Origin of the sequence: uncultured Aquimarina sp., from assembly GCF_947492115.1 — a bacterium.
Taxonomy (GTDB): Bacteria; Bacteroidota; Bacteroidia; order Flavobacteriales; family Flavobacteriaceae; genus Aquimarina.
In genome coordinates this window covers 1-115,343 of record NZ_CANLMM010000002.1, presented here as the reverse complement: position 1 = coordinate 115,343, position 115,343 = coordinate 1, and the positions used below count along the sequence as shown (strand labels likewise).

The following is a 115,343-nucleotide window of genomic DNA, read 5'->3' as shown; positions in this document are numbered from 1 at the left end:
TATTGATATTTAGTTTGATCTCTTATAATCAGTAGGTTATAATTGTTTGGTGTGGATTAGGTTTTTGAAATTGAATTTTACCAAAAGTTGAAATGTTCAACAGGGTAAAATAATGTATGTGAAGGATAAGATCAACCTGTTCGGATTGTTTGATATCCATTTAATTTGTTAAAATTTAAAATAATACTCAAAAGATCATAATGAGATTTCGAGTATCCTAATTTTTAAGCACTAAATTCAAATTAAATAATCTACAACAATTAATATAGTGAAGATTAAATCAATAGAAAGTTTTGTTCTCGTTGATACTCTAAAAGAAAGCTTTTCTTTTTCGCAATGGGAGTATTCAGAAAGGCGTATATGCATAGTAAAAATTACCTCTGATTCCGGTCATGTAGGTTGGGGAGAAGGGTATGGACCAGCAAATGTTCTCAAAGCAGGTATCGATTATCTAGCCCCTTATTTAATAGGAAAAAATCCTTTAGAAACGGAAACCTTATGGGATCTAATGTATCGAAGAACTTTAGATTACGCCAGAAAAGGAATTTTTGTTGCTGCAATTAGTGCTATTGATGTTGCTTTGTGGGATCTTAAAGGTAAAATTTTAGAACTACCTGTATATACGTTATTAGGAGGAAAGAAGAGAGATTTTATTACGCCATATGCAACTGGCTTGTATTTTACAAATAACAATAACCTAACAGAATCACTTTCGGTAGAAGCAAAACAATACGCGGATCTAGGGTATAAAGCGATTAAAATGAAAGTTGGTTTTACTATTGAAAAAGATATAGAACATGTAAAGGCAATCAGAGAAGCCATAGGTCCAGATATAGCTTTAATGATAGATGCTAATCATGCTTATAATCTAAAGGAAGCAATACAGTTGGCGCTCGCCGTAGAACAGTATGATATAAGTTGGTTTGAGGAGCCACTTTCTCCAGAATATTATGGGCAGTTTGAGGAATTAAGAAAAAGAACTTCTATACCGATAGCAGCCGGAGAATGTGAGTATTTACGTTATGGATTTCAGACGCTTTTAGATGCTAAAGCAGTTGATGTCTTACAGCCAGATATTTGTGCAGCGGGAGGACTTACAGAAGCGAAGAGAATTGCCACATTAGCATCGGTTTATGGAATTGAAATTGTTCCACATACATGGGGAAGTGGAATTGCTTTTGCAGCAGCATTGCATTTTATTATGAACTTAGATATTATTCCTGGTCGTTTACGAGAACCAAGATTTTACATAGAACATGATCGAACGGAAAATTTATTAAGAGAAGAATTAACAAATAATTCAATAATTTTCGATGATGGAATTATAAAACAAGATGAGAATATTGTTGGCTTAGGCTTTACAATTAATGAAGAAGTAATTGAAAAATATACAATAGAAAAGACACATGGACTTTGGACATAAAAAATTATATATAAACGGAGAACTGATTGATGCTGAAAGGAATAAACGTTTTGATGTAGTTTCTCCTTTAGATGAAACTACTGTAGCTACCTTAAGTTGGGCCACAAAAGAAGATACACTAAAAACCATAGAGGCAGCTCAAAAAGGATTTCTGTATTGGTCTAAATTGTCAGTTGACGAGCGCGAAGAATGGATTTTGAAATTACGTGATAAGATCTTAGAAAAATCAGAGATTCTTAGAGAGATGATGATGTATGAAATGGGTAAAAGCTGGAAAGGTTCTGAGGAAGATATTATGAGTATTACAAACTCTCTAGCATTCTACTCGGAAGAGATCAAAAATAAAATCGATATTCCAATTGCTGATAAAGAAGGTACTCATGCACATAAAGTAATTCATCAACCTGTAGGAGTAGTGGTTGCTTTTTTAGCGTATAATTTTCCATTATTGAATTTAGGATTTAAACTCGGTCCAGCATTAGCCGCTGGATGCAGTATTATTTTAAAACCTTCTGAGTTTTCACCACTCTCAGCATACATGATTGGAGAAATTTGTGAAGAAATTGATTTCCCGAAAGGGGTCATCAATGTCATATGTGGCGATGTAGAGGATGTCGGAATTCCATTGTGCGAGAGTACTATCCCGAAATTAATTACGATGATTGGTTCTACGGAAACAGCTCAGAAATTAATGGGACAGAGTAGTAAAACATCCATAAAGCGTTTCAGTATGGAGTGTGGCGGTAATGCTCCTTTTGTGGTGTTTGCAGATGCTGATATTGATAAAGCTGTGTCGGATGGAGTAGCTTTAAAATTTGGAAATAGCGGTCAGGTATGTGTAGCACCTAATCGATTTTATATTGAAGATGCTGTTTTTGAAAAATTTGTAGAAAAATTTATTCAGCAAGTTAAAGAAATAGGAATTGGTTATGGTAAAGATGAAGAGGCTGCAGTTTTAATGGGACCTCTAGCGAATAAGCAGTCTCTAAAAAAGGTGGGTGATATCGTAAAAGTGGCAAGAGAAGAAGGTGGTGAATTATTATATGGAGGCGACAGAGTAGAAAGAGAGGGGTACTATTATGAACCTACAGTTATAGCTTTTAAAAATAATGAAGCAAAAATATTACAACAAGAGATTTTTGGACCAGTAGCATTTATTACTTCTTTTTCTTCAATCAATGAAAGTATTGCATTGGCGAATAGTGTGGATGTAGGTCTTGCTTCCTATGTATACTCATCGAATGAGAATACACTTCGTCAATTCACAGAAGAATTGGAATTTGGAGAGGTTCACCTCAATGGATTCAAATATGATATCTACCTTCCTCACGGAGGAATAAAAAATAGTGGAATCGGGGTTGATTGTTCTGTGTTTGCACTAGATGATTATTTGATTAGAAAGAGAGTTACCAAACAACTGTAAAAATGAATTTACCAGAACAATTTGTAAGTTGTGATTGGGGTACTTCTAATTTTAGAATAAGACTGGTGGATTCTAAGGATTTAAGAATAATTCAAGAGCATAAGACAAATGTAGGAGTCAGCAAATTGTATCAACAATCTCTGAACCAGAAGGAAGTATCACGAGAAGATTTTTTTAAAAATTATCTATTACGTCAGTTAGATATTTTGACTGACCTACCTAAGGATGATATATTGATCATAGCTTCTGGAATGATAACTTCCGCCATAGGAATGAAAGCGTTGCCATATGCATCTGTTCCGCAACCATTTAATGGAGCAAATATCAATTGTTCTTTGTTTTCATTAGATCATAAGATCCAAACATTATTAATATCTGGAATTCGAACAGAATCGGATATCATGAGAGGAGAAGAAACTCAGGCAATTGGAATTATAGATCATATATCAGATGCGTCCGAAGGGGTTATTATCTTACCAGGAACGCATTCTAAGCATATTAGATTTTCTGGAGATAATATTATTGATTTCTCCACTTTCATGAGCGGAGAGCTTTTTGAAATTTTAAGTACGACAGGTTTATTATCGCTATCAGTAAAAAATACAGTTTGGGATCCAAAGTTTTCTGGGATTTTTCTAGAAGGAGTACAAAAAGGAATAAACGATGAATTTATGACAGCGCTTTTTTCAATTAGAGGAAACGATATCTTGAAGAGTACTTCAAAAGAAATGAACTTTTATTTTCTCTCTGGATTGGTTATTGGCAGTGAGCTTTCTTATCTAAAGAAAAATGATCAAAAAATCTTTTTGGGAGCTTCAGGAATATTAAGAGAACTCTATTTACTGGCGTTAGTGTCCAATTTGCCATCTGATAGATTTACTTGTTTTAGACCAGAAATTATAGATAATGCACTATTAATAGGACAAAAAAAAATAGCACAGTCTTATGCTTGATCAAAAATTTTCTTGGGAAAGATTTGAAAGTACACCAATCGTTGGGATTCTTCGCGGTTACTCTTTAGATACTGTCATGAATATTATGCCTGTATATAAAGAAAGCGGATTTTCTACAGTAGAAATTACCATGAACTCTCCCAGTGCAGCAAACATAATTAAGGAATTGGTTAGTAGTTTTCCCGAATTGAATATTGGAGCAGGTACAGTCTGTACTATGAAAGAATTAGAAGAAGCTTTACAAGTAGGAGCACAGTTTATTGTTACTCCTATTACAAATGAAGAAGTAATTACCACTTGTGTGGCTAAAAAAACACCTGTGTTCCCTGGAGCCTTTACGCCAACAGAAATTTATAAAGCTTGGGATTTAGGAGCTGATATGGTAAAAATATTTCCTGCCACTCAACTTGGGATACAGTTTATAAAAGATGTAAAAGGACCTTTGAATGAGATCAAATTATTGCCTACAGGAGGTGTTTCAAAAAACAATATTGCTGATTTCTTTGTGGTTGGATGTCAAGGAGTTGGAATGGGAAGCTCTCTTTTTGACAAGAAGGCTATTGCTCATAATGATTTGAAGTTTTTAGCACGGCATTTTAAGGAAATTAAAGGGATGATAAAACGATAATAGTATGAATTCTAATCTATATAAGACCTTAATTTGTTTAGGGATCATAACATGGAATACTTCATGTAAAAGAAATGTACAGGTTGAGATTAATAATCAAAATATTACAGAATCATCCAAAAGCGATCGACCTAATATCATATTAATTTTATGTGATGATCTTGGATATGCTGATGTAGGATTCAATGGTTCTGAGGATATTAAAACACCAGAATTAGATGCTTTGGCAGGCAATGGAATTATTTTTTCATCGGCTTATGTAGCACATCCTTTTTGCGGTCCTAGTAGAGCAGCATTAATGACAGGAAGATATCCGCATCAAATAGGTTCTCAGTACAATTTACCAAGGGCACATAATAATGCAGGGAAAGGGATTTCATTGCAAGAAACTTTTATTAGTAAAGTACTTCAGCAAGCAGGATATTATACAGGAGCTATTGGTAAATGGCATCTTGGAACTATAACTAAATATCATCCTAATAATAGGGGTTTTGATGACTTTTATGGTTTTTTAGGTGGAGGGCATAACTATTTCCCAGACCAATTTAAAGCAGCATATAAAGAACAGAAGGATGCTGGAAATACAGAAATTTGGGATTATATTACTCCCTTAGAATATAATGGAGCTGAAGTTGATGAAAATGAATATATCACAGATGCGTTATCTCGCGAAGCATCAAAATTTGTAAACAAAGCTTCAGAGAAAGATTCTCCTTTCTTTTTATATCTTTCCTATAACGCGCCGCACACTCCTTTAGAAGCTAAAGAAGAAGATTTGAAAGTATATGCTCATATCAAAGATGAAAAAAGAAAGACCTATGCTGCTATGGTACATGCCGTGGATAGAGGAGTAGGACAGCTAATAAATACTTTAGAAAAAACCGAACAATTAGAAAATACGCTTATTGTATTCCTAAGTGATAATGGAGGTAGGACAGATCAAGGTGGAAATAATTTTCCGTTAAGAGGAAGAAAAGGAAATACATCTGAAGGAGGAATTCGTGTTCCCATGTTTTTTCATTGGCCAAAAAAAATAACAAAAGGGAAGACTTTTGATTATCCAGTATCTGCTTTAGACTTTTATCCAACCTTTGCAGGATTAGCCAAGATAGAATTGCCTGATCACAAAATAGTGGACGGAAAGGATATATGGAGTGATCTGATCGTAGGGGGAAATCCTAGAAAAGGAGCACCGATTCTTACACTTAGACATAGAAAAACGAGCAATGAGGTAGGAGTTCGTTTAGATCATTGGAAAGCATATAAACCTGAACGGGCTCCTTGGAAATTGTATGATATCGAAAAAGATATTGGAGAAGAGAATGATATCAGTAATCAACATCCCGATATACTAAAGGAATTGATTGAAAAATCAAATGAATGGGCAAAAACACATTCGGATCCCGAATGGTTTCATGATGAGGAAACTGAAGAAAATTGGTATAAAATGAAAATGCCAAAGTTTGAAGAAACTTTTAAACTGAATTAACAGCTAATTACAAGTAGATTAAACCAACTTAATAAAGTATAAACCTTACAATGATGAATATTGATTTGGAAATAGAGAAAAGAGATGAATTAAAATCTGTGGGAAGCCCATTTAACAAAATGAGAGCCTTAGAAGTAACAGATTGTGAATGGACGGACGGTTTCTGGGGAAGTAAGTTTGATAAATTGTATGAGACAATGCTACCGTATATGGGAGAGGTATTATGTGGAGATATTGGTCATGCATTGAATAACTTTAAAATAGCGGCAGGAAAACAAACAGGAAAACACCAAGGGATGTTCTGGCATGATGGAGACTTCTATAAGTTTTTGGAGGCAGAAGCATATGTTTATGCTAAAACTAAAGACCATAAGTTATTAGAAAAATTGGATGAATATATTCAAATCATTGGCGATGCACAGGAAGAAGACGGATATATTCATACATATGTGCAAACTACTGATGGAGTTGATCGATTCGAAAATAGAAAATATCATGAGATGTACAATATAGGTCATCTTTTGATCAGTGCTTGTGTTCATTTTAAAGCAACTCAACAAAGAAGTTTATTAGATATAGCTATAAAACAAGCGGATCTGTTGTGCACCATTTTTATGCCAGAAACAAAACATTATGGGCGTTTTGGGTTTAACCAAACGCAGATAATGGGATTGGTAGAACTGTATAGGATTACCAAAGAGGAAAAATACTTGAGCCTGGCAAAACGCTTTATTGATAATAGAGGAAAATATGAAGTAGAACATCACTCTACTACCGAAGGATATCCAATTGGCGATATGGTACAAGAAAGAACACCCTTAAGAGAGGCTACAGAAGCTGTGGGGCATGCTGTTCTTGCCTTGTACTACTATGCTGGAGCTGCTGATGTATATGCAGAAACTGGAGAAAAAGCTCTAATTGATGCGTTGGATCGATTATGGGAAAATGTGACCGGTAAAAAAATGTATGTTACTGGAGCTGTTGGTCAAGCGCATTATGGAGCTTCTACCAATCTGGATATGATCGAAGAAGGTTTTATCGATGAATATATGATGCCTAATATGACCGCATACAATGAAACCTGTGCCAATCTCTGTAACGCCATGTTCAGTTATCGAATGCTACAAATTCATGGAGCATCGAAATATGCTGATATTATCGAGTTAGTTTTATATAATAGTGCGTTATCAGGGATAGGCATAGAAGGGAAAGATTATTTTTATGCAAATCCGCTTCGTATGATTCATAATACCAGAGATTATCAAGCGCATGAAAATATTACAGAAACACCCTATAGAAAACCATATTTAGATTGTTTTTGTTGTCCCCCAAATTTAGTAAGAACACTGGCCAAACTTTCTGGATGGGCTTATAGTCTTACAGATAATGGAGTATCGGTAAATTTATTCGGAGGGAATCATTTGAATACTGCTATGATTGATGGATCCAAGATTATACTGAAACAAGATACAGAGTACCCATGGAAAGGTATTGTGAAAATTACTGTCGAAGAATGTAAGACGACTGATTTTGAAATAAAAATCAGAATTCCGATTTGGGCAACTGGAAGTACTTTAACAGTTAATGGTGAAACGGTGACCATAGATGTTGTTCCTGGAAAATATGCAGTAGTAAATCGCTCATGGAAATCAGGTGATGTGATCGTTTTAGATATGCCAATGGAAATCACTTTTGTAGAAGGTCATCCGCGTATAGAAGAAATTCGTAATCAAATAGCGATAAAAAGAGGTCCGATCGTTTATTGTATAGAATCTCCTGATCTACCTGAGAATACTAGTATTTTAGATGTTTATATAAAAGGAAGTGAAGATTTTAAAGCAAATCATAGAGAAGATTTCTTGGGAGGAGTGACAACTATAGAAGGTGAAATTTTGATTCGCTCAGATAAATCAAATGATATTTATAATGTGGTAAAACGACCTGATTGGACTACTTACAAAGCTCAACTGGTTCCTTATTTCGCTTGGAGCAATAGGGGACAGGCGGAAATGACTGTGTTTATGCCAGTGGTTTGGAGCTAGAATATAGATTTAAGTGAATTATAGGGGTTTGGTTCATGAGAATTGAAAAGCCTACAATGCAGTTGTAGGTTTTTTTAAATAGAACAATTTTCTCCTTTTTTCTTTAGAAAAGGAAAAAATCATATTTGTATTCTATATTTGTTATATACTAAAATTAGATTGCCATTTCTGTATGGAAATCTTTTACATCTGACTAGAGATGATCGTAGTAACAAATCTCAATTGTAATGACTCATAAAAATAATACTCGTTTTCTTATAGTATTTCTATTCCTAGTAACACTCATAACTGCACAAGAAAAAGCGGTTCCTGTATTTAAAGACGGCGAAGCACAAATTGTAGAAGCTTTTAATAATCCTGGAAAGTGGATTCGTCATGATTTATGGGTGCCTACAGAATTTGATACCGACGGTGATGGAGCCTTAGATAGAATGCATGTCTCGGTAACACGTCCATATCAAACGGAAGAAGAAGGATTAAAGTTGCCTGTTATTTATGTGTCTAGTCCTTATTTTGCAGGAGTAGCTGCTAATGCAGAAGGGTTGTTTTGGGATGTACAGCATGAACTTGGAGCGCAGCCAAAGCCAAGAACGCATGTAGAGGTTGTAAGAAGAGGACAAAGACCAATCATTTCCAATTCACATATTCATAAATGGGTTCCAAGAGGATATATTGTAGTACATTCTTCTTCTCCAGGAACAGGATTATCACAAGGAGCTCCTACCGTAGGAGGAGATAACGAATCCTTAGCCCCAAAAGCTGTGATTGATTGGTTATGCGGTCGCATTGATGGATTTACAGAGCCATTAGGAGGAAAAAAGATAAAGGCATATTGGTCTACAGGAAAAGTTGGAATGACAGGAACTTCTTATAACGGAACGATTCCTTTAGCAGCGGCAACTACGGGAGTAAAAGGTTTAGAAGCTATTATTCCTGTTGCACCTAATACTTCTTATTATCATTACTACAGATCTAATGGATTAGTACGTTCTCCAGGTGGGTATTTAGGAGAAGATATTGATGTATTATATGATTTTATTCATAGTGGAGATGAATCGAAACGTCCTTATAATAATAAGACAGTGCGAGATACGGAGATGAAAAATGGGATGGATAGAATAACAGGTGATTATAATGATTTTTGGGCTGGCAGAGATTACTTAAATCATATGAAACCTATGAAAGCTGCACTATTAATGTCACATGGTTTTAATGATTGGAATGTAATGCCAGAACATAGTTATAGAATCTATAAGAAAGCAAAAGAAATGGGAATTCCTTCTCAGATCTATTATCATCAGAATGGACATGGCGGTCCACCACCAATGACGATGATGAATAAATGGTTTACTAGATATTTACATGGAGTAGAAAATGAAGTCGAAAAAGATGCACGCGCCTGGATTGTTAGAGAAAACGATCCACAGGATAAACCAACACCCTATAAAGAATATCCTAATCCTGAAGCTATGGATGTAACCTTTTTTCCAAATGCTGGAGGTAAAGAAACTGGTATGTTAAGTGCGACTAAACCAAGTAAACAAGGCTTGGAAAAGTTAATTGATAACTATAATTTCTCTGGGGATTCGTTAGCAATGATACCATCATCTAATCACCGTTTACTATATACAACGCCAATACTAAAAGAAGATATTCACATATCTGGAACTTGTAAAGTAAACATAAAACTTGCTAGTAGTAAAGAAGCGGCAAATCTTTCTGTTTGGTTGGTATCCCTCCCATGGAAAAAGAAAACTAGAAAAATTACAAATAATATCATTACCCGTGGTTGGGCAGATCCGCAAAATCATAAATCCTTAACGGATAGTGAACCTCTTAAGCCAGGAGCATTTTATGAATTGTCTTTTGAACTACAACCAGATGATCAAATCATTAAAAAGGGACAGCAAATTGGATTCATGATTTTTTCTAGTGATAGTCAGTTTACTTTATTGCCAGAACCAGGAACAGAACTTACCATTGATATCGATAAAACATCTATTACCATTCCTATTGTTGGAGGTGCTGAAGCATTTGAAAAGGCAGTAAAATAAGTATAGATTGATTTTAATGAATCCATCAAGTAGTTAATGTTAGTTTGGATAATATTAGAAATGGATTGATACTAAGGGAAATATTGTTTTAGTATATCTACCTAGCAATAACTTTTACTTCTGTAAACGATTTAATGCGTTGATAAATAGAAGTATGGTAATGAAAAACTCCCTCATATACTAACTACGTCTTTTTTTATCCTAGATACGTCATAAATATATTTTTGTTTGCATCTACATTTGTAAAACTTATTTAGATCAAATAAAAATAATAATGTTATTCGATACTCAAACGAACTTGACCGTTGATCAAAAAGTTGATCATTTTTTCGATGCGCAATCGAAATATACTTACGAAAATTATATTCATAAGGCTTTACAATACGTAATGTCTTTCTTGGATAGAGATCATTTTTATCCGGGAGAAATATGTGATTTTGAGGAAAAAAAACACTTGTTGTCTTCTGATAATAATGAAACACTTTCGATCACTCAGGCATTAGAAGAAATCAAGGAATTGTATTTAGATCATACCATTGCCTTTCATCATCCAAGTTATGTAGCACATTTAAATTGTCCTGTCTTGCTACCTGCCTTAGTTGGCGATTTGATAGCTTCTTCAGTAAATACTGCAATTGAAACCTGGGATCAGAGTATTTCCGCAACTTATATAGAACAGGAAATGATTCGATGGATTTGTAATAAAATGAATTTACCTTCTACATCAGACGGAGTGTTTACTAGTGGAGGTACACAATCCAATTTTATGGCATTATTGATAGCTAGAGATGATTATGCTTTTAGGCATTTTGGACTGAATCTAAAAGAGAATGGCTGGTCAGATGAGGTATCTAAGTTTCGATTTTTTTGTTCGGATAAAGCACATTTTAGCATTAAAAAGAATGCTGCATTAATGGGAATGGGATATGACGCAGTAATTCCAGTGAGTACTGATGAGAAAATGAAGATGAAACCAGAAGCATTAGTACAGGCAATTGAAAAGGAAAAACAATTAGGAAATATACCTGTAGCAGTTGTAGCAACAGTAGGAACTACTGATTTTGGAAGTTTTGACCCGATTGATATCATTGCTAAAATTGCCAAAGAATATGACATATGGTTTCATGTAGATGGAGCCTATGGTGGTAGTTATGTGTTAACTGAAACGCATCGCCATCTTCTAAAGGGAATAGAACATGCAAATTCTGTAACTATAGATTTTCATAAAACCATGTTTCAGCCAGTTTGTTCCAGTGCCTTTTTAGTAAATGACACGAAATATTTTAAATATGTTTCTTACTACGCAGATTATCTAAACCCATTAGAACATAGAGATTTGGAATGTCCAAATCTGATAGAAAAGTCTATTCAAACAACTAGAAGATTTGATGCGCTGAAACTCTGGTTTACCCTAAAGATGACAGGCGAGAAAAACATTGGAGCTTTTCTAGAAAAAGTACATTATCTGGCACTCGATCTCTATTACAGTATTAAGGATGACCCATATTTTGAGCTTGTCCATAAACCAGAACTAAGCACATTGGTATTTAGATTTAAGGATACTAAAATAGAGTCAGATCATGTTCATGATACCATCAATTTATATATAAAAAACACCTTATTTAAATCAGGTCAGGCTTCTGTAGCAAGTACAAAGTTTGACCAGAAAATATATTTGAAGTTTACATTATTAAATCCGAAAAGCACCATTGATGATCTGTTGTATATCATTAAAATGATTAAGGAAACAGGACTGAGTTACCTAACAGAAAAGTCATCATTAATTTAAAAAGTATCATGAAAAGAGAAGAAAAGATATTTGATTTTATAGCAGTTGGAGTAGGGCCCATGAATTTAGGATTAGCTTGTTTAACAGCTCCTATTTCTGAATTGGATGGTTTGTTTCTTGATAAAAAAGAACAATTTGATTGGCATCCAGGAATGATGCTTCAGGATACTACATTGCAGATTCCTTTTATGGCAGATTTGGTAACCTTAGCAGATCCAACCAATCCTTTTAGTTTTCTTAATTATATCAAAGAGCAGGGTAGAATCTACTCGTTTTATATTCGTGAAAACTTTTTGTTGTTACGAAAAGAATACAATCAATATTGTCAATGGGCGATAGGTAAATTATCGAATGTTCAGTTTTCAACAGAAGTATTAGAAATTGCATATAGCGAAAAAGAAAAATGTTATACCGTATTTTCTAAATGCGCAAAGACAAACGGTAGAAAAGTTTTCAAAACCAAAAGAATCGTATTAGGTACGGGCACTAGTCCTTATGTACCAGATTGCTGTAAGACTTTAAAAAATGAAGCGATTCATTCTAGTGCATATCTTCCAAATAAAGAAAAGTTACAGTCCAAAAAATCGATAACGGTTGTAGGCAGTGGGCAGAGTGCAGCTGAGATTTTTTATGATTTATTACAGGAAATTGATGATAAAGGTTATGAATTAAATTGGATTACAAGATCGCCTAGATTTTTCCCGTTGGAATATTCCAAATTAACCTTAGAAATGACTTCTCCGGAGTATGTGGATTATTTCTATAATCTATCAGGTGCTAAGCGGAATCAATTGATTAAAAATCAAAAACACTTATATAAAGGAATCAATCAGGATCTTATTGCAGCTATTTTTGATATGATCTATACCAAAAGAGTTGTAGAAGGTAATATTAACATCAATCTACGTACTAATTCTGAGTTAAAAAGTGCTGTTTTTGATGATACATTAAACAAATTTTATGTAGAAATACATCAACACGAACAGGATAAGTACTATAAACATACTACAGAAGGATTAGTACTCGCGACAGGATATCAGTATCAATTACCACAATTTATAGATGGTATTAAGGATCGAATTCGATGGGATGAACAAGGAAGATATGGTGTACATCGTAATTATGCTATTGATCACCAAGCAAGCGAAATCTTTGTGCAAAATGCAGAACTACATACTCATGGTTTTGTTACTCCAGATTTAGGTATGGCTGCGTATCGTAATTCCTATATCATCAAGGAACTGACTGGTACAGATTATTACCCGATTGAAAAACGTATCGCATTTCAGCAGTTCGAAGTAACGGAAGATGAAGAAATTATGATGGAAAGATCATTGTTATCCTAATGTATAATTAGATGAAGAATTTCTTAATCATAATGACATTGGTAGCTGTAGTAAGTGATTATTTGTTGCATCCGTTTTATCCACAGTTTTTTGAAGCTCGGTTTGGAGTTAAAAATCCAGAGCTGGTAGGATATTATTTTGCAGCGATTTGTTTTATGGTGATGATTGCATTTCCGTTCTGGGCATATGTTTCTAAAAGAGTAGCAGAGCTTCATATTCTAGTATATACCCAATGTATTGCTGGAATTTTGGCACTCTGTTGTTATGCAACTGATTCTTACGTCAATTTCTGGATCATCTCATTAGTGATGGTGCTTTTTAAGGGAAGTTATTTATTAGTCTATCCGTATATCCTTAAAATTATTTCAAAAACAGAACATCCAACTACGATTGGGATATTATCAGTAGTGGTGCATCTGGGCGGGATATTAGGAGCTGTTATTGGTGGAGCTACAGTAGATTTTATAAATGCGAGTTATATATTTTTAATTATGGCACTTGGAGATTTTATCCAAATGGGTATGAGTGCTTTTCTTTTAAGAAGTAAAAAATATAACACTACCAAAATTTCTGATCCAGAAAATACTAATACAGAAACTAAAAAGAAGGTAATCCCAAAAGGATTTATATTAAAAATAGGAATCATTACGATGGTTCTATATTTCAGTGACTTTTTGATAAGACCATTTTTTGTAGCCTATTGGGAAAGTATATCTGAATATAGTTCCAAATTGATTTCGGGAGTGATGTATGCGATACCCGGATTTGTAGCCCTAATCGCTTTATGGATTAATACAAAAGGAAAGCAATTAGAAAACAAATTTGGAGCAATAATTCCAATATTAATGCTTGGTATTCTTGGACTTTTGTTACAAGGAATTCCTGATACGACTACCACAATTGTCGGTAGAATTATTTATGGTTGGGCTATTTTTCAAGGTGTGGTAAAATTCGATGTATTGCTTTTTGAATTTAGTACACCAGATTCTTATGCTATGGACTACAGTAAAGTTCACTTTTTTCAAAATTTGGGCGTATTACTGTCTTCTTTTTCTGTAGGTCTATTAGTAGAATATAACGGATTACAAATCCCATTTATAGTAGCGCTTGGTGGTTTTGTGATTACCTTATTATTGTACTATTTCATTTTTAAAACAGGTGTAAAACGGACTTCTGAATTACTCCTAAAATCATAAGATATTCTAAATGGAAAAATTAGAAAACCATATTCAGCATTCATATCACAGCATTTACTCAAAGTTCTTTTCCGATTTTGGAACTATCGATATAAGACCCTTTTGGTTATCTGAAGATTCAGAAACTCTTCAAGAATGGGTAAATATGGATTATGCATTTTTTTGGGGAATGCAAGGATATACACTACAACAAGTAAGGCAAGAATATGCTCGATTGATGGAACCAGAACATTATGATGTCTTTGTAGGTGTATTTCAAGGGAAACCAATCTTTGTATTAGAACGATATAACCCTAAAGAAGATATCATACATACGTTATATCCATCACAACATGGGGACTGCGGGATTCATATTATTGTGGCTCCGCCATATGTTAAGATTCCAAATTTTACTTGGTATTTGTTCACTGCCATCATGGAGTTTGTTTTTAAAGACCCCAACGTTGACAGAATACTAGTAGAACCTGATATCCGTAATAAAAAGATGTTTGCCCTATGCCAGCGCATAGGTTTTCAGTTAGATAAAATTATTGAACTCCCAAACAAAACTGCGCAACTCGCATTTTTAACAAGGGAATCATTTGACAAAATGAAGTCAATTTCAAAAATAAATAAGAGAAGTGCTATGAATACACTAGACAATGCCGTTTCACCCCAACAATCAATAGCTCACTTACAACCAGAAGTATGGAATAAAGTGAATACTCTTTTTGTAACGAAAGCCATTACAGAATTTAGCCATGAACTTTTGATACAACCTGTTGTTTTAGAACAGTTAGAAAATGGCTGGAATAGTTATATATTAAAAACAGATAATCCTACCATACAATACCAGTTTAATGCAAAACCACTCGCATTAAATCACCTTTGGATCCGTTCAGAGTCCATTAAAAAATACAATGAGAGCGAATCTGTTAGTATCGATGGTATTCTGTTTATTAAAGAATTTAGAAAACAGTTGGGTATAAAAGATACTCAAATGCCAGTATATCTTGAAGAAATCATAAGTACGCTGTACGGAAGCGCATTTAAATTTTTAAAAGGAAATCCAACTTCAGAGGAGCTTGCTACCTCAGATTTTCAAACTATCGAACAGTCCATGACCGAGGGGCATCCTGGTTTTGTCGCTAATAATGGGCGTATTGGTTTTGATAGTAGTGATTTTAGGTCGTACGCTCCTGAAGCTGGAAATTCTTTTTCATTACTTTGGTTAGCAGGTCATAAAAGTAGAGCGGTGTATGCAGGCATACACGCATTACCCTACGAAACTCTAATACAACAAGAGTTAGATGCGGATACCATCCGAGTATTTAAAGAAACAATACAAAACAAAGGTTTTGATCCAGAAGACTATTTCTTCATTCCGATGCACCCTTGGCAATGGTTTAATAAGTTAGCCAATATATTTTCACCAGAGATTGCAACAGGAAATTTAATTTGTTTAGGATACGGTCCAGATCAATATCTAGCACAGCAATCCATTAGAACCTTATTTAATAATACCAATCCCAAAAAGTTCTATACCAAAACAGCACTTTCCATTTTAAACATGGGATTCATGAGAGGACTTCCTTTATATTATTTGGGTACAGCTCCTAAAATGGCAGTTTGGTTAGAAGAGTTGTTATATGAAGATCCATATATTCAGGAAACAGGTTTTAGAATGCTCAGCGAAATTGCCTCTGTAAGTTATGTGAATCCTTATTTCGAAGAATTTGGACCACACAATGATTACAATAAAATGTTAGCATCGCTTTGGCGAGAAAGTCCAGCGGCAAATATTACAGAAAAACAACAGGCTATGACTATGGCGGCTTTCCTGCATATCGATCACATAGGGGAAGCATTACTGCCAAAGATTATTCAAAAGTCTGGATTGTCAATCGGAGGATGGCTAGAAAAGTATTTGAAAGCGTATTTGAGCCCACTTTTACATTGCTTTTATCATTTCGATTTGGTGTTTATGCCACATGGAGAGAATATTATCATGGTTTTAGAAGATCATATTCCTGTAAAAGCATTTTTAAAAGATATTACCGAAGAGGCTTGCATTTTAAGTCCAGATGTAATACTACCAGACCATCTAAAACGCATGTACGCTCCAGTACCAGAAGACGTGAAACTATTATCTGTTTTTACAGATATATTCGATGGTTTTTTCAGGTTTATGTCACAAATATTAGAAGCACATGCGGATTTCGAGGAAACAGAATTTTGGAAAGTTGTTGCTCAGGTAATTCAGGAATATCAAGACCGTTATCCAGAAAAAGAAGCAAAGTTTCAGCAATACGACTTATTTGCACCAGAGTTTCATTTATCCTGTTTGAACAGATTACAACTAAACAATCATAAACAGATGATTGATTTAGATGATCCTGTTGCTTTACTTCAGTTTGCTGGTAAATTGAAAAATCCAATTGCAGCCTATAGAAAAGATTTAGTTAATGTCATCTCATAATTCACTTTATATTATGAACAATATAGGAACCATTCAAAATATCGTGTTCTCTAGGACGATAGAAAATTTTGGAACTATACATCTACGTTATTTAGATTTTGATAGCGACATTAATACGATCCATCAATGGGTAACGAATCCCTATGCCAAGTATTGGGGAATGCTGGATAGTACATTGGCTGAAGTTCAGTCGGAATATGAAACACTGGTTTCCAGAAAGGATTATGATGTATTTGTAGGTGTTTACAATGGAGTTCCCATCTTTTTAATGGAAAAATACAAGGCATCTACCGATCGAGTTGCAGAACATTATGCTGTTAAAGACACAGATTATGGGATGCACATTTTGGTTGCGCCCTCAGAAGAAAAGATTACAGGATTTACCTGGAATGTTTTTAGTACGGTGCTTGAATATTTTTTTCAATTACCCGAAGTGGAAAGAGTAGTTGTGGAACCAGATGTCAGAAATGAAAAGATTCATAGGCTTAATAAGAAAGCAGGGTTTGTTTATCAAAAAGAAATAGAATTGCCTGAAAAAACTGCCGCCTTAGCTTTTTGCGAAGCCGAAGATTATAAAATAGCGAAAAAAGCTCTGCACGAAAATAATAATCCAATGACCAACTTACATACCAACCAACTAGAAACCTCAGATACTCACCTTAATCCAACTACTTGGACCAAAGTAAACAGCGCTTTAGTGGCCAAAGCGATTAGTGAATTTGCCCACGAATTACTTTTAAAACCAGTTAAGCAAACTAATCATAGTCAACTTAATACCTATCAACTGCAAGCTGATAATCCATCTATTGTTTATGAATTTAAAGCCAAAATATACGCACTAGATCATTGGGATATTGATGCGGAATCCATCATAAAAAAAGTAAATCATAAATCAGTGCCTATTGATGCATTAAAATTTGTAGTAGACTTTGTATATACTTTGGAAATACCAAAACATTTATTATCAGTATACTTAGAAGAAATCTCTAGTACACTTTCTAGTGCTGCTTATAAAGAAGTGAATAGTACTTTTTCTGCTAAAGAATTGGTCAATAATTCCTTTCAAGTTATCGAACATGCGATGACAGAAGGCCACCCTTGTTTTGTAGCTAATAATGGTAGAATAGGTTTTGATCATCAGGATTATCTACAGTATACTCCAGAAGCAGATACACCTTTTAAAATTTATTGGGTAGCAGGACATAAGAGTAAAACTACTTTTACCTCTGTAGATTCATACGAATATAAAACTTTTATAAAGGAAGAACTTGGAATACAATTAATAGCAAAATTTAATACCAAATTAGAGTCTTTAGGATTAGAGACAAGCTCTTACATTTTTATTCCTGTGCATCCATGGCAATGGAATAATAAGATACTTCATGTATTTGCGGCAGATATAGCAAATCAAAATTTGGTGTTTTTGGGTGAAGGTGAGGATTATTTTTCTGCACAACAATCCATCAGAACATTGTATAATAAAAGTAATCCTGAAAAGATGTATACCAAAACGGCCTTATCTATCTTAAATATGGGGTTTATGCGTGGACTTTCGCCTTCTTACATGCAAAGCACACCGCATATAACCACTTGGATAACTGATTTGTTGGAGAAAGACCAATATTTAGAAAAACAGGGTTTCACAATGCTAGGTGAAGTAGCTACTGTAGGTTTTCAAAATACCTATTATGAACTATTAGGCAAAACAAATGCCCATAATAAAATGTTATCTGCTTTATGGCGAGAAAGTCCTCATAGTAAAATACACGAGAATCAACAATTAATGACTATGGCAGCGTTACTTCATAAGGATTCGCTTGGTAACTCTTTAATTGTTGCATTGATCAACGCTGCTTCTTGTGAGGTTAACCTTTGGGTCAGAAAATATTTAAGCGCTTATCTGTCTCCTTTATTACACTGTTTTTATAAGTATGGTTTCGTTTTTATGCCTCATGGCGAAAACATTATTATGGTATTAGAAAATCATCTTCCTGTAAAAATTTTGATGAAAGATATCACAGAAGAAGTTATTGTTTTTAATCCAGAATTAGAGTTACCAAAAAAAGTAAAACGATTGTATACAGAAACTTCTGATAAGATGAAAGTGCTTAGCATTTTTACAGATGTATTTGATTGCTTTTTTAGGTTTTTGGCTCCTATTTTGGAAAAAGAGATATCATTTGCGGAAGAAGATTTTTGGAAAGAAGTTGCATTATGTATTCATTCTTATCAAGAAGAGCATCCAGAATTACAATCCAAATTTGATAGGTATGATCTCTTTGTGCCAGAATTTGATAGGTGTTGTCTCAATAGATTACAGCTTAAAAACACGCAACAAATGCTAAATCTTGCAGATCCAATGGCAAGTTTAATCTTAGAAGGAACCTTAGAAAACCCCATAGTAAAGTTTAAAAACATGGATCACTTAAGAGACAAAGAAGAAGTTGCTATAGTGTAACCCATTTTAATGTATTTAAAATTTAAAATTTTAATAGAAATCCAAACAAACTAACATGGAACTACAAAAAAAGACATCACAAGTGACACTACAAAACAATAGGATTTTAGCTATTGATTTTGGGAGAGGATTTAGTGTAATTGCCATGATAATGGTACATACCTTATGGATTCATGCACAACAAAATGTTCAGTCAGATACTTTTTTAGGGCATTTTATTCATTTTGTAGGAAGAGGTACACCAGTTTTTCTAATAACGATGGGTGTGTCTTTTATGATCTCTAGAAATCAGAGTATTCAAAGTGCAGTGAAACGTGGAATATTAATTCTTGGAGTAGCTTATTTAATGAATTTTCTAAAGTTTCTCGTTCCCATTTTGATTGGACTTGTGCCAGACAGTTTTATAGCTGCATATGGATGGGAAAATCCCTTGGATATTGAAAAATATGTGTATCTCTTACTAACAGGTGATATCTTACAATTAGCAGGAATATCCTTATTGATATTGGCATTTGTAAGAGCTTATTTTAAAAATAAATTTTTGATTTTAGGATTGACTATTATAATTGCTTTTTTATCTGTAGAATTAAGAGGATTTCAATCAGGAATAGTAGGATTAAGCTATATTACTCAATTGTTGTGGAGTGATGGATACTGGGTGTATTTCTCTGTATTTCCTTGGATTTCATTTATACTATTAGGAATGTTTTTTGGACAATGGTATATAGAAATGGACTATGATCAAAATAAGTTATTTAAGAGAATGTTTATAGGCGGTATCATCTGCATACTCGTTGGAGCGCCTTTAGTGTTTATAAGTGAAGAGTATCATTTCAATGATTTTTTCCATTTAGGACCAGGAGGTGTTATTTACCTTGCAGGATGGAACTTTGCGGTATTGTCTTTATTTCATTGGTTGCTTGCAAAAACTAAAAACAATTGGGTATATAGAACCTTTTATTATTGTAGTAAGCATGTTACCTCATTATATGTGATTCAATGGGTTTTAATTTGTTGGGGGATGATATTTTTTGGTTTTCAAAGTATGAATGAATTGGATACAATTCTATTAATGCCATTGTTTATAGGGCTAACATTTATGATACATTTCATTTTTATCAAATTGAAAAAAAGTCTTACATCTAATAGGTATTTCTTTAAACGAAAATTATCGGTAGAAAGTTAGTGATTTAGGAAAAGTGTAAGGATAGAATAATAGTTAAGATAAATTATTTTCAGAAGATAATTTTGTTCGATATTTTTTAGGGGTCATGCCTTCTATTTTTTTGAAAGCAGCGGTAAAATGAGTAGAGTTTTTATACCCTACTAATTCTGAAATCTCGTAGATCGGTTTTTTGCTATGAAGTAGTAATTGTCGAGCCCTATTCATTCTTAATTCCGTAGCATATTCAAAGATTGTTTTACCAAACAGTTCTTTAAATTCTTTTTTAAGAATGAAATCATTAATGCCTACTTGTCTCGATAAGTCATGAATAGAGTATTGCTTAGACAGATCGGAGCTGATCAAATGCTGAATATTATAAAGCTTTTTAACAATATGATCGGTAGCAGTAATGTGATTAGTTTTAGATTTCCTAGAAGTGTCTTCCAGTTTTAAGGCAACAAGTTCTAGTACCTTGGATTCAAGAAATAACCGCTTTAATAATCCGTTTCGTTTGTCTATTAAAATTTCGGTAAGAATGTTCTGGGTTTTGGAGCATAATGGTTTTAAAAAATTCTCTTTTAGTTTTAATAAAGAGTGTGTTTCCAGAATATTGTATTCTTCATCTAATCGATGTCTTTTGATAAACTCTTTGCTCATTCTTACTTTAACTTCTTTCAATCGTTTCCTTTTGTGATAGGAAACACTTCCTTTTATATGTTCTAAATACAATAGATAACATTCTTGACTTTCATAGATTAGATCTTTTGATATACCGTAGATTTTGATGATTTGTTCTCCTTCAATCAAAAAAGACATTTCTAAAAAATCGCTTGAAGTAGCACCTTCGATGTGCAAGTCCTTTTCAAATAAAACATCAAAAATTGTGATAGATAATCCTTCAAATTTATGTTTTAGAAAATACCCAACACCATAGTCCTTTAAAAACTGAAATTTTTTAGAGCTAATTCCGCAGCGATCATAGGTGTTTATAAGCTCAGAAACAGTATATAAAGTATTCGTTTTTTGAGCATTGTCCATCTCTTTATAAGTCAAATTATTTTTACGTCTTTTTTTATCCATAATGCGTCATTTTTCTCTTCCCTTAGATCCTAATTTTGCATTCTAAATTTATTTAGACTAATTATAAATAGTTATTATTTGGGTCGCTAAAATAGATAAAAAATCGTTACAGTCAGTGGTTATTTTAAAAAGAAAAATTAATGTCTTTTTAATGCTTTTGGTTACACTTTGTTGTCAAAGTCAAGCATTACTTAAGGGAGTGGTCATAGATGAAAAATCCCAACCAATACCCGAAGCTTCTATACGTGTTTTGGAGTTAAATAATATTGGTACTACCACTAATTTTGATGGGAAATTTAATCTGTCGATTCCAGAGGGTTATTATACTTTACAGACTAGTTTTATTGGTTTTGAAACAAACTTATTAGAGGTAAGAGTTGATGCTAATGAAGAAAGATTTATTCGTATTGTTCTAAAGGAAAACATAGAAGAGCTTAACGATGTCATTGTTAAGTCTAAAACTGCGGGTCAGAAAGCAAAAGAAAAGGCTTTTGAAGTAGAAGTGATTGAAATTAAGGAGCTTAAAAACACTAGCGCGGATATCAATTCGATTTTAACTACGATCCCTGGTGTTAATGTGCGACAACGTGGTGGTTTAGGTTCAGCTTTTGATTTTTCATTAAATGGTTTGTCAGGAAAACAGGTAAAATTCTTTATAGATGGAATTCCCATTGAAAATTTCGGAAGTTCTTTATCATTAAATAATTTTTCTGCCACTCTGATAGAAAGAGCAGAAATTTATAAAGGTGTTGTTCCTATTCATTTAGGAGCTGACGCCTTAGGTGGTGCTGTAAATATTATAACCAATAGAAGAAGAAAGGATTTTCTTGATGTATCGTATGATGTTGGTTCTTTCAACACGCATCGAGCAACAATTAATGCGCAACATTACAGTAAAAAAGGATGGATGTTTCAGCTATCATCTTTTTATAACCATTCTGATAATAATTATACGATTGATGATATCGAAGTAAGAGACGAATTAGGTAATGATACAGGAATTAGACGTGATGACGTAGAACGATTTCATGATGCCTATAATTCTCAGATGATTACGGTTAAGACCGGAATGTTAGAAAAATCATTTGCAGATCGATTGATCTTGGGATTTACTGCTTCAGCTAATGAAAATGAAATACAACATCCTATAGATCCACAAAACCCATTTGGAGAGGTGTTCTCAGAAAATGATATTGTTTCTGGATCTATTGAGTATGAAAAAAACAATCTTCTTAAAGATAGGTTGAGGTTAAAAATCTACGGATCCATTACTAGAAATAGAGAGAAAGTGGTAGATACTTCATCAAGAAAGTACGATTGGTTTGGAAATTTTATTGAACGCGGTGATCAAACTTTAGGAGAATTTGAAGCTAGTAAAACCTTATTCGAGTTTAAAGATAATCTTCATTTGATAAATGCTTTAGCTAGTTATAATTTAAGTGATAATCATTCCGTAAGTCTTAATTACACCAAGAATTATATAAGACGTAAAGGAGAGGACGAAGCACGAACAGGAAGAATAGCATTTCAAGATCCTCACATTGTAAATAAAAATATTGTAGGGCTTTCTTATGATTTCAATTTACTAGAAAATAGATGGAAAACAGCCATTTTTTCTAAAGGATATCTCCTGAATTCAGAAGGAATTGTAGAGGATCTTTTTGCCAGTACTGAGGAAGAACGCTTTGCCAAATTTGAAAATACGTTTGAAGAGTTAGGATACGGTTTAGCAACGACTTTTAAGATTGTACCTGATTTTCAGATCAAAGGTTCTTTTGAACGAACATTTAGAATTCCTGAAGGATATGAAGTTTTTGGAGATGGATTTTTATTAAAGTCTAACCCTACATTATTACCAGAAGAAAGTTACAATGTCAATCTAGGTGCTCTTTTTAATACAGAAATTAATAAACTCAAGCTCCAGTTGGATAGTAATATCTTTTTTAGAGATGCTAAAAATTTTATTGCCATAAGATCTGAAGGTATCTTCTCGAGATATTATAATACTGCTGATGCCAGAAGTACGGGAATTGAAGGAGAAATTAGAATGCTGTATAATAATTTTTTCTTTTTAGATCTCAACGCTACTTACCAAAACATTATTGATCAAAACGCGGGAGAAAATGCAGGTGTTGATTTTTTAAAAAATCAACGTATCGCCAATATCCCTTATCTATTCGGCAATGCTCGAATAGGAGGTAGATTCAAAAACGTATTTGCTACAAAAGATCAATTCAATATCTCATGGAATACATACTACGTGCATGAATACCCACTTACTTCTTTTGTAGAAGGGAATCCAGAGGATAGAGATATTATTCCGGAGCAACTGTCACATAATTTAGAGTTGGGATATTCTTTCAAAGATGGCAGGTATAACCTATCGGTACTGACAAGAAACATCACAGATGCTAAGATCTACGACAATTTCGAGATTCAGCAACCTGGAAGAGCTTTCTACGTGAAACTACGATACTATATATCAAACTAAAATAATTTTTAAACATCAAAATCATATACAATGAAAACAATAAAATGGATACAAAGTGCAATGCTAGTCGTAGCAATTGCTATGATTGCTACTTCTTGTAGTAGTGATGATAATGGAGGTACGATTACTGATCCAGATCCGGATCCAGTAGCTGTATCAAAATATGTAGTGGGATTTGAAGCATTTCCTGTAGGTGATGCGAGTCCTGTAGATTATATTTTGGAATTACCTTCTTTAGAGTCTTTAACTACTGGAGAAATTTCTGTAGAAGGACAAGGAATCCCTTTAAGAGGATGGAGATTTTTTCATGGAGCTGGTAATACTGTTTTTACAGCAGGATATTCTGATGATGATAAATGTATCGCATATCAGCTAGATGAAAATGGAGATTTGGTAGAAAAAGCAAATTTTGCTTTTCAGTCAACACTAGATAATTATGCTGCCATAGATGATAATACGTTAATTGCTGTAGAACTTACCTATGGTGGGCTTTCAGATAAGCGTTTTCACATCGTAAATGCAGAGACAGGACTTTTAGAAGAAATAAAAGAGCATCCAATAGATATTGATATGGGTGATGGAACTGCAACAAATCCAGGATCTATTCCTTGGGTTACAGGAATGGTGCTTAGAGATGGGAAGTTATTTGTTTCATATCATAAATGGTTAGCAGATGGATCATTTATTACTCCAGATGTGGATCGTGCTTATGTGGCGGTATATAGCTATCCAGCATTCGAATTAGAAAAGATAATCGAGGATGATAGAACGAGCCCAATCGGTGTTAATGGTCATAGTACAGGAATCGAGCAAACAGAAAATGGAGATATCTATTCTTTTTCAACTTCTGCATTGAGTGCTGGTTTTACAGCAGCTTCAAAACCTTCTGGTATTTTAAGAATTAAAAATGGAGAAACAGAATTCGATTCGGATTATTTCTTCAATGTAGAAGAAGCTGTTAATGGAGGAAAGATATTCTGGATGGACTATGTAGGTAACGGAAAAGCAATTGCAAGAATTATTCTAGATGATACCAATGGAGCCGGAGAATGGGGAGCATTTTTTAAGAAAGATGTTTTCAAAATGGTAGTTATTGATTTGGTAAATCAGACGGTTACTGATGTAGCTGGAGTACCAACACATGGTCATCGTTATACTTCTCCAATGTTTGTAGAAGATGGAAAAGCGTATATCAGTAGCTCTACCGATACAGAGACGTATGTATATATCGTGGATCCAGAAACGGCTACCGCTACGCAAGGAGCAAAAGTTTTAGGTCTTGGACTTAAAGGAATATTTAAAATAAGTAACTAATTAACTCAACTGTGATTCGTACTGGGTACTAAGAAATGTATGTGCATTAATGTTAAGACAACTATCCGAATAATAGTGTTTTTAGGTTTCGATAGATTGTCTTTGAAGGTAACTATGTTTTGTTTGCAAACCTTTTTAAAAACCCCAATAACTAGTTATCGTTTTTTAGCTATCCAGTATGATTTCATTCATCTATAAATGACTAATAAAAAGAAAAATAACAGGAGAAAGAGAATATTACAAATCCATAAAATACTTGGACTAACAACAGGTCTGGTGCTTTTTGTTGTTTCTATTACCGGTTGTTTATGGGTTTTTAAAGAAGAAATAGAAAGCTTTTATGACGATTATAAATATGTAAACGTTCAGGATCAAGATTTTTTGGTAGCATCTGAGATCAAGAAGATAGCTGAAAAAATTATACCGAATAGAACTATTCATGGAGTTGTATACGGCCAACCAGATGAAGCAATAGAGGTGGTGTTTTACGAATCAGAACCAGAAGTATTTTATCAGAGTGTGTATCTGAATCCTTATTCAGGAGCGTTTATCAAAAGAGTAGATAATGATGCAGGTTTTTTTGGCTTTGTCCTAAAAGGTCACTTACGATTATGGTTACCAGATGCGATCGGCTCTAGAGTAGTATCCTATTCCGTTTTACTATTTCTAGTTATTATTATCAGCGGACTTATCCTTTGGTGGCCAAGAAACAAGAAAAATTGGCGACAAAGATTACGATTTGATTGGAATAAAAATACTAGATGGAAGCGTAAGAATTTTGATCTACATACCGTTGTAGGCTTTTATGTATCCTCCTTTGGATTGATACTGGCATTTACTGGATGTGTCATGGCATTTAATTGGTTTTATTTCATTGCTTATAAGGCTTCGGGAGGTTCTAATGATCCAAGGTTTGTGATCCCAGAAAGTGAGCAAGTCATAGCATCAACCATAGCATCTAGCTACCCTTATGATCAATTGATTCCTATCTTGAAAAAAAAATACGAAGATGCTCATAGTTTTGAATTGCACTATCCAGAAAATGACACCACTTCTGTTTTGGTTGAGGTAAGTAATTCCAAAGGATTGTATTACAATATGGATTATCTATTCTTTGATCAGTATACGCTTAAAGAAATGGAAACGCCAAGTATTTATGGAAAATATAAAAATGCCAGTTTTGCTGATAAGGTAATTCGTATGAATTATGACATTCATATTGGGGCAATTGGTGGACTAGCAGGTAAAATCATTGCGTTTTTGTCTAGTTTACTTTGTGCCTCTTTACCAGTAAGTGGAGTGTTGTTATGGTATGGTAGAAAATATAAAAAGAAAAAGAAGCATAATCCCTCTTTGGTCATTACATAAGATTCTTAGATACGTAAATACAAGAATATTCTATTTCAGAAAATATCTATAAAGAATCTACATGTGGATATTGCTGATCATATTCGGTTTTTAAACGGATCATCTTTTTAAAAAATAACGCATTTTCCTTGTGTGTACGATTGTTTCTGAAATGGACAAATTTGCCCTGTGCGTGTATGCTAATACCGTTAGTTTTGTAAAGATAAAATTGATAATAAGGAATAACCCAAGTGTAATTTTGTAAACCTTTAGTAATAGCGATCAAAATTCCATACGGACGTAATTCGATATTGCCGTAATTAAGATCAGAAACTGAATTAAGGATCTTTCTCAAGTTAGGGCTAACTTCTTCTATGATCATTCGTTTAGATCCAATGCCGCCCATTTTGATTGATTGTAATATAGAAAAGGGTTTTCCAACCAGATCATTAATGAGCTCCTTATTTTTTTTATTTTTATAGGTAGTTTCTAATAACATTTGTGATTATTCCTTATGCTGGTAATTAGTAATGGTTTATACTGTTGGAACACCTTTAAGGCGTTTTTCAATTTTCTTTTTCTTTACGGTTAACAGCTTCATAATATCCATCAATTTAGCATCCTTTGTTTTTTTATAAATTTCGTTGATTGCCAAAATCAATGTCTTTGCTTCTCTAGAGGCTTTTACTCTATCACTGGTAGTCATATTACTCATCTTTCTACCTTCAAATTCCAATGCTTTCTCTATTAATTCCATATTTTTCTTATAAAGATAAAAAATGTTTAACTTTTTATAAAAATTATTAAACAAGATTAACGTTTGTTTATTAACTAGTTTTGTTTTGTTTTAGAAAGACGGATGGATAATACTTAAAATACGCTGGATAGTATCTTTAAATTTATCTAAATAAATAGGTAGTATTTCAGGAATACTTTAAATTAGAATCCTAACAATATTTTGCAAGAAAAGTAAAATGAAAGTTCCAAGTAATATAGGTTTGGTTTTGTCTGGAGGAGGTTTCAGAGGTTTAGCACACATAGGTGCGATTAAAGCAATTGAAGAGGCTGGTATATTTCCTAATTTTGTTTCTGGAACTAGTGCAGGAGCAATAGTAGGAGCATTGTATGCTGCAGGAAATTCAGTTCCTGGGATCAAAGACTTTTTTAACAAAACACCGGTTTTTAAACTCAATAGATTCACAAGAAGAAAACCTGGTTTTTTGGATTCAGAGAAATATTATGATGACCTTATAAATCATTTTGTAGATAATACATTCGAAAGTTTAGAAAAGAAACTTTTTGTAACAGCTACAGATTTGGTAGAAGGACGGGTAAGCGTATTTAGTACTGGAGAATTGATAAAGCCAATACTTGCATCGGCAGCTTTTCCAGGTGTTTTTTCTCCCGTTATGATAGATGGACATCTGTATTCTGATGGAGGGATTTTGGATAATTTTCCGATAGCACCTATTATGGATATATGTGATATGATCATAGGTATTGATGTTTCTCCAATTAGAAAACCAAAGATTACGGATTTTAAGCATGCGCATAATGTCATGCAAAGAGCCTATTACTTACGTGCAATGCCTAATTCGGAAGCAAAGTTGACAAAATGTGATATTATTATACATCCAAAGAAAATAAGTAATCATGGAGTATTCAATACAAGTAATTTAGATCAGGTTTTTGAAATCGGATATGAAGAAGCTAAAAAGCAACTAGATCGTTATTTTGAGAATCAAAAATTATTTTAATCATTGTGATTGAGGAATTAAATAATAGTTATTCGCACCTTTTCGAAAAGGAGCTGTTAGAAGAAATCAATAAGGTAGCTATAGCCAAAGAAGTTCATGAGGGCACAGAACTGATACGATCTGGGAGCTATATCAAATCAATGCCGTTAATCATTCATGGAGCTATTAAAATTTTGAGAGAAGATCAAGATGGAGATGAGTTACTTTTATATTTTTTAGAAAAAGGAGATACTTGCGCAATGACGTTATCTTGTTGCATTGGACATCATAAGAGCGAAATCAAAGCAATTGCAGAAATGGACTCTAAGTTGGTGATGATCCCAGTAGAAAAAATGGAAGAATGGACAACGAAGTATAAGTCCTGGAGGAATTTTGTGTTCGAGAGTTATCATAAGAGATTAATGGAAGCTATTGAAACGATTGATAGTATTGCATTTTTAAAAATGGATGAACGATTACTCAAGTATCTAAAAGATAAAACTAAGATTAGTAATGATCCTCTTATAAGTACTACGCATCAACAGATTGCTTATGATCTTCATTCTTCTCGTGTTGTCATTTCCAGACTATTAAAAAAAATGGAAAAAGAAGGTATTATCAAATTGAATCGAAATAGTATTGAAATTTTAGAGGCTTAAATCGTGTAACTTTTGTTACTTGATACTAATGAAGAGATCCCTATTTTAGCCAAATACGGTTCAAGAAGTTTTAATAACGATTATGATAAGAATATTAAGTTTTCTATTGCTATTGTATGTTTCTACATCTTGTGCACAACAAAATGCAAGCAATACAGGAGAAGATTCTAATCCTATACACTCTGAAAAAGTTGTGGTTATAGATATATCTGTAATACAAAAAGAAGTGCTAGGAAAAAATGTACAGTTTATAGATATCCGTACTCCCCAAGAGTATCAAGAGGGTTTTATAGATGATGCTGTAAATATTAGTTTTTCGGATAAAGAAAATTTTACATCTAAATTTGAAAACTTAAATAAGAACGAGCCGGTTTATATCTATTGTTATTCTGGCTGGCGAAGTCACCGGGCGGCTAAATTATTGATTACTTTGGGTTTTGAAAAAGTTTATGATTTTAAAGGAGGGTATAAGGCTTGGACCGAAAACACAAAAAGATAATCTTAGCTTGATAGTGAAGGAATTCTTACCTTAGTAAAAAACCAACAGATTGATTTCAGAAGCTATAGATAGGTATTTTCCGAGACTGGCCACAATGCCAGAATTAAAAAAAGAGCTTGTTGAAATCAGTCAGATTCATAGATTCGAAGCTGGTACGGTTATCTTAAAACAAGGATCATACATAAAAGTGATCCCATTACTTATTTCTGGTTTAGCTAAAGTGTTTAAGGAAGAACCAGAAGAAGGTAATGAAGTTTTATTGTACTATATTAAACCAGGAGAAAGCTGTGTGATGTCTGTTACGACATTAGTCAAAAACCAAACTAGCCAGGTAAAAGCAGTCATCGAAGAGGATTCCGAAGTAGTCATCATTCCGGCAGAACAAGCACTTGCAATAGCAAAGAAGTATCCGAAATGGAATGAATTTATCTATGACCTGTTTAATTTAAAGTTCGAAGAACTATTACAAGTGATTGAAATACTCACTTTTTCCAAAAAAGATAAACGATTACTAGAATACTTAAAGAAAGAAGCGAAATTAAAAGACCGTAGAATATTACATACTACGCATCAGCAAATCGCTTATGATTTAGGATCCTCAAGAGAAGTAATATCCAGATTACTCAAAAAACTAGAACAAGAAGGTTTTATTCATCTAAAACAAGGAGCAATAGAAATAGTCGATTACACTTAATTAAGAAGGATTTTTTTGTAAAACCAATGTGGTCATAGATCTAAGGTCGTGTACATTTGTAGACTTTAGTGGTTCTAAGAAAGACAATGAGTGTTTTTTCATAAGATTTGACAATATTTCCCTAGTTAGTAAAAAACGATAAGATTCATCGCCTAAAAGGTAGACTCCATCGTTTATGGGAGTTATTTTATCTTCTATTCCAATATCGGAAGTCATACGAATAAATAGTGTTCCAAAAGGTTTCAGTACTCTTATAAGCTCAGAGAACATAGCCTCGAATTGCGTTAGATCATGTGCAAAATGAAGAACTGCACTGCAAATAATATGATCGAAGTAATCATTTTTAAACTTTAGTTGTTCTAAATCGCAAACCTCCATTTTTTTACTCCATTTTGGATACACACTTCTTATATAATCAATCGATTCTATTTCTTTATCTACGGCGTATAAATTGTATTCATTATTGTAAAACCAATGCAAGTTTCTTCCGCTTCCACATCCTGCATCTAATATCTTATCGGTTTTATGATATCGTTCTTTAAGTATTTGATCCAATAAGTAGATATCAATATTTCCTAAGGTGGTTTGTAATTTTTGGATAGCCATTATAAAATAGTTTGTGTTGTAACAATTGTCACAGCTTTTGTGTTTCTGCTTCTCTAAGTTTGTAATGTAAATATGGATAAAAAAATAGAAATATAATCATAACTCGTGAATACATGAAGTTACACAAGGGAGTAAAACTTTTGATAGTTTGTGTTTTGTGTATAAGCATTATTACAATAGTTACACTTCTAATAGAACTTCTAAACGCTCATTAAAATATAATACTATGAAAAAGAATATGGGAAATACAGATAGGATCATAAGATTTATAGTTGCAATAGCAATTGCATTACTATATTATTTTGGGATTATTCGAGGTACATTAGCCTATGTTTTATTAGCATTTGGTGGAATACTTTTAGTGACTGGCTTTGTAAGTATTTGTCCGTTATATTCAATCGTTGGACTTAATACTTGTAAGGTGAAGAACTAAGCTTAACGTTCTGATTATTAATTTATGAAATCTGACTTTTCACTGAGGAGTCAGATTTCTTTTTATGCAGAAGTATTAGTTTTCATATAGAATTTAGTGTAAGTTAATTGTATTAAAAATACTCAAAACCGCACTCATGAAACTGGATTATAAGGATTTTGTATATGTTATTATTCAAGGGATATTATTTATATGCTATCTCTTAAACCCTAAAGTGATCAATTTCGATTGTGCATCTTTATTATATATATTAGGACTTTTATTACTTGGTATTGGGATGGTTATTATTGCATATGCCTTGTTTCAGCTTCGAGACAGTTTATCTCCTTTTCCTTCGCCCAGAACAGATGCAAAACTTATTCGAACAGGGCTTTATAAATTTATTAGACATCCAATTTATACAGGAATATTATGTGTGGTATTTGGCTACGCATTATATACGTGTTCTTCGTTTAAAGTAATAATATCTTTTAGTATCTACATACTTTTTCATTTTAAAGCAAAGTATGAAGAAAAGAAATTAGCCATCTTTTTTTCTGAATATGCAGATTATCAAAAGAATACAGGGAGATTTTTGCCGAAAATACCCACATTTTTAGCTAAAAAATAGTGTAATGTAACAATAGTTACTGACTTTCCTTTTTTAAATCCAGTAGTTTGTAGAGAAAATAAAATTGCATGAATTGGATACAACAACCTTGGCCATGGTATATTGCAGGACCATTAATTGCACTAGTGATGATTTTATTGCTAATGCTTGATAAAAAAATGGGAATGTCATCTAACCTTCGAACACTCTGCGCTATTTGTGGAGCTGGAAAGACAACGAGTTTTTTTAGATTTAATTGGAAAGCGCAGCGATGGAATCTAGTTGTTGCTTTGGGAATGGTATTAGGAGGTTTTATTGGAGGAAATTTACTTTCTGAAGATCCAACAGTCCATATAGCGTCTAATGCAATTACAGAAGACTTAAAAGAAATGGGTTTTAGTGATGTTGGTAATGCTTACGCACCAGATAAATTATATGCTGATAATGTATTCAATGATCCAATAATGTTACTAATACTTGTAGTAGGTGGTTTATTAGTAGGTTTTGGAGCTAGGTACGCTGGAGGATGTACCTCTGGTCATGCGATTTCGGGATTAAGCGATTTGCAGTTACCTTCTTTAATAGCCGTTATAGGATTTTTTATAGGAGGTTTGCTAATGGTTCATTTTATATTTCCATTAATATTTTAGGGATGAGAACAGTAATTTATTTAGGTGTCGGAATTTTATTTGGGATTGTTCTTTTTAAATCAGAAGCAGCCTCGTGGTTTCGAATTTATGAAATGTTTCAATTTGGATCTTTTCATATGTATGGAATTATTGGTTCTGCTGTTGTCATCGGTAGTGTTTTTATCCAATTCGCGAAAAAAGGAAAGGTAACATCCTTCTCTGGAAATAAAATCAACATGGTTCCAAAAGAAAGAGGATTTTATAGATATCTATTAGGAGGAATAATTTTTGGCTTGGGTTGGGCGCTAGCTGGAGCTTGTCCAGGTCCTTTATTTGTTCTGGCTGGAGCTGGTTATTTGCCTATTGTCATTGTAATAATAGCATCAATATTAGGGACATTTTTGTACGGATTGTTAAAAGATAAATTACCACATTAATTTAGAGTAATTGATAAGAAGAAAATATTAAAGTCGTTGCTATGAAAGAGAAGGGCTGAATTTTAAATTAATTTTTAAGATTCAGCCCTTTAAATTATCATTCTGTTTGATACGTATATCGCTTATTTCCAGTAATAATATTTCCTTCATAATCGTAAAATTGTGTTATATAATTTACGAATCGATTGTATTGTGGAGTAGCACTATTTCGTGATCGATTCCTTATATTTTGTAATGTTCTCATGATGATTAGATTTTTGATTGATAATTGATTTTGTAATTACCTATAACGCCTTTTGGCATTCCAGATATTTCCTTTTGTACTTTTTAATTTGTTCGAAATTTGATTGTTGTCTAAAGTTCTCATGATGTTGATTTTTTTTTTGATTGATGAATAATTGATTTGATTGTTTATCTGTAACGTCTTTTAGCATTCCAGATGTTTCCTTTTGTACTTTTTAATTTGTTCGAAATTTGATTGCTGTCTAAAGTTCTCATGATGTTGATTTTTTTTGATTGATGAATAATTGGTTTGATTGATTATCTGTAGCGTCTTTTAGCATTCCAGATATTTCCTTTTGTACTTTTTAATTTGTTCGAAATTTGATTGTTGTCTAAAGTTCTCATGATGTTGATTTTTTTTTGATTGATGAATAATTGATTTGATTGTTTATCTGTAGCGTCTTTTAGCATTCCAGATATTTCCTTTTGTACTTTTTAATTTGTTTGTGATTTGATTGCTGTCTAAAGTTCTCATAATTGATATTGTTTTGAATTGTTATATACTTACTAGACAACAAAACTTCAATTTTGTTACAGTACTATGTATAAAAAGGTACTATTTTAACATTTTTTAACCAAAATACAGGTGTTTTCAGACGTTTTTTAGAAATAAATTAGAGGTTTCTATGAAAAAAGAGCTACTTTTCCTCTGTAATAATGACTATATATGAAATAAGCCATAACAATAAGATGATACCTGCAGATATGATTAGATGGCGGTTCCATCTGACCATAAAAACAATAAAATTATAAACAGATGAAAGATAATTTTAGTAATATAATAGATTCAACTACTCCGGTCCTGATTGACTTTTATGCAGATTGGTGTGGTCCATGTAAAATGTTAGCTCCTATATTAAAGGAAGTAAAGGAGGAATTAGGAGATTCTATTAAAATTGTAAAAATAGATGTGGACAAAAATCAAACTTTAGCAGCAAAATATCAGGTAAGAGGAGTTCCAACAATGCTACTCTTTAAAGATGGTAAGCAACTTTGGAGACAATCTGGAGTATTGCAAAAGCAAAATATTATTTCAATAGTCAAATCTTATACATAATACTAGTAGTGATATGATTAAGCATTATAATATTATTGTAACAGGTAAAGTACAAGGAGTTTGGTATCGCAAAAGCACTTTGGAAAAAGCGCAAGAATTAGGAATAAAAGGAATTGTAAAAAATTTACCTAATGGAGATGTGTATATTGAAGCCGAAGGAGATGAAGATCAGTTATCACAGTTGTTGGCATGGTGTGCGGATGGTCCGCAATTTGCAAAAGTTATCAATGTGGATAAGAAAGAAGCACCAGTACTTTCTTTTAAAGAGTTTCAAATACAATATTAAAACAGCTGTGCTAAGTTGTTTTTGGATTGTAACTTTTGTTACTGAAATCAAAGTTCTCCTTTTATACATTTACCATTCTAAAAACTAATTCTTCATATAGTGTAGGAAAGGAATCATTTACTCGACATATAGTAAGGTAAGCGGTTTTCTTTAGTAAATTTGTATTATGGATAAATATGTGAATGTATTTATTGATGCGTTTAAAAATAGTCTTCAGTGGACTTGGAACTCTATTATTTTTGAAGTTCCTTGGTATACCAACTATTTCTGGGGATTAATAGCTATTTCATTATTAGTTTGGAGTTTGGAGTTGTTATTTCCATGGAGGAAAGACCAAGCAGTTTTTAGAAAAGATTTTTGGTTGGATGGATTCTATATGTTTTTCAACTTTTTTGTGTTTTCTATTGTAATAAGTGGGGTTTATGAATTGTTGAGTTTATTTTTTAACAACTTAGGAATATCACATCAAAGTCTCACGATTTTGAATATATCAGACTTACCGAAATGGTTGCAGTTGCTCGTGTTTTTTATTATTCTAGACTTTGTACAATGGTTTACACATGTATTATTACATAAGTTTTCTTTCTTTTGGCGATTTCATAAAATACATCATTCTGTAAAGGAAATGGGGTTTGCCGCACATCTTAGATATCATTGGATGGAAAACATATTATACAAACCTCTTAAAACTATTGGAGTCATGATTTTAGGAGGATTTGAACCAGAACAAGCTTATATAGTGCACTTTTTGGCAATTGCTATAGGGCATTTTAATCACGCAAATATTAAGATTACTTGGGGACCACTTAAGTATATTTTAAATAATCCAGTGATGCATTTATATCATCATGCGTATGTGTTGCCTAAAAAATCTTTTGGAGTAAATTTTGGAATTAGCTTAAGTCTTTGGGATTATATCTTTAAGACAAATTATATTCCAGAAGATAGCGGAACTGTTAAGATAGGTTTTCCGGGAGACGAAAATGTGCCTAAAAGTTTTTTAGGACAGTTACTATATGGTTTTAAATACCCCAAAAAATAGGGTTTATCCTACTATAAGATGAAAGAAAAAGTACAGAAAAAAGCTTCTTCAAATACTGTTTATGGATTAGGTATTATTGGTGCTTTGATCTATTATATTAGTCATGCAACAAGTTTTTGGATGGGTTTGTTAGGTGTGGTGAAAGCAATAGTATGGCCTGCTTCTCTTGTATATGAATTACTGAAATTTCTTGGTGCTTCATAAATGAGAGTAATGACTTGTGGTATTTTTAATTAATTATAAATTTGAAAAATTTTTGATATTTATTTCCGAGAAAGATGAGAATAGAACAAATGTATACCGGTTGCCTTGCACAAGGAGCATATTATATAGAAAGTAATGGAGAAGTGGCGATCATAGATCCACTGAGAGAAATAAAACCATATATAGACAAATCAAAGGCGGATAATGCCGAGATAAAATATATTTTCGAAACACATTTTCACGCCGATTTTGTAAGTGGACATATCACACTTTCTAAAGAGTCTAATGCTCCTATTGTATATGGACCCAATGCTCATACTTCTTTTGATGCAATCATTGCAGAAGATGGTCAGGAATTCAAAATAGGAGATGTAACTATTGTGGCCTTGCATACTCCAGGACATACCTTAGAAAGTACAACCTATTTATTAAGAGATTCAGAAGGAAAAGATCATGCTATTTTTAGTGGAGATACTTTGTTTTTAGGTGATGTAGGCAGACCTGATCTGGCGCAAAAAGCTGCGAATATGACCCAAGAACAGTTGGCAGAGATGTTATTTGATAGCTTGCGTACTAAAATAATGCCGCTAGGAGATGATGTTATCGTGTATCCAGCGCATGGCGCAGGTTCAGCATGTGGAAAAAATATGAGTTCAGAAACTGTTGGAACCTTAGGAGTGCAGAAGCAAACCAATTATGCGCTGAGATCGGATATGACCAAGGAAGAGTTTGTAAAAGAAGTAACAGATGGTTTATTACCGCCTCCCTCTTATTTTCCACTGAATGTAAAAATGAATAAAGAAGGATATGATGACATACAGGTAGTATTAAATCGTGGAACCCAAAAGTTAGATCCAGATACTTTTGAGCAAATAGCAAATGAGACTGGAGCAGTGATTTTAGATGTAAGGCATCAGAGTGATTTTGTTAAAGGGCATATTCCAAGATCAATTTTTATCGGTATAGATGGAGGTTTTGCACCATGGGTAGGAGCATTGATAGGAGATGTAAAACAACCTATACTATTAGTTACTCCAGAGGGTAGAGAAGAGGAAACGGTTACCAGGTTATCCAGAGTTGGCTTTGATCATACATTAGGATGTTTAGAAGGCGGTTTTGAAACCTGGATACAAGCCGGAAAAGAAATCGATCAATTAGATTCTATTACTGCAGATACATTTAAAAATAAACTTACAGAAAGCACACCCGTTTTCGATGTACGAAAACAATCTGAGTTTTCTGGAGGACATATTCCAAAAGCTTCTAATACCCCTTTGAGTATGATTAATGATTACTTAGCGGATTTTCCAAAAGATGAAACCTTTTATGTGCATTGCGCAGGTGGTTATCGTTCGGTGATTGCAGCGTCTATTTTAAAAAGTAGAGGGATTCATAATCTGGTAGATGTGGCAGGTGGTTATAAATCCATCCAAGAAGTAGGAATTAATACCACCAAATAGTTAGATTTAAAGACCTTATTTGTAGGTTTTCTTTCATACTATTCGTTAAGGTTTAGCGTTTTAGTTACTGATTTAACAGAGTTTTTATTTCAAAACCTTTATTATTGTAACTTAATAAACCTACTTTTAGCTTTTTGAATCTTTATTTTTTATACATTATTTCCCTTCAGGAACAACCTGAACCTGGGATACCGAAATTTTTGGCTGTAATATTAGCCATGACTATTGTTGCTATATGTCTTTATTATATCTCAAGATATCTAGAAACCGTATATGCAAATAAGTATAAGAAGCCTTTCTTCGTACATTTTTATATTACTCCCAAAAAGTTACCCAAGCACTTGGTGCCTTTTTTGGCTACCAACTCATTGTATAATAGACTAGATAAACAGAAAAAAATTTTTTTTGAACATCGTGTAGTTCGATTTTTAGAAACGACAAAGTTTGTAGGAAGAGAAGGGGTGATTGTAGATGATGAAAAACGTATGCAAATTACGTTATTGGTGATTCAGATGACTTTTGGGATGCGTAATTATTTACTAGAATACGTAGAGACTATTATCTTATACCCATCTTCGTATTATTCTATTCTAAACAAAACACAGAACAAAGGAGAATTTAATCCAAGATCTAAAGCTTTAGTGCTGTCTTGGGAGCATTTTAATCTTGGAAATTTAGATCAGGATGATGGTATCAATTTAGGAATTCATGAAATAACGCATGCGATTCATTATTGTTCTCTAAAAAGTAATAATATAAGTTCAGAAATATTTCATGATACTTTTCTGGAGTTGGAAGATCATTTATCCTCGGTTACGTTAAGGAATAAAATTATTGATAGTAAATTACTAAGAGAATATGCATTTACGGATAAATTTGAGTTTATCGCTGTGTTGGTTGAGGTCTTTATGGAATCTCCTGATAAGTTAAGAGATCAATTTCCCGATATCTATCTATATGTAAGTAGGATGCTCAATTTTCGTTATTTCGAAACTCAGATCAATTAATTTGTATTTTTTTTAAGTGACTCATAGGGTGAATTTGATTTAGATAAACCTTTAAGAATTCTGTTTAGTAGTAACAATGTGGTTTAAGATAGTTTTTGCATGTATTCTAGAGTTTTCAATAAACCAAACATGCGTATCCATTCCACCGCAAATTACACCAGCCAAATAAAGACCATTGATGTTAGACTCCATAGTGTTTTCATCATACTGCGGATACTTCTTTTCATCATCCGAAAGTTCAATACCGATGTTTTCTAAAAACTCAAAATTTGGCATGTATCCTGTTAAAGCCAATACGTAATCATTTTCTATAGAAACTTCACCTTCGGGTGTTGTAATCAGTAGTTTGTCCGAATGTATTTCTTTTACATTGGCGTTGTAAAAGGAATGAATACTTCCTTCTTTGATTCGGTTTTCGATATCAGGTCGTACCCAATATTTCACACGTTTTCCAATTTCTGGAGATCGAACTATCATGGTAACATCTGCCCCCTTGCGATAACACTCTAAAGCGGCATCTACTGCAGAATTACTAGCGCCAATAACTGCTAATTTTTGCTTTGCAAAAAAATGAGGGTCCTTATAATAGTGAGATACTTTGGGTAGTTCTTCACCAGGAACATTGATCTTATTCGGAATATCATAAAACCCCGTAGCTACTATAATGTAATTAGATGTATACGTATCCTTTTCCGTTTGGATATGGAAAAGATTTCCTTCTTTTTTAGCAGAATATACTTTTTCGAATAAGTTTATAGTAAGATTATTAGAAGTAACAATTCTTCTATAATATTCTAGAGCTTCATTTCTTTTTGGCTTTGCTTCATTGCTTATAAAAGGAATATTATCAATTTCCAATTTTTCTGAAGAAGAGAAAAATTGCATATTAACAGGGTAGTTAAAAAGAGAATTAACAATTGGGCCTTTTTCTATAATGAGATAATCTATCCCCTTTTTCTGAGCTTCTAGACCACAAGCAATACCTATTGGACCACCACCGATTATAATAAGCTCAATGTGTTTCATTACCCAATAATCTCTTTTAGTCCTTTTACAGTTTCAATAGGGTTTTCACTCTTAAAAACGTAGCTACCAGCAACCAATACATCTGCTCCAGCATCAACAAGTTGCTTTGCATTTTTGTTAGTAACTCCACCATCAATTTCGATCATAGTACTGGCGTTATTACGAACAATTATTTCTTTAAGCTGTTGTACTTTTTTATAAGTGTTTTCTATAAAAGATTGTCCTCCAAAACCTGGATTTACACTCATAATACAAACTAAATCAATATCATTGATCGTATCTTCTAATAAGCTAGCATTGGTATGTGGATTGATCGCAACTCCTGCTTTCATACCTTCTGCCTTTATTGCCTGCAATGTTCTATGAAGGTGTGTACAAGCTTCGTAATGAACGGTTAAAATATTACTACCTAAATCCGCAAATGTTTTTATATATCTGTCTGGATCTACGATCATTAAATGAACATCAATAGTTTTTGTTGCATGTTTTACGATATCTCTTAGTACTGGCATACCAAAGGAAATGTTAGGTACAAAAACTCCATCCATGATGTCGATATGAAACCAATCAGCATCACTGTTGTTTATCATTTCAACATCTCTTTGTAGGTTAGCAAAATCCGCAGCTAATACAGAAGGGGCAATTAATTTAGAAGCCATATTTAGTAAAATTTGCTGCAAAAATACTATTTAAGTTTAAAACTAAGAGAGCTTCATAAATTTATTCGCGATGTAGGATATGTTTTTAAAGTTTTTTGGATTATAACTCTTTTCAGATTCTAGAAAACGTTCTAGCTCTAAATAATCTTTCTCCTTATTTACGACAGTATAGGAATTTTCAAAAGTTTTAAAACATCGAATTTCTGTAGACCTATCAAATATTTTAATAATATCAAAATGCCTAATATCACGGACTATCTTTTGATATAAATTTTTAATAGTTGTTACTTCTCCTTCGATAATTTGAAAGAAATTTTGTTCAGAATACATCAAAATTCCTGTAATTCCTAAGTCATTATTTTTCAGTTTTGTAGTATTTAATAATTCGTTTATTTCTTGATCAGAAAGCTCGGAGCAAGTGCTAACATACGATATGGTATGGTAAATAGGTTTTTTCATATAACTTAAAGTTATAATTTTGAAAGGGAATTTTTCTGCAAAAAAATAGATTTAACAGTTGTTTTTAACAGTCGTTTAGTAAGACATGAATTTTTGCTCTACTAAATAATTACCTAGGAAAGTTTCATGAACTTTTTAGTAAGATAGGAGACACTTTTGTAATTGTCTGGATTATAAGACTTTTCTCCTTCTAAGAAATTCTGAAGTTCATTATGACTATAAGATTCTCCAAAAACTTTAAAGTCCGAGTGGTATTTTGAAAAGCAAGGGTTGATAATCTTTCGATCAAAAATTTTAATAACATTATAATGGCGTTCATCTTGTTGTATCTTAGAAAATAGCTCATGTATATAAGTTTTCTCACCTTCTAGTATTTGCATGAAATTACCATCCGAATATAAAAGTATACCAGTAATGCCCAGATCATTGTTTTTTTGTTTAACGAGCTGGAAAAGGTCTTCCATTTCTAAGGTAGTCAATGATGGATCTGCAGTACTTACATAACTAATGGTTTGCCACATAATTTCCTTTATATACTTTTAAAGGTACAGTTTTTTTAGAAAATTTGGGAAGTAATAAGATTTAATAATCATAATAATACTGTTAATTGTGGTTCAACAGTAATGTGTAAAACTACAGATATTGTGCAAGAAAAAACCTCCGGTAATCAGCCGGAGGTCATTCATCAATCAAAAAACGAACAGTTATGTTATAAACTGTTTGTAACCGCAATTTAGGAAATTAAAAGTTATCCTAAATAAGTTTTTAATATTTTACTACGAGATGTATGTTTTAATCTACGAATAGCTTTCTCTTTAATTTGTCTTACACGCTCACGAGTTAAGTCAAAAGTTTCACCGATTTCTTCTAAAGTCATAGGGTGTTGATCTCCTAGACCAAAGTATAAACGGATTACATCAGCTTCTCTTGGTGTTAGTGTTTCTAAAGCACGCTCAATTTCGGTGCGAAGTGATTCGTGCAATAGAGATCTATCAGGATTTGGAGATTCTCCAGAATTTAGTACATCATATAAGTTAGAATCTTCACCTTCTACTAAAGGAGCGTCCATACTTACGTGACGACCAGAATTTTTCATGGATTCCTTTACGTCATTGATCGTCATGTCTAATTCTTTAGCGATCTCTTCTGCACTTGGCGGTCTTTCATGAGATTGCTCTAAGAAAGCATATGTCTTATTTATCTTATTGATCGAACCAATTTTGTTTAATGGTAATCGAACGATACGTGATTGCTCTGCTAATGCTTGTAATATAGATTGACGAATCCACCATACAGCATAAGAAATAAATTTAAATCCTCTAGTCTCATCAAAACGCTTAGCAGCTTTGATTAAACCTAAGTTTCCTTCATTAATCAAATCAGGTAATGTCAATCCTTGATTTTGATATTGTTTTGCAACAGATACCACAAATCGAAGATTGGCTTTTGTTAATTTTTCAAGGGCTCTCTCATCTCCAGCTTTAATGCGCTGAGCTAATTCCACCTCTTCATCTGCAGTAATAAGATCTACCTTACCTATTTCCTGCAAATACTTATCCAGCGATGCAGTTTCACGATTCGTTACCTGCTTCGTAATTTTAAGTTGTCTCATCTATGTTATCCTTGAAATTTAATATTGTGAATATTTAGGGCTTCTCTTTTCTTAATTATACGTAAGGTGTTACGAAAATGTTACAAAAAAGTAAAATTATTTTTTTATATGCACTATTACTGCCTTAAGTATTGGTAGTATATGAGTCGTGATAGGAGCTAAAAGTTTATGAGCTTATTCGAATTCTAGTACATTTTTGGCTATAATTAATGAACGTAAGGCTTCAATTTTTTTCTGCATTTTATTAAAAAATAAATTTCTTTCTTTTTCTCCCGCAGTACTTAATAATTTAGAACCTTCCATTTGTATATTTAGAAATTCTTCGGCTTGATCACAAGTGATCACATCGTTGGTCCTATAATAAGAAAGAATGGTAAAAGGGACATAGAGCGATCTTTCGGTAGGTGTTTTTACCAATACACGGTTGTTCATGAGTAACAATTCATTATAGTAGAACTTAAAATTATCTTTTTGCTCAATTATTTTTCTAGAAATTTGATGTAGTAACTGTTGCAGGTCATCACAGATTTGTAAAGCATCTTTAGAAGTAAGAGAATCGGATTCGAAATAAAAGTGTATCTGTTTTAATGTACTATTAATAGTAGTGATGTCCCAAATTTCGATAGAGTTAAGATCATTATACATTTTTCCTAATCTTTTAGCAGCCTCAATTAAGGATAGAGAAGGATTAAATCCAGTGAATTTTACATCACCAAGTTCAGAATCCATAATTTTTAACCATACATACATCTTAAATTTAGAAAGTAGATTATCATCAGAAGTATAGAATATTGGTAAATCTTTGGCTGAATAAATCATCTCTACATTAGGGTTGTTAATGAGCGGAGATAAAGATTTATAGGAGTTTTCATAGTATGCCAGTAAGCTTTTCATATCCTGAACTGGAGCTGTTTTTTTTACTGCCACAATATGCTCATCTTCACTAGAAAACAACTGATCAATAGATAAACTGAAGTATTTAGCCAGAGTTACCCCTTCTTCAAGAGATAACTTACTTTTTTTACTAATTCTTCTATGAGCAGCGTCATAGCTTATATCTAAAGCTGTAGCTACTTCATCGATGAGCGAAGTTTTAGAGCAGATTTGTTTTTTAATAAGCTCTAAAAATTTTTCTTGTACCATTCCTTATTTTTTATGATTGATGATAATGAGATGGAAAAATAAGATAGAAAAATAATTCAATTTTGTGATTTTCGCAAAAAATATAAAGTGTTCTTGTGATTTTTAATTTTTTCACAAAATTTGAGTAATGTTTCATTAGATTTACTCCTAGAAATCTATTGATACTCCACTTTGAATTGTAAAATAAAGAGGTCGATAAGATTGTTGATTCTTACTTGCATTCTTTAATTGATACTTTATCAAAGGTTCAATATTAAAATAAACCTTTTTGAATAATCGATATCTTAGGTTCGATCCAAAGTTTAAACTGGTTGTCAAAGGGGCCAATTTATTGCTCCTTCCTAAATCAAAGTTAGTTGTGCTGGTTAGCAAGGATACTTCATTTTTTTGTAAAATTAGAAAGCTAGCTCCACCAATGATAGACCAATCAAATCGTTTGTTGATGATTTTATAGGACAATTCTGCGGAAAGCTCATGATATTTTATTTTTTGAGTAAGATCCACCGTTTCTTGATTCGTAATTGTTTGGGTTATTGTGTTAGGAACAATAATATTTGAATCTAAAAGAACGCTCGAAATGGTATCACTTACAATGTTATTTATATTTGTCTTTACCTTTGTTTTATTATAACCAGTTCTTAGACTTAATCGATCATTTAGGTCAGCTGTTAAAACTATACCATAACCCAATGATATTGCACTTACTTCATTATTGTTTTCAAGTCTGTTACTAAGCAAAGAGCCATCTCCAGGAAAAGTAAATGTTGGGATAATATGAGCAGCTATATTAAATTGTTGAATCATTTTTTTCCGGACAGGTTTTGGAGTTAGATAAATCAAAGTGTCTTTAGGAAGTTTTTTATCAACTACCTCTGTTTTTGTACTGTCATTATGCTTTAGTAATTGTTCTGATGTTTTGTTTTCAGTTTTTCGATTATTGACAATAGACTTAGATTTTTCAAAAGGTTCTATATGCAAAGGTTTACTATTGCCAACTTTATTTTTGTCAGTTTTTCCGAGAGTATTTCTTGAATTTTTGAAATCGTTATTATCAGAATTCTTATATAAATGATTTGTATTATCAACACCATTTTTGGCAGAAGTGTTTTCTCTAGAATTACTTCCTGCTTTCCAATTGTTATTTAAATTAATACTGGTTTTAGAAGTTTTAGCTTTATTGTCAATATTTTGCTTCCTAAAGTTTTTTTCATCGGTCGTGTTCTTAGTTGTAATTATTCTTTGCTTTTGAGTATCATCATTAGGATAAGATTCAATATTTATTTCTTTTGATTTGTCAATATTTGTTATCTCTTTAAAAGTAGTTTCAAAACAGTCGTTTTCTAAGTTTTCGAGGATTATAAGCTGATCTTGTTTTATGGAGTTAGATGTATTGTCATATAAAATAATAATGCTTGTAGCGGAGAAAATAAATATGGCAGCAATAGCGACAAATCTCAACCTGTAAGCATAATTACGCTTGTCTGATTTGTTTAATTCCGCTTCTAAGTTTTTCCAAATAGTGGCATTAGGAGACTCCGTAAAATCACCTAATTCTTTTTTGAAAAATTGTCCTATATCCTTTTCGTTATCCATTATTTACAACTATTTTTTTTTGGGAATATGTTTCAGATAGTATTGCTGTTTTTAACTGTACTTTTGCTCTATGGAGGTTAGATTTAGAGGTTCCTTCTGAAATACCAAGCATACTAGCTATTTCCTTATGCGAATAGTTATCTAGTTCATAAAGGTTAAAAACCAAGCGATATTGATCTGGTAATTTCTGTATATATCCCAATAATTCATCAATAGATAGATGTAATCGATCCTGATCAATTTTAGTGTCGGTAATTAAGTTCTCTTTTATAGGTATATCTAAAAAGAACTTGTCGTTATATTTATCAATAGCCTTATTGATTGTAATTCTTTTCATCCATCCCTCAAAAGACCCCTTATTGTTATACTGTTTTATTTTCTTAAAAATAGTTAGAAATGAATCCTGAAGAATATCTTCGGCTTCTTGGCGATTTTTAGAATACTTTAGACACAAAGCAAAAAGTTGATCTTTATAAGCATAGAACAATTCGCTTTGCGCTTCCCTATTATTTTTCTTACATTTTTTTATAAGTTCCTTGATATCCAAAGGTTTTTCTTGTATTGTAAGTTTGTCATTATTCTATATGACTGATAAAATAAAAAAGGTTGCGTAAAAAAATGTAAGTTCTTTAAAAAACTTCATATGCGACGATTAATTAATGTTTATGGTGCAAATCAAACTTGTCGATTTACACCATAAACTACTAGTTAAACTGACTAACCCAACCAAATGCTTAGGAACGGTTTATTTTAGGTCTTGGTCACATGATGTTGCAACTATGACTATTTGAACTATTTCAACAATTGTGTCGGTTTTAACTCTTACATATATTAGTTGAGGGTTTTTGGAATTCTTGTATCCCAAGGTGCTTAAAGCGTTTGTTTCATTTTCTGCATCTCTGTAGGTTTCATGATAAGAGATTTGATATTCTATATCGCTGGTAGATGATACGAATGAAGAGATACAATTTGAGTAGTTTTCGAAGATAAAATTAGCAACCAAAGGAATTTCTTCTTCACATTCTCTAAATTCAACATAATCACAATTGTTTTGGATATTACAGTTTTTCTGTATGATATAAGAAGCTTCTTCGTTAGTAATTTTAATGGTGTTTTCATCAATAATACTAGCTTGCCAATTAAAGTTCCAGTCTAATGCAGTTTGAGATGTGCCTTCTAAGTGAATATTTAGATGTAATTCTTCTTCTATAAATAAAGAAACCCATGAAGTTCGATATGAATTACCATTATAATAAAAAATAGCAGTTCCATCATCGTAAAAATCTAGTAAAGCATCATTATATATATCATCATCCGTTTGGGATTTAATTTTCCATACACAATTAGGCTCTTCTAATATGTTGTTGCAATATTGAATTATTTGGTTTTCTATGCATGCTTCAATGGTTTCTTTTAGTTCGAAATTACTGTTAATTTCTATACTATTTCCATTAGATGTGCCTACGATAGGATAACTAAGACCAATCGCATTGTCTATAGCAACCTGACCTAAGAGCTCTACAAATTGTACATTATTTTGCACAATTTCACTACCCGAAATATTTCCTTCATCATCGTATAGATATATATTAAAGGGATAAACGAAAGTTAGGCATATGGTTTCAGAGTTTTCTGTAGTGGTTTCAGAAATGGTTCTGAGATTGTTGAATAATTCTGAGTTTACATCGATTTTTTCAATTAATGGATCAAAAGATTCATTTTCGCATGATGCTAAAAGAACGGATACTACAAGTATTAGTTTTCGTATTGTTTTCATAATCTTTTTTATTTGGATTCATCTATCTAGACAGGATATTGTATAATGGTTGCGTCTTCTGTTTGAATTTGTGTAGCTATAATATTTTGACTCTCTTATTTTGTGAAAATCACAAAAAAATAAAATCCTTTTCGCATTTATCACTTTTTGTCTTGTACTTATCACAATAGTTTTGACTTATGAAATTTTAAAAACAAGAAAAATGAGAATTAGTATTTTAACCTTAATGGTATTGGTAATAAGCAGAATTACTTTCGGACAAGACAATAAGGTAGTAGCACCAATTGGTTTTTTTAATAGTACAAATACAGATGTTTATGGTTTGTCGATTGGTTTGGCACAAAAGAAAGTAGAACCAGACACGAACACAACAAAATCAAACGGGCTTAGAATTGAACCTTTCGGTAAAGGTTTTTCGATATTTTTTACTCCCAAAATCGGACTACCTGATAAAGAAAGTGAATTTGAAAATTATTTCAATCGGAAACCTACGGAGATCGTAAATGGAATAAATGTTTCTGGTGGAACTTTATCATTTATGGATATTAATGGGATTTCTGTTTCTGGAGGAGTTCAAGCTGTAAGAAGAATGAATGGGATTTCTATAACAGGATTCGGTAATTATTCTTACAAAGTAAATGGAATTCAATTAGCTGTTTATGGTAGTTCTACTTATGTTTTACGAGGTGTTCTCTTTGGAATGCTTGGTAGTTTTGTTGTGGATGGAAAAGGAATTCAAATATCAGGATTTAATGACTTTAAGACATTTAAGGGATTGCAAATAGGTGCTTGGAACGATATTGACTCCAAAAGTGAAAGTTTTGAAGGGGTTCAAATAGGAATTCTTAATAATACAAAAACACTAAGAGGTATTCAAATAGGGCTTTGGAATAAAAACGAAAGACGCTCTTTGCCTTTTATCAATTGGCAATTTTCTAAAAAGAAAAATAAATCAAAAACATCTTAGTAATGATGAATATCACTAGCAACTTAAGCATCGAAGGGGACTATGGTTTCGAAGCTTTTTACGTACTTACTGGAAACTTGGTTGGTCTTATTCCGGTAAAAGAAAAATTGTATACTCGAATTAAAGTGTTGGATAAAGAGACATTAAAAATTTGTTTAATGAAATCTGAAACACTAAAAGTGTCAAAATATATTAAAGGATCACTAAAAGATGGGATTTTTAGTGTTTCCTCTTCTAATAAGATTACTTCTGTATTATCATTTATTAAACATTGGCGGACACAGAAAATAAATGCGAATTCTAAAAAAGAACAACTATTGGTGTTCTTATCTAAAACAGGAAATGTTCAACTAGGTGTTTTTAAGGATATTACTTCTAGAAAAAAGAAGTAGTATGTTGAATGATCTAAAAAGGAGCACTTAGTTTATACCCTATAAACTCTTCGTATTAATTCTAGTTAATTCACTATATGTTGGAATATGAGAAGGTATGCCTTCTCATATATCCAAAGGACTGTTATATGTCTAATTTTAAAGAAATAATTATGCAAAAAATAAAATTTTCTAAAGATGAAGGTTCTGAATTTTATAAAGAACTTACTGAGAAGATTCGAGAATATTTTGAGTCTAATAGGTTGGAGAAATTCGGAAATAATAAGATGATTTTTAAAATCATTCTATATTTTATGATGGTAGTCTTGTTGTATGTTCTGATGATAACGTCATCAAATATAATCGGTTTTTACTTGTTGTATTTAGGTCTGGGAATATCAGTTTTGTTAACAGCATTTAATGTATCTCATGATGCAGCGCATGGAGTGGCAGTAAAAAGTAAATTCTGGAATAAAATTTTGTTTCAGTTAAGCTTTAATTTACAAGGCAATAATGCATATGTATGGGGCAAAAATCATAATGAATCCCATCATTTGTATACTAATATTGAAGGAAGTGATATCGATGTGTTAAATAATCCTCTTGTTAGAATGACAACAAGTCAAAAGGTACGTTGGTATCATAGATTTCAATATTTATATGTTCCATTTTTATATTTGTTTTATTCTCTTAATTGGTTTTTGTTTAGAGAGTTTTTAATGATATTTAATCGCTCGAGTAGGACAATTAAGGTTGCAATTCCGGTATGGGAAATCGTAAAGCTTTTGTTCTTTAAAGTATTTTATGTGGGTTACATGATTGTTATTCCTGGCTTGCTATTGCCATTTGCTTGGGAGCATATTGTAGTAGCTTTTATGCTCAATCACTTTCTGATTTCTATCATATTTACTGCCGTTTTGGGAGTATCTCATTTATCGGATTTTGTAGCACATCCCGAAGCTGATAAAGAAGGTAATTTGTCGATGAGTTGGCCAAAGTTGCAGATGTGTACTTCGGTTGATTATAATGTGGATAGTAATTTTTTAAACTGGGTTTTAGGAGGATTTAATGCACATGCTTTACATCATTTATTACCAAATATATGTCATGTGCATTATATAAAATTGGCTCCGATATTTAGAGAATTAGCAAATAAACATGGTATTACGTACATGGAGATGCCGTATCGCGATGCCCTAAAATCACATTTTAGGTTTCTAAAGAAAATGGGAACACAAGAATCACCAAAACCTTTGCAATATGAAATCTAAGCATTTATATATTAAAGATCATGTAGAGCTTTTTGGTGCTATTCAGGAAGAGATCTATAAAAAAATTAATTTCTGTAATCGAAGATTTCAGAAAAAGATGTTCTTAAAGGGATTCATTTATTTTTCTTTTACACTAATTTCATATAGTTTTATTTATCAAATATCACAACCGCAATTGTTGGTATTGGCTTATGTTGTTTTTGGGTTAGTTTCTATGTTATTCGCATTTAACTTTGCGCACGATTTTTCGCATAACACAATTTTTAAGAAAAAGGAGTTAAATCATAAATGTTTCATTGCTCTTTATACGATGGTAGGAGCTCATGCAGAAGCATGGAAAGATCGGCATGTAACATCCCATCATCATGCTCCTAATGTTGAAGGTTATGATACAGATTTAGAAATTACGAATTTAATAAGAGTAGTTCCTGGTTCGAAGATGAAATGGTTTCACCGTTTCCAATATTTATATGCTCCTTTTTTGTATACAACGTATTCATTGTTCTGGGTGTTTATTAAAGATTTTAAGGTGTTTTTTTGCAACTTTGGTAATAACAAGAAGCATTCTTTAGCATACAAGTTTTCTTTCTGGTGTCAAAAAATAGTTTATTTAAGCTATTTGGTGCTATTGCCAATGATATTTATTGATTTAAAATGGTATTGGATAATAGTGGCATTTATAAGTATGCATATGGTACAATCGTTATTTTTATTGTTTACCTTTTTTATGACACATCATATAAAGGGTCTGGCATATCCAGAAAAAGATACTTCTGGAAAGATAAAAACATCATGGTTCATGAATCAGGTGCAAAGTTCAAATGATTTTTATCCTTTTAGTAGGTTTGCTAATTTTATTTTTGGAGGATTTAATAATCATATAGCACATCATCTTTTTCCGCACATTCATCATGTTTATTATCCGGAACTTAATAAGATTCTATATAAGGTTTTAAAGAATCATCAAATCATTCCGAATCAGACTTCTTATTTAGGTGGAGTAGTAGCTCATTTATCGCATCTAAAAAGATTGGGGATAGAATAATAAATTTTTGCAAACAATAAAATAAGATTGAAGCACCTTCATTTTTTTGAAGGTGTTTTTTTATGAACATACCCGAATTGTGATTATCACAAGTATAAAATTTTATACTCGTGATTTTGATAATGGTAGTTCTTAGATAGAAAGTATGTTTGATTCACTAAACAAGTTAAATATTTTATTATGGAAAGATTAATGAAAGTGGCTATTGTGTTACTAATTTCAAAGATGTCCTTTGGACAGGAAAATGATGCGTCTGATAAGGGGAAATTTAGATTCAGATCTATCGAGGCCGGTTTTGGTTTTTATGAATCAACTTACAAAGAAAGAATCAATTCTTCTGGGCATAGTGGAATTGATTTAAGTGTAAGAACATCCTTTTCATTAAAAAGGAATATTTTTTCCTTGGATTTAAAATTAGGAGAAGAAGTGAGCTTTTTTGGAGGTGGAGATAGTTTTTATGCGGTTAATCTTTTGTACGGAAGACAATGGGATTTAGCAGCTTGGTTTGCAATAGAAACTCATTCGGGATTAGGAGTGTTTGCTAATAGTAGATATGATGTTAGTGGTGATTTTGGAAGGGATACTAAAACAGAGGAAAGTCTAGGAGTTCCTATTGATCTAAAATTTATGTTGTATCCCAAAGGGTTTACTATCGGACTTAATCCAGGAGTTAATTTTAATTCTATTGGTAATACTTTTTACGGGAATCTCATTTTTCAATATAATTTCAACTAATCCATAGTATTCTATGATACATAATCCTTATAGACTAGTTCTAAAAAGTCTGTTGCTGTTTTTTAGCACTGATCACTTTGCTCTTGTGATTATCGCAAAACCAAAATTTCATACTCGTGATTTTGACAATTAAGACCACGGAATTGCTATTATGTTTACATCACTAAACAATAAATTTTTAATATGATGAAAAAGTTGGTCAGTGTTACAATTCTATTCTTATGTGTTTCAAAATATAGTTATAGCCAAAATTTAGATAACGATCAAAAACAAAGAAGAGAGAAGAAACCAATTGCCTTTACCAATGGTTTTAGCTCTATTGCCAGTGATGAAAGTAATGAGTTGGATATTTACGGAGGTATTATGTTTGAACGAAAAAACGGTTGGGGATATGGATTTGATTTTACAAGATCTGCCTACACCGCAGAAAGTACAAAAGGTATCCCTCCAATAGATGAGATAGAAAACTTTGAAGGAACAGAATTACCTGAAGGAATTGAAAAAAGATTTCCTTATAGCGGTGAGAGGGATAATAGGTTGTATGCTTTGTCTCCTAATTTATTTAAGTCTTTTGCTCTTAACAAGAAAAGGTCTTTTAAGATATTTGCTATGCTAGGTCCTTCTATTATCTATAGCGAAGACTATGAGTATGCTGTTGAATATTCTCCAGGATCTACTTGTGGTTTTGGAGGTTTTTGTTTTCCCGGTTCATCGGGACCATCTTTGGATTATAGGAGAGTACAAGAAAGTAAGAAAATCATTCTTGGGGGATTTTCTAAGATATCTTTGCGATATACATTTAATAGTGTAGTAGGTCTCGAACTTTCTACTTATGGTAATCTCAATGGGGTTAAAAGTGTATATGGCTTTCAGTTTGGTGTTGTCTTAGGAAGACTTTTCTAATAGAAAAAACAAACCCTCTTTAAGACCTATTAAAGAGGGGTTGTTTTTTGTTGTTATTGTATCACAAAACGACCGTAGGCTCCTTGTATTTTAGCAATATAAGTTCCACTACTTAAGTTATTAGTGTTAATCGTACCATTGGTACTATTAAACTCTTCTTTTAGGATTGTTCTACCTCTAAGATCAAAGACTTGTACTAAACCGATAGCTGTCTTAGAAATGATTTGGATCGGTTGGTTTTGTGAAGGAATAGGGTATAATAAAATACCGTTACTAGCTAGAGTGTTTTCATCTACTCCTAAGGTAGCATCACATTCTAGGTCACCATAGATATTCACTTCGACAATACTTGCAAAACCAGATCCCGTATTGGTACCATTGGAAGTAAACTTGATATATCTTCCTGTTACATTGTTAAGAGCAAATAACTGCTCTGTATTTTCAGCACCACTTTCGATGGTACTATCTTCTCCTGTTAATACATTGGTAAAAGGACCATTTTGATCATCGGCAACGGCAATATCGAAATTAATGGTTCTTTCATCAGCTTTTAAAACATGAATTCCTATTTGACTAAGGGTTCTTATACAAGATACATCGAATGTTATCGAAACTTCAGGTTCGGTATTTGCGTCTCCTGTCCAATATTCAGATGCGGTTACATTATCATCCCATGCAAATTGAGCCCCAACATTAGGTTTTCCTTGTTCAGTTCCTATTGCAGTTGCGTCTACTATAGTAATTTCTTCTGAAAAAAGATTAGACTGTATAATGTTTACTGTAGTGGTTAAATCACTTCCTCCAGGAGTCTCATTAATGGTTAAGGTTGCGGTACGCTGTGCATTAGTATTATTCTCTGTATAGTCAACTGTAATTATTGCAGAGTTGCTTCCCGAAACATTATCAACTGTTATCCAAGCGGAGTTTTCGGTTATAGTCCAGTTAACATTAGCATTGATTTCAAACGAAATGTTTCCTCCACTTCGATTTGCGTTCAATGTTGTTGGAGTAGCTGTTAGTCTTGGAGTATCCATTCCAGTTCCACCAAAACCAATACTCACACCTACATCGGCAGTTGTGTATGGAATACGAGATCCACCTGAATTGAATTCTTCTGCACCTGCATCAAGGCTTCCAGAACGAGTACCTCCTAAGATGTCCGTAGTAACAAAAGGGTAGTTACCAACTGCTGCATCGATAGCAGGACTGTTAGAACCTAATTCATAATAAAAAGGACCATTTTCTAAAAGTCCAGATGTTACTACTTGGTTACTATTAGTGCCTGTTGAAAGATCCCAGGAACCATTTTGAGTTATGTTTCCTTGATATACAGATGTTCCTGTTGGCGCTGTTTGCTCGTCAACTGCACTTTCAGCAGTGTTAATCATGATATTATTTGCAATAATTAAGTTTTCTGGTGCTAAGCTTAAGTTACCTCCAACATTAGTTCCGATTCTAAAACCATAATCACAGTTTACAAAAGTATTATTTACTATAGTAGCATCAATAACCTGATAATATCCATTAAGGGCTGTATTAGGTCTTCCATTACTAACATTAATAGCTCCAGCTGTACTAGTGTTACTACCATCTGGTTTTTCAGAATTTACTCCTTCAATATAGTTGTTATATACTCTATGTCCTTCTCCAATTACACGAATACCACCTGAAAAAAGATTGTTTTGGGCAAAAAAGAAGTTGTTGTATACTTCGCAGTTATCACCATGGCGTAATGTTAACGTTCCTTGATAGTCTCTAAAAGTATTATTGTAATATTTGTTTTCACCACTTTTGTTTGAAATAATTTCTACTTCTCCAGACCAGTTGTAAAATAGATTGTCATAAACTTCAGTATTAGAAGGATGTAACGAGGTGCTACTGTTTCCTATTCTAATAGCATCTTGATCATTATCCTGATTAACCTCTCTAATTGGTGTACGATCTGCAAAATAGTTATGATGAATTTTTGTAAAATCAGGCTCTGCAAATTCAGTAGAAGTAGCATTTCTATTGTCGTTGATAATACTACCAATACCATGTTTTCCAATAAATGAACTGAAGCTAATTTCGTTATATTGTCCGTATACTACAATCCATTTAAAAGTTAAGGTTTCTTGCGATGCTGTTCCGTTATAACTGTCTACTTTGATATTTGTAACTGTACAATGATCACATTCATTGTTACTGCTATCTCTAAACTCAATGATAGGTTCTATTGTACTTCCGCTAGTGCTTAAGTTTGATGGATTTTGAAAAACTACTCCTTCAAAAACAACATAGGAACCACCCATACTTACTCTAGAATTACCTTCGAAAAAAACTGAACCTGGAGTTTGTGCTTTGATAGTAACTGGATTTGTTTCCGTGCCATTTTTATTAATGTTTATGACCACATTTGTCCAAGTTCCATTAGCTAGTGTAATGGTAGATCCTGCGGATGCATTAGTGATAGCGCTTTGTAATTCAGAATTGTTAGAAACTGTTTGTGCAAATATTGGGGTATTTGCAAAAGTCAGCAATACACAAATGACGATTGTGCTTGTTAAGATTTTAATGTTCATGATTTAGGGTCTTCAATTAAATTGGTCAACCAATTTGGTCAACCAGACAAATATACTATTCATTTTTGTAAAACCAAAAAACGCTTTCAAAAATAATGAAAGCGTTTATTATTAGGTGTTTAGAGAAATGTTATAGTCTACTTCTCTTTTTTGTCATTGTTTCTTGGTTTTCTATCACCTCTTGGTTTATCACCATCTTTTCTTGGTGGTCTAGGTAATAAAGCTTTTCTAGAAACTTTTTCTTTTCGAGTTCTAGAATCAATACCAAAGTATTTTACATCCATTACATCACCCATATTTACCACGTCACTTACATTTTCAGTACGTTCCCAAGCTAATTCAGAAACGTGAAGTAGTACTTCATTTCCTGGAGCTTCCATATATTCTACAACAGCTCCGAAGTCAAGCATTTTTACAACTTTTACTTCATAGACACTTCCTACTTCTGGTTTGAAGGTAATAGCATTTATTTTTGCTAGAACTTTATCAATTCCTTCTTGATCTGTACCAAGGATTTCTACAATACCTTCTTCGGTAACAGGATCTTCATTAATTACAATAGTTGTATTTGTTTCCTTCTGAAGTTCTTGAATAACCTTACCTCCAGGTCCGATAAGAGCACCAATATATTCTCCAGGAATGGTTCTGGTAACCATTTTTGGAGCGTGTCCTTTTACATCTGCATTTGGAGTAGAAATTGTATCGGTTAATTTTTCGAGAATGTGTAAACGTCCATCACGAGCTTGTTTTAATGCATTTACTAAAATCTCATAGCTTAATCCTTTAATTTTAATATCCATCTGGCAAGCAGTGATACCATCTGCAGTACCAGTAACTTTAAAGTCCATGTCTCCTAAGTGATCTTCATCACCTAGAATATCTGATAATACTGCATAATTACCCGTGTCTGGATCGGAAATTAACCCCATCGCAATACCTGAAACTGGCTTTTTTAGTTGAACTCCAGCATCCATTAATGCCATAGTTCCAGAACATACTGTTGCCATAGAAGAAGATCCGTTAGATTCTAGAATTTCAGAAACTACACGAACTGTATATGGACAATCATCAGGAATCATTCCTTTAAGAGCACGTTGCGCTAAATTACCATGTCCGACCTCTCTTCTTGAAGTTCCACGAATTGGTCTTGCTTCTCCTGTAGAAAAAGGAGGGAAGTTGTAATGTAGATAAAATGTTTCTTCTCCTTCGTAAGAAGGCATATCTATCTGATTAGCTTCTCTAGACGTTCCTAAAGTTACAGTTGCTAAAGCCTGTGTTTCACCTCTTGTAAATATAGACGATCCGTGTGTAGATGGTAGATAGTCCACTTCACACCAAATTGGTCTAATTTCGGTTGTCTTTCTTCCATCAAGTCGTAATCCTTCATTCAGTGTTAAATCTCGAACTGCTGCTTTTTCGGCTTTTCCGTAATATTTAGAAACTAAGTCTCCTATGTCTTCTAATTCCTCTTCAGAAAAAGTAGCTAATATTTCTTCTTTGATTTCTGCAAATGCAGCACCTCTTTCTTTCTTAGAAGAACCTTGTTTTGCTACAGCATATACTTTATCATATGCCAAATCATGAATTTTCTGAGCTAAATCTTCATCATTTCTTTCTGGTTCGTATTCTCTAACTTCCTTCTTTCCGAATGCTTCTGCTAATTTTCTTTGAGCAATACATTGTGCCTTAATAGCTTCATGTGCAAACTTGATAGCCTCTGTCATTTCCTCTTCGGAAATTTCATCCATTTCTCCTTCAACCATCATAACAGAATCTTCGGATGCTCCGATGACCATATCAATATCAGATTCGTCTAATTGAGCTCTTGTAGGATTTACAATAAACTCTCCGTTAATTCTTCCTACTCTTACTTCAGAAATAGGGCATTCAAATGGAAAATCAGATAATTGTATTGCTGCAGACGCTGCCAATGCCGCCATTGCATCTGGCATCACATTTTCATCGTGAGACATTAACTGGATCATTACCTGAGTTTCGGAGTGATAATCTTTAGGGAATAGTGGGCGTAGTACACGGTCTACTAATCTCATTGTTAATACTTCTCCATCACTTGGTCTCGCTTCTCTCTTGAAGAATCCACCAGGATATCTACCTGCAGCTGCAAATTTTTCTCTATAGTCTACAGTTAATGGAAGGAAATCTACATCTGCAGCTTTATAGTTAGAAACTACAGTACACAATAGCATACACTTTCCTGATTGTACAACAACAGAACCATGTGCCTGTTTTGCTAATTTTCCAGTCTCTAAACTAATTTCTCTTCCATCACCTAGGTCAATGACCTCTCTATACACTTTTGGAATCATATTCTTTTTTTGATTCTAATCTCAATATATAATGCGATTGCATTTCTTATATCAAGATTTCATTAAACATTGGTTTCCGTCTTACTCGGACGGACAAGGTTGTGTTGTTGTAGTTGTTGTGCGACCAATGAAAAACTAAGGCATTCATTTTAATCTTCTCTAGATCAAAATGTTTTATTAAATTTTGTCAAAAAGAAAATAAGAGTATAATTAAAAAGAGAGGCATACAGCCTCTCTTTTTTGATTATTTTCTTAATCCTAATTCTTTTACGATTGCACGATATCTCATGATATCTTTCTTTTTTAGATAGTCTAAAAGATCTCTACGCTTACCTACTAATTTTACTAGTGAACGCTCAGTGTTAAAATCTTTACGATTCTTTTTTAAGTGTTCAGTTAAGTGTGAAATTCTGTGTGTAAACAATGCAATCTGTCCTTCAGCAGAACCCGTATCGTTTTTACCTTTACCGTGTTTTGCGAAGATTTCTTCTTTAATTTCTTTTGTTAAATACATTCCAATATTATTTAAATGATTTTTATGTATAAATAGCATTCTGCTATTAGCGTGCAAATATAATACTTTTTCGACAAGAAACTCTTTTTATGAAAAAAAACGTCCTTAATTAAACCTTTTTTAAATAGGTATGTCCTAGAGAAGTAACATTAAAAATTAAGATAATGAAGAACAACATTTTAAAATTTGGATTTATTGCATTCTTTTCTGTGGTTTTAGTGGGATGTAATAGCGAAGAAGTAGCAGATCAATTATCATTTGATGCTATAGATACGACGGAAGCTTCCTTAACAGCGAATATTGATGACGGTTCTGAGGTAATAAGTGATCTTACATTGCAAGGTTTCGAGGATGAAGAGAACTTAGGAAAAAGCAGTAATAATCGTTTTTTGCCTGATTGTGCTACAATAACTGTGGTTTTAACTGATACTTCTAAGGAGGTAACAATTGATTTTGGAACAGAAGGTTGTGAGGTGAGAAGTGGGCATATTGTAAAAGGAAAGATACTGATGTCTTATCAGCTCGATGTAGATGCTATGTCATTGATTATTAATTATGGTTTAGAAGATTTCTTTATAGACGATATGCAATTTGAAGGATCGAAAACAATTACAAGATTAAAATCAAACACTAATGGGAATCCACAGTATTCAATGGATTTAGACCTTACAGTAACTTTTGCTGATGGTACACAAGCATCAAGAACAGGTAGTAAGACTAGAGAATGGATAGAAGGTGTCTTTAATGGTAATTGGGGTGATAATGTGTTTTTAATTACGGGAGCATGGCAAACAAATCTTGCAAATGGTAATACGCATAGTACAACGATCACTACGCCTATAAGAAGAGAAGCTAGTTGTAGATTTTTAGTTAGTGGGGTAGTAGAGTTGGTGAGAACTAATTACAGTGGTACTTTAGATTATGGAGATGGTTCTTGCGATAATAAAGCAGTGTTTACAAATTCAGATGGAGAACAAAGAGAAATTGTGTTGTAATTATTTGGTTTTAACAAAGAAAAAGCGTCCTTATTTTCAAGGACGCTTTTTTGTTTGTCTAAAAATCTTATCTCTAATTAGAGGATAAAGGTCTGTTTAGGATAAGATCAAGATATAGATTTATTTTTTCTTTTAGATTTTGTCTAGGGCTTATAAAGTCTAAGAACCCATGTTCTTTAAGGAATTCTGCTGTTTGGAAACCTTCAGGAAGTTCTTTTCCTGTGGTATCGCGAACAACTCTTGGACCAGCAAATCCTATCAAAGCTCCTGGTTCTGCAATATTAATGTCTCCCAGCATTGCAAAAGAGGCAGTCGTTCCTCCTGTAGTAGGATCTGTACATAAAGAAATGTAAGGAATTCCTGCATCTGCCAGTTGAGCAAGTTTAGCAGAAGTTTTTGCTAACTGCATAAGTGATAATGCTGCTTCCATCATTCGAGCACCTCCAGATTTAGAGATAATCATAAAGGGTATATTATGTTTTAAAGAATGATCCGCAGCTCTGGCTATTTTTTCTCCAACAACGCTTCCCATAGATCCACCGATGAATGAAAAATCCATACAAGCAATTACAATGTCATTACCATTTGATTTTCCTACTGCAGTTCTAACAGCGTCTTTTAAGTTCGTTTTCTCCTGAGCATCTTTAAGACGTTCAGTATACTTCTTTTTGTCTTCGAATTTAAGAGGGTCCTTAGAGGAAAGGTTTTTGTCTAATTCTTTAAATTTATTATCATCAAAAAGAATTTCGAAATATTCTTTACTACCGATTCTTACGTGATATCCGTCTTCGGGACTTACATAAAAGTTCTTTTCCAGTTGTTCTGCATCAACTATTTTCCCAGTTGGAGATTTATACCAAAGTCCTTTTGGAACGTCTTTTTTGTCCTCAGTAGCGGTTTGTATACCTTTTTGAGTTCTCTTAAACCAAGCCATAAATTATTTGTATTAAAAAAGCTGAAACTCTTTTTTATTCAGAGTTTCAGCTTGGTTGTCTATTAGTTATAATGTATTTACATTATTTAAATCCTCGAAAGCCTTTTTAAGACGGGTTTTAAAGGTGATTTCACCTTCTCTTAACCATTTTCTAGGGTCGTAATATTTCTTATTAGGCTCATCAGCGCCTTCTGGATTTCCAATTTGCGTTTTAAGATAATCAATCTTACCGGTCATGTAATCTCTAATCCCTTCGTTAAAAGCAAACTGTAAGTCTGTGTCAATATTCATTTTAATTACTCCGTATCCAATTGCTTCTCTGATTTCTTCTAGAGTAGAACCGCTTCCTCCGTGGAACACGAAGTCAATGTGGTTATGTTCTACACCATATTTTTCAGAAATAAACTCCTGAGAGTTTTTCAAAATTTTAGGAGTTAATTTTACATTTCCTGGTTTATATACACCATGAACATTACCAAAAGCAGCCGCTACGGTAAATTTGTCACTTACTTTGCTTAATTCTTCATAAGCGTAAGCAACTTCTTCTGGTTGCGTGTATAATTTAGAATCATCTACATCACTATTGTCCACACCATCTTCTTCTCCTCCAGTAATACCTAATTCTATTTCTAGAGTCATCCCCATTTTACTCATACGAGCAAGATATTCTTTACAGATTTCGATGTTTTCTTCGATAGGCTCCTCTGATAAATCAATCATATGAGAGCTATATAAAGGTTTTCCTGTTTCTTTGTAAAAAGCTTCTCCTGCTTCTAACAATCCGTCTATCCAAGGAAGTAATTTTTTTGCACAGTGGTCAGTATGCAAAATTACAGGTACCCCATAAGCTTCAGCCATTAGGTGTACATGTCGAGCTCCTGCAGTAGCACCTGCAATTGCAGCTTTCTGATCTTCATTAGAAAGTCCTTTTCCTGCATTAAATTGAGCTCCTCCGTTAGAGAATTGAATAATTACCGGTGAGTTTAACTCTGCTGCAGTTTCTAATACAGCGTTGATAGAATTGGATCCAATTACATTTACCGCTGGTAAGGCGTAAGCATTTTCTTTTGCATGATTAAAGATAGCCTGTACTTCGTCTCCTGTTGCAACTCCTGGTTTGATGTTGTGACTCATAATTTACTTTTAGTTAATAAGCCTACAAAAATAATAAAATAATACGGAATGAATTTTAATTTTAAAGACGAAAAGTGTGATTGTTTTTTAGAAAGGATAATTAATCCCCACATTGTAAACACCTTCAGAAAAATTATAACCTTTAAACCATCTTTGATCTTCTAAGCGAGCAGGGTTAAATGTTTTAAAACCAAGGTCTAATCTAACTACAAAAAAATCGAAATCATAACGCAATCCTAAACCACTTCCGACGGCTATTTCCTGAATATCATCTAATCTCGAAAAAACAGCATCTTCTTCCTCCACACTATCTAAAACGTTCCAGATATTACCAGCATCTACAAAGAAAGCTCCATTAAGTGAGCCTAAAATATTGTATCTAAACTCTGCGTTTAGTGCAATTTTCATATTGGCTTCATTGAATTCGTTTCTGCCACCACTACTTCCAGGTCCTAAATCATAGGGAAGCCAAGCTCGGTTGTCATTTGGACCACCACCAAAGAAACTTCGAGCAAAAGGAATACTATTAGCATTTCCATAAGGTAGTGCGATCCCACCAAAGGCTCTAAAGGCTAAAACACTTTTTCCACCGAGATCCCAATGTTTTATATAATCCAATTCTGTTTTTACATATTGTGAGAATTCTACTCCAAAGATCTCGAAACGATCGTTAGAGTTTTTGTTTAATCCTGTTAGGTTAGAAACTGTATTTAAAACGTTTCCAGCTAATTCTATTTTTGCTCTGAAAATTGAAAAATCCTCATCATAAAGATTTTCTCGATTATTTTTTAAATAGGTATAGCTAGAAGCAAAAATAAGGTTGTCTTCTGTAAGTCGTTCTTTTCGTTCATTGATGTTTCTGATTTCTTGTAATTGTTCTGAGGTAAGATCAGGATCAGGAGTTTCGCTGAGCGATTCTATTATAAAGCTATTGGCACCAGATGGAATTGATAATCTAGTCTCGTTTTCGTTTTCAGGATCAAAAAATGGTGAATTTGAATCTAATACTTCATTAGCAATATTATTTAATCTGCTGAAAGAGTTAGAATATACGTTGAAATAGTTTCCTGTATTTAGATTTCTAACGTACTGAACATTAACCAAATCAATCTGATTTGTAAGTTTTGTATTTGGTTTCCATTCATAGTTGAATATTCCGGAAGCGTTTTGTTTGTCTAAACCAATGTTTTGTTGGGTGTTGATACCGAAAATAAGATTAGTAGTCGGAGACATGTATTTAGGGATGATTCTCCTCGTTTGAAGTGGGAAAATAATTTTAGGAAATGATAATTTAAGATCGACCCCAATTTCGGAAATGTCAAAAAATTGCCCATTTGGATCTACGGGATCTTTAGAGGATCCAACACTACCTCTTCCTGAGATTTCAAAAATTTCAGCTCCACCAAAAACATTTCGTATTAAGAATGAACCACTAAAACCAATTCCGAATACCTGAATATTAGAAGTAGATACGTCGAATTCTACATTAGTACTGTATTTTTTTCTGGGTGTTAATAATACATTGGCAATAAGATCGGTTCCTTTTGGATCATCTGGATCTACAATGTATCGGATGTTTGGATATTTAAAAGTTTTTAAATTATTAATCTGATTATACGTAAGGGTTCGGTCTTTATCTCTAAAAATTTCTCCTGGTGTTATCAGTATAGAGTTGGCAATAGCTTTGCGAGTATATCTCAACTTGTCATAACTATAAATGTTATATCCATTGTATGAGGCGCTGTCTTTTGGAGTTTCATTTCTGTTTTGATAGGAGTAATCCGTAAATACATTTACTTTACTAATCTTATGTACCTGAAAAGGTACTCTTTTTGTTTCTTCATCTTCTGTTACTTGTCTGTCCTTAATAAGTAAATTTAGGTGTATTTTTTGATCTGTATTTACCGTATCAGCGTCAAATTTTATGTATTCTTTTTCGAAATGATATAGCCCGGAATTTCTGTATAAGCTGGTTAAGCGTTCTCTTTCTGATTCAATATCTAAGGTTCTATATTGTTTTCCAACAATGATTGCAGATTCGTCTTGATGTAGTTTGTAAATAGAATCAGCTACTTTAGAATCGATTTTAGTATTTAATGTGTCTATAAAGTATGGTTTGTGAGGTCTTACATAATAAGAAGCGGATGCTCTTTGATCTTCTTTATAATTGATACTGTAGTCTGTTTTTACATTAAACCAACCGTTATTCCAGTAATAGGACTGCAATCTTTTTACAGATCTTTTTGCTTTAGCACTATCAACTACAACTGGAGCTTCTCCAGCTTTTTTTAACCAATTATTAATTCCAGAATAGGCTACACCTAATCGATTAACCTGTTTTTTAGATAAAAAATTAATTAATTTTTGTTCTCTTTTAGGATTCTTATATAGCCAGTTTTGATAAGAGGAATCAGGATTTACCTTTGCCATATTATAGATGTGAAGTCTAAAAGGAGTCCATGCAAGTTTTGAATTTGGTTTTTGGTATAGCTGATTGTAAAGTTTAGTGTCATTACTTTTAATACTATCTACAAAAATTTCATTTTTAACCAATAAAGAATCTTCTTCAGATACTCTTTTAATTGCGTTACAGGAAATTAAAAAAATTGTAGATACTACAACAAATACTATTTTTGTGAACAGGTGTTTCAATCGAGATTCATTATTGTGTCAAAAATACATTATTTGTATGGTTAGCAAAAACCAAAAGAAATTAATAAATAGTTTACATCAAAAAAAGTACCGAAAACAACATGGATTGTTTGTTGCAGAGGGTAAAAAAGTGATTCAGGAGTTTTTAGATGCTGATTTAGAGCTTCATTCTCTTTTTTCGATGGATGAGTCTTTTTTTAATACACCCAAAGAAAAAACTTTTATTGTAAGTGATGCTGAGTTAAAAGGAATTACTTTTCTTAAGACACCGCAGTTTGCACTAGCGCTTTTTTATATCCCAAATGCTGAGTTAATTGATGTCGATAATTTGATTGTAGCTCTGGATGATGTTCGTGACCCTGGAAATCTTGGAACGATTATCCGTTTATGCGATTGGTTTGGGATCACTAGTTTGGTGTGTTCTGATCAAACTGTAGATTGTTATAATCCAAAGGTTGTTCAAGCTACTATGGGGTCTATCACGCGTGTCAATATTATGTATACTAACCTTTTTGACTTTTTGAGTTTATATAAAGATACAGTATCAGTGTATGGAACGTTTATGGATGGTGAGGTTATTTACCAAGAATCGTTGTCTAAAAAAGGAATTATTGTAATGGGCAATGAGGCTAATGGTATTTCTGGTGAGATAGCATCACTGGTTTCAAAAAGAATAGCCATACCAAGATTTGGTGAAACCCAAATAACGGAAAGCTTGAATGTGGCAACGGCTACCGCAATAATTCTTAATGAATTTAGACGTTCTTAGTGTTTTTATTGAAAGGTAAAGTTGATAAAAACTCCTCTAGAAGACATTTTATCAATAGCTGATGTATAAGGGCTATTAGGATCATTGTCAGCGACTAATTCGTCTGTCATTGCAAACACACCGCGTATCGAAGGTGTGAATTTGAAATAAAATAAGTAAAAGTCAACCCCAAATCCAAGTTCAAAATAATTAGTGTTTGTTTTTGTTCTAAACTGTCCTACACTATTGTCATCTGGATTACTCTCATTACTGGATAAATTTATAGAAGTAGATACTCCACCAACAATAAATGGTTTAAAATTATTAAGTCTTTTGGTGGAAACTTTTAATAGTAATGGTATATGAACATAGGTAGAAGTTACTTCTCTGAATCTTTGATTTTCATCAAAATCAGGTCCTGTAAAAGTTAAGTCTCTTCTTACAAATGATACTTGTGGCTCTAGTCTAAGATCTAGGTAGTCGTTGATTCTTAAATTCCCTAATAGACCTACATTAAAACCAATGGATTTAGCGACTTCTACATCATTGTCCAGTATAGGATCTTCACCTTCTGGAGTAGCTTTATAGTCAAAATTAAAGTCATAGGTGTTAAATCCAAGAATATATCCCCAACTTAATCTTGGCTTATCATAGTTTTGTAAATTTCTAACACGTTCTTTAGAAAATAACTGTGCACTCATATCTTGAGTACAAACGATCACAGCTATGGCAATAAAAATTCTTTTCATATTATTTTGTTGCTGTATAAATTGTAGCGACACCAAAAGTTTGTGGATGATCCTCGACTTCTATAAACCCAATTTTTCTCAAAATATTGTTGAAAGCATTTCCATAAGGAAAAGCTGCAGCACTTTCACTAAGATAAGAATAAGCGGATCTATCTTTAGAAAAGATCTTTCCAATTAATGGTAGTATTGAGCTGGTATATAGTTTGTAACCTTGTTTATAAGGGGTTTTCGTAGGTACTGAGGTTTCCAGAACAACAAATATTCCTTTTGGTTTTAATACGCGATATATTTCTGATAAACCTTGTTCTAAATCTTCAAAATTTCTTACACCAAAAGCAACAGTGATAGCATCAAAATAATTATCCTCATAGGGTAAACTCTCACCATCTCCTTTCACCATTGTGATAATTTGGTCTAGTTTTTTTGCTTTGATTTTATCTTTTCCTACATCTAGCATCCCTGCGGAAATGTCTAAGCCAACAATTTCGGTAGCTCCCGTTTCTGCAAGATTAATTGCTAGATCTCCTGTTCCTGTGGCTACATCTAGAATGTTTTTTGGTTGCGTTTTAGAAACTATTTTGACAACTTTTTTACGCCATTTCACATCAATCCCGAAAGAAATGACCCTGTTTAAACCATCATAGTTACCAGAAATAGTATCAAACATTTCTGTAACCTGTTCTTTCTTGGTGGTAGTTTTGTCTTTGTATGGCGTTATCTTTTCTGACATTCAAAAAAATTTAGGCAAATATACATTTTTGATAGGTATCGTAGGAAAAGAATGTCATTTAGTTACAGTAATCCGAAATGTTTTTTAATATCACTCTTATTGGATAGCAATTAATTGTGGATGATTTTACTTTTTAAGATTAATGTTTAAAATAAGAAATCCAACAACCGTTCCTAATTTATGACTGTAAAAGTGCTTAAGAAAGAGTTGTTGGATTGTCTTTTAGATCCGATTAGAAAGCTTATATTTTCAAGTTGTAAACCTTTTTTCTGGTACCATTTTCAAAAAGAACAATAATAATTTCATTGGTAGAATCTACCGGAACTTCTTGTCCTAATAAATTATGGGCTTTTACGATTTTTTGATTGGTTTCAGGAAGTTGAACGTCCTCCACTGATAATACAGGATCATCCGCCGTGCTCACAATTGCTCCATAGTTTCCGGAAGATAATGTCGGCATGTCGAAAGAATCTTCTGTTCCTGTATCTATATTGTACTTTAAAACTAAAGTTTCTGAAAAACCAATGATCTCTGAAGTTTCTGGGTTGTAGGTTAAACTTTCTACAGCATCAAATCCTGGAAATGTAGCTGTATAGTCATAAGTGCTAATAACGCTGCCATCTGTCTGATTTAATTCTACCAAAGAATGAATATAGTTGTTAGGATCTGTGAAATCCCTTCTAGAAACATATAACCTATTATTTGCGATGACTACATCCTGATAATCACCTGAAGTTAGCGATGGTAATGTAAACGATCCTTCATTAGCTGTTTCTATGTTGTACTTTAAAATTAGATTATCAGAAATGCCGAAAATTTCTGAGGTTTCTGAATTGTAAGTCAAACTTTCTACAGAATTGAATCCAGGGAATGTAGCAGTATAGTCATATGTGTCAATAATGCTACCATCGGTTTGGTTTAATTCTACTAGAGAATGAATGTAGTTGTTTGGATCTGTAAAATCCCTTCTAGAAACAAATAATCTATTATTGGCAATGACCACATCCTGATAATCTCCTGAAGTTAATGATGGGAGAGTAAAGGAATCTTCAATGCCAGTTTCTATATTATATTTTAAAATTAAATTATCAGAAATGCCAAAGACTTCTTTTGTTGCTTGATTATAAGTTAAACTTTCTACTGCGTTAAATCCTGGGAATGTAGCAGTGTAATCATAAGTGTCTAAAATAGTTCCGTTAGTTTCATTTAATTCTAGAAGAGAATGTATATAATTGTTTGGGTCTGTAAAGTCTCTTCTGGTAATTTGTAGGTTTTGACTTAAAAGAGTGTTAGTTGTAATTAATAATAAAAGTAAAATAGTAGTTGTTCTTTTCATGTTTTAGGGTTTATGGTTGAATATTAAGGTAAAATGATTAATAACAATAATCATGAAATTGTTACCCAATTTAATAGTTTTTATAGAGAATGACTCCAAATAAAGTAAGTGCCGATATTATATTACTCTTTTTGTAAAAACTCTGTACATACTGATTGATTTTATACTTGAAAATGTAGAAATAAGTTGGTCTTAATAATGTGTTTTTTGTCTTTAAAGAGGATTTGATTGTTTCAAATGAAAGTGATCTTTTTTTGATAAACTACTATTTTGAATTTGCTTTTTGTGTAGGCGTTATTTAATAATTTTACCAGTTTATTAAATTCCATTATCTTTGTAGACTTTTATTTTTCAGTAGAAATTTTTCACCTTTAAAAACAGGGTTTCTACTGAAGTTTAATTTTATCTTTTGATGATAAATAATAAAAAACACCGATGAAAATTATTATTGCCGGAGCAGGCGAGGTAGGGTTTCATTTGGCGAAATTACTTTCATTTGAGTCTCAGGATATTACACTGATAGATCCTGATAAAGAATGTTTAAATTATGCGGATAGTCACTTGGATATACGTGTGATAAAGGGAGATGCAACTTCAATAAGTATTCTTAAAGATGCCAGAGTAGAAAATGTTGATATGGTAATAAGTGTAACCTCTAGTGAGACTACTAATATTACCGTATGTGTTTTAGCAAAACAATTAGGAGCAAAACGCACGATCGCCAGAATATCAAATACTGAGTTTATTGAAAATAAGGAAGAAGTAGGTTTTATTAAGTTTGGAATAGATGAATTAATTTCTCCAGAAGCATTAGCAGCAAGTGAAATTGAACTATTACTTAATCAGTCTGCTTTTAGTGATAGTTATGAGTTTGAAGATGGAGCACTAACCATGGTGGGGACTACACTTTCTGAGTCAGCTCTTTTTGTAGATAAGACTGTTAGGGAAGCAGCAGAGATTTTTCCAGAATTACATTTTATGCCAATTGCTATTCAGCGATCAGGTACCCAATATACCATTATACCTAGGGGAGATACTAAATTCAAGGAAGGAGATCAGGTATATTTCGTGACATCAAAAGGTGGAGTGGAAGAACTTTATAAGTTAACCGGTAAGGTTAAGGAGCAGATCAAGAAAGTCATGATTCTTGGAGGGAGTAAAATTGGTTATAAAACAACTTGTGATTTATGTGATCATAAGTTTAGGGTTAAGCTTATAGAAAGTGATAAGGATAAAGCTTTTGATCTAGCAGATGATCTTCCAAATGCATTGATTATCAATGGTGATGGACGTAATGTAGAGTTGTTAGAAGAGGAGAACATAGATGATATGGATGCTTTTATTGCTGTAACTGGTAATTCAGAGACCAATATTATGTCTTGCTTAGTAGCAAAATCGAAAGGTGTTCGGAAGACGATAGCTTTAGTAGAAAATATGGACTACTTTCAATTATCACATTCGATTGGGATTGATACCTTAATTAATAAAAAACTTTTAGCAGCTAATAATATATTCAGATTTATTAGAAAAGGGGAAGTAGTGGCAATGACAAAGCTGAATAACATGAATGCGGAGTTGCTAGAGTTTGTTGTAAAGCCTACATCTGAGGTGAGTGATAATCTAATTAGAGATCTTGATTTTCCAAGATCTGCAATTATAGCTGGTGTTATAAGAGATGGAGAAGGAATGATTCCTCTTGGAGGTTTTTATATAAAAGCGGGTGATAGAGTAGTGGTATGCTGTTTGCCAAAATCTATTAAGAAAATAGAAAAACTTTTCCTGTAAGATGTCTAAGCTTAACTTTAAAATTATTACTCATATTATGGGGCTTTTATTGCTCTGTAATGGAGGTTTTATGCTGATAGCAACTATCGTTAGTTTTATCTATAAAGATGGCGTTACCATGCAAATCATGTTAGCGGCATTATCTACCATGTTTGTCGGAATAATTTTAATGTTTCTTACGCGTGAGCATCAAAAGTCTATTAATAAAAGAGAGGGTTATATTGTTGTTACTTTTGGATGGATTTTCATGTCCTTAAGTGGTACATTACCTTATTTGTTTTCTGATGCCATTCCCTCGTTTACCAATGCGTTTTTTGAAACGATGTCTGGTTATACTACTACTGGTGCCTCTATACTTAATGAAATAGAAATTGTGCCAAAAGGAGTGCTTTTTTGGCGTAGTCTTACCCATTGGATAGGTGGTATGGGAATTATTGTATTAGCGGTAGCAATATTACCATTGTTAGGAATTGGAGGTATGCAGTTATTCGCTGCAGAGGCTCCTGGACCTAGTGCCGATAAGTTGCATCCTAGAATTACGGATACGGCAAAAAGGCTGTGGCTTATCTATTTTGGGTATACAGCTGCAGAAACTATATTGCTTAAAGTAGCTGGAATGGATTTCTTCGATGCTATTAATCATGCGCTAAGTACCTTATCCACTGGAGGTTTTTCAACCAAAAATGCTAGTGTGGCTTATTGGAATGATCAGCCGCTTATTCAATACATTATTATCGTATTCATGTTTTTAGCTGGAATGAATTTTATATTAAGTTATTTCGGTTTTAAAGGGAAGTTTGGTAAATTCTTAAAAGATGAAGAATTTAAGTGGTATGTAATTTTTATGGTTGTGTTTACCGCAGTTTCTGCTATTATTATTTATTTGAAAGCGGATCCTGCAAATTCAGTTATAGATCATCCGATGGTGTTAGGAGAAGCAGAGAGTGCTTTTAGGCATGCATTATTTCAGGTTTTGGCAGTTGTTACTACAACAGGGTTTGTCTCGGCTGATTTTACCGTCTGGACGCCTTTCTTAAAAATAATATTTTTTGGTTTGATGTTCTTAGGTGGATCTGCTGGATCTACAGCGGGAGGTATGAAAATAGTAAGGCATTTAATTACTATTCGTAATGGTATTTTAGAATTTAAAAGAACGTTGCATCCAAGAGCGGTATTGCCTGTACGTTATAATACAAGAGCGGTTTCTAAAGAGATCGTGTATAATATACTTGCGTTTTTTATATTGTATATGTTGTCGTTTATAATTGGTTCATTAGTTTTAGGAATGCTAGGATTAGATTTCGAAACCGCGATTGGAGGAGCGGCTTCCTCGCTTGGTAATGTTGGGCCAGCTTTAGGAAAACTTAGTCCTGTGAATAACTTCGATGTATTGCCAGCATTTGGAAAATGGTGGTGTTCTTTCTTAATGCTTATCGGACGTTTAGAATTGTTTACTGTTCTTATACTGCTTACTCCTTTCTTTTGGAGAAATAGGTAAACTTTATATTAAAAAGCAGCTTCCCACGGACCTATTGCATAAGGATTGATATGCCAAAGCTCTGCCACCTTTTTAATGGTGTCTTTTACTTTGCCTTGTACACTTTGCAAATAAATAGGTTCTATAAAAAAGATGTCAAGTATTGCTTCGTAATAAGATGTTGAATTATCGATGTCCGAAGGAGTATAATTTAGAATCTCATCATCTGAAAGGGGGCTTTTAAAATTCTCTTTGAAAATTTGAAGCACATTTTTTTGAACGATACGTTCTTTTTCAAGAATGTCCATAAATACAAATACGGGTTTTAAGATTGTTATTTATGTTCAAACTACAATTATTTCTTTCTTCAGTGTTTTCCCCAAAACATTTTAGAATATCATTACTTATAACTCCGAAAACGGTAATTTATTTTGGAAAAAATAAAAACCGATGATTTTTATGGAATCATCGGTTTTTTAATAAAAGATATATGATTTTGTTAATTAACTAACAGCTTTTTTAATTCTGTTTATAGCTTCAGTAATTTGTTCAGTACTTGCAGCATAAGATATTCTGATGCAGTTTCCGTTTCCAAAAGCATCTCCAGTAACAGTAGCAACATTTGCTTTTTCTAATAAGAACATAGAAAAGTCTGAAGCGTTATTAATAGTAGTGCCATCGATTGTTTTTCCAAAATAATAAGAGATGTCTGGGAATACGTAAAAAGCTCCTTCGGGTTCATTACATTCGAAACCAGGTATTGCTGCTAATAAATCTAAAATTAGTTTTCTTCGGTTTTTAAACTCATCAACCATATATTGGATATTGCTTACAGGAGCTTCTAAAGCGGTAATAACTGCTCTTTGGGCAATACAATTGGCTCCACTAGTTACCTGACCTTGCATTTTGTTACAAGCTCTAGCAATGGCTTGTGGTGCTCCAATATAACCTATTCTCCATCCTGTCATCGCAAATGCTTTGGCAACACCGTTTACCGTAACAGTTCTATCGTACATATCTTCGAATTGAGCCATAGATGCATGATCTCCTACATAGTTGATGTGCTCATAGATTTCATCACTAACCACGATAATGTCTGGATATTTTTGTAGCACATCTGCCAATGCCCTTAATTCATCCTTGCTGTATATAGATCCGCTAGGATTACAAGGAGAACTGTACCATATCATTTTGGTCTTAGGTGTAATGGCGTTTTCTAGTTGCTCAGCGGTCATTTTAAAATCATTCTCTATAGAAGTTTTTACCTCCACAGGAACACCTTCTGCAAGTTTTACAATATCACTATAACTTACCCAATAAGGACAAGGAAGTATAACTTCATCACCAGGGTTTAGGTATACCTGTGCAACATTGTACAAAGATTGTTTCGCACCTGTAGACACTACAATCTGAGAACGATCGTATGTTAGGTTGTTATCTCTTTTGAACTTTGTGATGATTGCGTCCTTTAATTCTACATATCCATCTACTGGTGTATAAGAATTGTAGTTATCGTTAACAGCTTGAATGGCTGCGTCTTTTATAAAATCCGGAGTATTAAAGTCTGGCTCACCCAAACTTAAACCGATAATATCTTTACCTTCTGCTCTTAATTCTCTAGCCTTAGCTGCCATTGCTAAGGTTGCAGAGGCCTTTAATTTGTTGATTTTGTCTGATAATTGAATACTCATTTCCGATACTTGTGTGCTCATTTTGGTAATTGATAAATAAAAGTTATGATTGCATAGCAGGTTTCATTCCCATCTGTTTTAGATGTTTAAAATGGGCGATAATCGCTTTGCGAGTAGTCTTATATTCATTATATGGTAAATTAAACTCCTGTGCTGTTTGTTTTACAATCTTAGAGATTTTGGTATAATGAATGTGACTAATATGTGGAAAAATGTGGTGTTCCACTTGATGGTTTAATCCTCCGGTAAACCAGTTAATTAATCTATTTTTGGTTGAGAAATTTACAGTGGTGAATAATTGATGTATCGCCCATGTGTTTTTCATAGTGCCAGTAGTATCTGGCAAAGGCATTTGGGCTTCTTCCACCATATGCGCCAACTGGAATATGATACTTAATATCAAACCAGCTACATAATGCATTACGAAAAAACCGATGAGGATTTTCCACCATGCGATGGACATAATCACCATTGGTACTACGATCCAAATTAGAAGGTAAATAATTTTTGTTATAACAATAGTGCTCCACTGTTTTATAGGGCTAGGAAGTTTACCATAAGCTAATTTTCGAGCTAGATATCTTTTAGTTTGTTTGAAATCTGTTGTTAATGCCCAATTAAAAGTCAGTAAGCCATATAAAAAAACAGAGTAGTAATGCTGAAATTTATGAAACTTCATCCATTTAGCATGTTTTGTAAAACGAATAATTCTACCAGCATCCATATCTTCATCATGACCATGAATATTGGTGTAAGTGTGATGCAAAACATTATGTTGTACCTGCCAGTTATATACATTTCCAGCAAGAATATACATGCTACTTCCCATTAGTTTGTTGATCCACTTTTTAGAAGAATAAGATCCGTGGTTTCCATCATGCATAACATTCATACCAACTCCTGCCATACCAATACCCATTATAACCGTAAGCAAAAGCATCCACCATTGTGATATATCAAGGGTAAGTATGAGAAAATATGGGGTTAAGAATATCGAAAACATGATAATTGTTTTCAAATGTAGCTTCCAGTTTCCCGTTCGTTTAATATTATTTTCTTTGAAATATTGATTCACTCGCTTATTCAGAGTTCTGAAAAATTTTGCTGAATCAACTCTGCTAAATTTCACATTAGGTGTAGTCATGGGTTTCATATTTATGACTTAACGGTATTCGTCATACTTTATTCGGTAAAGTTAGGTATTTATATTTTTTTAACTTCTTAAAAAGTAGTAAAATATATCCAAGTTTAGATGTATTTTTGCGCTTTAAAAATTAGTCCATGGATATTCTACATAAATATTTCCCCGATCTAACTGATGATCAAAAAGAAAAATTTGAAAGGCTTGGTGATTTGTATAAAGATTGGAACGCTAAGATTAATGTAATATCCAGAAAAGATATTGATTTACTATATGAACGACATGTTTTGCATTCACTGGGTATAGCAAAAGTTGAACAATTTAAACCTGGTGCTAAAGTCTTGGATGTAGGTACTGGAGGAGGATTTCCAGGTGTGCCTTTGGCTATTTTATTTCCAGAAACTGAATTTTACTTAGTAGATGTGATTGCAAAGAAGATTCGAGTTGTAAATGAAGTGGTAAAAGCATTGGGGTTGACTAATGTAAAGGCGGAACAAAGAAGAGCAGGAACTTTTGATGAACGTTTTGATTTTATCGTAAGCAGGGCTGTAACTAATATGCCAGATTTTGTAAAATGGATTCGAAAGAATATCACTAAAAAGTCTAATCATCAATTGTCTAATGGAATACTATATTTAAAAGGAGGTGATCTTACCGAAGAACTTTCCGCATTTCCAAAAGCGAATCAATACGATTTGTCGGATTATTTTGAAGAGGAGTTTTTTGAAACCAAAAAAGTGGTGTACATGCCATTAAAATATAAGTTATAATAAAAAGAGTAAACAGGGAGAGTTCCTTATTAATTAGTAATTGCTAAACACTACCGAGAAAACATACTTAACCACTTAAGAATATGAGAAAAACGCTGAGTATACTTCTAATTATTTTTTGTTCACTAACTGTTTTAGGTCAAAAAATTAAAACAGCTTCTGGAGATATTTCTGTGCTTGCGGGAGAAAAAGAACTGTCAGTTACTTTTGGGTATGATAATATAAAGGTGCATGGTTATGAGACAGAAGAGGAGTTTATAGAAGATAAGATGCGAATACGAGAAAGACATAAACCTGGATCTGGTGCTGGCGAAAGGTTCAAAGGTTCTTGGTTTGCCGATAGAGATACAGTATATGCACCAATGTTTATCGAAAACTTGAATTATGCAATACCTAAAAAAAGAAAAATCAAAGTTTCAGAAAATAATCCTGAGGCAAAATATAATTTGCATGTAGAAACATTGTGGGTGTATCCTGGGTATAATGTAGGTTTTTCACAGCCTTGTAAAATAGAAGTGGCACTTAAAATATATGAAATAGCTAACCCTGATAACGTTGTCTGGGAGTCCAAATCACCTTTGCGTATTGAGGCTAAGTTAGCTCCGTATAAGAGAGAAATTAGAATAGGTGCTGCTTATGGTGCTTTAGCTATGAAACTGTCTTGGTTTTTAAGGAAAAAAGCAAAGTGAGGTTTCTTGTTTTTATAAAGCTAAAGAAGATGAAAATTTGTTTTTTTTATAGAAACTAAACAATAGCTAATTCTGAGGGTCAATTTTTTAAATTAACTCTCATTTTTACAAGATATTTTTCAAAACCTGCTTTTTCATACGCCTTAATGGCGCGAGGATTTTGATCATATACATCTAAGTGGAGTTCATAGATTTCTTTTGAGCGGAACCAATCTGATAAATATTTTATTATATTTTGACTTACTCCCATTCCTCGATAATCTTCCTTAACAAACATAAATCCTATATATCCCATTACCGTTTCTTTGAAAAACACTTTTCGATCTCTTATCTGCCCATAACCGCTGCCTACTATTTCTCCATTAATTTCTGCAACAGCTACTTTAGTATGATCTGCTGTAATGTATTCAGAAAGGTCATAATAATTTATTTTTTCTGAAGTAATTAAAGTTGGGTCCATTGGGATTTCTGTTTTTATAATTTCTTGTTCGAAATCTAACAGAATAGGCAGATCTTCAATTTTTGCTGGACGTATAATCATAGGGTTATTTCTTCTTAAAAATACTAATCATTAAATGTATAAACAAAATAGGTTGTACCAACATTACTAATGATAAAAGTATTAGTTGAGTAATAATAAGATTATCGTTATATGACCATTTTGATTCGGAAGAAAAAATATAAGGAACCAATGTAAATAAAAGAAGTCCACCAATTGTTCCTATAATATGAATGTAAGTAAGTATTAAATTTTTTGTTTTATTCAATTTGTGAATTGTAAAATAAGTCAACCCAATACCAAGAAATAAAAGGGACATAAGCAAAAAAACATGAAACCAAGAGATTACGTAATAGGTGTCATGTACATTGATATCTAAAGTGTCATTCTGAAAATAAAAACCGTATATCAGCATAAATAGGGATAATACCCAAAATGAGATATACGGTTTGTTTGTAATATGTTTTAGCATTTACTATTCTCCTAAAAATGGATATCTATAGTCTGCTGGTGAAACAAATGTTTCTTTTATTGTACGAGGAGATACCCAACGTAATAGGTTTAGGTATGATCCCGCTTTATCATTAGTACCCGAAGCTCTTGCTCCTCCAAATGGTTGTTGTCCTACAACAGCACCGGTTGGTTTATCATTGATATAGAAGTTTCCAGCAGCATTTTCTAACGCTTTAGTGGCTTCTGCAGCTGCATATCTATCTGTAGAGAAAATAGCACCTGTTAAAGCATATTCACTAGTTTGATCAACTAATTTTAAAGTTTCTTCCCATTGATTGTCATCGTATACATAGATTGTAATCACAGGTCCAAAAAGTTCAGTACACATTGTGGTGTATTTTGGATCTTCTGTAAGAATCACCGTTGGTTCTATAAAGTATCCTTTTGACTTGTCATACCCACCACCAGCAATAATTGTAGCATTATCATCTTCTTTAGCTTGATCAATATACTTAGCAAGTTTATCGAATGATCCTTCATGAATTACAGCAGTAATGAAATTGCTCATATCCTCTGGAGATCCCATTTTGAAGGATTTGATGTCTGCCAATAAGAATTTTTCTACATCGCTCCACAAGCTTTTTGGTATATAAGCTCTGGAAGCTGCACTACATTTTTGTCCTTGGAATTCGAAAGCTCCTCTAGAAATACCAGTTGCTACTTGTTTTGCATTCGCACTTGGATGTGCAACAATAAAATCTTTACCTCCAGTCTCGCCTACGATTCTAGGGTAGGTTTTATAGTTGTGGATATTGGTTCCAATTTTAGCCCAAATGTCTTTAAATACATGAGTACTTCCCGTAAAGTGGATACCAGCAAAATCCGGACTTGCTAATACAGTATCTGTTATCATCACAGGATCACCATATACTACATTGATTACTCCATCAGGAACTCCGGCTTCTTTGAAAATATCAACAATTACTTTTGCAGAATATATTTGACTATCACTTGGTTTCCATACGACAGTGTTTCCCATTAACGCAGCACTCGCAGGTAGATTTCCTGATATTGCAGTAAAGTTAAAAGGGGTAATTGCATATACGAAACCTTCTAACGGTCTATACTCTAATCTATTCCAAGCTCCAGAAGTAGAGTCTGGTTGATCTTCATAGATCTGAGTCATAAATTCTACATTAAATCTTAAGAAGTCTATAAATTCACAAGCTGCATCAATTTCAGCCTGAAAAATATTTTTTGATTGCGCTAACATCGTCGCTGCATTAATCTTTGCTCTGTAAGGACCAGCAATTAATTCTGCAGCTCTTAAGAATACAGCAGCACGTTGTTCCCAAGCAAGATTTGCCCATTTCGTGCGAGCTTCTAACGCTGTGTCGATAGCTTTTTGTATGTGTTGTTTTTCAGCTTTATGATATGTTCCTAAAACATGTTTATGGTCGTGAGGAGGTGACATCGTTTCTGTATCTCCAGTTCTGATTTCTTCTCCGTTTATATAAAGAGGTACATCAATAGTAGTATTATACATTGATTTATAGGTTGCCAGAACTTCTTCTCTTTCTGGGGTTCCGGGAGCATATGACTTTACAGGCTCATTGATAGCTGTTGGAACTTGAAAAAAACCTTTTCCCATGATCTGATATATTTAGTTTGTAAGATGAGTACGTTTACTTAAAGCGGCAAAGATAGGAAATTAAAAAGGGCAATATTGATTTTAACCTTTTATAAACATGAGTAAAGTATTGTATGTATTTTTTTCGTAAGTTGTACAAAATTTATCCGACCCAAAAGACCTATGTGTACAGTAACTTTGATCCCCACCCAAGAAAACGGTTTTATATTAACCTCTAATAGAGATGAGGCAATTAATCGAAAAACACTAGTTCCAGAGTTTTATCAGATTAATAAGACTAGAATGCTTTTTCCTAAAGATGCGGTGGCTGGTGGTACTTGGATTGGTATCAGTGATAAAAATACGATGATTTGTTTGCTTAATGGAGGTTTTAAAATCCATGAAAGACTTATTTCTTACAGGCAAAGTCGAGGAGTAGTGGTTAAGGACTTGTTGGGGGCGGATGATTTGGAACAAGCAATAGAATCATATGATTACAAAGGAATAGAACCATTTACCATCGTTGCAGCAAATTGGAGTTCGGATTTGAAGTTTTATGAATTGGTTTGGGATGGAAAACAAAAACATTTTAAACAGTTAGAAAAACAGACGCATATTTGGTCATCTTCAACTTTGTATACTCCAGAAATGAAAAGTACAAGAGAAAACTGGTTTGATGCATTTGAGCAAGAAAATACGTTGACTTCCCAATCTCTTTTGAATTTTCATAAAAATGCTGGAATAGGTGATAAAAATATCGATTTACAAATCGACCGAGGTTTTCTTAGAACTCGAAGCATCACTCAGGTAGTAAAAGATAATGAAGAAGAGCTTTCTATGCGATACGAAGATCTTCAAAATTCCAAAGTTCATACCATAGCTTTTGGTGCTATTACTGCTTAGTTAAATAGTATCTTATTGTTATATAAAAGAATTAAGGTTATTAATATTAAAATGTGAAATCTGTGATGGATTACACGGGTAAAATAATTTCATTAGCATTTCCAGATACGTTTGTTAGATTTTCTGCCGAGGAGACTAAATCTACAAGTGTTTTGCAATTCTTAGGATTGGGAAAAAATGGTGTTATTAAGGCAGGTCATGCAGCGTTTGTCTTAATTGAAAATAAAACAGGAAATGCCGAGTATTACGATTTTGGCAGATATATTACGCCTCATGGAAAAGGTAGGGTGCGTAGTGCAATTACAGATGTGGAATTAGAAATTCCATTTAAGGCCACGTTCTCTGATGATGGCGCTTTGACTAATCTGGATAAGTTTCTTGTTTGGTTAGAGGCGCATCCTGAGAAAACGCATGGAACTGGAAGATTGGTTGCTTCTGTTTGTGATTATATTAATTATGAAAAAGCCAAGTCTTACGTGGTTGAAATGCAGGATCGAGGAAGTATTCCGTATTCAACTTTTAGAAAAGAAGGCAGTAATTGCTCTAGAATTGTTACCGATACCATTTTGAATAGCACGGATAAATCTCGTATTAGGACACCTTTACTCAGAAATAAATTATTTACACCTAGTCCTTTAGGAAATGTAGAAAAAGGATCTTTGAAGAATCAAATATTTCAGGTAGAGAATGGAGTTTTAATGGAGTATCCAAATTCCGTTTTAAAAGAAAATCTTACGAACTATTTTGATAAAAGAACTCCTGATATGGAATATTCTACTAATATAGAGTTGCCAAATTCTTTAGAAAATGCTCATTATCTTTCTGGAATTGGGAGTAGTGCATATTTTACAATAAAGAAGTCATCCGAAGTATCAATGTTTGAAATTAGTAGATATACCGAACATGGAATTGAGGATTTTAGAGGTGTATTTAAGTCGAGTACTGTTTTTAGTCTAACCAAAGAATATAAGTTCGTATATGATTCTAATTGTAAGTATTGTCATGTAGAACAAGAAGGGAATACAATACGTTTTGATTTAGTTAAAAAACTTAATTTAAAGCAAAAGGAGCACTTAGTTTAAAACTAGGAATGATGACTTTAAACTTTCTAGTAGAAGTGAAGTTTACCATATTGTAGTGTCCTTTCATCGCTCCGAAAGGGGAACTTAAAAGACATCCGCTATTGTAAGTATGAGACTCTCCTGGTTTTAGTACTGGTTTTTTGCCAATAACACCCTCACCTTCTACAATTTCAGTATTGCTCAATGCATCTTTTATTTTCCAAAATCTCGAAGTAAGTTGAACCGAATCTTTACTTTGATTTTCTATGGTGATGCGGTAACCAAAGGCAAAATGAATCTTATAGTTCTTAAAGAACGTGCCTTCAAAGGTAGTATCTACCGAAATTTTTATACCTCTTGTTATTTGCTCAACCATTGTTAAAAAATAAATATAGATCCTATAATAGCCACCATTGAACCTATACTTGCTAAGATAAAAAATAATATGTTTACTAACAGAAATTTAACAATAGTTTTGGCTCTTTTTTGCTGATAAAAGTTACGCATAGCCTTATACAGATAAAAAAGAAAAACAAACATAGCGATGCTAGAAGCAATTTCGCTATTTGTAATTTGATCTAGTAATATGGCAATCCCCATTAGAATAAAAAACATGGTTTGAGTATGAAAAGTAAATACCAGATGTTCCATGTAGTTAAAGGAGCGTCTAACGTAGATCAATTAAATGGTTAAAGCGAAAAAAGGAAGGAAGAAAAAAATGATAAATGGAAGTTTGTTAAATACAAATTTCAAAAGTTCCATTGGATTTTCATTAAGATCTCCTGTTCTAATACTTCTTCTGTATAGATATTTGGTATATCCACTTTTATTATGTTGCAAACTGTCTAGCGCCAAACTAGCTGATAACTGTCCTGTTTTTTTATAATGAGATTTGTAAGTTTTCCATCGACCTTTAGTTGCATTATATATGCTCATGGTGTCTAATTGAGCTTCATCATAATATACAAAATCTTCCTGCTCTTTATTTTGAGCGATAGTGTCTGTTTTGTTGCTTTCATCGGTCAATGAAGGGCTCGATATTTTGACTTGAAATGCTTCTTTTTTATCTCTTTCCTCATGGTCTTCAAGGATTAAAGTGTCAAAATCAATAAACAATCCACTAATAATAAAAAATATGATAGAGACACTGAGGTAAAACCTAAATGGGTTGGCGTATTTTATACGTTTTCCTTCGACATATTCTTTCGTAACCACTCCTGGTTTGAAAAGTAATCCTACGATGGTGTGTCTTAATCGAGAGTCGTACGAAAAAATACTAGCAAAGAACTCGTTAAAAAAATCTTTAAACGAAAGTTTTTTGGTAGTGTTAATTTGGCCGCAATTATGACAATAACGATCTATAACATCCAAAGGAACTCCACAGTTTAAACATTCATTACCTCGATATTTTTTAAGAAATCTCCCCTTTTCTTTCATGGTTAGCAGATGGTTTGCATAATGAGACTAAAGTAGTTGTATTTCGTTACAAAATAAAACAATTTCCAATGTCTTTAAAACTAGGTAAGTTGTTGCAAATATTTAAGTTCGAAATACGCAAACGATAGAATAAAAATGTAGGAAAAAATGATTATAACGTTTTAGTTGAATTTTGATAGTGTTTTTAAGCAATATTTTTAGGTTTTTATCGAAAAAAATAATTTTAACTTTATCGATTTAGGTTGTTTTAAGTATTTGAAAATAAGTTAGTTAAATTGATTTTAAAGCTTGTGAAGGTATAGTGTTTAGAGAAGGTAAATGGTATTTTTGAGTAGTTAAATTACGGTTTAGCAACAATACTTTTTTTAAACAACTTAATAAACCTTTATATGATTAAATCAAACCTTGTCTTTAGCATAGCTTTATGGTTATTTATTTTTTTCAAAGTTACTATTGGAAATGCGCAATATAATGCAGATGCGCCATGGATGTCTCAAATTTTTCAAAAATCAACTTCTGATACTAAAAACACATTAAAATTTAATGAATTGGTCAATGCTTTTGATCGATATTGGGAGAATAAAGATTTTAATGTAAAAGGAAGCGGACATAAACCTTTTAAGAGATGGCAGGAGTTTCATAAGAATACAGTAATGCCAGATGGTACACTGCCAACATCTGATTTTTTGTGGGATGTCTGGGAAGAAAAACAAAATAAGAAGACGTATAACAGTAAAATGACGGAAAGTTGGCTTCCGATTGGGCCTTTTGATCATGATCCTACAAATTCTTGGTCGCCAGGTCAAGGGAGAATAAATGTTGGGATCATCGATCCTAATCAGTCTAATGTTATGTATGTAGGAGCGCCTGCAGGAGGAATTTGGAAATCTATAGATAATGGAGAAAATTGGGAGCCTTTATCCGATGATTTACCTCAAATCGGAGTTTCGGGTATCGCAATTGACTATAATAATTCTAATGTAATTTATATATCTACAGGTGATGATGATGCTAGTGATTCTTACGGGATAGGTGTGTTGAAATCGACTGATGGAGGGTATACCTGGAATAAAACTGGTCTCGAAGCCTCTGATCAATACGAAATTGGTAATGATATTTATATAGATCCTAATAATTCTAATAAATTATGGGTGGCAACGAGTAGAGGTGTTTATAAAACTGAAGATGCTGGTGCAAATTGGGTAAAAACATTAGTGGGTAATATTAAGGATATAAAGATAAAACCTGGTGATACCAATACCATCTATGCGGCAACTTCTAATACTTTTTATAAATCTACTGACGGAGGTAATAGTTTTTACGTAGTACAAAATGGATTGCCTGTCAATTCTTCGCGACTTGTTATAGATGTTACTCCTGCAGATCCGAATTATGTATATGTTTTAAGTGCTGCCATTGGAAACTCTTTTCAAGGTTTGTATAAATCTACTGATGCTGGTGCAAGCTTTAGTAAAACTCAGGAAACTGAAAATATTTTAGAAAGTACACAAGCATGGTATGATTTAGCATTAGCGGTTTCGGATGAGGATCCGGATATGGTTTTTGTAGGGTGTCTTAATGTATGGAAGTCGATAAATGGAGGAGATAATTTTGTAAGAATAAATAGGTGGAATAGTCCAACGGAACCTACATATACACACGCAGATATACATTTTTTACGTTTTTATAATGGCCGACTTTTGTGCGGAAGTGATGGAGGGATTTATGAGTCTGTGAATAACGGGATATCGTTTACGGATTTGACAAAAGGTCTTCAAATTGGTCAGTTTTATAAAATATCGGTAGCAGAGAATAGTTCTTCTGATCATTTGGTTGGTGGTTTACAAGATAATGGAGGCTATGCTTTAGACGGTTCTCAGTGGAATGTTTATCATGGAGCAGATGGTATGGATTGTGCAGTTCAGGGTGATGATCCAAATACATATTATGGATTTATTCAATATGGGATTAGTTTGTATAAAACAGAAGATCGAGGTAAAACTCGTAGATATTCTGGTGGAGGACCTGAAAGAGGAAATTGGGTAACGCCTTTGGTGTCCGATCGTAATGGAAATATTTACGCAGGATTTAAAAGCTTCTATAAGTTAGACAATGTTTCTTTTAGAAAACAAACTGATTTTGATTTTGGAGGTGGAAATATAGATCATATAGAGTCGGATCCTACGGATATGGACATAATCTATGCTGCTGATTTTAGAGATTTATATAAAAGTAAAGATCGTGGTGTAAACTGGGAGAAAATATATTCATTTCCTTCTTCAATTACTTCTATCGAAGTTCATAATGATAATAATCGGATTATTTATGTATCAACATCAGGATCTATTAGTGGAAAAGTTTTTAGATCAGAAAACCAAGGAGTTAGTTTTCAAGATATTTCTGGGGATTTACCGCCAGATGCCAAATTCGTAGTGAGACATCACAAAGGAACAGAGTCTATTTATCTGGGAACCTACTTAGGAGTATATTTAAAAAATGGAGAAGAGCCGTGGCAAGATTATTCTTCCAATCTTCCTAATGTAGCTGTAAGAGATTTAGAGGTAAATCTAAAGGATAATGTGTTATTAGCAGCTACCTATGGTAGAGGAGTATGGAAAGTTCCGTTAGCTATAGAAATTCCATCTGATGAAATAGCGCCGTCTAAGCCATTAGAAGTTGTGGCATCAGAAATAGATCAGGTTTCGCTAACATTAACTTGGAATGCGTCTATGGATAATATTGCAGTTACCAGTTATGAGATTTATGAAGGAGATGAGTTTGTGAAATCGGTAAATGGTACAACTAAAAATATTACAGGACTATCTGCGAATACCAGTTATGAATTTAGAATTATAGCATTAGACAGAAAAGGAAATAAATCTATTCCAAGCGATGTTACTTCCATTACGACAGAAATGGTTTCCGAAATTACTGTAAACTTTTATAAACCATGGGGTTGGAGTGATCAGGTGCAGGTTTACTTTTTTAGTGCTTCTTTAAATACAACACTTTCTGGAACTAATGAATGGCCAGGGCAATCCATGAGTTTGTTTCCAACAACAAATTGGTATTCTTATACAGTGCAGTTGCCTGCTGGTATTCATGAAAATGATATACGTATGGTGTTTAATGCCGATGGTAATCAAACAGATGATTTGATGCGTTCATCAGATGGTTGGTATTATGAAGGTGTTTGGAGCGATGAATGTCCGATAGATTGTGATGGTTTAAATGCAACAGTTATAGATATTTATTTTAATACTCCTACCTACAGCTGGAATGGGCCTTCGAATATTTATGTGTTTGATAGAAATCGAAATATTACTTTAGAAAACACCGTAGCTTGGCCTGGTCAAGCGATGGCCACTATATCAGGAACTCCATGGAAGAAATGGTCATTCATCGTTCCTAATGGGGTGTCTCCTGATGATATAGGTATAGTATTTAATGATGGTAATGGAATGCAGACGGTAGATTTAGCAAGAAATAGGACAGGTTGGTTTACAGCTGGATATATCGATAATGGAAAATATGTTGGTTTCTGGAGTGATTCTTGTCCGTCATCATGTGATCAGATACCGTCAATTGATGAGGTAGAAGAATCAATTTCGACAATAGCATCTACTGCGGAAGATACCGTAAAGTCGATGATTATACCTAACCCGATTAAAGAGGATTCATTTTTAAGGCTTAATTTGCCAAGTAGCGGAGTTTTAGAAGTTAATTTTATAAACTTACTAGGGCAAAAAAGAACAATATTTAATGATAATGTTATTTCTGGAAGAATGGATATTCAACTAAATCATTTAGATAATAATCGAAAAGGGATATGCTTTTACGAAATCAAACTTAATGGGACAAGACTACATACCATAAAAGCAGTTGTGCAATAAATTCTCTTCGGAGTTTTAAAAAAAAAGGGTAAAGTTTTATTGCTTTACCCTTTTTTTTAGTTTGTAATATTTCTTGAGTTTCCGATTCCTTTTCCAATTGCACGATCATAACGAGCACCAGGAGCACGATAATATGGAATGACTACATATTCATTTTCAGTTTCATCGAAATTACCGCTAATAAAACCTGGGTCAATGGTTCCGTCAGGACGCACCAATACATATTTGTAATTGTTGAATCCCTGTTTAAATAATTTTTTACCTGTGTAAATTCCGTTCTCTTGATCATATGTTAAACGAGTAGACTCGTCAGTTATATAATTATTGAAATTTCCGAAAAGATGAATTTCTCCGCCATCTAAAGGCTCATAGCACTGCAATGCAAAATGCATCCATACGTAATCCGCTTCTGTATTGCTGTTTTCTGCTCTGAGATTTCTAACAACAAAACTACCGTTAATATCAGGATAATAAGTGTAAATTCTATTACCGCGTACCACATCTGTATAGAGATAATTGTGATAAATATCTTGTAAATCGATTCCTCTGATATTAGCAGTAGGTGATCGTACTTCTTTGTTATCAAAGAAAAGAAATTCATTTCCTGCCCAGAAGCTAGATTCAGTATCATATTTGTATACTAGGTTATTGGCAACGGTAAATTGTGGAATTAAATCTGTGATAGCATTTTTTAAATCATTATTCTGAATCACTAAGGTTTTTACGTTGCGTTTAGGATTCTTCAGAATTTCATTTGGTGAACTTATTTCAAATTGTACAGATTGTCGTGTATCGATAAATTTTAAATCTCTAGATCTTTTGGTGTATACTTTAACGTTAGTCAGATTTTCATAAACGATGAACTTTCTGGAAAACACAATTTCACCATCGTCATCATAAATTTCGATCATATAGTTCCCACTTACCTTTAAACCTCTTGTATCTTCATTGGGGATTCTTAAGGTATAATGGCTATACATCTGTAAGGTGTTAAAAGAATTTTCGTAGTTGACTATTCTAATATCATCAAATCCGTTTAGGTATTCATTTTTGTACAAGGAAGAAGGAGTCCAGTCAAAATTATAATAGGTGATTTTGTAATAATAATCTACTTCATCTCCATTGATATCATCAAACCTAATGGTTAGTGGATCACCAAGTTTTAAAATTGGTGTGCCCGAAAATTCTTCACTACCAAAAAGTTGAATGGTTTTGATATGGTCTGGAGGTGCGACCTCTTCTGTGGTTTCTTGAGCGAGAATAATTGATGGAAAGGAGCTAAAAATTCCTAAAATCAAAAAGAATTGTTTAAGTTTTTGTGACATTAATAGAATTGTTGATTGTGTAAAGATAAACAAAATGTGTGCCTAAAGATAAGTGTAGATTTTTTAGGGCTCAAACTTCTTATTTAGAAACATTATAAATAAAATCTTATAACATCACCAGCTTTCACTTACGTGTTTTAATTAGTAAATTTGCACGATTTTTTTAGTTAATTAACATAGACTACTAATATGTCAAAAGACATTCGTATCAGAAAGGGCTTAGACATTAAGCTGGTTGGTGAAGCAGAGAAGATTACTTCTGAAGCTACCAAGAGCAATGTTTACGCAATAAAGCCTGACGATTTCCACGGTATTGTACCCAAAGTTATTGCCAAACAAGGTACAGAAGTAAAAGCCGGCGAACCCCTTTTCCACTCAAAAACTAATGAAAATATGCTTTTTCCTTCTCCGGTAAGTGGTGAAGTTGTGGAAATTGTTCGCGGTGCTAAACGAAAAATATTAACGTTCAAGATTTTAGCGGATAAAGAACAGCAATTTGCCGATTATGGTGCAAAGGATGTAAAGTCAATGAGTGGAGAAGATATCAAATCTCACTTATTAGCGTCTGGTTGTTGGCCGTTTATAAAGCAACGTCCATATGATGTAATTGCTAATCCAGAAGTTGCTCCAAAAGCAATATTTATTTCTGCATATGCAACTGCACCATTGGCTGCAGATCTTGAATACGTTTTAACGGGTAAAGAAAAAGAGCTACAAGCAGCTGTTACGGCATTGAGCAAGTTGACAGAAGGTGATGTCCATGTTTCTATTGGTAAAAATGGAAGTTCTCCTTTTACTGGTTTAGATAACATCACTATTCATAATGTAAGTGGTCCGCATCCTGCTGGAAATGTTGGGGTACAGATCGCTAAAGTAGATCCAATAAATAAAGGAGAAGTTGTATGGGTAGTAAATCCTCAGGACTTAGTGATTATTGGAGAGTTGTTATTAACAGGGAAATTTAATGCCGAGCGTATTATTGCGCTAGCAGGATCTTCTGTAAAAAGCCCTAAGTATTTTAAGACAAAAATAGGCGCAGAAGTATCTTCAGTGGTATATGATTCTGGAGTAAATGATAACAACATAAGAGTGATCAGTGGTAATGTGCTTACTGGAGATAATGTAAAGCCTGATGGTCATTTAGGTTTTTATCATGATATGATCACTGTAATTCCGGAAGGAAATGATTATGAGTTTTTTGGATGGAATAAGCCAATCTTCAATAAAATTTCTCCTTCTAGAGCATTGACTTTTTCTTGGTTATTCCCAAATAAAAAGTATGATTTAAATACGAATACGAATGGAGAGCATAGAGCGTTTGTAGTTACTGGTAATTATGAAAATGTTTTTCCAATGGATATTTATCCGTTACAAATCTTAAAAGCTTGTGCTGTTAATGATTTGGATGCGATGGAGCAGTTAGGAATGTATGAAGTAGCTCCTGAAGATTTTGCGTTGACTGAGTTCATTTGTGTGTCCAAACAACCACATCAGCAAATCATCAGAGAAGGATTGGATTTAATGTTAAAAGAAATAGGATAGAGTCATGAGTTTAAAAAGTAAATTACATAACTTAAAACTTAAGTATAAAGGTACAAAGATGGCGCCTGCATTTAATGCAATCCATACTTTTTTGTATTTACCGGACGAAACTACACATTCTGGAGCTCATGTAAGAGGAGCAGATGATCTAAAACGTACGATGAATACTGTGATTATGTCACTAGTGCCATGTTTGATATTTGGTATGTTTAATGCAGGATATCAGCATTATTTAGCACTTGGAGAAATAGAAGCGGCTTCTAATGGTTTTTTTAGCGCTGCTTTTTGGTCTTTAGATAATCTAGTTATTGGATTGTGGAAGATTTTACCATTAGTAGTGATTTCATATGGAGTAGGGTTAGCGGTAGAGTTTTTATTTGCGGTAATTAAAGGTCATGAGGTAGAAGAGGGTTACTTAGTAACAGGAATGTTAGTTCCTTTGATCGTGCCAGTGGATACTCCATTATGGATGTTAGCAGTTGCAGTGATTTTTGGAGTGGTTATCGGTAAAGAAGTATTTGGTGGTACGGGAATGAATATTTTGAATCCTGCTTTAACGATTAGAGCATTTTTATTCTTTGCATATCCAACATGGATGTCAGGTGATAAAGTATGGGTACATGGAGCAGTAGAAAGAGCAAATGAAATTGCTGGTGGAGCACAATTAGATGCAATATCAGGAGAAACAATTCTTGGAGGCTTAGCACAAGGAAAGAATATTATAGGATCAGGTGATGCTACATACTCGGTAATGGACGCTTTTTACGGATTTATTCCTGGTTCTGTAGGAGAAACATCTGCATTATTAATTTTATTAGGAGCAGCTTTCTTAATTTTTACAAAAATTGGAAGTTGGAGAATCATGTTAAGTGCAGTTATCGGAACTTTAGTAATGGGATTAATATTCAACGGAGTTACTAATGCAGGTTGGATTTCGGAATCAAGTAAGTTTTATGCATTAATGAATTTAGAATTCTGGAAACATCTTATTGTAGGTGGAATTGCATTTGGTATAGTGTTTATGGCTACAGATCCAGTAACAGCTTCACAAACGAATAAAGGAAAATGGATTTATGGATTCTTGATTGGATTTATCTCTATATTGATAAGAGTATTTAATCCGGCATATCCAGAAGGAGTATTCTTAGCAATTCTATTGATGAACGTATTTGCTCCAACTATTGATCACTATGTGGTTCAAGGAAATGTGAAGAAGAGAATGAAACGTCTAAAATTAAAAACAGCGTAACGATGGCGATTAATACAGATAAAAATTCATATACGATCATCTTTGCGATTGCAATGGTGGTTGTAGTAGGCGCCTTATTAGCAGGAATATCTTCAGTTTTAAAACCTAATATCACTGCTAATAAAATAACAGAGAAGCAGCAAAATATTTTGTTTGCTATGGGAGTTACTGATACCGAAGATCCTAATGAGTTTGTTCCTGCAGAAAAAGCAGAAGAGCTTTTTAATAAGTATGTGGGAGATGAAAAATATATCATTGTAGGTGATGTTGCAGAGAAGACTGAAGATGCTTTTAACATCGAGGTGAAAAAGGAGAATGATAAATTAAAGCAAGACCCAAATTACAAACGTAAAATGCCTTTATTCATCGGTAAAAAAGATGGAGAGGAGTTTTATATTGTTCCAATGAGAGGAAATGGTCTTTGGGATGCGATTTGGGGATATGTGTCTTTAGATAAAGAGTTTAAGAAGGTAAAAGGAGCATTTTTTGATCACAAAGGAGAAACTCCTGGATTAGGTGCAAATATCAAAGAAGCATATTTCAGAGATGACTTTATTGGAGAAAGCATACTAGATGCTGCTGGAAACTATAAAGGAATTACGGTAAAGAAAGGTAATGGAGATCCTAAGAATGTGAGAAAAGATGACAATGCTGTGGATGCTATGGCGGGAGCTACGATCACTGGTGATGGTGTTACGGCTATGGTAAAGAAAGGGATCAAAATGTATCAACCTTATTTCGCAACTTTAAAAAAATAACAAATGGCTGAAGTAACAGAAGAAAAAGTTGAAGTTAAAGCAAAAGAGCCTAAAGAGCCATTGTTTTCGAAGAAGAATAAAAAGCTATTAACAGATCCACTTGCTGATAATAATCCTATTACAATTCAGGTATTAGGTATTTGTTCTGCATTGGCAATTACTGCGCAGTTAAAGCCATCTATCGTAATGGCAATTTCGGTAGTATTTGTTTTAGGAATCGGTAATGTGGTAATCTCATTGATGAGAAATATCATTCCTTCTAAGATTAGAATTATCGTGCAATTGGTAGTTGTTGCTACTTTAGTAATTGTGGTGGATCAAGTACTAAAAGCATTTGCATATACATTAAGTAAAGAACTTTCGGTATTTATCGGATTAATCATTACCAACTGTATTATCATGGGACGTTTTGAAGCATTTGCTTTGGGTAATGGTCCTTGGAAATCTTTCTTGGATGGTATTGGTAATGCAGCAGGATATGGAGTATTGTTGATCATCGTTGCTTTCTTTAGAGAGTTATTAGGATCAGGAACACTATTCGGGGCTAAAGTATTAGGAGATCCGATCGAAAAGACTGGAGTATACGCTTTTGGATATGAGAATAATGGTTTTATGGTGTTAGCACCAATGGCATTGATCACGGTGGGAATTATTATCTGGATCCAAAGAAGTAGAAATAAAGCATTAATTGAAGATCATTAAAATAAAGAAACATGGAATATTTAGAGTTATTTTTAAAATCGATCTTTATAGATAATATGGTATTCGCATTCTTTTTAGGAATGTGTTCATACCTTGCGGTTTCCAAAAAAGTATCTACTGCGGTAGGTCTTGGAGCAGCGGTTATATTTGTTTTGGCAATTACAGTGCCTTTAAACTTTTTATTAGATAAGTACATTCTTAGAGAAGGTGCTTTGGTTTGGTTAGGTCCTGAATATGCAGATTACGACCTAAGTTTCTTAACATTTATTTTATTCATTGCTACCATAGCAACTATGGTACAATTGGTAGAGATTATTGTAGAGAAGTTTTCTCCGTCCTTATACAATTCTTTAGGTATATTTTTACCACTTATCGCGGTAAACTGTGCGATTCTTGGTGGATCATTATTTATGCAACAAAAAGAATTTGCAACGATTTCACATGCTGCAGTCTACGGAATAGGATCAGGGATAGGATGGTTCTTAGCAATTTTAGCGATTGCCGCTATTAGAGAAAAGATCAGATATTCTAATGTACCTGCTCCGTTAAGAGGATTAGGAATTACATTTATACTTACTGGTTTAATGGCGATTGGTTTCATGAGTTTTGGTGGAATGTTAACTGGTGGTGAAGAAGAAGAGGCCAAAAAGAAAGAAACTGTGCAAGTGAAAGAAGAGACTGCTAAAGAAGTAGCAGAAAATACTAACGTTTCAATACTTAAATAATATGATATTTTTAGCATCTACAGTTGGAACAATCGTTATCACCATTATTTCATTTTTGGTGTTAACATTGGTTTTAGTTGGGATTTTATTGTTTGCAAAAGACAAATTATTACCATCAGGACCTGTAAAGATTACCATTAATGGAGAAAAGGAGATAGAAGTAGCTTCTGGAGGTACTTTATTATCTACTTTGGGTAATGAAAAAATATTTTTACCATCTGCATGTGGTGGTGGTGGAACCTGTATACAGTGTGAATGCCACGTATTAGAAGGTGGAGGAGAAGCATTACCTACAGAAACGCCACACTTTTCTCGTAAAGAGTTACAGCATGGAGCGCGTTTAGCTTGTCAGGTAAAAGTAAAACAAGATATGAATATTGAAATACCAGAAGAGGTATTTGGTATCAAGAAATGGGAAGCAGAAGTTGTGCGTAACTATAACGTGGCTTCTTTTATCAAAGAATTTGTAGTTCGTATTCCGGAAGATATGGGATATAAAGCAGGAGGATATATTCAGATAGAAATTCCACCTTGTGAAATTAAATATTCTGATATTGATATTACTGCGCATCCAGAGGAGCATGAAACTCCAGACAAATTCAAAGCGGAATGGGATAAGTTTGGTTTATGGCCATTAGTGATGAAGAATGGAGAAACTGTGGAAAGAGCATATTCTATGGCTTCTTACCCAGCAGAAGGAAGAGACATTATGCTAAATGTTCGTATTGCTACTCCACCATGGGATAGAAGTAAGAATGCTTGGATGGATGTTAATCCAGGTGTAGCATCTTCTTATATTTTCGCACAAAAACCTGGAGATAAAGTTACTATCTCTGGTCCTTACGGAGAATTCTTTATCAATGAATCTGAAGCAGAAATGCTTTACGTAGGTGGTGGTGCAGGAATGGCGCCAATGCGTTCTCACCTGTATCATTTATTCAAAACCTTAGAAACTGGTCGTAAAGTTACCTATTGGTACGGAGGACGTTCTAAAAGAGAATTATTTTACTTAGATCATTTCCAGCAATTAGAAGATAAGTTTCCTAACTTTAAATTCTATTTAGCTTTATCTGAGCCATTAGAAGAGGATAATTGGAAAGTAAAGAAAGATATTAATGATACAGAAGGTGATGGATTTGTAGGATTTATCCATAATTGTGTGATTGATAATTATCTGAATCACCATGATGCACCTGAGGATATAGAATTATATTTCTGTGGTCCACCATTAATGAACAAAGCAGTTCAAAAAATGGGAGAAGATTTTGGTATTCCTGATGAGAATATCAGATTTGATGACTTTGGAGGATAGGACATCTAGTGTCTATAACATACTTTTAAAAACCGATACAAAAATGTATCGGTTTTTTATTTGCCTTGATTTTATATTCGATATAGGACTCCGAAATAAAAATTATCTAATCCTATAGAAGTAACAAATCTATCGTTTTCGAAAGAAGAAGTACTGTTATTATCCTGATTAACTGCATTACCCTTTGTTTTTTCATATCCAATTCTTCCTATTCTTGAGGTTAAGGATAGTCTTTTATTTAAGAATAAATTGATTCCAGGGCTTAAACCAATAGCAAAGCTTTCTGTTTCTCTTTCTCCTGTGGTAGTAATTACTTGTGTATTAAAAGATCTGCTGTCTCCATTTAGTTTGGTATAAGAAGTGGCGATTTCTGAAAAAAGTGAAATTCTTTTTTTAGGAGTAAAAAAATATTTACCAGATATGCCAGCAATATAACCGGATTGATCAAATCTGGATATCGTTTCCGTCTCAGAATGTTGATTAAGATACCCCAGATTAGCACCTATCATAAAATGATCAGAAATGAAATATCCAATTTCGGGAATGATGGCTAGGTTACTAGAGTTTTGATCATTGCTAAAATAATCTATATCACTAATATATTCTGATGAGCTATTTGTTTTTGAGTAATTTATAGATCCAGAAATGGTAAAATCTCCTTTGTTGAACCCATATGTTGTTTCATCTTGAGCAATAGTATTTGAGTACCCTAGTAAAGCTACTAGGATTGATAAAATAAAAGTTTTCATTAGTCTGAAATTTAAGATTAAAATTATATTCAAATACCGGTATTGTTGCTTCTAATGACGTTTCACTTAAAATGGTGTTTGTTAATAAAATCCCAAATTTGATGGTTGTTGTTTTTTTATGTTTATTTCTGCAACGGATAGTAAATATTGGTGTTCTTTCTTAATTAGAGTGTTCTTAAATTAGTCGGTTTCGTATGAAAAAATATGTTTTTGTTGGATTGGTAATAGTTGTTTTAATTCTTTTGATTAGAACCACTTCTAAAGGTAGACATCTAACAAATCATGTAAAAGGAACAATAACAGAAATGGTTTCCTCTCCTAATTATATCAATAAAGAAGGTGATTCTGTTCTTACCCGAGTAGCGTTGCCTGAAGGTTACAAAAGGAAAGAATATTCTAAAGGTTCTTTCCAAGATTATCTACGAAATTACCCATTAAAAACGTATGGATCACCAATTATAAATTATGATGATAGTAAGTATTTTGCTCAGCATTGGCATGATGCTATTTTAGAAGTTCCAGTTCCCAAAAAATGGATTGCAACAATGTGCTGATGCACTGATGCGATTAAGAGCTGAATATTTATGGGAGAAGAATCGGAAAGACGAAATAGGTTTTAATTTTACTTCAGGGCATTATTGTTCATGGAAAAAATATGCCGAAGGGTATAGGCCAAAAATAAAAGGCAATAAAGTTAGCTTTCATAAAACAGCTGCCGCAAACTATTCTGAAGTGAATTTTTATAAATATTTGAATTTGATTTTCACCTATGCAGGCACCTTGTCTTTAAGTACAGAACTGCCAAAAGTTGCCATAAAGGATTTAAAAATCGGAGATATGTTAGTAAAACCTGGAACTCCTGGCCATATCGAGATTATTGTTGATCATGCTGTTGATGAAAATGGGAAATCACTCTTTTTGTTAGCGCAAGGAAATACTCCAGCGCAAAATGTGTGTTTGCTTAAAAATTTTGAAGATACGAAGATCTCTCCTTGGTATAGGTTTGCGGAAAATGAATCCGTATATACTCCAAGTTATTATTTTGAAAATCCAATTTTTATTAGGTTCAAATGACACTACATTTTTAGAGAGAGTGGTATCTTTGCAATATTATGTCCAGAATTTTAACGAAACAAGAGTTGCATAATCTAGCAATGAATATTGTTGGAGAAGATTTAGAGAAGAAAGGTTATGAATTTATTGCTATTAATAGCAAATTAGGGAAGCATCCGCAGTTCGTATGTATCGATAAATCTAATCAGCGCTATTTTGTAATTGTCAAAGCGATTGCGTATCCAGATAACCCTCATAATTATGATATGATTTGGATGGAAGCTTTTAAGAAACATGCCAGAGAACAAGAAGCTAAAGTGTTTTATGCTGGGGTGGGATTACAAAACTCGGAAAACCCAAATAAGCCCGTTTTTTTGAATGAAGAATATGTGTTAGAATATGCTGGACTGCAAGTTGTAGAAACACATCTCAATTAATTTTTTTATAATGAGAAGCCTTCTTTTTTTATTCCTTTTTATAAGTCAATTTTCTTGTAAACAAACTCCAAAAAATCATTTAAACTATACCAATGGAAACGCTTTTGGAACATCATTTTCTGTTCAGTTTATAGCTCCTAAAGAAATTGATCTTTCTGCATCTTATGATAGTATCGTTGCTGTTATCAATACCTCTATGTCAACCTATCAAAAGGATTCTGATATATCTAAAATTAATAGTGGAGATACTACGATAGTGGTCGATAATCATTTTAAGAAAGTATTTCAAGCGTCAAAAAAGATATACAAACAAACAGATGGTGTTTTTGACCCTACTATAGGTGTTTTAGTAAATGCATGGGATTTTGGTCCAGAAGGGAAGATAATAGCACTAGATAGTCTTAAAATAGATAGCTTGTTAGTTTCTGTAGGATTGGATAAGGTTAGTTTACAAAATGATAAAATTGTAAAACAATACCCTAATACATTTATTGATTTTAATGCTTTAGCAAAAGGATATGCAGTGGATGTTTTTGCGGAGTTTTTAGAAACTAAAAATATAGAAAATTATTTAGTTGAAATTGGTGGCGAAATTAGAGGTAAAGGAAGTAATTTGATCAAAGAAAAGCCTTGGCGAATAGGAGTAGAGGACCCTAATTTTGATAATACTCAGTCTTATAGCAAGGTTATTACTTTACAAGAAGGAGCTATGGCAACTTCTGGAAGCTATCGTAAGTTTAAAATAGACGAAAACGGGAATCGATATGCTCATATAATCAATACTCAAACGGGATATCCTTCTAAATCAAACATACTTAGTGTTTCTGTTCTTGCAAAAAGTTGTATGGAAGCGGATGCATACGCCACAGCTTTAATGTCTATGGGATTAGAAAAATCGAAAGATTTTTTAAGCGCACATCCCGAAATAAAAGTATACTTCATTTACGAAAATGATCAAAAAGAAATAACAACACTTGCTGTTAATGGTTTTCCAGATTAAGTGAATTAGTTATTCTGATCATTAGTTTACTCATTGAAGATACGAGTTCCCTAATTTTGGTTTTCTTTTGATAGGTGCTCCAATTAGTTTTAAGGTGTAATGCAAAATCGATAGTATAATTAGCAACATAGTTGCTTTTTAATTCGTCTTTTGTAGAGAAGCCTACTTTTTATGTAACAATGGAACAAAAATTGATACTGATAAAATGGGGGTATTAACTAACTAATTAATTCATCAATATGGGGCAACATGATGAAAGCACTATTTTTCAAGGTATCCGAAATGGAGATCCGCAAGTCTTAAAAAGTTTTTATAACAGAAATTTTACTATTATTCTCAGTTATATTACTCGCAATTCTGGAAATGAGAATGATGCCGAAGACATCTTTCAGGATGCTTTAATTTCCTTATATCAGTTTTTAAAAAAGGAAGAGACATTACATTTGCGGTGTTCGATTCATACCTATTTTTATAGTATCTGTAGAAATTTGTGGATTAGTAAACTACGCAGAGCTGGGAAAGTTTCTTGTTGTGGAAAAATCAATGAAATTGCATTAGAGTTGGAGCCTTCCATTCTCGAAGATGCAGAGGTAAAAGAACAAGAGCAATTATACCGAAAGCATTTGTTAAGTCTTAATTGTAAGTGTAAGAATATACTTTTTTTGTTTTTTGAAGGAAAGAGCATGAAAGAAATATCTAAACTTACTAATTATTCTGAAGGGTACGTTCGAAAAAGAAAATTCGAATGTAAAGAATATTTAATTCAATTGATTGAAAATGATCCTTTGTATAAAGAATTGATATTGCCGAGTAGAAGAAATATAAGAAAAAATGTTTCTTAGAAACTGAGTTACTATTTCGAACAAACTGGTAGTATTTCTCCAGGAGCAAGACAGTATTTAACTACTTCTTCTTCAGTAAGTCTATTTGTGTAGTCAACTTCTTCTACTTTAAAACCTATGGATCTTAGTTTATCGAAATAATCTTTACCGTACACTCTTACATGATCGTATTGCCCAAAAATCTTTGCACGTTCTTTTGGATCAGTAATACTATTATCTTCGAAGGTGATATCTCTGCTAAGGTCTTGAGGTATTTGTAAAATAGCCATTCCACCTGGCTTAAGTACTCTCAATAATTCCTGCATAGCTTTGGTATCATCAGGAATATGTTCTAATACATGATTGCAAAAGATAATATCATATTCATTTGAAGCAAAAGGAAGATTGCAAATATCTGCCTTAACATCTGCAAGTGGTGAGTTTAAGTCTGTAGTAGTGTATTCAAGGTTTTTTAATCTTCTAAACCTTTTATAAAAAGCTTGTTCCGGAGCAAAATGTAAAACTTTATGTTTTTTAGTGAAAAAATCCGTTTCATTTTTAAGATATAACCATAATAATCTATGGCGCTCTAATGATAGTGTTGATGGAGAAAGTACATTTTCTCTTTGGTTACCATATCCATAAGGAAGAAACTTCGAAAAGCTTTTCTCGTCAATTGGATCCGTAAAAGTGTTTCCTTTTAGGAAAAAAGAAATGACAGGTCGAACCAAATAGCTAAGACGAATTAATATAGGTCTAGGTATGGTATTTAATATGAATTTGAAGAGTTTTTTCATAAATGTAGAATTACGCAAAGGACACTAAGAAAACCCAAAGTTTCTCAAAGTTTACATTATAAAACGTTTTATTCCATTTTTAAGCAAACTTACATGGAAATTAATAAGAAGTCCAAGTTTATATTCTCCGAGTTTTAAGTACGTGAGAATTTGTGCAGAATGAACATCCGTAAAATATTCTACCGTTTTTAATTCTATAACAACTTTGTTTTCTACTAAGATATCAATTCGGTAACCTTGGTCCAGTTTAATTTCTTTGTATACTACTGGTAATGGTTTTTCTTTATGGATTTTTAATCCTCTTTTTTTTAATTCATAACACAAACACTCCTGATAAGCAGATTCAAATAAGCCTGGTCCAAGATTTTTATGAACTTCTATAGCACATCCAATTACAATTTTAGATATTTCGTCTTCTGTCATTCTTCTTGGAGATCCTTCGTGAATTCTTAGTGAATCTTTGTGAAATAATAAAAAAAACTAAACTACTAATAATTCTTGTCTAAAAGCATCTTCCTCATCAGATTCAATACCTAAAGCCTGATAGATATATTTAAATGTAGAAAGTATTTCTGGTTTACCGTCAATAATCGCAACATCATGCTCAAAATGCGCACTTGGTTTTCCATCAGCGGTTAGGATTGTCCAACCATCTCGTAATTGTTTGATACGCTGTGTTCCCATATTAATCATGGGTTCTATGGCAACTACCATTCCTTCTACAAACTTTTTGCCTCTTCCTCGTCTTCCATAATTTGGCATTTCAGGATCTTCATGCATTTTACGACCTAATCCGTGTCCTACCAATTCTCTTACGACACCATAACCAGCTTCTTCTGTATATTGTTGAATAGCATATCCAACATCGCCCACTCGTTTTCCAACTCTTAGCTCTGCGATACCTTTATACAAAGATTCTTTGGTGATTTTTAGAAGTTGTGCTACTTCCGGAGCAATTTCTCCAACTGGAAATGTATAGGCATGATCTCCATAAAAATCATTCTTAATAGCTCCGCAATCAATCGAAATGATATCGCCTTCCTCAAGTGGAGTATTATTAGGAATACCATGAACTACTTGTGCATTCGGACTCATACAAAGCGTATTCGGAAAATCATACAATCCCAAAAACCCTGGAATCGCACCATGATCTCTTATAAACTCTTCCGCTAATTTATCTAATTGTAATGTGGTAACTCCTGGTTTTACCTCTTTCGCAAGCATTCCAAGGGTTTTAGATACAATTAATGCACTTTCGCGCATTAGTTCAATTTCTTCACGTGATTTAGTTATGATCATAGTATCCTTTGTTATGGGAAGGCAAATTTACAAAGAATATTAAGATTCAACCGATGGATCTAACTTTAATATGATTTGGTAAAATTTTCTGATATCTGTGGGTGTTAATTTCAAGGATTTGCTACTAAAATTATAAGAATTAAGATATTATGTATATTTTTTTTTAAAAAAAAAGTATCCTTGAAATCCCTTGTGTTTAAAGGCTTTTAAAAAAAAAAGGAAAAGAAAAACATAAAAAACAAAAAAGTACGCAGCGTTTTTGAGTTTTCAGGTTTTAGTAATAGAAAACCCATTGTAAAATTCATTAAAAAAAGTAAACCATGAAAAAATTATTGATTTGTATTGTAGCTTTAGGATTAATCGCGAGTTGTGCTGTAGAGGATATGGATGATACTATAGCTATCCAGAATTCTGATAAAGAAAATTTTGAAATGTATAATAGCTTAGATGGAGCTATGGATAGTTTTGACCTAATTTCAGAACAGGCGTTTAATGAAGTTCAAGCTTCTTCTAAGAGTTCTTCTAACAGTTGCGCATCATTAGAATTATTGATTGCCTATAATGAAAACCCTATACCTGGGTTTGCAAACTATGATTACTATAGCAAGATGGTCTTAAATTATACCGAAGAACAATGTCAGTTTGATGATTGGACCGGAAGATTAGAATATTATGTAGCAGGAGTGTTTCAGGAAAAGTGGAAAGATTCTACCGTTTTTAAGAATGTAAGAGGAGATGAAGGTTATAGTTTTGATGGATATAGAGTAGCAGAACAAAATGCAGATTTAAGTACAGAAACGACAAAAGTTTTTGATGTAATTATCGATGGTGTTATTACCGAGCCTGATGGTGATTCTTACCGTTATACGGCAAATAGAAATTTTACATTCGAGAATAGGTTTACTGCAGATGAAGTAATTACTTTAGAAGAATCTTCTTTAATAGAAGGGATTACACAAACCTATTTTATGAAATCTGAATCGGTTAGTGGTAATCCACTAGTGTATAAAGTAGCCTGTTTTGGTCGCCCTACTTTCTTAAAATATCCAGTACAAGGATCATTGGATTTCTCTAGTAGTTTTGGAGTTAATTTCAATATAGATTTTGGAGATGGGTCTTGTGACAAAGAAGTTGTACTCACTGGAGATAATGGAGAATCTATTGTTTTTGATTTATAATAGATAGTTTAGTTAAATTTAAGAACTGCTTGAGATTATTTTCAAGCAGTTTTTTTATGCGCTTTTTTTAGAAAGCTACTTAGTTTTATATATTCTAGTATGAAGGTTTTATTATGATCTTTATTTCTCTATTCTTCAGAATTAATAAAGTGTTGTCTTTTGGAGTTTGATATCTTACAAGGAATTTATGTTGTCTAAATGGTTTAGTTTAATACACGTTCATCAGTACTTATTTGATTTGTTGGCTGTTAATGCTATTAAATGGAATACTATCTGCTAATATTTTCTAACAACACGTCTTTCTTCTATGAATAATAAGAAATGATCTTCGTTTTATTTCAAATTGATATGATGTTATTTAAAGCTTTTAAAGGCAGATTATAGATCACAACCTTTTCCTTCTATTAAGAATATGCCGTCTTTTTTAGATAACTTTAATTTCAAAGAAGCCGTTAGTTCTTTTAAGATATCTGCGATATTGTCGTCGGTAAAAGTACCGGAATATCTACAGTTAAGAATGTCGCGATTTTTGAGTATGATTTTAGCATCATAATTGTCTCCTAAGTCTTGAATAACCAAGTTTACAAGAGCGTTATTATAATTTAGTTCTTTAGTTTTCCAGGCGAATTGATTTGGCGCTTTTTTGAGTGTTGTGATTCCATTATTATCAGCTTTCAGGCTTTCTCCAGGAGTTAAATCTTTTATTTGTTTGGTTTTATTGTGTACTACTTTTGCGGTACCACGTATCAGTGTCATTACATCAGCTTGGGCATCAGAATGAATAGCAAATGAATTGCCAGTAACTTGTATTTTACAATGTTTTCCGAAAATGATGAATGGTTGATTTTCGTTGTCTTTTACATTAAAAAATACAATTCCATTAATATCCGCTCTACGAAATCCTTGTTTGGTGGCGGTGAAGTTTACTTTACTGTTTTTTCTAACTACTATAGTGCTCGAATCTGGTAGCTGATTGTATTTAGTTTTTTCTGTGGATGCGTATTTGCTGGATGCAGTGTAGGTAATTGTAATTACTCCTTTTTCAATAATTTCATCTTCCGCTTTCAGCGTGGTAACATCTACTTTATTCGGGATTTGATTTTTTTGGTGGACTTGAATAGGCTTTACTAGCGTATCGACTGTAATTTCTTTTTCATCTTTATTATATACACTGTCTACTGGTTTTGAAACGAGATTTTTGTTTTCTGTAGGAGTTGATATCTCAGTAGTGACCTCTTTTTCTTTAGTAGTTTTAATATTTTTAAAATAATAGAGAGTAAATACCCCAATAGACATCAAGAGAATAATACCAATAGCGTACCAGTAAAATAATTTTTTGTCATCCGGTTTATCCTGAACAGCATCGAAAATTTGGTCAAAATTATCCCTGGAAGACACAACTGTATCATCCTTAAATTTTGACTGTAAAAGTTCTTTAAAAAGATCTTTATCTTGTTTCATTTTATTCCTATTTCTGCCGAATAACTAATATTTTTTTATTCCTTGAGCTCTCATGTTCTCTAAAAGCTTTTTTCTTGCTCTTGTATAATTAGATCTAGAGGTACTCTCTTTAATCTTTAAAATCTTTCCAATTTCTTTATGTGAATATCCTTCTATAGCATAAAGGTTTAATACATATCTATATTGTTCTGGTAAATCATTAATAAGGTTTCTAAGTTTTTCTGTGGATAGCTGTTTGGCTAATTCTTCTTGTTCTATTTCATTTAATTCATGGGTTTCTCGTTCTTCTATCAGTTCTGAATTATCTACAAGTACTGTTTTTTTTATTTTATGCCAGTGATCAATAGCACAATTAATTACAATTCTTTCGATCCAACTTCCTAATGTCCCTTGATCCTTATATCTTTTTATGTTTTTAAATACTTTAATAAAGGCTTCCTGAACAATGTCTTCTGCGTCTGATCTGTTTTTACAATAGCGCAGACTTACCGCGAGCATTCTCGGCATAAAAGTATTATATATTTTTTCCATGGCATACCGGTCGTTCTTTTTACAAGCTTTTACCAGTTTGCCTTGCTCTTGTTTATTCATGAATAAGGGTTAGTGCTTACTCTCATAAAATATAACTGAGAATTCAGGAATACGCTGCGTGTAATTCTATAGATATTTATAAAATTACTTTAAAGATACTAAAATGAGTGTTGGGTTAATAAGTGCTTTTTCATTTATCTTATGAAAACAGCATTTAATCTTTGTTCAGATATGACTTGTCGAAAAAATAAATTCTAGCGAGGAATACTGATTAATTTTAGGGTATAATTTAAAATAATATAGTCATGAAGTATTTATACCCCTTTTTTCAGTTCAGTTTTAAAATGTGTGCTAACTTTATCAATGAGCTTGCTCAAGGATCAGCGTATGCGCTAAGAAGATAAATACATTAATTAATAAAATAAACAGATATGTATTTTATCTTTACAACAATGAATCATAAATAAAGATGAGTCTATGATTGAGAACTCATCTTTATTTTATGGATTTGTTTTTATTTTACCAACAATGTTTTTTGAGTCATTGCCTCAGGTTGTTCAATACCTATCAAGTCTAAGATAGTTGGAGCAATATCGCCTAATACTCCATCCTTTACTTTTATTTCTTCTTTATCTATCATGATCATTGGTACTGGATTAGTGGTGTGCGCCGTATGAGGAGATCCATCAGGATTAATCATAGTTTCACAATTACCATGGTCGGCAATTAAAATGGTAGTATATCCATTTTCTAAACCATTTGTAACTACATCTTTTACGCATTCATCTACCGCCTTGCAAGCTTTTATAGCAGCATCCATTACTCCCGTATGTCCAACCATATCACCATTCGCAAAATTTAAACATACAAAATCGGTATCTCCTTTTTGTAGTTCCGGAACAAGGGCATCCCTAAGTTCATAAGCACTCATTTCTGGTTTCAGGTCATAAGTGGCAACTTTTGGAGAATTTCTAAGAATTCTGGATTCTCCTTCGAATGGTTCTTCTTGGCCTCCAGAAAAGAAAAATGTAACATGTGGATATTTTTCCGTTTCAGCAATACGAATTTGCTTCTTACCAGCTTTAGATAATACTTCTCCTAAAGTTTCAGTAATATTATCTTTATCATAGATAACTTTGATGTCCTTAAAATTTTCATCATAGTTTGTCATAGTTACATAATATAACGGTAACTTTTTGGTGTCGTAATCTGGCATATCTGATTGTGATAACATCTCTGTGAGTTCTCGTCCTCTATCTGTTCTAAAATTAAAGAATAGAACAACATCATTCTCTTTAATAGTTGCTACAGGAGTATCCCCTTCTACTAAAGCGATTGGTTTTATGAACTCATCTGTAATGTCGCCGTCATAATTTTTCTGGATACTTTCTATGATGTTAGAAGAGGTCGTTCCTATACCATTAACAATAAGATCGTAAGCTAGTTTTACGCGTTCCCACCTTTTATCTCTATCCATGGCATAATATCTACCTACTACAGAAGCTAATTTACCAGTAGTTTTAGTCATATGTTCCTGAATATCTCGTATATGACCAATTCCTGATTTTGGATCAACATCTCTACCATCTGTAAATGCATGTAAGAATACATTTTCTAAGCCCTTAGAATGTGCTACATCTAACAGACCTTTTATATGATTAATATGAGAATGAACACCACCATCACTAACCAATCCTAATAAATGAACATTTTTGTCATTTTCTTTTGCATAGTTCAATGCATCGATTAAAGCAGGTTCATCTTTGAGTGTATTGTTTTGGATGGCCATATTTATTTTAGCCAAATCTTGATATACAATTCTTCCAGCACCTAAATTCATATGCCCTACTTCGCTGTTTCCCATTTGACCATCTGGAAGTCCAACATGAAGACCATCGGTTCGTAAAGCAGCATTAGGGTATTTAGTATATAAGCTATCTATGAATGGAGTTTTAGCATTGTCAATAGCAGAAACTTTTGGGTCTGGTGAAGTTCCCCATCCATCAAGAATCATTAGGATTACTTTTTTGTTCATTTTTCTTAAGATGATTTTGGTGTATGTTCAATTAGAAATCTCATATTATCTGAAATCAGAATAGGAAGCTAATGTACAATATAGAATAGAAGTGCCCAAAAACGGATGGTTGTTAAACCTTAATTTTTTGTTATCAATAGCGCTAATTTTCAGTTTTTTTTGAGGAAGTAATAATAGATTCTTTTCATAGATCATTAAAATAAGTAATTCATATAATTCATGGGGTTTTGATAATGATAATTTAATTTTTGTTAGATTTTAAAAAAGAGATTTGTGATCAAAAGATTATCTCTCAGGTTTTCTGTAACTATTTTACCTTTAATTTAAATATGTATTATTAATAAGTTAATTTTTTAAAATATTATTAAAATTTTAAGTGAATTATTAAATAATTATCTGTAAATTAATTACTTGTAAGAAGTTAAGATGCCTTTTAGGGCTTCTAAAGTTAAATTCATTTACTAACTATAATAATTCACAACATTATGAAAACATCAATTATGACAGTACTGATGATTCTTTTTATCAGTTCCGTAAGCTTCGCTTCAGAAGAATTACAGGTTTTGGATATTCATGACTATGAACTCACGAATAATGACATAGATCCTTTTTTTAAGGCTGTGATTAAAGGTGATTTAGAAACTGTGGCAAAAATGATAGAAGATGGAAGCGATGTAAACCTAAGAATAGGCGGAAAAACACCATTAATGTATGCAGCACGTTATAATCGAGCAGATGTTATTAGGTTATTAGTAGGAAAAGGAGCTGTTGTAGGTGCAAAAGATAATCAAGGTAATACAGCTATGAAACTCGCAGAGTTAGCAAATGCTAAGGAAGCTATGGAGGTCTTAAAAGAAATGTCTTAGGTATTCTATTTTCAAGGACAAAACTTGAATAAAAAAAGCTTCGATTAGTTCTCACTAATCGAAGCTTTTTTATTGTATACTATATTCTTCAATAGCTTCTTGTATTTTTTCGATGCGGTTATCAGGATCAGGATGCGTACTTTGAAATTCTGGAGTTCGATTAGGGCCAGCAGCTTTTTTTAGTATTTCCATAACCCCAACCATTTCCTGTGGGTTATAACCTGATTTTATCATAAATAGTACTCCTAGTTTATCACTTTCTAACTCATCATCCCTACCATTTCCGAGTAAAATATTCTGTCCAATTCCACTAACTAATCCACCAGCGTCTGCACCAACTGAAGCTCCGGTAGAAATGGTTTTCCAGAATTCATGTTCTGCAATACGTTCTGCAGAATGTCTTCCTAAAACATGACCAATCTCATGCCCTAAGACCCCAGCCAACTGATCTTCATTTTGTAATTTTGAATATAAGGCATAAGTGATAAATATTTGACCACCTGGTAATGCAAACGCATTAATCGTATTTGGATCTGCTAATAGATGAAATTCGTATCGATAAGGAGATTCTCTAGCCATAGTATTGTCAACTAGTTTATTTCCGACATTGTCAACATAATTTTGTAATCTCTCATCTGGATATAGACCACCATGTTGTCTTGCCATTTCTGGTCCGCTTTGAAGTCCAATAGCTATTTCTTGGTCGGTTGTCATATTTATATTTTGGACTCTATTGGTATATTCATTAAGTGTTTTGTTGTTACACTTTTTTATGAAAGCAAAGGCTACAATAGCCAGACCTATGAGTATTCTAATTTTTAAACCACCGCGTCTCATGGAGTTATATATTGGTTAGTATATGGCTGTTTTCTATTGTATAAAGTTACTAAATATAAAAGTTGCTTACCAATTAATGTTTTTATTCATCTTTGGTAAGCAACTACTAGAGGTTTTGTGATTAAGCTATTGAGCTTGTGTAGTGCTAACTAGCATAGCGGATGCATGGTTATCGATAAAAAAGTTGTGTATAATAGTATCTACCATTTTCATCTTTAATAGCAGCAATACCTGTATAGGTATAATTACCTTCAATATTATCTTTGTGGCCAGAACTGTTAAGCCATCCATCTACAACGCTCTGGGCATTTTGATAAAATCTAGCCACATTTTCTGCGCTGGCGGTAGCATTTTCTTGATCATTTAGAGCATCACTTCTTTGAGCAAAATCATCATGATTAATTTGCTCTACTGAAATCATGTATCTGGTATGATCAATTGCTAATTGCTCTGCGGTATTATTTTTAGATAAAGGAGATAATCCCTGACTTTGTCTATGTTGATTTACTAATGTTAAGATAGCATCTGCAATATTCAATTCATTAACAAGTTCTGAGTTTTGCTCACTTAGATTGTCAGCATCATCTTCAGAAGAACATGAGGTAACGAATGCAATAGCTAATACTACATATAAATATTTCAAAAAGGTATTCATAAGATTGAGGGCTTTGTTTTATATAACTAGTATATCATAAATTTAGTATGTGTTACAATAATTTTGGATTGATATCAAGAATGTTTTCATTCAAATATTTTTGAATGAATTTAGAAGTGAAATTGGTACTACCCATCAAAACAGCTTTTTGAAGTTCGGTTTTAATATCTAATTTTCGAAATTCTTTAAGCATAGGAACAGAACTGGGAGCATAAGAATAATGCCATGGCTCATATTTAAATCCTTTTCTTCCTTTTTTATTGGTATATACTAAATAAAAACCATAATCATTGGCGTTATGGTCCATCCAGGTTTTAAATCTGGAAAAAGGGCCTCCATTATGAAAATGTTTTTCTAAAAGAACATCTCTAGGTTGTTTTACACTACCATCTACGATATCCAAATCAGTTCCCCAATGATGTCTAGAAGTACCAGGAATCGTAGAGTATTGAATTATTTTTTCAATAGCTTTAATAGGAGAGAGGCCACTTGCTATGTATCGTTCGTATTTTCGTTCCCAAATTCTATTTTGGTGTGCGTAATCTCTATAGCTAGAAACAACTTTTAGCTTTATACCTTCTTGTAACGCTGCACTTTTCATTTTTGAGAACGCTTGGTTGGCTTTTTTTCTGAGTTTATATCCTTCGCCAACAAGTACAGGGTTTCCTTTACCCATCAGATCTTTCTTGGAGATGCTAGATTGTAAATCAGCAAAGGAAACTGATGATAAGCCTATAACTCCAAGTGCACTTACTTCAATGAATTTTTTTCTTTTCATGATGTCTAACTGTTTAAATTACCAGAAGTTATTAAAGTTGATAAAGCTTTAACTATATACAATTAAGATAGGATCCCGTCGACAATACCGTAGTCCAAAGATTCTTGAGCATCCATCCAATAGTCGCGATTAAAATCTTTCAGTACTTTTTCAATGTCCTGTCCGCAGTTGTCTGCTAAAATTTGAGCACTTAGCTCTTTAGTTTTTAAAATTTCAGTTGCCTGAATTTCTATGTTAGAAGCTTGTCCTCGTGCTCCACCACTAGGTTGATGTATCATAACTTTAGCGTTTGGTTGAATAAACCTACGACCTTTTTCACCAACACTTAGAAGTATAGACCCCATCGATGCTGCCAATCCTGTACATATGGTGGATACAGGGCTTTTTAGGGCTTTTATAGTATCATACATGGCAAAGCCCGATGTAACATACCCACCTGGACTGTTAATGTATAGTTTGATTTCTTCATCATTGATCATGTCTAAATACATCAATCTATCTATGACATGCTTTGCAGATTTATCATCAACCTGCCCCCATAAGAAAACACTACGTTCTTCTAAAAACTTCTTATCTATAATATCCTGGATTTTTCCTGATTTTTCTTTCATAAAAAATAATATCGGTTTTAAACTTTAGCTAAAATTAAAACTATTTAGAAGAAATTACGAAATAATAATCAACAAATTCGGTCTTTGAAAAAGAGAAGTTCTTTTTTTAACAAGATTTATGAAATTATGTAGTTTCGGAACAAGTTTGGTTTAAATATTCCTAATCCGTACGGAACCTGTAAAATAATTATTAAACCTGTTTATGGTAAAGAAGAGTATTATCTGTTTAAGTATAAATAACCAGCTCTATCTTTAATACCTTCTACATTAAGAACATAGTAATAAGTACCTACTGGAAGTTCTTCTCCTTTTGCTATGGTAGCTCTACCTTGTGAGATGCCATTAAATGCTTCTGCAGTTTGTTGAACTTCGTGATATCCTTTTTTATTGTAAACCAGAACTCCCCAACGGTTATAGATAAAAAGTTCATTATCTGGAAATTGAGCTAAACCTTGAATAACAAAAGTATCGTTAAATCCATCACCATTTGGTGAAACGGCGGTAAAGATTTCTAAGTCGCCATCAAGGATAACGCTAGAAGTTCCAAAAGTTAGTACTGTGTAATTATCAGGTACAATAATTTCTGATGTGATCTCACCATTATCAAGATCTCCTATGAAACCTGCATTACCAAGATTAACCCATTGCCTTAAATTTGGTTCCCATCCTACAACTCTAAGATCTTCTAAATCTTCTACCAAAGTAGGAATATTGCTGTTAGCATCCCAAGTTAAAGTAACTCTGGTTTCTTGATCACCATCTACATCCCAAAATTCGAAAATGCTTATACCAAATAGTAAGTCACCGAATTCGTTAGTGTCAAAACTTTCAGAAAAGAAGTTTGGGAAATTAGGATTTTCAAAATAATATGCTGCTTTTGCTGTATTAGTAGCAGCAAAACTTTCGATACGAGCAGGTCTTAAACGAAAATCATCACCAATTGGAAAAGTAAAATCTAACTCTCCTGTAATGGAAGCATAACCATCTACATAGCGATCGTTATTTTCTCCTAGGTAAGGAGCGTCGTCTAAATAATCTAAGGAAACATCTCTTTGGTCTCTAGGAGTAATTACTCTACCATTTGTAAATTCTTGGAAATTTGAAACTCCCATAGCAACTTCTAGAAACAAGTCATCTTGTACATCAATCTCAACATCATTAAATACAGGTCTGTTTGTTCCAGATACTGTTAAGCTGTTTTGATTGTAAAAACCAGTAAATCCAGCATTTTGATCAAAAGTACCATCGTTCTCCAAGTCCATATGGAAACCCACTTGACCTTGATCATGTATTTGTACATTTCCAAAATTGTGAAAAGATTGTTGAGCTTGAGCTAAGAAACTAGCAAATAAAAAAGCAACTATGTAGAATTTTTGTAGGGGCATCAAATTCAAAATATTGTTTTTACGGGTTAACCGTAAAATTGTTACTGCGAATATAAAAAAATTATTCATACATAATAATTTTTTGCTAAAAAATTTTCCCAAAAGTATCGTTGAAATGCAATTTATTATCGACGAATGGTTTTTATGACGCGATTAGCTGTTTTGAGCCTACTTTTAGTCTTACAAAAAGTTTGAAAACATATTATCCTAACAAACTATAATTTAGTTTGATTGACAGATAAATTGATCATAAATTGGTAATAAAAAATGAAGAATTCTGGAGTGTTTTAAAGCCCTGAATTGTATTTTTTAGTGAGTATGTTACATTGATGACGATGTTTATGCATAGTGTTTTGGTGATCTCAATTTTTTAGTTAATAAGGGTTCTATAATGTTTACGTTTTGTTTTTTTGATATAATAGTTAGAGTAAATCGGAATTGTTAGTTAGGATTTACTCTATAGGTTATTTTTCTATTAGTTATAACGGTAGCTCCTCCTACGATTGTTCCATTTCCAAATTCTGAGGTGGAGTTTGATAAAGTTGCTGTCGAGGTAACTAAGCTTCCTATTGGGATTGCTGAGGATAAAGGTATAATGATGTTAAATCTATTTGTGGTATCGGTACTTCCATCAGCATCATTGTAAAGCGATACGTTTGTATCAGAGTCAGAACCACCTCCTTCAACTCCAGAGCCAAGATATATTTGTCCTTCACCATAATCCTGAGTAAGCCCAAGTTGATTATCTCCAGCAGTAGCTGTACCTTGATTAATATCGGTTAAAAAGACTTCTATGGTAGCTCCAGGTCTAGACCATCCAACTATCCTAAGGTTTGTTCCAGATATTGTTACAGACTGCAAAATGGGGAAGTTAAGACTTCCGTTAGGCCCTGCATCCACATCACCTGCATCATTAAGAGTAACTCCATCATTGGCTATATCGATACCTAGTGCATCTGAAACAGTTCCATTTGCAAAAATAGAATTTTGTGATATAAGATTTCCGGAAGTTGTACCACCTGATACAATTATTCCAGCGCCTGCATTATTGGTAATAATATTATTAGTTACGGAAGAATTGCTTTGTACTAAATTGATTCCACTGAGATCGGTACATCCGCCTCCGCTATTACTACCAGATGTAGTAATTGTATTTTCAGAAATAACTACATTTCCTTGGTTATCAAAAATTCCAGTAGCTGCAGAGCCATCAATAAGATTGTTTCTAATGATAACACCGCTTCCGTTTGCAATTCTTACGTTATATTCACAGGCTCTAAACCCATTATTCGTAATGTGGTTATTTTGTATTATTGATGAAGTTCCTCCATTAACGGAAATTCCGAAATCTGTATTGGAAGCAATATAATTACCGTCAACAGTAACCGTTCCTCCACTTATTTCTATTCCATCATCTTGATAACTTCCAACACCTACTGTACCAACAACTCCTAAAGCATTTACTCCTAATAAATTTTGAGTAACTAAATTTCCTGATCCAGAATCCTGGCGAATACCTCTTAGGTTTCCACCATAAATTGATAAATTTCTAATTACCAAATTAGAGGCTTGTAATCTAATAATTTCTCCTCCATCTCTTCTTATCTGAATTTCAGGCAGATTATAGTTTGGTAAAGTAGTAGCAGATACACCAACGTTTGTGCCACCTGATCCAACGGTTCCAGCATTTGTATCACCGGAATAAGCCGTTTGAGTTCTTCCATCTATATGTGTTGAATCGTCGGTAATAATATCAAGTGGGTTTGCATTAGGTAAGTTGATATCAAAGAATCCCGTGGCAAAGTTTGCATCTGCTGTTCTACCTAATGGATCACCAGTAGGAGGTATCATAAAGATAGATACGTCTTCACCTGCAGCAGGATCGAATATACTATTCGTCTCAATATCTAATCCTGTTTCATCTAAATTATTAGCATTTATTACAAACTGACCAAGAGAACCTTGTCCTGTAGCATTGGTATTTACAATAGTGTTAAAATTGAAACCAAAATCTACATCTACAGCACCTTCATTGGCTATTGTAATCGTAGATACAGTTTGAGCACCTAGAAGGGTTCCAGCAGCAACATCTTCATTGGCAGGATTAGCTCCACCTACTTCATTGGTTACAGGACTTAGAGTGCTGGATGCAAATGTTGATTTAAAAGTTTGAACAGGTAAACAATTGGCACACGCAGTTCCTCCTCCTCTTGTAGAGTTTACAGTATTATTAACGACACGTAATGAGTAGGTTCCATTGGCCATTCCTCCAATATTGTAATCTCCGTTAGCGTCTGTAATGTCAGAATCAACAAAAGTACCCGTATTATCATATAGTTCTACTAATACACCTTCGATACCAACACCAGAAGAAGTCGCTAAATCCCTTCCAGGGCCACCTGGATAATTAATATCTTCGAAAACAGTTCCCGTTATTAGGTTACTAGGCACTTTTAATAATACAGAATTAAGTATTACAAAGTCTCCAGCAGTCTGGACATTTGTAGTTGCGGTAGTTTCACCTTGTGCGATAAGTGATGAAATATCATAAGTGTCTAAATCAAAACCAAACAAAGAAGAATCATTAATTACTGGACTGGCAGTATCATCATAAATGGTAGAATTAAATACATTCGCTAGGGTAGGTGAGTTATTACCATCTCCTGTTAAATTAGTGGTTCCCGCCCCAGTGGTTACGGATATAATTTCGTTTCCAGTTCTTGTCGGATCTCCTTCCCAAGATAGTACAGAAGTTTTGGATCCAGACGATCCAATGGCAAAGAAACCATCAAGAGTGTAACTCGAAGTTACTACCGCTCCTGTTCCTCCTCCCTGTGCGTCGAAACCATTATACATATTAATACTTACAGCTGGTAGGGTAGGATTGGTATAGAAAATATATAAAGACCAACCTCCAAATACAACCGATCCACAATATGTAGTGCTGTTATCGATTACTAAATCGGTAAATGTATAAGTTGCAGCAGAAGGATCTGGTAAACTAGTAACTATAGAGGTTACATCACTAACCATCCCATAGTAAAAACCAAATGCTGTATTAACTACATCTGCGGTAACAGATTGCCCTTGAAATGTAACTACATCATCAGCAGCCAAACCAGAGTGTCCCCAAGTTAAATAAGCTCTTTCTATTGTAGATCCAGCTAAAATTGGAGTTGTTAAAGTATTGGAAGAAGAGGTTGTTATCGAACAAGGGTCTACACCTTCATCTGCTGTTCGTAATGTACCTGCAGTAAGCGCATAGTCATAATAACCATTAAAATCTTCGAAAAGAGTAAGAGGAACATCATCTCCAACAGCTGCATCTCCATCATCTAGTATAGTTCCTACACCATTTATTAATCCTACTAAAGGGGAAGTAGAATTACTTAAATTAACAAAGAAAGTTTCTGTGTTTTCTCCGAAAATATTGTTGATTATAGGTACTGTGATTGTTTGTACTTCTCCAGAAGTTCCAGAAAAGTTTAATGTTCCTGTTGTATTTACAAAGTCAGAATCAGCATAAGCAGTGTCATCTAACGTAGCATAGTTTACAGAAAATCCACCAGGTACATTTGCACCTGTGTGAGTAGCAGTAAACGTTGCAGTACCAGCGTTTTCATTAACTGTAACATTATTAACTGTTACAAAACTTGACGAAGAACTACAAGATATAGTAGCTTGCCAACCATTTCCAGTAACAGAACCATCCGAGTCAAAGATAAAAGTTAAACATCCTGAAGGATCCGTTGATACTATCGAGGTTGGGATATTACCATTATCATATGTGTCAATCAGTGTGGTGGTGGATGTACCCTCATATACTTGTAAAAAGTCAAAGCCAGTTTCGACATCAAAAGAAGTAAAATTTAATACGATTGAACTTCCTGGAGTATCAGGGCAAATGGTATAGGTAATTGTTTCATTATTGTTATACTGCCCGTTAATCGATCCACTATCTACGAAAATTCCACTACAGGTATTATCGGTTACTGTATCTGTTATAATAAATGGTGCTTCATCATCAATAATGGTACCTAAACCTTGATTGTCTGTAATTGTTACTAAAGAATTACTAGAACTAATAAGGTTTATAAAATAAGTTTCTGTTCCTTCTACATCAATATCATTTATAATTGGAATAACAATGGTTTCAGTTTCTCCACTTGTTCCTGAAAAGGAAAGTGTAGGGTTAGGGGATCCTGTTCCTGTAAAATCACCCGGAGAAACTGCTGTGTTACTAGCGGTCGCATATTCTATGGTAAATCCTCCCAAAATGTTTCCTCCACCTGAATGTGTAACTGTAAAGGTTGCGGTTCCAGCTGTTTCATTAACAGAAATATCGTTAATACTTATATTAGCATCATCATCATCAGTAATAGTCCCAATTCCTTGAGCATCTGTTAGCGTAACTGATCCAACACTTGGGTTGCTTAGTGTCACTAAAAAGTTTTCTGAATTTGGCTCTACAATATTATCATCAATGATAGGGATTGTAATAGTTTCAGTTTCTCCATCAGTACCGGTAAAGCTTATAGTAGGGTTTGGAGTTGTAGTAGCAGTGTAATCACTAGGTGCAGTGGCAGTGTTGTTTGAAGTAGCGTATTCAACATTAAATCCACCAGAGACTGAGCCTGTAAGAGTAACAGTGAATGTTATATTTCCTGCATTTTCATTAACAGATACATCGTTAATACTAATTCCTGCATCATTATCTTCAATTGTTCCTAAACCTTGATTGTCTGTTATTGAAACAAAGCTACTACTAGGGTTACTTAAATTTACGAAATAAGTTTCTGTGCCCTCTATATCCGTGTCTTCTAAAATAGGTACAGTTATGGTTTCGGTCTCTCCTAAACTTCCGGAAAATGTTAAAGAACCACTGGATGCAGTATAATCGTTATCCGCAATTGTAGCAGTATTATTTGCAGTGGCAAAATCTATAGTATACCCACCTGGTAAAGAACCTCCTGAAGAGGTTACAGTAAAGGTAGCTGTTCCGTCCGCTTCACTTACAGAAATATCATCGATCGTTATAGATATTGCATCACTGGCATTGATTGTTCCAATTCCTTGAGAGTCTGTTATAGTTACTGAACCATCACTCGGGTTACTTAGATTCACCGAAAAAGTTTCTGCAAGTTCAGCTAGTGTGTCATCCAAAATAGGAATAGAAATGGTTTGAGTTCCTAAGCTAGTTCCAGTAAATGTAATAGTACCTGAGGTACTACCATTAAAATCTGCTGCTACTGTAGATATATTGGTAGTACTATAATCAATAGTAAAACTTCCTGCAGTAGTTCCTCCAGAATGAGTAACTGTAAGATCTAGAGTTCCTGCATCTTCATTGACAGCAACGTCGTTGATGGAGACTTCTGGTGTAGACCCAGTTGCAGTAATAAGAACATTATCAATAAAAACAGTTTCACTACCTCCCCAGTTTCCACTATTAGAAAAGAAAAGTAAGGATGAACTTGCGTTTATATATGCTGCAGGGATATTAAAACTTAGACTTCCAGTAGCTGCTCCACCAGTAGGAGTGGCTACAGCTAGATCATAAAATCCAGTAGCTGTATTCAAAAAGAATGCACCAACACTTTCATTTCCACTACTTCTGTTATAATCAAATGTTAATACTGCTGCAGAATATGCAGATAAATCTACATCTCTAACAATAAATAGGTTACTTCCTGAATCAAAATTTCTGAAGCGTAACTGATTACCACTAATTAGTATTCTACCTCCTGTGGGATCAGTTCCACCGAAATCGTTTTCCCGCCAATCTCCATTCCAATTTTGTGTTCCATCATTTCCAGAGTAGTTTGTTGGGTTGAAATCATCCAAAAAAGTATCCTGACCAAACAAATGAATGTTTGGTAATGCTATTAAAAGCACTAAGAACAGGTAATATGTTTTGTGTGTTAAATTCATTAAACCTTCTCTAACTTAATTACCTTACAACGAAAACTACATTAATTAATGAGTTAAAGTCAGAAGGAGTACCTATAATGTCATATGTCATAACTCCATTAGCATCGATCGCTACATTCGCAAATACTGTAGGGTCATAAAATGTAACGTAATAATATAGTTCATTTGCTGCGTATGTTGGTATAGCACCTGGTGCACCTGCACTTGATGCAGAAGTAGCAGCATTTGCTAACGTAAATTGGTCTATATACTGTTGATATAAATTAATGCTTTCATCTCCTGGTGCAGCTGGATTTGCTGATAATACACTCGCATCGATCGCGATAGATGGAGGATAGAATATTCTTGCCGCTTTAGACGTGATAGGAGCTATATCCTGAATAACGTCTTCTACTGTTGCCTCTGTATTACCATCTCCATCAACATCTACAGGAGTGTCAGAATTAACTTCTGATGCTGTCTGATCATCAGTGTTATCCAAGTAAGTCGATAGATCGATCGCTGGAGTAGGAGTTGGGTCTCCAGTTAAGCTTAAAATATTTCCAGTTAATGAAAGATCTTGGTCATCAGTTGCAGGATCTCCTGCAGGTCCTTGAGGCCCTGTAACTCCATCAGTTTGTATAACGACACCAACTACAATTTGTGAACCTCTTGCAGTTCCATCATCAGCAATAGTTCTAAAGGTCACTCTATCTGTTTCTACTAACGATAACGGTGTGATATTAACTATACTAGAAGTAGCTGAGGTTACAGCAATTGTTCTACCAGTTCCTACTCCATTAACATACAGCTCTATAGTTCCTGTTGCTGCAGTTCTACTTGAGAAAGAAAGCTTAGTAGCTACTGACTCATACCCTACAACTACACCAGATTGACTTGTAGCACCGTTACCAAATGAGAACTGGAATCCTGAACCTGTCCCTACATTTAATCCTCCACTTTCTTCGGCCCAGATAACATCTAAACCACCACCACTTGGAACACTTCCTGTAGGTCCTTGTATACCTTGTGCACCAGTAGGTCCTTGTGCTCCTTGAGGCCCTTGATTACCTTGCGGTCCCTGAAGTCCTTGCGGTCCTTGCGCACCAGTTACACCTTGGTCACCCTGAGGTCCTTGTGGTCCTTGTGCACCAGTTTCTCCTTGTATACCTTGAATACCTTGTGGTCCTTGCGCACCAGTTACACCTTGGTCACCCTGAGGTCCTTGTGCACCAGTTTCTCCTTGTATACCCTGAGGTCCTTGTGGTCCTTGCGCACCAGTTTCTCCTTGTATACCTTGAATACCTTGTGGTCCTTGCGCACCAGTTTCTCCTTGTATACCCTGAATACCTTGCGGTCCTTGCGCACCAGTTTCTCCTTG

At 33.4% G+C, this 115,343-nt stretch carries 102 protein-coding genes and 1 pseudogene; 58 read left to right on the top strand and 45 right to left on the bottom strand.

Annotated features, from left to right (window positions below; translation table 11 throughout):
* Nucleotides 1–268 precede the first annotated feature (268 nt).
* The 13 genes from Q1A73_RS05885 (at nt 269) to Q1A73_RS05825 (ending at nt 20,445) form a co-directional block, all read left to right on the top strand.
* A complete protein-coding gene (locus Q1A73_RS05885) occupies nt 269–1,423 on the top strand; it encodes a mandelate racemase/muconate lactonizing enzyme family protein (RefSeq protein WP_299602861.1) in 1,155 nt (384 codons plus the stop codon).
* Nucleotides 1,407–2,846, top strand: a complete 1,440-nt coding sequence (locus tag Q1A73_RS05880; RefSeq protein WP_299602859.1) for an aldehyde dehydrogenase family protein — start codon at nt 1,407–1,409, stop codon at nt 2,844–2,846. The genes Q1A73_RS05885 and Q1A73_RS05880 overlap by 17 nt, the downstream gene beginning before the upstream one ends.
* A gap of 2 nt (nt 2,847–2,848) precedes the next feature.
* Complete coding sequence (locus Q1A73_RS05875) at nt 2,849–3,799, top strand: 2-dehydro-3-deoxygalactonokinase (RefSeq protein WP_299602857.1); 951 nt, start codon at nt 2,849–2,851, stop codon at nt 3,797–3,799.
* A complete protein-coding gene (locus Q1A73_RS05870; RefSeq protein ID WP_299602855.1) occupies nt 3,792–4,427 on the top strand; it encodes a bifunctional 4-hydroxy-2-oxoglutarate aldolase/2-dehydro-3-deoxy-phosphogluconate aldolase in 636 nt (211 codons plus the stop codon). The genes Q1A73_RS05875 and Q1A73_RS05870 overlap by 8 nt, the downstream gene beginning before the upstream one ends.
* A 4-nt stretch (nt 4,428–4,431) precedes the next feature.
* On the top strand, nt 4,432–5,916 hold the full coding sequence (locus Q1A73_RS05865) for a sulfatase-like hydrolase/transferase (protein ID WP_299602854.1): 1,485 nt from the start codon (nt 4,432–4,434) through the stop codon (nt 5,914–5,916).
* A 53-nt stretch (nt 5,917–5,969) separates the two neighbouring features.
* Complete coding sequence (locus Q1A73_RS05860; protein WP_299602852.1) at nt 5,970–7,958, top strand: beta-L-arabinofuranosidase domain-containing protein; 1,989 nt, start codon at nt 5,970–5,972, stop codon at nt 7,956–7,958.
* 227 nt (nt 7,959–8,185) lie between these two features.
* Nucleotides 8,186–10,012, top strand: a complete 1,827-nt coding sequence (locus Q1A73_RS05855) for a Xaa-Pro dipeptidyl-peptidase (protein ID WP_299602850.1) — start codon at nt 8,186–8,188, stop codon at nt 10,010–10,012.
* A gap of 274 nt (nt 10,013–10,286) precedes the next feature.
* Nucleotides 10,287–11,801, top strand: a complete 1,515-nt coding sequence (locus Q1A73_RS05850; protein WP_299602849.1) for an aspartate aminotransferase family protein — start codon at nt 10,287–10,289, stop codon at nt 11,799–11,801.
* Nucleotides 11,802–11,809: 8 nt separating this feature from the next.
* Entirely contained in the window at nt 11,810–13,147 is a 1,338-nt protein-coding gene (locus Q1A73_RS05845) for a lysine N(6)-hydroxylase/L-ornithine N(5)-oxygenase family protein (protein WP_299602847.1), read from the top strand.
* 11 nt (nt 13,148–13,158) lie between these two features.
* Nucleotides 13,159–14,343 (top strand): MFS transporter, encoded by a 1,185-nt coding sequence (locus Q1A73_RS05840; RefSeq protein ID WP_299602845.1) that lies wholly within the window; start codon nt 13,159–13,161, stop codon nt 14,341–14,343.
* A 10-nt stretch (nt 14,344–14,353) separates the two neighbouring features.
* The gene (locus tag Q1A73_RS05835; protein WP_299602843.1) at nt 14,354–16,801 is read left to right on the top strand and encodes a GNAT family N-acetyltransferase; all 2,448 of its coding nucleotides are present in this window, start codon (nt 14,354–14,356) and stop codon (nt 16,799–16,801) included.
* A gap of 13 nt (nt 16,802–16,814) precedes the next feature.
* Nucleotides 16,815–19,259, top strand: coding sequence for a GNAT family N-acetyltransferase (locus tag Q1A73_RS05830; protein ID WP_299602841.1), 2,445 nt, complete (start codon nt 16,815–16,817; stop codon nt 19,257–19,259).
* 55 nt (nt 19,260–19,314) lie between these two features.
* Nucleotides 19,315–20,445 carry a heparan-alpha-glucosaminide N-acetyltransferase domain-containing protein gene (locus tag Q1A73_RS05825; RefSeq protein WP_299602839.1) on the top strand — a complete coding sequence of 377 codons (1,131 nt, stop codon included), beginning with the start codon at nt 19,315–19,317 and terminating at the stop codon, nt 20,443–20,445.
* Between the two features lie 33 nt (nt 20,446–20,478).
* Here Q1A73_RS05825 and Q1A73_RS05820 read toward each other — a convergent pair whose 3' ends face one another.
* Nucleotides 20,479–21,504: an AraC family transcriptional regulator gene (locus Q1A73_RS05820; RefSeq protein WP_299602837.1), complete on the bottom strand. Its 1,026-nt coding sequence runs from the start codon at nt 21,502–21,504 to the stop codon at nt 20,479–20,481.
* Between the two features lie 115 nt (nt 21,505–21,619).
* Here Q1A73_RS05820 and Q1A73_RS05815 point away from each other — a divergent pair, with 115 nt between their 5' ends.
* From Q1A73_RS05815 to Q1A73_RS05805, 3 genes are all read left to right on the top strand, one after another.
* The gene (locus tag Q1A73_RS05815) at nt 21,620–23,995 is read left to right on the top strand and encodes a TonB-dependent receptor (protein ID WP_299602835.1); all 2,376 of its coding nucleotides are present in this window, start codon (nt 21,620–21,622) and stop codon (nt 23,993–23,995) included.
* A gap of 30 nt (nt 23,996–24,025) precedes the next feature.
* Complete coding sequence (locus Q1A73_RS05810; protein ID WP_299602833.1) at nt 24,026–25,309, top strand: DUF4374 domain-containing protein; 1,284 nt, start codon at nt 24,026–24,028, stop codon at nt 25,307–25,309.
* A gap of 198 nt (nt 25,310–25,507) precedes the next feature.
* A complete protein-coding gene (locus Q1A73_RS05805) occupies nt 25,508–26,677 on the top strand; it encodes a PepSY-associated TM helix domain-containing protein (protein WP_299602831.1) in 1,170 nt (389 codons plus the stop codon).
* A gap of 46 nt (nt 26,678–26,723) precedes the next feature.
* Here the strand turns inward: Q1A73_RS05805 and Q1A73_RS05800 are convergent, their stop codons facing one another.
* Complete coding sequence (locus Q1A73_RS05800; protein ID WP_299602829.1) at nt 26,724–27,155, bottom strand: hypothetical protein; 432 nt, start codon at nt 27,153–27,155, stop codon at nt 26,724–26,726.
* 36 nt (nt 27,156–27,191) lie between these two features.
* Entirely contained in the window at nt 27,192–27,413 is a 222-nt protein-coding gene (locus tag Q1A73_RS05795) for a hypothetical protein (protein WP_299602827.1), read from the bottom strand.
* A 217-nt stretch (nt 27,414–27,630) separates the two neighbouring features.
* Here Q1A73_RS05795 and Q1A73_RS05790 point away from each other — a divergent pair, with 217 nt between their 5' ends.
* The 4 genes from Q1A73_RS05790 to Q1A73_RS05775 all read left to right on the top strand — a co-directional run bounded on the left by Q1A73_RS05790 (nt 27,631) and on the right by Q1A73_RS05775 (nt 30,244).
* Nucleotides 27,631–28,413 (top strand): patatin-like phospholipase family protein, encoded by a 783-nt coding sequence (locus Q1A73_RS05790; protein WP_299602825.1) that lies wholly within the window; start codon nt 27,631–27,633, stop codon nt 28,411–28,413.
* 5 nt (nt 28,414–28,418) lie between these two features.
* Complete coding sequence (locus Q1A73_RS05785) at nt 28,419–29,051, top strand: Crp/Fnr family transcriptional regulator (protein ID WP_299602824.1); 633 nt, start codon at nt 28,419–28,421, stop codon at nt 29,049–29,051.
* Nucleotides 29,052–29,133: 82 nt separating this feature from the next.
* A complete protein-coding gene (locus Q1A73_RS05780; protein ID WP_299602822.1) occupies nt 29,134–29,550 on the top strand; it encodes a rhodanese-like domain-containing protein in 417 nt (138 codons plus the stop codon).
* 49 nt (nt 29,551–29,599) lie between these two features.
* Nucleotides 29,600–30,244 carry a Crp/Fnr family transcriptional regulator gene (locus tag Q1A73_RS05775; protein WP_299602820.1) on the top strand — a complete coding sequence of 215 codons (645 nt, stop codon included), beginning with the start codon at nt 29,600–29,602 and terminating at the stop codon, nt 30,242–30,244.
* On the opposite strand, the gene Q1A73_RS05770 is transcribed toward Q1A73_RS05775, so the two are convergent.
* Nucleotides 30,245–30,850, bottom strand: a complete 606-nt coding sequence (locus Q1A73_RS05770) for a class I SAM-dependent methyltransferase (protein ID WP_299602819.1) — start codon at nt 30,848–30,850, stop codon at nt 30,245–30,247. It lies immediately after the preceding gene.
* Nucleotides 30,851–31,007: 157 nt separating this feature from the next.
* On the opposite strand from Q1A73_RS05770, the gene Q1A73_RS05765 reads away from it, so the two are divergent.
* The 4 genes from Q1A73_RS05765 (at nt 31,008) to Q1A73_RS05750 (ending at nt 32,938) form a co-directional block, all read left to right on the top strand.
* Nucleotides 31,008–31,283 carry a DUF2892 domain-containing protein gene (locus Q1A73_RS05765; RefSeq protein WP_366141424.1) on the top strand — a complete coding sequence of 92 codons (276 nt, stop codon included), beginning with the start codon at nt 31,008–31,010 and terminating at the stop codon, nt 31,281–31,283.
* A gap of 136 nt (nt 31,284–31,419) precedes the next feature.
* On the top strand, nt 31,420–31,893 hold the full coding sequence (locus tag Q1A73_RS05760; protein WP_299602817.1) for an isoprenylcysteine carboxylmethyltransferase family protein: 474 nt from the start codon (nt 31,420–31,422) through the stop codon (nt 31,891–31,893).
* 68 nt (nt 31,894–31,961) lie between these two features.
* Nucleotides 31,962–32,522, top strand: a complete 561-nt coding sequence (locus tag Q1A73_RS05755) for a YeeE/YedE thiosulfate transporter family protein (RefSeq protein WP_299602815.1) — start codon at nt 31,962–31,964, stop codon at nt 32,520–32,522.
* 2 nt (nt 32,523–32,524) lie between these two features.
* Nucleotides 32,525–32,938: a DUF6691 family protein gene (locus Q1A73_RS05750; protein WP_299602814.1), complete on the top strand. Its 414-nt coding sequence runs from the start codon at nt 32,525–32,527 to the stop codon at nt 32,936–32,938.
* 97 nt (nt 32,939–33,035) lie between these two features.
* On the opposite strand, the gene Q1A73_RS05745 is transcribed toward Q1A73_RS05750, so the two are convergent.
* On the bottom strand, nt 33,036–33,182 hold the full coding sequence (locus tag Q1A73_RS05745) for a hypothetical protein (RefSeq protein ID WP_219006587.1): 147 nt from the start codon (nt 33,180–33,182) through the stop codon (nt 33,036–33,038).
* A 795-nt stretch (nt 33,183–33,977) separates the two neighbouring features.
* Between Q1A73_RS05745 and trxA the strand changes: the two genes are divergently transcribed.
* The 6 genes from trxA to Q1A73_RS05715 all read left to right on the top strand — a co-directional run bounded on the left by trxA (nt 33,978) and on the right by Q1A73_RS05715 (nt 38,276).
* Nucleotides 33,978–34,277, top strand: a complete 300-nt coding sequence (trxA, locus tag Q1A73_RS05740; protein ID WP_299602809.1) for a thioredoxin — start codon at nt 33,978–33,980, stop codon at nt 34,275–34,277.
* A 13-nt stretch (nt 34,278–34,290) separates the two neighbouring features.
* Nucleotides 34,291–34,563, top strand: a complete 273-nt coding sequence (locus Q1A73_RS05735; protein WP_299602807.1) for an acylphosphatase — start codon at nt 34,291–34,293, stop codon at nt 34,561–34,563.
* A gap of 166 nt (nt 34,564–34,729) precedes the next feature.
* Nucleotides 34,730–35,605, top strand: coding sequence for a sterol desaturase family protein (locus Q1A73_RS05730; protein WP_299602804.1), 876 nt, complete (start codon nt 34,730–34,732; stop codon nt 35,603–35,605).
* A gap of 18 nt (nt 35,606–35,623) precedes the next feature.
* Entirely contained in the window at nt 35,624–35,809 is a 186-nt protein-coding gene (locus Q1A73_RS05725; protein ID WP_299602801.1) for a hypothetical protein, read from the top strand.
* 74 nt (nt 35,810–35,883) lie between these two features.
* Nucleotides 35,884–37,269 carry an MBL fold metallo-hydrolase gene (locus Q1A73_RS05720; RefSeq protein WP_299602798.1) on the top strand — a complete coding sequence of 462 codons (1,386 nt, stop codon included), beginning with the start codon at nt 35,884–35,886 and terminating at the stop codon, nt 37,267–37,269.
* Between the two features lie 200 nt (nt 37,270–37,469).
* Nucleotides 37,470–38,276, top strand: coding sequence for a zinc-dependent peptidase (locus Q1A73_RS05715; protein ID WP_299602795.1), 807 nt, complete (start codon nt 37,470–37,472; stop codon nt 38,274–38,276).
* Between the two features lie 51 nt (nt 38,277–38,327).
* Here Q1A73_RS05715 and Q1A73_RS05710 read toward each other — a convergent pair whose 3' ends face one another.
* From Q1A73_RS05710 to Q1A73_RS05670, 9 genes are all read right to left on the bottom strand, one after another.
* Nucleotides 38,328–39,302 carry a YpdA family putative bacillithiol disulfide reductase gene (locus Q1A73_RS05710; RefSeq protein ID WP_299602793.1) on the bottom strand — a complete coding sequence of 325 codons (975 nt, stop codon included), beginning with the start codon at nt 39,300–39,302 and terminating at the stop codon, nt 38,328–38,330.
* A complete protein-coding gene (rpe, locus tag Q1A73_RS05705) occupies nt 39,302–39,961 on the bottom strand; it encodes a ribulose-phosphate 3-epimerase (RefSeq protein ID WP_299602791.1) in 660 nt (219 codons plus the stop codon). Before rpe ends, Q1A73_RS05710 begins: the two co-directional genes overlap by 1 nt.
* A gap of 42 nt (nt 39,962–40,003) precedes the next feature.
* Nucleotides 40,004–40,420, bottom strand: a complete 417-nt coding sequence (locus Q1A73_RS05700) for a BLUF domain-containing protein (RefSeq protein ID WP_299602788.1) — start codon at nt 40,418–40,420, stop codon at nt 40,004–40,006.
* Nucleotides 40,421–40,533: 113 nt separating this feature from the next.
* Nucleotides 40,534–40,941 carry a BLUF domain-containing protein gene (locus tag Q1A73_RS05695; protein WP_299602786.1) on the bottom strand — a complete coding sequence of 136 codons (408 nt, stop codon included), beginning with the start codon at nt 40,939–40,941 and terminating at the stop codon, nt 40,534–40,536.
* Between the two features lie 227 nt (nt 40,942–41,168).
* Nucleotides 41,169–42,032: a sigma-70 family RNA polymerase sigma factor gene (locus Q1A73_RS05690; protein ID WP_027395748.1), complete on the bottom strand. Its 864-nt coding sequence runs from the start codon at nt 42,030–42,032 to the stop codon at nt 41,169–41,171.
* A 174-nt stretch (nt 42,033–42,206) separates the two neighbouring features.
* A complete protein-coding gene (locus Q1A73_RS05685) occupies nt 42,207–43,175 on the bottom strand; it encodes a hypothetical protein (RefSeq protein WP_299602783.1) in 969 nt (322 codons plus the stop codon).
* Between the two features lie 147 nt (nt 43,176–43,322).
* The gene (locus Q1A73_RS05680; protein WP_299602781.1) at nt 43,323–44,768 is read right to left on the bottom strand and encodes a hypothetical protein; all 1,446 of its coding nucleotides are present in this window, start codon (nt 44,766–44,768) and stop codon (nt 43,323–43,325) included.
* Nucleotides 44,761–45,315: an RNA polymerase sigma factor gene (locus Q1A73_RS05675; RefSeq protein WP_299602779.1), complete on the bottom strand. Its 555-nt coding sequence runs from the start codon at nt 45,313–45,315 to the stop codon at nt 44,761–44,763. Before Q1A73_RS05675 ends, Q1A73_RS05680 begins: the two co-directional genes overlap by 8 nt.
* A gap of 198 nt (nt 45,316–45,513) precedes the next feature.
* Complete coding sequence (locus Q1A73_RS05670; protein WP_299602777.1) at nt 45,514–46,545, bottom strand: hypothetical protein; 1,032 nt, start codon at nt 46,543–46,545, stop codon at nt 45,514–45,516.
* A gap of 202 nt (nt 46,546–46,747) precedes the next feature.
* Between Q1A73_RS05670 and Q1A73_RS05665 the strand changes: the two genes are divergently transcribed.
* The 6 genes from Q1A73_RS05665 to Q1A73_RS05640 all read left to right on the top strand — a co-directional run bounded on the left by Q1A73_RS05665 (nt 46,748) and on the right by Q1A73_RS05640 (nt 51,837).
* On the top strand, nt 46,748–47,512 hold the full coding sequence (locus tag Q1A73_RS05665) for a hypothetical protein (RefSeq protein WP_299602775.1): 765 nt from the start codon (nt 46,748–46,750) through the stop codon (nt 47,510–47,512).
* Between the two features lie 2 nt (nt 47,513–47,514).
* On the top strand, nt 47,515–47,904 hold the full coding sequence (locus Q1A73_RS05660; protein ID WP_299602773.1) for a hypothetical protein: 390 nt from the start codon (nt 47,515–47,517) through the stop codon (nt 47,902–47,904).
* Between the two features lie 152 nt (nt 47,905–48,056).
* The gene (locus Q1A73_RS05655) at nt 48,057–49,154 is read left to right on the top strand and encodes an acyl-CoA desaturase (RefSeq protein WP_299602772.1); all 1,098 of its coding nucleotides are present in this window, start codon (nt 48,057–48,059) and stop codon (nt 49,152–49,154) included.
* Entirely contained in the window at nt 49,144–50,199 is a 1,056-nt protein-coding gene (locus Q1A73_RS05650) for a fatty acid desaturase (protein WP_299602770.1), read from the top strand. The genes Q1A73_RS05655 and Q1A73_RS05650 overlap by 11 nt, the downstream gene beginning before the upstream one ends.
* Nucleotides 50,200–50,379: 180 nt before the next feature.
* Nucleotides 50,380–50,934, top strand: a complete 555-nt coding sequence (locus Q1A73_RS05645; RefSeq protein ID WP_299602767.1) for a hypothetical protein — start codon at nt 50,380–50,382, stop codon at nt 50,932–50,934.
* 186 nt (nt 50,935–51,120) lie between these two features.
* Nucleotides 51,121–51,837, top strand: a complete 717-nt coding sequence (locus Q1A73_RS05640; protein ID WP_299602765.1) for a hypothetical protein — start codon at nt 51,121–51,123, stop codon at nt 51,835–51,837.
* Nucleotides 51,838–51,890: 53 nt separating this feature from the next.
* Here the strand turns inward: Q1A73_RS05640 and Q1A73_RS05635 are convergent, their stop codons facing one another.
* The 3 genes from Q1A73_RS05635 to rpsO all read right to left on the bottom strand — a co-directional run bounded on the left by Q1A73_RS05635 (nt 51,891) and on the right by rpsO (nt 57,239).
* Nucleotides 51,891–54,398 carry a chondroitinase-B domain-containing protein gene (locus tag Q1A73_RS05635; RefSeq protein WP_299602763.1) on the bottom strand — a complete coding sequence of 836 codons (2,508 nt, stop codon included), beginning with the start codon at nt 54,396–54,398 and terminating at the stop codon, nt 51,891–51,893.
* Nucleotides 54,399–54,535: 137 nt separating this feature from the next.
* The gene (locus tag Q1A73_RS05630) at nt 54,536–56,725 is read right to left on the bottom strand and encodes a polyribonucleotide nucleotidyltransferase (protein WP_299602760.1); all 2,190 of its coding nucleotides are present in this window, start codon (nt 56,723–56,725) and stop codon (nt 54,536–54,538) included.
* Between the two features lie 244 nt (nt 56,726–56,969).
* Nucleotides 56,970–57,239: a 30S ribosomal protein S15 gene (gene rpsO, locus Q1A73_RS05625; protein ID WP_299602757.1), complete on the bottom strand. Its 270-nt coding sequence runs from the start codon at nt 57,237–57,239 to the stop codon at nt 56,970–56,972.
* A gap of 164 nt (nt 57,240–57,403) precedes the next feature.
* Between rpsO and Q1A73_RS05620 the strand changes: the two genes are divergently transcribed.
* On the top strand, nt 57,404–58,234 hold the full coding sequence (locus Q1A73_RS05620) for a hypothetical protein (RefSeq protein WP_299602754.1): 831 nt from the start codon (nt 57,404–57,406) through the stop codon (nt 58,232–58,234).
* Between the two features lie 73 nt (nt 58,235–58,307).
* Here the strand turns inward: Q1A73_RS05620 and accD are convergent, their stop codons facing one another.
* The 3 genes from accD to Q1A73_RS05605 form a co-directional block, all read right to left on the bottom strand.
* Entirely contained in the window at nt 58,308–59,168 is an 861-nt protein-coding gene (gene accD, locus Q1A73_RS05615) for an acetyl-CoA carboxylase, carboxyltransferase subunit beta (RefSeq protein ID WP_299602751.1), read from the bottom strand.
* A gap of 66 nt (nt 59,169–59,234) precedes the next feature.
* A complete protein-coding gene (fbaA, locus tag Q1A73_RS05610; protein ID WP_299602749.1) occupies nt 59,235–60,302 on the bottom strand; it encodes a class II fructose-bisphosphate aldolase in 1,068 nt (355 codons plus the stop codon).
* Nucleotides 60,303–60,389: 87 nt separating this feature from the next.
* Nucleotides 60,390–62,954: a BamA/TamA family outer membrane protein gene (locus Q1A73_RS05605; protein WP_299602746.1), complete on the bottom strand. Its 2,565-nt coding sequence runs from the start codon at nt 62,952–62,954 to the stop codon at nt 60,390–60,392.
* A gap of 37 nt (nt 62,955–62,991) precedes the next feature.
* Between Q1A73_RS05605 and Q1A73_RS05600 the strand changes: the two genes are divergently transcribed.
* Nucleotides 62,992–63,723, top strand: coding sequence for an RNA methyltransferase (locus tag Q1A73_RS05600; protein WP_299602745.1), 732 nt, complete (start codon nt 62,992–62,994; stop codon nt 63,721–63,723).
* A 5-nt stretch (nt 63,724–63,728) separates the two neighbouring features.
* On the opposite strand, the gene Q1A73_RS05595 is transcribed toward Q1A73_RS05600, so the two are convergent.
* The 3 genes from Q1A73_RS05595 to Q1A73_RS05585 all read right to left on the bottom strand — a co-directional run bounded on the left by Q1A73_RS05595 (nt 63,729) and on the right by Q1A73_RS05585 (nt 66,517).
* Nucleotides 63,729–64,451, bottom strand: coding sequence for a porin family protein (locus tag Q1A73_RS05595; RefSeq protein ID WP_299602742.1), 723 nt, complete (start codon nt 64,449–64,451; stop codon nt 63,729–63,731).
* Between the two features lies 1 nt (nt 64,452).
* A complete protein-coding gene (gene ubiE / locus Q1A73_RS05590) occupies nt 64,453–65,181 on the bottom strand; it encodes a bifunctional demethylmenaquinone methyltransferase/2-methoxy-6-polyprenyl-1,4-benzoquinol methylase UbiE (protein WP_299602739.1) in 729 nt (242 codons plus the stop codon).
* Between the two features lie 241 nt (nt 65,182–65,422).
* On the bottom strand, nt 65,423–66,517 hold the full coding sequence (locus tag Q1A73_RS05585) for a hypothetical protein (RefSeq protein WP_299602736.1): 1,095 nt from the start codon (nt 66,515–66,517) through the stop codon (nt 65,423–65,425).
* Nucleotides 66,518–66,952: 435 nt separating this feature from the next.
* On the opposite strand from Q1A73_RS05585, the gene trkA reads away from it, so the two are divergent.
* Both trkA and Q1A73_RS05575 read left to right on the top strand, forming a co-directional pair.
* Nucleotides 66,953–68,302, top strand: coding sequence for a Trk system potassium transporter TrkA (gene trkA, locus Q1A73_RS05580; protein ID WP_299602733.1), 1,350 nt, complete (start codon nt 66,953–66,955; stop codon nt 68,300–68,302).
* A gap of 1 nt (nt 68,303) precedes the next feature.
* Nucleotides 68,304–69,800 (top strand): potassium transporter TrkG, encoded by a 1,497-nt coding sequence (locus Q1A73_RS05575; protein WP_299602730.1) that lies wholly within the window; start codon nt 68,304–68,306, stop codon nt 69,798–69,800.
* A gap of 8 nt (nt 69,801–69,808) precedes the next feature.
* Here Q1A73_RS05575 and Q1A73_RS05570 read toward each other — a convergent pair whose 3' ends face one another.
* The 3 genes from Q1A73_RS05570 to Q1A73_RS05560 form a co-directional block, all read right to left on the bottom strand.
* The gene (locus Q1A73_RS05570; RefSeq protein ID WP_299602727.1) at nt 69,809–70,087 is read right to left on the bottom strand and encodes a hypothetical protein; all 279 of its coding nucleotides are present in this window, start codon (nt 70,085–70,087) and stop codon (nt 69,809–69,811) included.
* Between the two features lie 195 nt (nt 70,088–70,282).
* A complete protein-coding gene (locus Q1A73_RS05565) occupies nt 70,283–71,470 on the bottom strand; it encodes a pyridoxal phosphate-dependent aminotransferase (protein ID WP_299604642.1) in 1,188 nt (395 codons plus the stop codon).
* 43 nt (nt 71,471–71,513) lie between these two features.
* Nucleotides 71,514–72,614, bottom strand: coding sequence for an acyl-CoA desaturase (locus Q1A73_RS05560; RefSeq protein WP_299602724.1), 1,101 nt, complete (start codon nt 72,612–72,614; stop codon nt 71,514–71,516).
* A gap of 137 nt (nt 72,615–72,751) precedes the next feature.
* On the opposite strand from Q1A73_RS05560, the gene rsmG reads away from it, so the two are divergent.
* Complete coding sequence (rsmG, locus tag Q1A73_RS05555) at nt 72,752–73,381, top strand: 16S rRNA (guanine(527)-N(7))-methyltransferase RsmG (RefSeq protein WP_299602721.1); 630 nt, start codon at nt 72,752–72,754, stop codon at nt 73,379–73,381.
* 83 nt (nt 73,382–73,464) lie between these two features.
* Nucleotides 73,465–74,070 carry a hypothetical protein gene (locus Q1A73_RS05550; RefSeq protein ID WP_299602718.1) on the top strand — a complete coding sequence of 202 codons (606 nt, stop codon included), beginning with the start codon at nt 73,465–73,467 and terminating at the stop codon, nt 74,068–74,070.
* Between the two features lie 79 nt (nt 74,071–74,149).
* Here the strand turns inward: Q1A73_RS05550 and Q1A73_RS05545 are convergent, their stop codons facing one another.
* On the bottom strand, nt 74,150–74,611 hold the full coding sequence (locus tag Q1A73_RS05545; protein WP_299602716.1) for a GNAT family N-acetyltransferase: 462 nt from the start codon (nt 74,609–74,611) through the stop codon (nt 74,150–74,152).
* Nucleotides 74,612–75,044: 433 nt separating this feature from the next.
* Nucleotides 75,045–76,673, bottom strand: a complete 1,629-nt coding sequence (gene pruA, locus Q1A73_RS05540) for an L-glutamate gamma-semialdehyde dehydrogenase (protein WP_299602713.1) — start codon at nt 76,671–76,673, stop codon at nt 75,045–75,047.
* 162 nt (nt 76,674–76,835) lie between these two features.
* On the opposite strand from pruA, the gene Q1A73_RS05535 reads away from it, so the two are divergent.
* Together Q1A73_RS05535 and Q1A73_RS05530 are read left to right on the top strand one after the other, a co-directional pair.
* On the top strand, nt 76,836–77,555 hold the full coding sequence (locus tag Q1A73_RS05535; protein WP_299602710.1) for an NRDE family protein: 720 nt from the start codon (nt 76,836–76,838) through the stop codon (nt 77,553–77,555).
* Nucleotides 77,556–77,620: 65 nt separating this feature from the next.
* Complete coding sequence (locus Q1A73_RS05530; RefSeq protein WP_299604639.1) at nt 77,621–78,637, top strand: DUF6695 family protein; 1,017 nt, start codon at nt 77,621–77,623, stop codon at nt 78,635–78,637.
* On the opposite strand, the gene apaG is transcribed toward Q1A73_RS05530, so the two are convergent.
* Both apaG and Q1A73_RS05520 read right to left on the bottom strand, forming a co-directional pair.
* Complete coding sequence (apaG, locus tag Q1A73_RS05525; protein ID WP_299602706.1) at nt 78,606–78,992, bottom strand: Co2+/Mg2+ efflux protein ApaG; 387 nt, start codon at nt 78,990–78,992, stop codon at nt 78,606–78,608. The genes Q1A73_RS05530 and apaG overlap by 32 nt on opposite strands.
* Before the next feature lie 305 nt (nt 78,993–79,297).
* A complete protein-coding gene (locus Q1A73_RS05520) occupies nt 79,298–80,053 on the bottom strand; it encodes a DUF3667 domain-containing protein (RefSeq protein ID WP_299602703.1) in 756 nt (251 codons plus the stop codon).
* Nucleotides 80,054–80,442: 389 nt separating this feature from the next.
* Between Q1A73_RS05520 and Q1A73_RS05515 the strand changes: the two genes are divergently transcribed.
* A complete protein-coding gene (locus Q1A73_RS05515; protein ID WP_299602701.1) occupies nt 80,443–83,946 on the top strand; it encodes a starch-binding protein in 3,504 nt (1,167 codons plus the stop codon).
* A gap of 56 nt (nt 83,947–84,002) precedes the next feature.
* Here Q1A73_RS05515 and Q1A73_RS05510 read toward each other — a convergent pair whose 3' ends face one another.
* Nucleotides 84,003–85,271, bottom strand: coding sequence for a DUF5103 domain-containing protein (locus Q1A73_RS05510; RefSeq protein ID WP_299602699.1), 1,269 nt, complete (start codon nt 85,269–85,271; stop codon nt 84,003–84,005).
* A gap of 189 nt (nt 85,272–85,460) precedes the next feature.
* Here Q1A73_RS05510 and Q1A73_RS05505 point away from each other — a divergent pair, with 189 nt between their 5' ends.
* From Q1A73_RS05505 to nqrF, 6 genes are read left to right on the top strand one after another with little or no spacing between them, the layout of a single operon-like run.
* On the top strand, nt 85,461–86,813 hold the full coding sequence (locus tag Q1A73_RS05505; RefSeq protein WP_299602696.1) for a Na(+)-translocating NADH-quinone reductase subunit A: 1,353 nt from the start codon (nt 85,461–85,463) through the stop codon (nt 86,811–86,813).
* 4 nt (nt 86,814–86,817) lie between these two features.
* Nucleotides 86,818–88,062 (top strand): NADH:ubiquinone reductase (Na(+)-transporting) subunit B, encoded by a 1,245-nt coding sequence (locus tag Q1A73_RS05500; RefSeq protein ID WP_299602693.1) that lies wholly within the window; start codon nt 86,818–86,820, stop codon nt 88,060–88,062.
* Between the two features lie 2 nt (nt 88,063–88,064).
* Nucleotides 88,065–88,820: a Na(+)-translocating NADH-quinone reductase subunit C gene (locus tag Q1A73_RS05495; protein WP_299602690.1), complete on the top strand. Its 756-nt coding sequence runs from the start codon at nt 88,065–88,067 to the stop codon at nt 88,818–88,820.
* 3 nt (nt 88,821–88,823) lie between these two features.
* A complete protein-coding gene (locus Q1A73_RS05490; RefSeq protein ID WP_299602688.1) occupies nt 88,824–89,522 on the top strand; it encodes an NADH:ubiquinone reductase (Na(+)-transporting) subunit D in 699 nt (232 codons plus the stop codon).
* Nucleotides 89,523–89,533: 11 nt separating this feature from the next.
* On the top strand, nt 89,534–90,247 hold the full coding sequence (gene nqrE / locus Q1A73_RS05485; RefSeq protein ID WP_299602685.1) for an NADH:ubiquinone reductase (Na(+)-transporting) subunit E: 714 nt from the start codon (nt 89,534–89,536) through the stop codon (nt 90,245–90,247).
* 1 nt (nt 90,248) lies between these two features.
* Nucleotides 90,249–91,559 carry an NADH:ubiquinone reductase (Na(+)-transporting) subunit F gene (nqrF, locus tag Q1A73_RS05480; RefSeq protein WP_299602683.1) on the top strand — a complete coding sequence of 437 codons (1,311 nt, stop codon included), beginning with the start codon at nt 90,249–90,251 and terminating at the stop codon, nt 91,557–91,559.
* A gap of 71 nt (nt 91,560–91,630) precedes the next feature.
* On the opposite strand, the gene Q1A73_RS05475 is transcribed toward nqrF, so the two are convergent.
* Nucleotides 91,631–92,308, bottom strand: coding sequence for an outer membrane beta-barrel protein (locus tag Q1A73_RS05475; RefSeq protein ID WP_299602681.1), 678 nt, complete (start codon nt 92,306–92,308; stop codon nt 91,631–91,633).
* A gap of 194 nt (nt 92,309–92,502) precedes the next feature.
* Here Q1A73_RS05475 and Q1A73_RS05470 point away from each other — a divergent pair, with 194 nt between their 5' ends.
* The 5 genes from Q1A73_RS05470 (at nt 92,503) to Q1A73_RS05450 (ending at nt 95,640) form a co-directional block, all read left to right on the top strand.
* Complete coding sequence (locus Q1A73_RS05470) at nt 92,503–92,862, top strand: DUF4846 domain-containing protein (RefSeq protein ID WP_299602678.1); 360 nt, start codon at nt 92,503–92,505, stop codon at nt 92,860–92,862.
* A complete protein-coding gene (locus Q1A73_RS05465) occupies nt 92,846–93,382 on the top strand; it encodes a DUF4846 domain-containing protein (protein WP_299602675.1) in 537 nt (178 codons plus the stop codon). Before Q1A73_RS05470 ends, Q1A73_RS05465 begins: the two co-directional genes overlap by 17 nt.
* A gap of 38 nt (nt 93,383–93,420) precedes the next feature.
* Complete coding sequence (locus Q1A73_RS05460; protein WP_299602673.1) at nt 93,421–93,798, top strand: Na(+)-translocating NADH-quinone reductase subunit F; 378 nt, start codon at nt 93,421–93,423, stop codon at nt 93,796–93,798.
* A 10-nt stretch (nt 93,799–93,808) separates the two neighbouring features.
* Nucleotides 93,809–94,798 (top strand): FAD:protein FMN transferase, encoded by a 990-nt coding sequence (locus tag Q1A73_RS05455; protein ID WP_299602670.1) that lies wholly within the window; start codon nt 93,809–93,811, stop codon nt 94,796–94,798.
* 239 nt (nt 94,799–95,037) lie between these two features.
* A complete protein-coding gene (locus Q1A73_RS05450) occupies nt 95,038–95,640 on the top strand; it encodes a sigma-70 family RNA polymerase sigma factor (protein ID WP_299602668.1) in 603 nt (200 codons plus the stop codon).
* A gap of 11 nt (nt 95,641–95,651) precedes the next feature.
* On the opposite strand, the gene Q1A73_RS05445 is transcribed toward Q1A73_RS05450, so the two are convergent.
* The 3 genes from Q1A73_RS05445 to map are packed head-to-tail and all read right to left on the bottom strand — an operon-like array spanning nt 95,652 to nt 97,715.
* Nucleotides 95,652–96,416 carry a class I SAM-dependent methyltransferase gene (locus Q1A73_RS05445; RefSeq protein WP_299602666.1) on the bottom strand — a complete coding sequence of 255 codons (765 nt, stop codon included), beginning with the start codon at nt 96,414–96,416 and terminating at the stop codon, nt 95,652–95,654.
* 51 nt (nt 96,417–96,467) lie between these two features.
* Entirely contained in the window at nt 96,468–96,839 is a 372-nt protein-coding gene (locus Q1A73_RS05440; RefSeq protein WP_299602664.1) for a GxxExxY protein, read from the bottom strand.
* Nucleotides 96,840–96,896: 57 nt separating this feature from the next.
* Nucleotides 96,897–97,715 (bottom strand): type I methionyl aminopeptidase, encoded by an 819-nt coding sequence (map, locus tag Q1A73_RS05435; RefSeq protein WP_299602662.1) that lies wholly within the window; start codon nt 97,713–97,715, stop codon nt 96,897–96,899.
* 320 nt (nt 97,716–98,035) lie between these two features.
* Between map and Q1A73_RS05430 the strand changes: the two genes are divergently transcribed.
* Nucleotides 98,036–98,893, top strand: a complete 858-nt coding sequence (locus Q1A73_RS05430) for a hypothetical protein (protein WP_299602660.1) — start codon at nt 98,036–98,038, stop codon at nt 98,891–98,893.
* A 378-nt stretch (nt 98,894–99,271) separates the two neighbouring features.
* Here Q1A73_RS05430 and Q1A73_RS05425 read toward each other — a convergent pair whose 3' ends face one another.
* From Q1A73_RS05425 to gpmI, 3 genes are all read right to left on the bottom strand, one after another.
* Complete coding sequence (locus Q1A73_RS05425) at nt 99,272–100,354, bottom strand: FecR family protein (protein WP_299602658.1); 1,083 nt, start codon at nt 100,352–100,354, stop codon at nt 99,272–99,274.
* A 24-nt stretch (nt 100,355–100,378) separates the two neighbouring features.
* A complete protein-coding gene (locus Q1A73_RS05420; protein WP_299602655.1) occupies nt 100,379–100,945 on the bottom strand; it encodes an RNA polymerase sigma factor in 567 nt (188 codons plus the stop codon).
* A gap of 454 nt (nt 100,946–101,399) precedes the next feature.
* Nucleotides 101,400–102,920, bottom strand: coding sequence for a 2,3-bisphosphoglycerate-independent phosphoglycerate mutase (gene gpmI / locus Q1A73_RS05415; RefSeq protein WP_299602652.1), 1,521 nt, complete (start codon nt 102,918–102,920; stop codon nt 101,400–101,402).
* 485 nt (nt 102,921–103,405) lie between these two features.
* Between gpmI and Q1A73_RS05410 the strand changes: the two genes are divergently transcribed.
* A complete protein-coding gene (locus Q1A73_RS05410) occupies nt 103,406–103,786 on the top strand; it encodes an ankyrin repeat domain-containing protein (protein WP_299602649.1) in 381 nt (126 codons plus the stop codon).
* Between the two features lie 69 nt (nt 103,787–103,855).
* Here Q1A73_RS05410 and Q1A73_RS05405 read toward each other — a convergent pair whose 3' ends face one another.
* From Q1A73_RS05405 to Q1A73_RS05375, 7 genes and pseudogenes are all read right to left on the bottom strand, one after another.
* On the bottom strand, nt 103,856–104,623 hold the full coding sequence (locus tag Q1A73_RS05405) for a M48 family metalloprotease (protein WP_299602646.1): 768 nt from the start codon (nt 104,621–104,623) through the stop codon (nt 103,856–103,858).
* Nucleotides 104,624–104,792: 169 nt separating this feature from the next.
* Nucleotides 104,793–105,278, bottom strand: coding sequence for a CAP domain-containing protein (locus Q1A73_RS05400; RefSeq protein ID WP_299602644.1), 486 nt, complete (start codon nt 105,276–105,278; stop codon nt 104,793–104,795).
* Between the two features lie 52 nt (nt 105,279–105,330).
* Entirely contained in the window at nt 105,331–106,056 is a 726-nt protein-coding gene (locus tag Q1A73_RS05395; protein WP_299602642.1) for a M15 family metallopeptidase, read from the bottom strand.
* A 62-nt stretch (nt 106,057–106,118) separates the two neighbouring features.
* A complete protein-coding gene (locus Q1A73_RS05390; protein WP_299602640.1) occupies nt 106,119–106,667 on the bottom strand; it encodes an ATP-dependent Clp protease proteolytic subunit in 549 nt (182 codons plus the stop codon).
* Between the two features lie 218 nt (nt 106,668–106,885).
* Nucleotides 106,886–108,121, bottom strand: coding sequence for a gliding motility-associated C-terminal domain-containing protein (locus Q1A73_RS05385; protein WP_299602637.1), 1,236 nt, complete (start codon nt 108,119–108,121; stop codon nt 106,886–106,888).
* Nucleotides 108,122–108,493: 372 nt separating this feature from the next.
* Complete coding sequence (locus tag Q1A73_RS05380; RefSeq protein ID WP_299602635.1) at nt 108,494–113,983, bottom strand: Calx-beta domain-containing protein; 5,490 nt, start codon at nt 113,981–113,983, stop codon at nt 108,494–108,496.
* Between the two features lie 19 nt (nt 113,984–114,002).
* A pseudogene (locus Q1A73_RS05375) lies at nt 114,003–115,343 on the bottom strand (hypothetical protein); the annotation flags it as partial.

Excerpts from the sequence above, each read along its gene's own strand:
- Q1A73_RS05880 (WP_299602859.1), top strand. The coding sequence starts at position 1,407 with ATGGACTTTGGACATAAAAAATTATATATAAACGGAGAACTGATTGAT.
- Q1A73_RS05875 (WP_299602857.1), top strand. The coding sequence starts at position 2,849 with ATGAATTTACCAGAACAATTTGTAAGTTGTGATTGGGGTACTTCTAAT.
- Q1A73_RS05870 (WP_299602855.1), top strand. The coding sequence starts at position 3,792 with ATGCTTGATCAAAAATTTTCTTGGGAAAGATTTGAAAGTACACCAATC.
- Q1A73_RS05865 (WP_299602854.1), top strand. The coding sequence starts at position 4,432 with ATGAATTCTAATCTATATAAGACCTTAATTTGTTTAGGGATCATAACA.
- Q1A73_RS05860 (WP_299602852.1), top strand. The coding sequence starts at position 5,970 with ATGAATATTGATTTGGAAATAGAGAAAAGAGATGAATTAAAATCTGTG.
- Q1A73_RS05855 (WP_299602850.1), top strand. The coding sequence starts at position 8,186 with ATGACTCATAAAAATAATACTCGTTTTCTTATAGTATTTCTATTCCTA.
- Q1A73_RS05850 (WP_299602849.1), top strand. The coding sequence starts at position 10,287 with ATGTTATTCGATACTCAAACGAACTTGACCGTTGATCAAAAAGTTGAT.
- Q1A73_RS05845 (WP_299602847.1), top strand. The coding sequence starts at position 11,810 with ATGAAAAGAGAAGAAAAGATATTTGATTTTATAGCAGTTGGAGTAGGG.
- Q1A73_RS05840 (WP_299602845.1), top strand. The coding sequence starts at position 13,159 with ATGAAGAATTTCTTAATCATAATGACATTGGTAGCTGTAGTAAGTGAT.
- Q1A73_RS05835 (WP_299602843.1), top strand. The coding sequence starts at position 14,354 with ATGGAAAAATTAGAAAACCATATTCAGCATTCATATCACAGCATTTAC.
- Q1A73_RS05830 (WP_299602841.1), top strand. The coding sequence starts at position 16,815 with ATGAACAATATAGGAACCATTCAAAATATCGTGTTCTCTAGGACGATA.
- Q1A73_RS05825 (WP_299602839.1), top strand. The coding sequence starts at position 19,315 with ATGGAACTACAAAAAAAGACATCACAAGTGACACTACAAAACAATAGG.
- Q1A73_RS05820 (WP_299602837.1), bottom strand. The coding sequence starts at position 21,504 with ATGGATAAAAAAAGACGTAAAAATAATTTGACTTATAAAGAGATGGAC.
- Q1A73_RS05810 (WP_299602833.1), top strand. The coding sequence starts at position 24,026 with ATGAAAACAATAAAATGGATACAAAGTGCAATGCTAGTCGTAGCAATT.
- Q1A73_RS05805 (WP_299602831.1), top strand. The coding sequence starts at position 25,508 with ATGACTAATAAAAAGAAAAATAACAGGAGAAAGAGAATATTACAAATC.
- Q1A73_RS05800 (WP_299602829.1), bottom strand. The coding sequence starts at position 27,155 with ATGTTATTAGAAACTACCTATAAAAATAAAAAAAATAAGGAGCTCATT.
- Q1A73_RS05795 (WP_299602827.1), bottom strand. The coding sequence starts at position 27,413 with ATGGAATTAATAGAGAAAGCATTGGAATTTGAAGGTAGAAAGATGAGT.
- Q1A73_RS05790 (WP_299602825.1), top strand. The coding sequence starts at position 27,631 with ATGAAAGTTCCAAGTAATATAGGTTTGGTTTTGTCTGGAGGAGGTTTC.
- Q1A73_RS05780 (WP_299602822.1), top strand. The coding sequence starts at position 29,134 with ATGATAAGAATATTAAGTTTTCTATTGCTATTGTATGTTTCTACATCT.
- Q1A73_RS05770 (WP_299602819.1), bottom strand. The coding sequence starts at position 30,850 with ATGGCTATCCAAAAATTACAAACCACCTTAGGAAATATTGATATCTAC.
- Q1A73_RS05760 (WP_299602817.1), top strand. The coding sequence starts at position 31,420 with ATGAAACTGGATTATAAGGATTTTGTATATGTTATTATTCAAGGGATA.
- Q1A73_RS05755 (WP_299602815.1), top strand. The coding sequence starts at position 31,962 with ATGAATTGGATACAACAACCTTGGCCATGGTATATTGCAGGACCATTA.
- Q1A73_RS05750 (WP_299602814.1), top strand. The coding sequence starts at position 32,525 with ATGAGAACAGTAATTTATTTAGGTGTCGGAATTTTATTTGGGATTGTT.
- Q1A73_RS05745 (WP_219006587.1), bottom strand. The coding sequence starts at position 33,182 with ATGAGAACATTACAAAATATAAGGAATCGATCACGAAATAGTGCTACT.
- trxA (WP_299602809.1), top strand. The coding sequence starts at position 33,978 with ATGAAAGATAATTTTAGTAATATAATAGATTCAACTACTCCGGTCCTG.
- Q1A73_RS05735 (WP_299602807.1), top strand. The coding sequence starts at position 34,291 with ATGATTAAGCATTATAATATTATTGTAACAGGTAAAGTACAAGGAGTT.
- Q1A73_RS05730 (WP_299602804.1), top strand. The coding sequence starts at position 34,730 with ATGGATAAATATGTGAATGTATTTATTGATGCGTTTAAAAATAGTCTT.
- Q1A73_RS05725 (WP_299602801.1), top strand. The coding sequence starts at position 35,624 with ATGAAAGAAAAAGTACAGAAAAAAGCTTCTTCAAATACTGTTTATGGA.
- Q1A73_RS05720 (WP_299602798.1), top strand. The coding sequence starts at position 35,884 with ATGAGAATAGAACAAATGTATACCGGTTGCCTTGCACAAGGAGCATAT.
- Q1A73_RS05710 (WP_299602793.1), bottom strand. The coding sequence starts at position 39,302 with ATGAAACACATTGAGCTTATTATAATCGGTGGTGGTCCAATAGGTATT.
- rpe (WP_299602791.1), bottom strand. The coding sequence starts at position 39,961 with ATGGCTTCTAAATTAATTGCCCCTTCTGTATTAGCTGCGGATTTTGCT.
- Q1A73_RS05700 (WP_299602788.1), bottom strand. The coding sequence starts at position 40,420 with ATGAAAAAACCTATTTACCATACCATATCGTATGTTAGCACTTGCTCC.
- Q1A73_RS05695 (WP_299602786.1), bottom strand. The coding sequence starts at position 40,941 with ATGTGGCAAACCATTAGTTATGTAAGTACTGCAGATCCATCATTGACT.
- Q1A73_RS05690 (WP_027395748.1), bottom strand. The coding sequence starts at position 42,032 with ATGAGACAACTTAAAATTACGAAGCAGGTAACGAATCGTGAAACTGCA.
- Q1A73_RS05685 (WP_299602783.1), bottom strand. The coding sequence starts at position 43,175 with ATGGTACAAGAAAAATTTTTAGAGCTTATTAAAAAACAAATCTGCTCT.
- Q1A73_RS05680 (WP_299602781.1), bottom strand. The coding sequence starts at position 44,768 with ATGGATAACGAAAAGGATATAGGACAATTTTTCAAAAAAGAATTAGGT.
- Q1A73_RS05670 (WP_299602777.1), bottom strand. The coding sequence starts at position 46,545 with ATGAAAACAATACGAAAACTAATACTTGTAGTATCCGTTCTTTTAGCA.
- Q1A73_RS05665 (WP_299602775.1), top strand. The coding sequence starts at position 46,748 with ATGAGAATTAGTATTTTAACCTTAATGGTATTGGTAATAAGCAGAATT.
- Q1A73_RS05660 (WP_299602773.1), top strand. The coding sequence starts at position 47,515 with ATGATGAATATCACTAGCAACTTAAGCATCGAAGGGGACTATGGTTTC.
- Q1A73_RS05655 (WP_299602772.1), top strand. The coding sequence starts at position 48,057 with ATGCAAAAAATAAAATTTTCTAAAGATGAAGGTTCTGAATTTTATAAA.
- Q1A73_RS05650 (WP_299602770.1), top strand. The coding sequence starts at position 49,144 with ATGAAATCTAAGCATTTATATATTAAAGATCATGTAGAGCTTTTTGGT.
- Q1A73_RS05645 (WP_299602767.1), top strand. The coding sequence starts at position 50,380 with ATGGAAAGATTAATGAAAGTGGCTATTGTGTTACTAATTTCAAAGATG.
- Q1A73_RS05640 (WP_299602765.1), top strand. The coding sequence starts at position 51,121 with ATGAAAAAGTTGGTCAGTGTTACAATTCTATTCTTATGTGTTTCAAAA.
- Q1A73_RS05635 (WP_299602763.1), bottom strand. The coding sequence starts at position 54,398 with ATGAACATTAAAATCTTAACAAGCACAATCGTCATTTGTGTATTGCTG.
- Q1A73_RS05630 (WP_299602760.1), bottom strand. The coding sequence starts at position 56,725 with ATGATTCCAAAAGTGTATAGAGAGGTCATTGACCTAGGTGATGGAAGA.
- rpsO (WP_299602757.1), bottom strand. The coding sequence starts at position 57,239 with ATGTATTTAACAAAAGAAATTAAAGAAGAAATCTTCGCAAAACACGGT.
- Q1A73_RS05620 (WP_299602754.1), top strand. The coding sequence starts at position 57,404 with ATGAAGAACAACATTTTAAAATTTGGATTTATTGCATTCTTTTCTGTG.
- accD (WP_299602751.1), bottom strand. The coding sequence starts at position 59,168 with ATGGCTTGGTTTAAGAGAACTCAAAAAGGTATACAAACCGCTACTGAG.
- fbaA (WP_299602749.1), bottom strand. The coding sequence starts at position 60,302 with ATGAGTCACAACATCAAACCAGGAGTTGCAACAGGAGACGAAGTACAG.
- Q1A73_RS05600 (WP_299602745.1), top strand. The coding sequence starts at position 62,992 with ATGGTTAGCAAAAACCAAAAGAAATTAATAAATAGTTTACATCAAAAA.
- Q1A73_RS05595 (WP_299602742.1), bottom strand. The coding sequence starts at position 64,451 with ATGAAAAGAATTTTTATTGCCATAGCTGTGATCGTTTGTACTCAAGAT.
- ubiE (WP_299602739.1), bottom strand. The coding sequence starts at position 65,181 with ATGTCAGAAAAGATAACGCCATACAAAGACAAAACTACCACCAAGAAA.
- Q1A73_RS05585 (WP_299602736.1), bottom strand. The coding sequence starts at position 66,517 with ATGAAAAGAACAACTACTATTTTACTTTTATTATTAATTACAACTAAC.
- trkA (WP_299602733.1), top strand. The coding sequence starts at position 66,953 with ATGAAAATTATTATTGCCGGAGCAGGCGAGGTAGGGTTTCATTTGGCG.
- Q1A73_RS05575 (WP_299602730.1), top strand. The coding sequence starts at position 68,304 with ATGTCTAAGCTTAACTTTAAAATTATTACTCATATTATGGGGCTTTTA.
- Q1A73_RS05570 (WP_299602727.1), bottom strand. The coding sequence starts at position 70,087 with ATGGACATTCTTGAAAAAGAACGTATCGTTCAAAAAAATGTGCTTCAA.
- Q1A73_RS05565 (WP_299604642.1), bottom strand. The coding sequence starts at position 71,470 with ATGAGTATTCAATTATCAGACAAAATCAACAAATTAAAGGCCTCTGCA.
- Q1A73_RS05560 (WP_299602724.1), bottom strand. The coding sequence starts at position 72,614 with ATGACTACACCTAATGTGAAATTTAGCAGAGTTGATTCAGCAAAATTT.
- rsmG (WP_299602721.1), top strand. The coding sequence starts at position 72,752 with ATGGATATTCTACATAAATATTTCCCCGATCTAACTGATGATCAAAAA.
- Q1A73_RS05550 (WP_299602718.1), top strand. The coding sequence starts at position 73,465 with ATGAGAAAAACGCTGAGTATACTTCTAATTATTTTTTGTTCACTAACT.
- Q1A73_RS05545 (WP_299602716.1), bottom strand. The coding sequence starts at position 74,611 with ATGATTATACGTCCAGCAAAAATTGAAGATCTGCCTATTCTGTTAGAT.
- pruA (WP_299602713.1), bottom strand. The coding sequence starts at position 76,673 with ATGGGAAAAGGTTTTTTTCAAGTTCCAACAGCTATCAATGAGCCTGTA.
- Q1A73_RS05535 (WP_299602710.1), top strand. The coding sequence starts at position 76,836 with ATGTGTACAGTAACTTTGATCCCCACCCAAGAAAACGGTTTTATATTA.
- Q1A73_RS05530 (WP_299604639.1), top strand. The coding sequence starts at position 77,621 with ATGGATTACACGGGTAAAATAATTTCATTAGCATTTCCAGATACGTTT.
- apaG (WP_299602706.1), bottom strand. The coding sequence starts at position 78,992 with ATGGTTGAGCAAATAACAAGAGGTATAAAAATTTCGGTAGATACTACC.
- Q1A73_RS05520 (WP_299602703.1), bottom strand. The coding sequence starts at position 80,053 with ATGAAAGAAAAGGGGAGATTTCTTAAAAAATATCGAGGTAATGAATGT.
- Q1A73_RS05515 (WP_299602701.1), top strand. The coding sequence starts at position 80,443 with ATGATTAAATCAAACCTTGTCTTTAGCATAGCTTTATGGTTATTTATT.
- Q1A73_RS05510 (WP_299602699.1), bottom strand. The coding sequence starts at position 85,271 with ATGTCACAAAAACTTAAACAATTCTTTTTGATTTTAGGAATTTTTAGC.
- Q1A73_RS05505 (WP_299602696.1), top strand. The coding sequence starts at position 85,461 with ATGTCAAAAGACATTCGTATCAGAAAGGGCTTAGACATTAAGCTGGTT.
- Q1A73_RS05500 (WP_299602693.1), top strand. The coding sequence starts at position 86,818 with ATGAGTTTAAAAAGTAAATTACATAACTTAAAACTTAAGTATAAAGGT.
- Q1A73_RS05495 (WP_299602690.1), top strand. The coding sequence starts at position 88,065 with ATGGCGATTAATACAGATAAAAATTCATATACGATCATCTTTGCGATT.
- Q1A73_RS05490 (WP_299602688.1), top strand. The coding sequence starts at position 88,824 with ATGGCTGAAGTAACAGAAGAAAAAGTTGAAGTTAAAGCAAAAGAGCCT.
- nqrE (WP_299602685.1), top strand. The coding sequence starts at position 89,534 with ATGGAATATTTAGAGTTATTTTTAAAATCGATCTTTATAGATAATATG.
- nqrF (WP_299602683.1), top strand. The coding sequence starts at position 90,249 with ATGATATTTTTAGCATCTACAGTTGGAACAATCGTTATCACCATTATT.
- Q1A73_RS05475 (WP_299602681.1), bottom strand. The coding sequence starts at position 92,308 with ATGAAAACTTTTATTTTATCAATCCTAGTAGCTTTACTAGGGTACTCA.
- Q1A73_RS05470 (WP_299602678.1), top strand. The coding sequence starts at position 92,503 with ATGAAAAAATATGTTTTTGTTGGATTGGTAATAGTTGTTTTAATTCTT.
- Q1A73_RS05460 (WP_299602673.1), top strand. The coding sequence starts at position 93,421 with ATGTCCAGAATTTTAACGAAACAAGAGTTGCATAATCTAGCAATGAAT.
- Q1A73_RS05455 (WP_299602670.1), top strand. The coding sequence starts at position 93,809 with ATGAGAAGCCTTCTTTTTTTATTCCTTTTTATAAGTCAATTTTCTTGT.
- Q1A73_RS05450 (WP_299602668.1), top strand. The coding sequence starts at position 95,038 with ATGGGGCAACATGATGAAAGCACTATTTTTCAAGGTATCCGAAATGGA.
- Q1A73_RS05445 (WP_299602666.1), bottom strand. The coding sequence starts at position 96,416 with ATGAAAAAACTCTTCAAATTCATATTAAATACCATACCTAGACCTATA.
- Q1A73_RS05440 (WP_299602664.1), bottom strand. The coding sequence starts at position 96,839 with ATGACAGAAGACGAAATATCTAAAATTGTAATTGGATGTGCTATAGAA.
- map (WP_299602662.1), bottom strand. The coding sequence starts at position 97,715 with ATGATCATAACTAAATCACGTGAAGAAATTGAACTAATGCGCGAAAGT.
- Q1A73_RS05430 (WP_299602660.1), top strand. The coding sequence starts at position 98,036 with ATGAAAAAATTATTGATTTGTATTGTAGCTTTAGGATTAATCGCGAGT.
- Q1A73_RS05425 (WP_299602658.1), bottom strand. The coding sequence starts at position 100,354 with ATGAAACAAGATAAAGATCTTTTTAAAGAACTTTTACAGTCAAAATTT.
- Q1A73_RS05420 (WP_299602655.1), bottom strand. The coding sequence starts at position 100,945 with ATGAATAAACAAGAGCAAGGCAAACTGGTAAAAGCTTGTAAAAAGAAC.
- gpmI (WP_299602652.1), bottom strand. The coding sequence starts at position 102,920 with ATGAACAAAAAAGTAATCCTAATGATTCTTGATGGATGGGGAACTTCA.
- Q1A73_RS05410 (WP_299602649.1), top strand. The coding sequence starts at position 103,406 with ATGAAAACATCAATTATGACAGTACTGATGATTCTTTTTATCAGTTCC.
- Q1A73_RS05405 (WP_299602646.1), bottom strand. The coding sequence starts at position 104,623 with ATGAGACGCGGTGGTTTAAAAATTAGAATACTCATAGGTCTGGCTATT.
- Q1A73_RS05400 (WP_299602644.1), bottom strand. The coding sequence starts at position 105,278 with ATGAATACCTTTTTGAAATATTTATATGTAGTATTAGCTATTGCATTC.
- Q1A73_RS05395 (WP_299602642.1), bottom strand. The coding sequence starts at position 106,056 with ATGAAAAGAAAAAAATTCATTGAAGTAAGTGCACTTGGAGTTATAGGC.
- Q1A73_RS05390 (WP_299602640.1), bottom strand. The coding sequence starts at position 106,667 with ATGAAAGAAAAATCAGGAAAAATCCAGGATATTATAGATAAGAAGTTT.
- Q1A73_RS05385 (WP_299602637.1), bottom strand. The coding sequence starts at position 108,121 with ATGAATAATTTTTTTATATTCGCAGTAACAATTTTACGGTTAACCCGT.
- Q1A73_RS05380 (WP_299602635.1), bottom strand. The coding sequence starts at position 113,983 with ATGAATTTAACACACAAAACATATTACCTGTTCTTAGTGCTTTTAATA.